This window comes from Streptomyces sp. NPDC005202, assembly GCF_040608235.1.
Classification (GTDB): domain Bacteria; phylum Actinomycetota; class Actinomycetes; order Streptomycetales; family Streptomycetaceae; genus Streptomyces.
On sequence record NZ_JBEXHW010000007.1, the window covers coordinates 1 to 113801 of the forward strand.

Annotated in this window: 98 protein-coding genes and 10 pseudogenes (1 of these 108 running past the window's edge); 62 read left to right on the top strand and 46 right to left on the bottom strand. The window is 70.7% G+C overall.

Annotated features, from left to right (window positions below; translation table 11 throughout):
- Positions 1-96: 96 nt before the first annotated feature.
- Complete coding sequence (locus ABZV31_RS13800) at positions 97-540, bottom strand: hypothetical protein (RefSeq protein ID WP_355892474.1); 444 nt, start codon at positions 538-540, stop codon at positions 97-99.
- Entirely contained in the window at positions 531-1151 is a 621-nt protein-coding gene (locus tag ABZV31_RS13805) for an ATP-binding protein (RefSeq protein WP_355892477.1), read from the bottom strand. Before ABZV31_RS13805 ends, ABZV31_RS13800 begins: the two co-directional genes overlap by 10 nt.
- A gap of 201 nt (positions 1152-1352) precedes the next feature.
- On the opposite strand from ABZV31_RS13805, the gene ABZV31_RS13810 reads away from it, so the two are divergent.
- The 3 genes from ABZV31_RS13810 (at position 1353) to ABZV31_RS13820 (ending at position 3395) form a co-directional block, all read left to right on the top strand.
- The gene (locus tag ABZV31_RS13810; protein ID WP_355892480.1) at positions 1353-2213 is read left to right on the top strand and encodes a helix-turn-helix transcriptional regulator; all 861 of its coding nucleotides are present in this window, start codon (positions 1353-1355) and stop codon (positions 2211-2213) included.
- On the top strand, positions 2214-2489 hold the full coding sequence (locus ABZV31_RS13815; protein WP_355892483.1) for a DUF397 domain-containing protein: 276 nt from the start codon (positions 2214-2216) through the stop codon (positions 2487-2489).
- Positions 2490-2579: 90 nt separating this feature from the next.
- The gene (locus ABZV31_RS13820; RefSeq protein WP_355892485.1) at positions 2580-3395 is read left to right on the top strand and encodes an SAM-dependent methyltransferase; all 816 of its coding nucleotides are present in this window, start codon (positions 2580-2582) and stop codon (positions 3393-3395) included.
- A gap of 190 nt (positions 3396-3585) precedes the next feature.
- On the opposite strand, the pseudogene ABZV31_RS13825 reads toward ABZV31_RS13820, so the two are convergent.
- Positions 3586-4789, bottom strand: a pseudogene (locus ABZV31_RS13825) (PLP-dependent aminotransferase family protein); the annotation flags it as partial.
- A gap of 69 nt (positions 4790-4858) precedes the next feature.
- Here ABZV31_RS13825 and ABZV31_RS13830 point away from each other — a divergent pair.
- Positions 4859-5416 (top strand): annotated as a pseudogene (locus ABZV31_RS13830) (carboxymuconolactone decarboxylase family protein).
- Positions 5417-5628: 212 nt separating this feature from the next.
- On the opposite strand, the gene ABZV31_RS13835 reads toward ABZV31_RS13830, so the two are convergent.
- From ABZV31_RS13835 to ABZV31_RS13845, 3 genes are all read right to left on the bottom strand, one after another.
- The gene (locus ABZV31_RS13835) at positions 5629-7116 is read right to left on the bottom strand and encodes a glutamate synthase subunit beta (RefSeq protein ID WP_355892488.1); all 1488 of its coding nucleotides are present in this window, start codon (positions 7114-7116) and stop codon (positions 5629-5631) included.
- A 112-nt stretch (positions 7117-7228) separates the two neighbouring features.
- Positions 7229-7708 carry an anthrone oxygenase family protein gene (locus ABZV31_RS13840; protein ID WP_355892491.1) on the bottom strand — a complete coding sequence of 160 codons (480 nt, stop codon included), beginning with the start codon at positions 7706-7708 and terminating at the stop codon, positions 7229-7231.
- 394 nt (positions 7709-8102) lie between these two features.
- Positions 8103-8816 carry a DUF2293 domain-containing protein gene (locus tag ABZV31_RS13845; protein ID WP_355892494.1) on the bottom strand — a complete coding sequence of 238 codons (714 nt, stop codon included), beginning with the start codon at positions 8814-8816 and terminating at the stop codon, positions 8103-8105.
- Positions 8817-9011: 195 nt separating this feature from the next.
- On the opposite strand from ABZV31_RS13845, the gene ABZV31_RS13850 reads away from it, so the two are divergent.
- Together ABZV31_RS13850 and ABZV31_RS13855 are read left to right on the top strand one after the other, a co-directional pair.
- On the top strand, positions 9012-9653 hold the full coding sequence (locus ABZV31_RS13850) for a uridine kinase (protein WP_355892497.1): 642 nt from the start codon (positions 9012-9014) through the stop codon (positions 9651-9653).
- Between the two features lie 67 nt (positions 9654-9720).
- Entirely contained in the window at positions 9721-9954 is a 234-nt protein-coding gene (locus ABZV31_RS13855; RefSeq protein ID WP_355892500.1) for a hypothetical protein, read from the top strand.
- A gap of 57 nt (positions 9955-10011) precedes the next feature.
- Here ABZV31_RS13855 and ABZV31_RS13860 read toward each other — a convergent pair whose 3' ends face one another.
- Positions 10012-11139, bottom strand: a complete 1128-nt coding sequence (locus tag ABZV31_RS13860) for a magnesium and cobalt transport protein CorA (protein WP_355892503.1) — start codon at positions 11137-11139, stop codon at positions 10012-10014.
- A gap of 184 nt (positions 11140-11323) precedes the next feature.
- On the opposite strand from ABZV31_RS13860, the gene ABZV31_RS13865 reads away from it, so the two are divergent.
- Positions 11324-12118 carry a methyltransferase domain-containing protein gene (locus ABZV31_RS13865; protein WP_355892506.1) on the top strand — a complete coding sequence of 265 codons (795 nt, stop codon included), beginning with the start codon at positions 11324-11326 and terminating at the stop codon, positions 12116-12118.
- Between the two features lie 527 nt (positions 12119-12645).
- Here the strand turns inward: ABZV31_RS13865 and ABZV31_RS13870 are convergent.
- Both ABZV31_RS13870 and ABZV31_RS13875 read right to left on the bottom strand, forming a co-directional pair.
- Positions 12646-13533, bottom strand: coding sequence for a sugar kinase (locus ABZV31_RS13870; protein ID WP_355893039.1), 888 nt, complete (start codon positions 13531-13533; stop codon positions 12646-12648).
- A gap of 227 nt (positions 13534-13760) precedes the next feature.
- Positions 13761-14666 (bottom strand): pseudouridine-5'-phosphate glycosidase, encoded by a 906-nt coding sequence (locus ABZV31_RS13875; protein ID WP_355892509.1) that lies wholly within the window; start codon positions 14664-14666, stop codon positions 13761-13763.
- A 98-nt stretch (positions 14667-14764) separates the two neighbouring features.
- On the opposite strand from ABZV31_RS13875, the gene ABZV31_RS13880 reads away from it, so the two are divergent.
- Complete coding sequence (locus ABZV31_RS13880) at positions 14765-15193, top strand: VOC family protein (protein WP_355892512.1); 429 nt, start codon at positions 14765-14767, stop codon at positions 15191-15193.
- A gap of 33 nt (positions 15194-15226) precedes the next feature.
- Here ABZV31_RS13880 and ABZV31_RS13885 read toward each other — a convergent pair whose 3' ends face one another.
- Entirely contained in the window at positions 15227-15781 is a 555-nt protein-coding gene (locus ABZV31_RS13885) for a methylated-DNA--[protein]-cysteine S-methyltransferase (RefSeq protein ID WP_355892515.1), read from the bottom strand.
- Between the two features lie 91 nt (positions 15782-15872).
- Positions 15873-16745, bottom strand: a complete 873-nt coding sequence (locus ABZV31_RS13890; RefSeq protein ID WP_355892518.1) for a glycerophosphodiester phosphodiesterase family protein — start codon at positions 16743-16745, stop codon at positions 15873-15875.
- Positions 16746-17022: 277 nt separating this feature from the next.
- On the opposite strand from ABZV31_RS13890, the gene ABZV31_RS13895 reads away from it, so the two are divergent.
- From ABZV31_RS13895 to ABZV31_RS13920, 6 genes and pseudogenes are all read left to right on the top strand, one after another.
- Positions 17023-17892, top strand: a complete 870-nt coding sequence (locus ABZV31_RS13895; protein ID WP_355892521.1) for an MHYT domain-containing protein — start codon at positions 17023-17025, stop codon at positions 17890-17892.
- A gap of 40 nt (positions 17893-17932) precedes the next feature.
- Positions 17933-20089, top strand: coding sequence for an excinuclease ABC subunit UvrB (gene uvrB / locus ABZV31_RS13900; protein WP_355892523.1), 2157 nt, complete (start codon positions 17933-17935; stop codon positions 20087-20089).
- A gap of 171 nt (positions 20090-20260) precedes the next feature.
- Positions 20261-20839 (top strand): TerD family protein, encoded by a 579-nt coding sequence (locus ABZV31_RS13905; protein ID WP_355892526.1) that lies wholly within the window; start codon positions 20261-20263, stop codon positions 20837-20839.
- Positions 20840-20888: 49 nt separating this feature from the next.
- Positions 20889-22884: pseudogene (locus ABZV31_RS13910) on the top strand (TerD family protein).
- A 306-nt stretch (positions 22885-23190) separates the two neighbouring features.
- Positions 23191-24168 carry a TerC/Alx family metal homeostasis membrane protein gene (locus ABZV31_RS13915; RefSeq protein ID WP_355892529.1) on the top strand — a complete coding sequence of 326 codons (978 nt, stop codon included), beginning with the start codon at positions 23191-23193 and terminating at the stop codon, positions 24166-24168.
- Positions 24169-24361: 193 nt separating this feature from the next.
- A complete protein-coding gene (locus tag ABZV31_RS13920; protein ID WP_355892532.1) occupies positions 24362-25462 on the top strand; it encodes an ionic transporter y4hA in 1101 nt (366 codons plus the stop codon).
- Here ABZV31_RS13920 and ABZV31_RS13925 read toward each other — a convergent pair.
- Entirely contained in the window at positions 25459-26736 is a 1278-nt protein-coding gene (locus ABZV31_RS13925; protein ID WP_355892534.1) for an MFS transporter, read from the bottom strand. The two genes, ABZV31_RS13920 and ABZV31_RS13925, sit on opposite strands and share 4 nt — an antisense overlap.
- Positions 26737-26925: 189 nt before the next feature.
- On the opposite strand from ABZV31_RS13925, the gene aroQ reads away from it, so the two are divergent.
- Positions 26926-27399, top strand: coding sequence for a type II 3-dehydroquinate dehydratase (gene aroQ / locus ABZV31_RS13930; RefSeq protein ID WP_355892537.1), 474 nt, complete (start codon positions 26926-26928; stop codon positions 27397-27399).
- Between the two features lie 119 nt (positions 27400-27518).
- Here the strand turns inward: aroQ and ABZV31_RS13935 are convergent.
- From ABZV31_RS13935 to ABZV31_RS13955, 5 genes and pseudogenes are all read right to left on the bottom strand, one after another.
- Positions 27519-28242: pseudogene (locus ABZV31_RS13935) on the bottom strand (amino acid ABC transporter ATP-binding protein).
- Positions 28243-28283: 41 nt separating this feature from the next.
- Complete coding sequence (locus ABZV31_RS13940; RefSeq protein ID WP_355892540.1) at positions 28284-29201, bottom strand: amino acid ABC transporter permease; 918 nt, start codon at positions 29199-29201, stop codon at positions 28284-28286.
- Positions 29198-29536, bottom strand: a pseudogene (locus tag ABZV31_RS13945) (transporter substrate-binding domain-containing protein); the annotation flags it as partial. The pseudogene ABZV31_RS13945 and the gene ABZV31_RS13940, both read right to left, overlap by 4 nt.
- Positions 29537-29721: 185 nt before the next feature.
- On the bottom strand, positions 29722-30378 hold the full coding sequence (locus ABZV31_RS13950) for an MBL fold metallo-hydrolase (RefSeq protein WP_355892543.1): 657 nt from the start codon (positions 30376-30378) through the stop codon (positions 29722-29724).
- Positions 30379-30434: 56 nt separating this feature from the next.
- Positions 30435-31121, bottom strand: coding sequence for a maleylpyruvate isomerase family mycothiol-dependent enzyme (locus ABZV31_RS13955; protein WP_355892546.1), 687 nt, complete (start codon positions 31119-31121; stop codon positions 30435-30437).
- A 223-nt stretch (positions 31122-31344) separates the two neighbouring features.
- Here ABZV31_RS13955 and uvrA point away from each other — a divergent pair, with 223 nt between their 5' ends.
- Complete coding sequence (uvrA, locus tag ABZV31_RS13960) at positions 31345-34365, top strand: excinuclease ABC subunit UvrA (protein WP_355892549.1); 3021 nt, start codon at positions 31345-31347, stop codon at positions 34363-34365.
- Positions 34366-34452: 87 nt separating this feature from the next.
- Here uvrA and ABZV31_RS13965 read toward each other — a convergent pair whose 3' ends face one another.
- A complete protein-coding gene (locus tag ABZV31_RS13965) occupies positions 34453-35025 on the bottom strand; it encodes a YceI family protein (RefSeq protein ID WP_355892551.1) in 573 nt (190 codons plus the stop codon).
- Positions 35026-35125: 100 nt separating this feature from the next.
- On the opposite strand from ABZV31_RS13965, the gene ABZV31_RS13970 reads away from it, so the two are divergent.
- Positions 35126-35980 carry a helix-turn-helix transcriptional regulator gene (locus tag ABZV31_RS13970; protein ID WP_355892554.1) on the top strand — a complete coding sequence of 285 codons (855 nt, stop codon included), beginning with the start codon at positions 35126-35128 and terminating at the stop codon, positions 35978-35980.
- 35 nt (positions 35981-36015) lie between these two features.
- On the opposite strand, the gene ABZV31_RS13975 is transcribed toward ABZV31_RS13970, so the two are convergent.
- Positions 36016-36927, bottom strand: coding sequence for a carbohydrate kinase (locus tag ABZV31_RS13975; protein WP_355892557.1), 912 nt, complete (start codon positions 36925-36927; stop codon positions 36016-36018).
- Positions 36924-38198: a substrate-binding domain-containing protein gene (locus ABZV31_RS13980; protein ID WP_355892559.1), complete on the bottom strand. Its 1275-nt coding sequence runs from the start codon at positions 38196-38198 to the stop codon at positions 36924-36926. Before ABZV31_RS13980 ends, ABZV31_RS13975 begins: the two co-directional genes overlap by 4 nt.
- A gap of 173 nt (positions 38199-38371) precedes the next feature.
- Between ABZV31_RS13980 and ABZV31_RS13985 the strand changes: the two genes are divergently transcribed.
- The gene (locus tag ABZV31_RS13985; RefSeq protein WP_355892562.1) at positions 38372-38800 is read left to right on the top strand and encodes a Rieske (2Fe-2S) protein; all 429 of its coding nucleotides are present in this window, start codon (positions 38372-38374) and stop codon (positions 38798-38800) included.
- 148 nt (positions 38801-38948) lie between these two features.
- Here ABZV31_RS13985 and ABZV31_RS13990 read toward each other — a convergent pair whose 3' ends face one another.
- On the bottom strand, positions 38949-39896 hold the full coding sequence (locus tag ABZV31_RS13990) for a hypothetical protein (protein ID WP_355892565.1): 948 nt from the start codon (positions 39894-39896) through the stop codon (positions 38949-38951).
- Between the two features lie 359 nt (positions 39897-40255).
- Between ABZV31_RS13990 and uvrC the strand changes: the two genes are divergently transcribed.
- The 12 genes from uvrC to pgi all read left to right on the top strand — a co-directional run bounded on the left by uvrC (position 40256) and on the right by pgi (position 56029).
- The gene (gene uvrC / locus ABZV31_RS13995) at positions 40256-42337 is read left to right on the top strand and encodes an excinuclease ABC subunit UvrC (protein ID WP_355892568.1); all 2082 of its coding nucleotides are present in this window, start codon (positions 40256-40258) and stop codon (positions 42335-42337) included.
- Positions 42334-43335 carry an RNase adapter RapZ gene (gene rapZ, locus ABZV31_RS14000; protein WP_355892571.1) on the top strand — a complete coding sequence of 334 codons (1002 nt, stop codon included), beginning with the start codon at positions 42334-42336 and terminating at the stop codon, positions 43333-43335. Before uvrC ends, rapZ begins: the two co-directional genes overlap by 4 nt.
- The gene (gene yvcK, locus ABZV31_RS14005; protein ID WP_355892574.1) at positions 43332-44426 is read left to right on the top strand and encodes a uridine diphosphate-N-acetylglucosamine-binding protein YvcK; all 1095 of its coding nucleotides are present in this window, start codon (positions 43332-43334) and stop codon (positions 44424-44426) included. The genes rapZ and yvcK overlap by 4 nt, the downstream gene beginning before the upstream one ends.
- A complete protein-coding gene (gene whiA / locus ABZV31_RS14010) occupies positions 44417-45406 on the top strand; it encodes a DNA-binding protein WhiA (RefSeq protein WP_218513052.1) in 990 nt (329 codons plus the stop codon). The genes yvcK and whiA overlap by 10 nt, the downstream gene beginning before the upstream one ends.
- 179 nt (positions 45407-45585) lie before the next feature.
- Positions 45586-48540 carry a M14 family zinc carboxypeptidase gene (locus tag ABZV31_RS14015; protein WP_355892577.1) on the top strand — a complete coding sequence of 985 codons (2955 nt, stop codon included), beginning with the start codon at positions 45586-45588 and terminating at the stop codon, positions 48538-48540.
- A gap of 248 nt (positions 48541-48788) precedes the next feature.
- Positions 48789-49796, top strand: a complete 1008-nt coding sequence (gap, locus tag ABZV31_RS14020; protein ID WP_355892580.1) for a type I glyceraldehyde-3-phosphate dehydrogenase — start codon at positions 48789-48791, stop codon at positions 49794-49796.
- Positions 49797-49957: 161 nt separating this feature from the next.
- On the top strand, positions 49958-51169 hold the full coding sequence (locus ABZV31_RS14025) for a phosphoglycerate kinase (protein ID WP_355892583.1): 1212 nt from the start codon (positions 49958-49960) through the stop codon (positions 51167-51169).
- 6 nt (positions 51170-51175) lie between these two features.
- Positions 51176-51952, top strand: coding sequence for a triose-phosphate isomerase (tpiA, locus tag ABZV31_RS14030; RefSeq protein ID WP_355892585.1), 777 nt, complete (start codon positions 51176-51178; stop codon positions 51950-51952).
- A gap of 123 nt (positions 51953-52075) precedes the next feature.
- The gene (gene secG, locus ABZV31_RS14035) at positions 52076-52306 is read left to right on the top strand and encodes a preprotein translocase subunit SecG (protein ID WP_355893041.1); all 231 of its coding nucleotides are present in this window, start codon (positions 52076-52078) and stop codon (positions 52304-52306) included.
- 200 nt (positions 52307-52506) lie between these two features.
- Complete coding sequence (locus ABZV31_RS14040) at positions 52507-52842, top strand: RNA polymerase-binding protein RbpA (RefSeq protein ID WP_119105043.1); 336 nt, start codon at positions 52507-52509, stop codon at positions 52840-52842.
- A gap of 204 nt (positions 52843-53046) precedes the next feature.
- Positions 53047-54300 (top strand): MFS transporter, encoded by a 1254-nt coding sequence (locus tag ABZV31_RS14045; RefSeq protein ID WP_355892589.1) that lies wholly within the window; start codon positions 53047-53049, stop codon positions 54298-54300.
- Positions 54301-54373: 73 nt separating this feature from the next.
- The gene (gene pgi / locus ABZV31_RS14050; RefSeq protein ID WP_355892592.1) at positions 54374-56029 is read left to right on the top strand and encodes a glucose-6-phosphate isomerase; all 1656 of its coding nucleotides are present in this window, start codon (positions 54374-54376) and stop codon (positions 56027-56029) included.
- Between the two features lie 78 nt (positions 56030-56107).
- On the opposite strand, the gene ABZV31_RS14055 is transcribed toward pgi, so the two are convergent.
- The 3 genes from ABZV31_RS14055 to ABZV31_RS14065 form a co-directional block, all read right to left on the bottom strand.
- Positions 56108-58390 carry an FtsX-like permease family protein gene (locus ABZV31_RS14055; RefSeq protein ID WP_355892595.1) on the bottom strand — a complete coding sequence of 761 codons (2283 nt, stop codon included), beginning with the start codon at positions 58388-58390 and terminating at the stop codon, positions 56108-56110.
- A 277-nt stretch (positions 58391-58667) separates the two neighbouring features.
- Positions 58668-59417 carry an ABC transporter ATP-binding protein gene (locus ABZV31_RS14060; RefSeq protein ID WP_355892598.1) on the bottom strand — a complete coding sequence of 250 codons (750 nt, stop codon included), beginning with the start codon at positions 59415-59417 and terminating at the stop codon, positions 58668-58670.
- A complete protein-coding gene (locus ABZV31_RS14065) occupies positions 59414-59929 on the bottom strand; it encodes a PadR family transcriptional regulator (protein WP_355892601.1) in 516 nt (171 codons plus the stop codon). Before ABZV31_RS14065 ends, ABZV31_RS14060 begins: the two co-directional genes overlap by 4 nt.
- Positions 59930-60053: 124 nt before the next feature.
- Between ABZV31_RS14065 and ABZV31_RS14070 the strand changes: the two genes are divergently transcribed.
- From ABZV31_RS14070 to ABZV31_RS14090, 5 genes are all read left to right on the top strand, one after another.
- Positions 60054-61328, top strand: coding sequence for an ABC transporter substrate-binding protein (locus ABZV31_RS14070; protein ID WP_355892604.1), 1275 nt, complete (start codon positions 60054-60056; stop codon positions 61326-61328).
- Positions 61329-61529: 201 nt separating this feature from the next.
- Complete coding sequence (locus ABZV31_RS14075; protein WP_355893044.1) at positions 61530-63164, top strand: glycoside hydrolase family 13 protein; 1635 nt, start codon at positions 61530-61532, stop codon at positions 63162-63164.
- Between the two features lie 39 nt (positions 63165-63203).
- A complete protein-coding gene (locus ABZV31_RS14080) occupies positions 63204-64529 on the top strand; it encodes an ABC transporter substrate-binding protein (protein WP_355892607.1) in 1326 nt (441 codons plus the stop codon).
- A 6-nt stretch (positions 64530-64535) separates the two neighbouring features.
- Positions 64536-65906, top strand: a complete 1371-nt coding sequence (locus ABZV31_RS14085) for an ABC transporter permease subunit (RefSeq protein ID WP_355892609.1) — start codon at positions 64536-64538, stop codon at positions 65904-65906.
- On the top strand, positions 65903-66742 hold the full coding sequence (locus ABZV31_RS14090; RefSeq protein ID WP_355892612.1) for a carbohydrate ABC transporter permease: 840 nt from the start codon (positions 65903-65905) through the stop codon (positions 66740-66742). The genes ABZV31_RS14085 and ABZV31_RS14090 overlap by 4 nt, the downstream gene beginning before the upstream one ends.
- A gap of 43 nt (positions 66743-66785) precedes the next feature.
- Here the strand turns inward: ABZV31_RS14090 and pgl are convergent, their stop codons facing one another.
- The 5 genes from pgl to tkt are packed head-to-tail and all read right to left on the bottom strand — an operon-like array spanning position 66786 to position 73433.
- Complete coding sequence (pgl, locus tag ABZV31_RS14095; protein WP_355892615.1) at positions 66786-67568, bottom strand: 6-phosphogluconolactonase; 783 nt, start codon at positions 67566-67568, stop codon at positions 66786-66788.
- The gene (gene opcA, locus ABZV31_RS14100) at positions 67565-68638 is read right to left on the bottom strand and encodes a glucose-6-phosphate dehydrogenase assembly protein OpcA (protein WP_355892618.1); all 1074 of its coding nucleotides are present in this window, start codon (positions 68636-68638) and stop codon (positions 67565-67567) included. The genes pgl and opcA overlap by 4 nt, the downstream gene beginning before the upstream one ends.
- On the bottom strand, positions 68635-70173 hold the full coding sequence (gene zwf / locus ABZV31_RS14105; protein ID WP_355892621.1) for a glucose-6-phosphate dehydrogenase: 1539 nt from the start codon (positions 70171-70173) through the stop codon (positions 68635-68637). The genes opcA and zwf overlap by 4 nt, the downstream gene beginning before the upstream one ends.
- A 4-nt stretch (positions 70174-70177) precedes the next feature.
- On the bottom strand, positions 70178-71296 hold the full coding sequence (gene tal, locus ABZV31_RS14110) for a transaldolase (protein WP_355892624.1): 1119 nt from the start codon (positions 71294-71296) through the stop codon (positions 70178-70180).
- A gap of 34 nt (positions 71297-71330) precedes the next feature.
- Positions 71331-73433: a transketolase gene (gene tkt / locus ABZV31_RS14115; RefSeq protein ID WP_355892627.1), complete on the bottom strand. Its 2103-nt coding sequence runs from the start codon at positions 73431-73433 to the stop codon at positions 71331-71333.
- 379 nt (positions 73434-73812) lie between these two features.
- On the opposite strand from tkt, the gene ABZV31_RS14120 reads away from it, so the two are divergent.
- From ABZV31_RS14120 to ABZV31_RS14130, 3 genes are all read left to right on the top strand, one after another.
- On the top strand, positions 73813-74814 hold the full coding sequence (locus ABZV31_RS14120) for a heme o synthase (RefSeq protein WP_355892631.1): 1002 nt from the start codon (positions 73813-73815) through the stop codon (positions 74812-74814).
- Between the two features lie 132 nt (positions 74815-74946).
- Entirely contained in the window at positions 74947-75279 is a 333-nt protein-coding gene (locus tag ABZV31_RS14125; RefSeq protein WP_355892634.1) for a hypothetical protein, read from the top strand.
- 678 nt (positions 75280-75957) lie between these two features.
- Entirely contained in the window at positions 75958-77064 is a 1107-nt protein-coding gene (locus tag ABZV31_RS14130; RefSeq protein ID WP_355892637.1) for an amidohydrolase family protein, read from the top strand.
- A gap of 96 nt (positions 77065-77160) precedes the next feature.
- On the opposite strand, the gene ABZV31_RS14135 is transcribed toward ABZV31_RS14130, so the two are convergent.
- The 4 genes and pseudogenes from ABZV31_RS14135 to ABZV31_RS14150 form a co-directional block, all read right to left on the bottom strand.
- The gene (locus tag ABZV31_RS14135) at positions 77161-78168 is read right to left on the bottom strand and encodes a COX15/CtaA family protein (RefSeq protein WP_355892640.1); all 1008 of its coding nucleotides are present in this window, start codon (positions 78166-78168) and stop codon (positions 77161-77163) included.
- A 47-nt stretch (positions 78169-78215) separates the two neighbouring features.
- Positions 78216-78932 (bottom strand): ABC transporter permease, encoded by a 717-nt coding sequence (locus tag ABZV31_RS14140; RefSeq protein ID WP_355893046.1) that lies wholly within the window; start codon positions 78930-78932, stop codon positions 78216-78218.
- A gap of 53 nt (positions 78933-78985) precedes the next feature.
- Positions 78986-79909: an ABC transporter ATP-binding protein gene (locus ABZV31_RS14145; RefSeq protein WP_355892642.1), complete on the bottom strand. Its 924-nt coding sequence runs from the start codon at positions 79907-79909 to the stop codon at positions 78986-78988.
- A 30-nt stretch (positions 79910-79939) separates the two neighbouring features.
- Positions 79940-80689 (bottom strand): annotated as a pseudogene (locus ABZV31_RS14150) (AAC(3) family N-acetyltransferase).
- 161 nt (positions 80690-80850) lie between these two features.
- Between ABZV31_RS14150 and ABZV31_RS14155 the strand changes: the two are divergent.
- From ABZV31_RS14155 to dapD, 11 genes are all read left to right on the top strand, one after another.
- Positions 80851-81612 carry a metalloregulator ArsR/SmtB family transcription factor gene (locus ABZV31_RS14155; RefSeq protein WP_355892645.1) on the top strand — a complete coding sequence of 254 codons (762 nt, stop codon included), beginning with the start codon at positions 80851-80853 and terminating at the stop codon, positions 81610-81612.
- Positions 81609-83030, top strand: coding sequence for a Fe-S cluster assembly protein SufB (sufB, locus tag ABZV31_RS14160; protein WP_355892648.1), 1422 nt, complete (start codon positions 81609-81611; stop codon positions 83028-83030). The genes ABZV31_RS14155 and sufB overlap by 4 nt, the downstream gene beginning before the upstream one ends.
- Before the next feature lie 88 nt (positions 83031-83118).
- Positions 83119-84339, top strand: a complete 1221-nt coding sequence (sufD, locus tag ABZV31_RS14165) for a Fe-S cluster assembly protein SufD (protein WP_355892651.1) — start codon at positions 83119-83121, stop codon at positions 84337-84339.
- A complete protein-coding gene (locus tag ABZV31_RS14170; RefSeq protein WP_355892654.1) occupies positions 84336-84656 on the top strand; it encodes a bifunctional 3-phenylpropionate/cinnamic acid dioxygenase ferredoxin subunit in 321 nt (106 codons plus the stop codon). The genes sufD and ABZV31_RS14170 overlap by 4 nt, the downstream gene beginning before the upstream one ends.
- A gap of 7 nt (positions 84657-84663) precedes the next feature.
- The gene (gene sufC, locus ABZV31_RS14175; RefSeq protein ID WP_355892657.1) at positions 84664-85428 is read left to right on the top strand and encodes a Fe-S cluster assembly ATPase SufC; all 765 of its coding nucleotides are present in this window, start codon (positions 84664-84666) and stop codon (positions 85426-85428) included.
- Positions 85425-86681: a cysteine desulfurase gene (locus tag ABZV31_RS14180; protein WP_355892660.1), complete on the top strand. Its 1257-nt coding sequence runs from the start codon at positions 85425-85427 to the stop codon at positions 86679-86681. Before sufC ends, ABZV31_RS14180 begins: the two co-directional genes overlap by 4 nt.
- Before the next feature lie 16 nt (positions 86682-86697).
- Positions 86698-87165, top strand: a complete 468-nt coding sequence (gene sufU, locus ABZV31_RS14185; RefSeq protein WP_355892663.1) for a Fe-S cluster assembly sulfur transfer protein SufU — start codon at positions 86698-86700, stop codon at positions 87163-87165.
- Positions 87162-87497: a metal-sulfur cluster assembly factor gene (locus tag ABZV31_RS14190; RefSeq protein ID WP_355892666.1), complete on the top strand. Its 336-nt coding sequence runs from the start codon at positions 87162-87164 to the stop codon at positions 87495-87497. Before sufU ends, ABZV31_RS14190 begins: the two co-directional genes overlap by 4 nt.
- A gap of 208 nt (positions 87498-87705) precedes the next feature.
- Positions 87706-88026 carry a multidrug efflux SMR transporter gene (locus ABZV31_RS14195; RefSeq protein WP_355892669.1) on the top strand — a complete coding sequence of 107 codons (321 nt, stop codon included), beginning with the start codon at positions 87706-87708 and terminating at the stop codon, positions 88024-88026.
- Positions 88026-88607, top strand: coding sequence for a TetR family transcriptional regulator (locus tag ABZV31_RS14200; RefSeq protein WP_355892672.1), 582 nt, complete (start codon positions 88026-88028; stop codon positions 88605-88607). The genes ABZV31_RS14195 and ABZV31_RS14200 overlap by 1 nt, the downstream gene beginning before the upstream one ends.
- Before the next feature lie 168 nt (positions 88608-88775).
- The gene (gene dapD / locus ABZV31_RS14205; RefSeq protein ID WP_355892675.1) at positions 88776-89765 is read left to right on the top strand and encodes a 2,3,4,5-tetrahydropyridine-2,6-dicarboxylate N-succinyltransferase; all 990 of its coding nucleotides are present in this window, start codon (positions 88776-88778) and stop codon (positions 89763-89765) included.
- A gap of 51 nt (positions 89766-89816) precedes the next feature.
- Here the strand turns inward: dapD and ABZV31_RS14210 are convergent, their stop codons facing one another.
- A complete protein-coding gene (locus ABZV31_RS14210; RefSeq protein ID WP_355892678.1) occupies positions 89817-90320 on the bottom strand; it encodes a hypothetical protein in 504 nt (167 codons plus the stop codon).
- Positions 90321-90473: 153 nt separating this feature from the next.
- Here ABZV31_RS14210 and ABZV31_RS14215 point away from each other — a divergent pair.
- The 3 genes and pseudogenes from ABZV31_RS14215 to ABZV31_RS14225 form a co-directional block, all read left to right on the top strand.
- Positions 90474-90767, top strand: a pseudogene (locus ABZV31_RS14215) (hypothetical protein); the annotation flags it as partial.
- A gap of 53 nt (positions 90768-90820) precedes the next feature.
- Positions 90821-91258, top strand: coding sequence for a phage holin family protein (locus tag ABZV31_RS14220; protein ID WP_355892681.1), 438 nt, complete (start codon positions 90821-90823; stop codon positions 91256-91258).
- Positions 91255-91803 (top strand): DUF3618 domain-containing protein, encoded by a 549-nt coding sequence (locus ABZV31_RS14225; protein ID WP_355892684.1) that lies wholly within the window; start codon positions 91255-91257, stop codon positions 91801-91803. The genes ABZV31_RS14220 and ABZV31_RS14225 overlap by 4 nt, the downstream gene beginning before the upstream one ends.
- A gap of 197 nt (positions 91804-92000) precedes the next feature.
- Here the strand turns inward: ABZV31_RS14225 and ABZV31_RS14230 are convergent.
- A pseudogene (locus ABZV31_RS14230) lies at positions 92001-92135 on the bottom strand (ribonuclease BN); the annotation flags it as partial.
- Positions 92136-92239: 104 nt separating this feature from the next.
- On the opposite strand from ABZV31_RS14230, the pseudogene ABZV31_RS14235 reads away from it, so the two are divergent.
- The 3 genes and pseudogenes from ABZV31_RS14235 to ABZV31_RS14245 all read left to right on the top strand — a co-directional run bounded on the left by ABZV31_RS14235 (position 92240) and on the right by ABZV31_RS14245 (position 94446).
- Positions 92240-92946: pseudogene (locus tag ABZV31_RS14235) on the top strand (antibiotic biosynthesis monooxygenase).
- Positions 92947-93045: 99 nt separating this feature from the next.
- A complete protein-coding gene (locus ABZV31_RS14240) occupies positions 93046-93657 on the top strand; it encodes a helix-turn-helix domain-containing protein (protein ID WP_355892687.1) in 612 nt (203 codons plus the stop codon).
- A 58-nt stretch (positions 93658-93715) separates the two neighbouring features.
- A pseudogene (locus ABZV31_RS14245) lies at positions 93716-94446 on the top strand (SRPBCC domain-containing protein).
- A 33-nt stretch (positions 94447-94479) separates the two neighbouring features.
- Here ABZV31_RS14245 and ABZV31_RS14250 read toward each other — a convergent pair.
- Entirely contained in the window at positions 94480-96315 is a 1836-nt protein-coding gene (locus ABZV31_RS14250; RefSeq protein ID WP_355892690.1) for an endonuclease/exonuclease/phosphatase family protein, read from the bottom strand.
- Positions 96316-96596: 281 nt separating this feature from the next.
- On the opposite strand from ABZV31_RS14250, the gene ABZV31_RS14255 reads away from it, so the two are divergent.
- Entirely contained in the window at positions 96597-98024 is a 1428-nt protein-coding gene (locus ABZV31_RS14255) for a hypothetical protein (protein ID WP_355892693.1), read from the top strand.
- Between the two features lie 117 nt (positions 98025-98141).
- Here ABZV31_RS14255 and ABZV31_RS14260 read toward each other — a convergent pair whose 3' ends face one another.
- The gene (locus ABZV31_RS14260; RefSeq protein ID WP_355892696.1) at positions 98142-98588 is read right to left on the bottom strand and encodes a hypothetical protein; all 447 of its coding nucleotides are present in this window, start codon (positions 98586-98588) and stop codon (positions 98142-98144) included.
- Positions 98589-98626: 38 nt separating this feature from the next.
- Positions 98627-98767, bottom strand: a complete 141-nt coding sequence (locus ABZV31_RS14265) for a hypothetical protein (protein WP_355892698.1) — start codon at positions 98765-98767, stop codon at positions 98627-98629.
- Between the two features lie 317 nt (positions 98768-99084).
- Here ABZV31_RS14265 and ABZV31_RS14270 point away from each other — a divergent pair, with 317 nt between their 5' ends.
- The 4 genes from ABZV31_RS14270 to ABZV31_RS14285 all read left to right on the top strand — a co-directional run bounded on the left by ABZV31_RS14270 (position 99085) and on the right by ABZV31_RS14285 (position 104337).
- Positions 99085-100530, top strand: a complete 1446-nt coding sequence (locus ABZV31_RS14270; protein ID WP_355892701.1) for an alkaline phosphatase PhoX — start codon at positions 99085-99087, stop codon at positions 100528-100530.
- Positions 100531-100979: 449 nt separating this feature from the next.
- Positions 100980-102563 (top strand): TROVE domain-containing protein, encoded by a 1584-nt coding sequence (locus ABZV31_RS14275; RefSeq protein WP_355892704.1) that lies wholly within the window; start codon positions 100980-100982, stop codon positions 102561-102563.
- 83 nt (positions 102564-102646) lie between these two features.
- Positions 102647-103294, top strand: coding sequence for a GntR family transcriptional regulator (locus ABZV31_RS14280; RefSeq protein WP_355892707.1), 648 nt, complete (start codon positions 102647-102649; stop codon positions 103292-103294).
- A gap of 14 nt (positions 103295-103308) precedes the next feature.
- Positions 103309-104337, top strand: a complete 1029-nt coding sequence (locus ABZV31_RS14285) for a 1-aminocyclopropane-1-carboxylate deaminase (RefSeq protein ID WP_355892710.1) — start codon at positions 103309-103311, stop codon at positions 104335-104337.
- 4 nt (positions 104338-104341) lie between these two features.
- Here the strand turns inward: ABZV31_RS14285 and ABZV31_RS14290 are convergent, their stop codons facing one another.
- On the bottom strand, positions 104342-104836 hold the full coding sequence (locus ABZV31_RS14290; protein ID WP_355892713.1) for a nuclear transport factor 2 family protein: 495 nt from the start codon (positions 104834-104836) through the stop codon (positions 104342-104344).
- Positions 104837-104985: 149 nt separating this feature from the next.
- Between ABZV31_RS14290 and ABZV31_RS14295 the strand changes: the two genes are divergently transcribed.
- The gene (locus ABZV31_RS14295; RefSeq protein ID WP_355892716.1) at positions 104986-105588 is read left to right on the top strand and encodes a helix-turn-helix domain-containing protein; all 603 of its coding nucleotides are present in this window, start codon (positions 104986-104988) and stop codon (positions 105586-105588) included.
- Between the two features lie 29 nt (positions 105589-105617).
- Here ABZV31_RS14295 and ABZV31_RS14300 read toward each other — a convergent pair whose 3' ends face one another.
- The 7 genes from ABZV31_RS14300 to ABZV31_RS14330 form a co-directional block, all read right to left on the bottom strand.
- Positions 105618-106856 (bottom strand): TerD family protein, encoded by a 1239-nt coding sequence (locus ABZV31_RS14300; protein WP_355893049.1) that lies wholly within the window; start codon positions 106854-106856, stop codon positions 105618-105620.
- 102 nt (positions 106857-106958) lie between these two features.
- On the bottom strand, positions 106959-107948 hold the full coding sequence (locus ABZV31_RS14305) for a zinc-dependent alcohol dehydrogenase family protein (RefSeq protein ID WP_355892719.1): 990 nt from the start codon (positions 107946-107948) through the stop codon (positions 106959-106961).
- The gene (locus ABZV31_RS14310; RefSeq protein ID WP_355892722.1) at positions 107945-108826 is read right to left on the bottom strand and encodes a carbohydrate ABC transporter permease; all 882 of its coding nucleotides are present in this window, start codon (positions 108824-108826) and stop codon (positions 107945-107947) included. The genes ABZV31_RS14305 and ABZV31_RS14310 overlap by 4 nt, the downstream gene beginning before the upstream one ends.
- Positions 108823-109770 carry a sugar ABC transporter permease gene (locus tag ABZV31_RS14315; protein WP_355892725.1) on the bottom strand — a complete coding sequence of 316 codons (948 nt, stop codon included), beginning with the start codon at positions 109768-109770 and terminating at the stop codon, positions 108823-108825. The genes ABZV31_RS14310 and ABZV31_RS14315 overlap by 4 nt, the downstream gene beginning before the upstream one ends.
- Positions 109767-111143 carry a sugar ABC transporter substrate-binding protein gene (locus ABZV31_RS14320; RefSeq protein ID WP_355892728.1) on the bottom strand — a complete coding sequence of 459 codons (1377 nt, stop codon included), beginning with the start codon at positions 111141-111143 and terminating at the stop codon, positions 109767-109769. The genes ABZV31_RS14315 and ABZV31_RS14320 overlap by 4 nt, the downstream gene beginning before the upstream one ends.
- A gap of 168 nt (positions 111144-111311) precedes the next feature.
- Entirely contained in the window at positions 111312-112082 is a 771-nt protein-coding gene (locus ABZV31_RS14325; RefSeq protein ID WP_355892731.1) for a DeoR/GlpR family DNA-binding transcription regulator, read from the bottom strand.
- A gap of 377 nt (positions 112083-112459) precedes the next feature.
- The gene (locus tag ABZV31_RS14330; RefSeq protein WP_355892733.1) at positions 112460-113269 is read right to left on the bottom strand and encodes an NAD(P)-dependent oxidoreductase; all 810 of its coding nucleotides are present in this window, start codon (positions 113267-113269) and stop codon (positions 112460-112462) included.
- A gap of 265 nt (positions 113270-113534) precedes the next feature.
- On the opposite strand from ABZV31_RS14330, the gene ABZV31_RS14335 reads away from it, so the two are divergent.
- A protein-coding gene (locus ABZV31_RS14335; RefSeq protein WP_355892736.1) for a 5-dehydro-4-deoxyglucarate dehydratase crosses the window boundary here: on the top strand, positions 113535-113801 show its beginning. 675 nt of this gene lie beyond the right edge of the window; the window shows 267 of its 942 coding nt (coding positions 1-267); it begins with the start codon at positions 113535-113537; the stop codon falls past the right edge of the window.

Below are 113801 nucleotides of genomic sequence, written 5' to 3' on the forward strand. Positions count from 1 at the left end.
CGGACGGCCACCCGGCGATCACCGCTGCCCGCACTCCAAAAACCACCGGAACCCCGCCCGAGATCGAAGATCAAAATTCACGCGGTGGATCGAGGCTCAGGCGCTCACCGGCCGCGACCACGCCGGAGTCGTCCCCATCACGAGGCACAGCGCGAGATACAGGGGGATCGGCGGGGTGTACGGAACCGTACCGTCCGGCCGGTGGATGAGCCCGGGGACCTGCGGGGCGTCGGGCAGGACCGCGCCGGTGGCGTATTGCGCGGGCGCGGGCCACTGAAGGGCGTAGTCGGAGTCGGCCGGGACGATCCACCACCAGTGCGCCTCGCCGGCGTAGACGCACCCCACGCGTGGCAGCCGCGGCATCACCAGCGGCCCGAAGCGGGCGGGCACCACGACCGCGTCGCAGCCCAGCGGGGCCGTCATGCCGTCGGGAACGGCCAGCCGCCGGTGCGTACCCGGCGTGCGCAGGCCGCGCCCCAGACGTACGAGCGTGTCCAGGCTGAGCACCTGGCCGGAGCCGGAGGCGGCGCTCACAGCCATGCGGCCCCCGTTCCGTGGTGTGCGTGCGTGTCGTCCTCGTCGTCCGGGTCGCGCGCCGGGCCCGGCTTCGGGCGGGCGCCCCAGCCCAGGTCGTTGCGCGGCTCGTGCGCGTCGCGCGGGGTGTCGGCCTTGCGCGGCAGCTCCGCCCACACCAGCAGCCCCGGACCGTGCTCCTGCGCGCCCCAGGCCCGGCACAGGGCGTTGACGAGGAGCAATCCCCTCCCGTGCTCCTCCTCGGGCCGCTGCGGGGAGGGGTGGGGCTCACCCGGCGCGCAGCCCTCGTCACGCACGGCTATGCGCACCAGGTCCTCGCCGTCGTGCAGCTCGCAGACGATCTGGCTGCTCGCGGTGTGCACGATGGCGTTGGTGACCAGCTCGGAGATGACCAGAGCCGCCGTGTCGCAGGTGTCCTCGCACACCGACCAGCCGGTCAGCCGGGCCCGGGTCAGGCGTCTGGCCTGAGCGGGGGAACCCGGGTGTGCGGCCAGTTCGAAGCGGAACCGGCGCTCGGCAGCGGCCTCGTCGGGGCCCGCTCCCGTGGCGGCACCGAGGCCGAGTCGGCCCGCGGCGGCGTCTGCTGCTAAGGGCGGGGACGGAGTCACGCTTGCCACTATCGCCCCGGCGTGAACACTTGGCAAGCGTCACTATGAAAATTGCAGAGTGCCGTGTGACGCGGTGAGGGGGGCGTGGCACACTGCTCGCAACAGCACGTCGAGCGGCGCCACTTGGGATCGTCGAGGATCCGCCGGATCTTCGAATAGATCTTCGAATGGCGCCGCAGGGCTGTCAGGATTCGTTGCTGGAGGTGGAGCGTGAGCGAACCGCGGTCCGCGCCGACCGTCGGCCAGGTCGTGCTCGGTCGGCGCCTGTTGGACCTGCGGGAACGCGCGGGGCTCAAGCGCGAGGAGGCCGCCCGCATCCTGCGTGTCGCCCCCGCCACGGTCCGCCGTATGGAGATGGCCGAGGTCTCCCTCAAAATCCCGTATCTCCAGCTGCTGCTGAAGGCGTACGGCGTCTCCGACGAAGAGGCCGAGGCCTTCGTGCAACTGGCCGAGGAGGCCAACAGGCCCGGCTGGTGGCAGCGGTTCCACGACATCCTGCCGGGCTGGTTCTCGATGTACGTCAGCCTGGAGGGCGCGGCCGCCCTGATCCGCTCCTACGAGCCCCACTTCGTGCCCGGACTGCTGCAGACCGAGGACTACGCGCGCGGGGTGCTGCAGTCGGGAGCCGTCGGCCAGACCCGGCCCGAGGACATCGAGCGTCATGTCGCGCTGCGCATGCAACGCCAGGAACTGCTCACCCGTCCCGACGCGCCCAGGTTCTGGGTCGTGATGGACGAAACCGCGCTGCGCCGCCCGGTGGGCGGCCCGGAGGTGATGCGTGCTCAGATCGACAAGTTGCTCGAGGCCACGAAGCTGCCCAACGTGACGCTGCAGGTCGCCCCGTTCTCCTCGGGGCCGCACCCCGGCACGTACGGGCCCTTCGTGCTGTTCCGATTCGCCATGCCCGAACTGCCGGACATGGTCTACAGCGAGTACCTGACCGGCGCCGTCTACCTGGACGCGCGCCAGGAGGTGGCGACCCACCTCGAGGTCATGGACCGCATGGCGGCACAGGCCGCTACGGCACATCGCACGAAGGAGATCCTCCGGGATCTCCGCAAGGAGCTGTGAATGGATCGCATCACGTCCCAGCCCAAGCCGCGGATCCGCAGCGAGCGGATCTACAACGGCATGCCCGCCCGGGAACTGGGCAGCGAGGGCTGGCACAAGCCGTGGAGCGGCGGCAACGGGGGCAACTGCCTGGAGGCGATGAAGCTGGCCGACGGCCGGATCGCGGTGCGCCAGTCGACCGACCCCGACGGGCCGGCCCTCATCTACACCACCGACGAGATGACCGCCTTCATAGAGGGCGCGAAGGCGGGGGAGGCGGACTTCCTGCTCTCCTGACCGACCGAATCTGGTTCTTTTTCTTTCTCAACTTCCTAATCTTGGTTCTGACTTGATCACTTTCCACAGCAGACACTTACGGGGTGCCGCATGACCGGGCAGGACACCGACCTCAACGCCGTCGAGATCGACACCAGCAAGCCGCATCCCGCGCGGATGTACGACTGGTACCTCGGCGGCAAGGACAACTACCCGGTCGACGAGGAGATGGGCCGGCAGATGCTCGCCCTCGACCCGAGGGTGCCGGTGATGGCCAAGGTCAACCGCGCGTTCATGCACAGGGCCACGCGCTGGCTGGCCCGCAGCGGCGTACGGCAGTTCCTGGACATCGGCACCGGCATCCCGACCGAGCCGAACCTGCACCAGATCGCCCAGCAGGTCGCGCCCGAGGCGCGCGTCGTCTACTGCGACAACGACCCCATCGTGCTGGCCCACGCGGCGGCCCTGCTGCGCAGCACGCCCGAGGGCGTCACCGAGTACCTGCAGGCCGACATACGGCAGCCGGCCGCCATCGTCGAGGGGGCCCGGAAGGTCCTGGACTTCACCCGGCCCGTGGCCCTCTCCCTGGTCGCCGTGCTGCACTTCGTCTCCGACGAGGACGGCGCGCACGACCTGGTGAGCCGGCTGCTCGCCGAACTGCCGTCCGGCAGCTACCTGATGATGACCCACGCCACCGCCGACTTCACCCCGGAGGAGTCGGCGGCGGCAACCGAGAAGCTCAAGGCGGCCGGCGTCACCCTGGCCCTGCGCTCCCGGGAGGAGTTCGCCCGCTTCTTCGACGGGCTGGAGCTGGTCGAGCCAGGCGTCGAGGTGGTCCACCGGTGGCACCCGGAGCTCGGCGAGCCGGTGCCCGGCCAGGACGACGGGGTCATTCCCGGGTACGGGGCGGTGGGGCGCAAGCCGTGAGGCCGGATGCCGGGCGGTAGGGCCTGGTGCGGACGGCTGCTCCCGGGCTCACCGCCGGGGCCGCGTGCGGCGCGGCGGGGGCGCCTCAAGCAGGTGGCGGCGGGGGCGCCTCAGGCAGGTGGCGGCGGGGGTAGGCTCACGCGGGTGGCGGCGGTGTTCGCCTCCCTCGGGTGGCAGCGGTGGGTTCGCCTCACGCAGGTGGCAGCACCCCGCACAGCGCGTCCAGAGCCGCTCCGTAGGCGTGTTCCGAGGGGGTCGCGTACCCCACGACGAGGCCGTCGCGGGCCGGCATCCCGGTCTCCGGGTGCCGGAACGCGGCGAGGCCGTCCAGGGCGATGCCCTGCCAGGCGGCGGCCCGGACCGTGGACCGCTCCGTGCCGGGCGGGAGCCGCAGCACGGCGTGCAGCCCGGCCGCGATCCCGGTGACCTCGACGTGCGGGGCGTGCGCGGCGAGCGCCGCGACGAGCCGGTCACGGCGGCGCCGGTAGCGCTGCCGCATGCGCCGCACATGACGGTCGTAGGCCCCGCAGGAGATGAAGTCCGCGAGGCTCAGCTGGTCGAGGACGCTCGCCCACGCTTCGCGCTCGCCCTTGGCCGCGAGCACCGCGTCGACGTACCGCTCCGGCAGGACCATCCACCCCAGCCGCAGCGCGGGCGACAGGCTCTTGCTGACCGAACCTAGGTGAACGACCCGCTCCGGGTCGACCCTGGAGGGCTCCGACGGGTTTGCGGTCGTAGCGGAACTCGCCGTCGTAGTTGTCCTCCAGCACCACCCCTCCACGCGCGCGTGCCCAGTCGATCACCTCGGCGCGGCGCTCGGGGTGCAGCGGGCCGCCGGTCGGGAACTGGTGGGCGGGCGTGAGCAGCACGGCCCGCTCCCGCCCCAACCGGTCCACCCGCGCGCCGTGTTGGTCCAGCGGCAGCGGCACCGTCCGTACACCGGCCGCGGCCAGCACCTCCCGGTGGAAGCCCAGCCCGTACGCCTCCACGGCCAGCGGACCACGCAGCACCCCGCCGCGGCCCTGGCCGAACAGCAGCCGCAGGGCGTGGGCAAAACCGGAGCAGATGACGATCCGGTCCGGTTCGGTGCGTACGCCACGCGCGCGTGCCAGGTATTCGGTGAGCGCCTCCCGCAGTTCGCGGCGGCCGGCCGGATCACCCGGGCCGAAGGCCTCGTTGGGCGCCTGCTGGAGCGCCCGCCGGTAGGAGGAGAGCCAGGCTGCGCGCGGGAACGACGACGCGTCCGGAGTGCCCTGCCGCAGGTCGTGACGCGGTCCACGCGCGCGTGGAGGTGCCTTCGCGGGGACCCGCTCGGGGCGCAGGGGCGCGGCGCGCTCGGCCACCCGGGTGCCCGAACCCTGGCGGGCGGTCAGCCAGCCCTCCGCTACGCGTTCCGTTGACCCACGATTCCGCCATGAAAATGCACCCTACAGAGGGTCTTTTCGGTCCGCAGGTTGAAGGGCATGACGACGAACGCGATCCCCGCGACCACCGGTATCTCCCGCTCCGAGGGGGCCGGGACGGCCCGCCTCGACTTCGGCAAGGCGGCCCCCAAGGCCTTCCGCGCCCTCATCGGCTTCGATGCCGCCGCCCGGGAGGGCCTGGACCCGGCCCTCGTCTAACTGATCCAGATCCGCGCCTCGCACCTCAACCACTGCGCGTACTGCTTGCACATTCATACGAACGATGCGCGCAAGGCCGGCGAGAGCGAGGACCGGCTGCACATGGTCGCGGTGTGGCGCGAGGCCCGCCACTTCTTCACCGAGAAGGAACAGGCCGCCCTCGCCCTGACGGAGGCGGTCACCCTGGTCGCCGACGCCGACGCCGACGCCGACGCCGACGCCGACGCCGACGCCGACGCCGACGCCGGAGTCCCGGACGACGTCTACGCCGAGGCGGCGGCCCACTTCGACGAGGCCGAACTGGCCCACGTACTCGCCCTGATCTTCACGATCAACACGTGGAACCGGGTGGCCCTGTCGACGGGGAAGGTGGCGGGCACGGACGAACGGCGGCGCTAGACCGGTCGGTTCGGCACAGGCTGGTCGCTCGTTGCCCCGCGACGGTGGGCAAGCGCGGTGGTGAGCAACCGCGGCGGTGAGTGACCATGACGGCGGGCAGCCACGGTGGTGAGCGACCATGACGGCGGGCAGCCACGGTGGTGAGCAACCACGACGGTGAGCAACCACGACGGCGTCACCCGGCGGGTGTCGAACTCACCGCCACCGCCGGGCTACACCCTCATCGGTCGGTCGTACGGCCCGATCGGCGCCGGAAGCCTCGAACTCCCGGTCAGATGACAGTCGACCGCCGCCGCAACCGCCCGCCCCTCCGCGATCGCCCACACGATCAGCGACTGCCCGCGTGCCGCGTCACCTGCCGCGAACACCCCGGGCACGTTGGTCGCGAAGCCGGCGTCCCGTGCGATCGTGCCGCGAGGCTCCATGGTCAGCCCCAGCTGGTCAACGAGTCCGTCCTCCCGGTCCGGCCCGGTGAAGCCGAGGGCGAGCAGCACGAGGTCGGCCGGGAGTGACCGGTCGGTGCCCGGCAGAGGGCGCCGCTGCGCGTCCACCTCGACCAGGTGGAGCGAGCGCACATGCCCGTCCGCGTCGCCGGTGAAGCGCAGCGTCGACGCCGCGAACAGCCGCGCGTCGGCGTCCGCGGCGGGCGCCTTCCGCAGGTCGCGCGCCTCCTCGTGCGCGCCCGAGAGCCGGTAGATCTTCGGGTACGTCGGCCAGGGCTCGGTGTCCTCGTCGCGCTCCGTGCCCGGCTGGGCGTAGATGTCCAGCTGGGTCACGGACGCGGCGCCCTCCCGCACCGTGGTGCCCAGGCAGTCGGCTCCCGTGTCACCGCCGCCGACGATGACGACGTGCTTGCCGGCGGCGGACAGCGGGGAGGTCTCCAGGTCACCCTCGCAGACCCGGTTGGCCAGCGGTAGGTACTCCATGGCCTGGTGTATCCCGGCCAGCTCCCGCCCCGGCACGGGCAGTTCACGCCACGCCGTGGCGCCCGTGGCGATCACCACCGCGTCATAGCGCGCACGCAGCTCCGCGGCCCCGACGTCCCGGCCGACCGTCGTGGACGTACGGAACTTCGTCCCCTCGACCCGCATCTGCTCCAGCCGCCGGTCCAGATGGTGCTTCTCCATCTTGAACTCGGGGATGCCGTACCGCATCAGCCCCCCGAGCCGGTCGTTCTTCTCGTACAAGGCGACCGTGTGCCCCGCGCGGGTCAACTGCTGTGCCGCGGCGAGCCCGGTGGGCCCGGACCCGATCACCGCGACCGTCTTCCCGGACAGCCGGTCCGGCGGGCGCGGCGAGGTGAAGCCCTCCTCCCAGGCGCGGTCGGCGATGGCGCACTCGACGTTCTTGATGGTGACCGCGGGCTGGTTGATCGCGAGCACACAGCCCGCCTCGCACGGCGCCGGACACAACCGGCCCGTGAACTCGGGGAAGTTGTTGGTGGCGTGCAGCCGGTCGCTCGCCGCCCGCCAGTCCTCGCGGGAGACCAGGTCGTTCCACTCCGGGATGAGATTGCCCAGCGGGCAGGCGTCGTGGCAGAAGGGGATGCCGCAGTCCATGCAGCGGTCGGCCTGCTTGCTGATGATCGGCAGCAGCGCGCCCGGGACATAGATCTCTTTCCAGTCCCCAACCCGCTCCTCGACGGGCCGGCGGGGCCACTCCTGGCGGGGCGTGGTCATGAAACCCTTGGGATCGGCCATGGCCGTCTTCCTTGCGTACGCGTACGACGGGCCGTGCGACATCGGGCGGCACTCTTTCGGCCACGATACGTCCCATCGGCCACAGACGCAGAGTGTGCGACAGCGGTTTCTCTCAGGTGAGGGCCAGCACGTACGCCACAGCCGCGGCGGCCGAGGCGATCCCGCGGACGTGGTTCCACATCGTCCACTCGCGCACGTACGACGGCCAGTACGCGGCGGCCTCCGGGGTACCCGGGTCCAGCCCGAGCAGCGCGTCGTTGCGGGGCACGTTCGCGACCATGGTCAGCCCGAAGGAGCCGAACAGGTACAGCGCGCTGCCCAGCAGCATCTCCACGGTCCCCTCGTCGGGCCACAGCACGAACGTCACCACGGCGATCACCGCGCACACAACAGCCGACCCGGTGAACACGATCATGAAAGCCGGCCGTACGGCGGCCACGTTGATCGCGTTCATCGCGGCGACGCCCTGCGCGGGCGGCAGCGCGGCCAGTCCCCTCATCACGAATGTCGAGAAGCCGCAGAAGACCCCGGCCACCAGCCCGGTTCCGAGCACGCCCAGCACCGTCAAGACGAAGTACGGTCCATCGATCATGTCAACGTCAACTCCCGTCTCGGGCCAAGATCCTGTCCGGCACCGCCGTCACCTCAAGTGAAATCGCTTGCGGGCAGTGTGACCATGGCCTTGGGGCGCGGGGGCATACCCGAGCGTCCAGGTCAGCCACCGAGTTGTTGGAGCGGCTCTGACGGCCCCGTTCCGTGACGGCAGTGTTCCGTGACGGCCCCGTTCCGTGACGGCCGTGTTCGCGTACCCCCGTTCATCCGGCAGCCGTGGTCATGAACCGCCTGTTCATCCGGCAGCCGTGCTCATGACCGCCCGTTCCATGGCGACTCGCCCAACGGCCCGGCGAGTGGTGCTGATGCACAACCACGACGGCACAGCCGGGCGGTGCCGACGGACCGCGACCGCAACCCACCGCTCCCCGACCTCAGCCCACCCCCGCCTCCGGCTCCCGCCACGCCCGCAGCACCCGCAGCACCCGCAGCACCGACTCCACGCCCGCCGCAATCCGCCGCCGCGCCTCGTGCCGCGGCACGCCGCCCATCAGCAGCTGGTCGTACGGCGTGTACAGATGCCGTACGGACGCCACGACCGCCGACGTCACGGCCCCCTCGGACAGCGCCCGCCCCGCCGCGCTGCGCCCGACCCGTCCGCTGCCGCGCACCGAGGTGTGCGTGGCGATGGCCCGGGCCCGGTCGGCCGGGCACCCGGGAAACAGCCGCAGGATCTCCGCCGCGAACGCGTCCGCGAACCGCACGTCCTCCGCCGCCCGTCGGTGCGCGTCCCGGGCCCGGCGCCGGCGCCGCGCCTCCGCATCCGCCAGACACCGCTCCTCGGCCCGGACGAGCGCCGCCTCCTCGACGAGGACACCCTGCCGCTCGTACCGGCTCCTGCGCCGGTTGAACCGCACCACCACCGCCGACAGCGTGCTCTCCTCCCGCGACCTGCGCGTCAGCGCGGTGTCGCCGCGTGGCAGGAACACCAGGTGCCCGAGGTCCGCGCAGTCCAGACAGCGCGGCGCGCCCTCCTCCAGGACGAGCATGGGCAGCGGCCCGCGGCGGCACTCGGCGCAGTGCTTCCGTCTGAGGGGCTGGATGACCAGAAGTCCGACGCGGGGCGGGGGAGTTGCGGGAGGTGCCATACGGGGTTCATTGCCCCGCAGGCGCCGAGAACCAAGCCATCTGACGGGTCTGACGGGCGGCCCGCCGCGTGGATCAACGCCACCACCCCTGATCTCCTCCTTGACGCGGCCCGCGCCTTGCGCGATGCCCGTCTGCAGATGCTCCTTGCCGCTCGCCGAGCCCACGGACGCACTCGGTCCCGTGCCTGACGCATCATGGGCCGTGTGCGGCTCGAAGCGATCACCTGGGAACGGCTCGGCGACCTCCTCGCCGAGCGCCTTGTCGACCTGAAGCCGGGCGACGGCAGCCCCTCGCCGCGCATCGCCTTCGACGGCGCCCCCGCCGCCCGCCCCGGCGGCCTGGCCGAGCGTGTCTCGGAGGCGCTGCGCCTGCGCGGCCGCCCCTCGCTGGTGGTGGGCACCGAGGGCTTCCTGCGCCCTGCTTCCCTGCGCCTGGAACACGGTCATCGGGACGTGGAGTCGTACTACAACGGCTGGTTCGACACCGGCGCCCTGTGGCGCGAGGTCTTCGGCCCTCTCGAACCCGGCGGCGACGGCCGCGTCCTGCCCGACCTGTGGGACCCGGTCACCGACCGCGCCACCCGCAGCTCCTATGTCCACCTCCCGCCCGGCGGGCTGCTGTTGCTGCACGGTCCCCTCCTCCTACGCCACTGGTTCCCCTTCGACCTGACCGTCCACGTCCTCCTCTCCCCGGGCGCCCTGCGCCGTCGTACCCCGGAGGCGGAGCACTGGACGCTGCCCGCCTTCGAGCGCTACGAGGCCGAGGCCGACCCCGCCGGCACCGCCGACGTCCTGGTGCGCGCCGACGATCCGCGTCATCCGGCCTGGAGCGGCTGAAACCGTTTTGTATGCGCATGCATGTAACTGCCTTGGTGGGCATGACGACCTCCTGTGATGTCAGAAGGTGTGCAACCCGCGCCGTGACCCTCGGATCAGCCTGTCGGTCTTCGACCTGGCCAACCCCTGCACCTCGGTCGAGATCCGCGGTACCGCCGAGATCCTCCCGGACGAGGGCAAGCGGCTCCCGTACGAGCTCTCGCACAAGTACCTCGGCATCGACCCGCCCGCCGAGGTGGACGACGAGGTCCGCGCGATCATCCGTGTCGTGCCGTGGAAGATCATCGGCTTCTCGGCCTGACTCCGCCGCGCCCCGCGCCCCGCGCCGGGCGCGGACCCGCGGTCCCGGTGTGGTCCGTCAGAGCCAGCCGTTGCGCCGGAAACCGCGGTACAGCGCCAGGCAGGCGACGGATATCACGCCGATGACCAGGGCGTAGCCGAACCGCCAGTGCAGCTCCGGCATGTGGTCGAAGTTCATGCCGTACACCCCGCACACCATGGTCGGCACGGCGATCACCGCGGCCCACGCCGTGATCTTCCGCATGTCCTCGTTCTGCGCGACCGTGACCTGCGCGAGGTGGGCCTGCAGGATCGAGTTCAGCAGTTCGTCGAAGGAGGCGATCTGCTCCTTTGCCCGCATCAGGTGGTCGAGGACATCCCGGAAATAGGCCTGTATCTCCGGGTCGACCACCCGTATCGGCCGGGTGGCGAGGTCCTCGACCGGGCGGCCGAGCGGTACCACGGCACGCTTCAGCTCCAGCAGCTCGCGCTTGAGCTGGTAGATCCGCCCGGGGTCGGCCCGCGCGCCGTTCTCCGCGAACACGTCGGTCTCGACCTGGTCGATGTCCGCCTGAACCGAGTCGGTGACGGTCAGATAGTCGTCGACCACGTGGTCCGCGATCGCGTGCAGCACCGCGGCCGGCCCCTTGGCGAGTTGCTGCGGCTCGGACTCCAGCTCCTCACGCAGGGGACCGAGCGAGCCGTGCCGTCCGTGCCGCACCGTGATCACGAAGTCGTGGCCGACGAACACCATGATCTCGCCGGTGTTGACCACCTCGCTCGTCGCCGTCAGCTCCTCGTGCTCGACGTAGCAGACCGTCTTGAACACCGCGAACAGCGTCTCGCCGTACCGTTCCAGCTTCGGGCGCTGATGGGCCTCGACCGCGTCCTCGACCGCCAGCGGGTGCAGGTCGAAGAGATCGGCGATGCCCGCGAACTCCCGGTCCGTCGGCTCGTGCAGGCCGAGCCAGACGAAACCGTCGCCGGTCTTGCGGACCCGCGCCACGGCCTCCACCAGATCGCCGCCCCCGGGGACCCGGGCGCCGTCGCGGTATGTCACGCAGTTCACCACCGAGGAGCCCAGTGGTGACCGGGCGGGATGGCTCAGGTCGACCCGGGGGCGCCGCCGGGCGAGCCGTGCCACCTTGCGGAAGCCGCCGACCTTGTCGAGGCCTGTGACCTTCCGCAGATTCCCTGCCATGGACATCTGGATCTCCTTGCGTGGATCTCCCCGCGCCGCATTGTTGCGCCTTCGTGCGTCAGTCTGCCAGGCCGACGTGAGCGGCGGGTGAGCCTGTGGAAACGGGGCATTCCGCTTCGTTCCCGGCTGTGGACGGACGGGGCTTGGCGGTCGTCGCCGCACCGTGTGGGGCGACTGGGATGATCCCGGTATGACGCAAAGCGACGGATATCTGCTCGACAACCGGCAGGCCGAGGCGGGAGAGCGCTTCGACGCCTTCGCCACCCTTTTCGACCCCACCACGTTCCGGCACCTCGACGCGCTGGGCGTCGGGGCCGGCCGGCGGTGCTGGGAAGTCGGTGCCGGCGGCACCTCGGTCGTGTCCTGGCTGGCCGAGCGGGTCGGCCCCACCGGCAAGGTCGTCGCGACCGACATCGACATCTCACGGGTCGCCGCGGCGGGCCGCCCGCCGGTCGAGGTGCGGGTCCACGACGTGGGCGCGGAGGAGCCGCCGGGGGAGGACTTCGACCTGGTGCACGCCCGGCTCGTCCTGGTCCATGTGCCGGACCGGGAACGGGCGTTGCGGTCGATGATCAAGGCACTGCGGCCCGGCGGACGGCTGTTGGTCGAGGATGCCGACCCCGCCCTGCAGCCCCTGCTCTGCCCTGACGAACACGGCCCGAAGGAGGAGCTGGCCAACCGGCTCCAGCGCGGCTTCCGCCGGCTGCTCGCGGACCGCGGTGCCGACCTGTCGTACGGGCGCAAACTCCCGCGCCTGCTGCGCGAGGCCGGGCTGCGTCAGGTGGAGGCCTACGCCTACTTCCCGGTCACCTCGCCGGCCTGCGCCGCCCTGGCATCCGCCACGGTCCGCCAGATCCGCGGCCGGCTCGTCACGGCCGGCCTGGCCACGGACGAGGAGATCGACCGTCACCTGGCCAACGTGGCCTCCGGCGACATGGACCTGGCCACGGCTCCGATGATTTCGGCGTGGGGGTACAAGGCGTAGGGGAGAGGCGCGGTTGAGGTGATGGAGGGCAGGGGCGGACCGGCTCCCGAGTGGCTTGTGCACGGAGCTGCCGTGCCGTTGTCGGTTGCGCCGGGACGGTGGGTGCGGATTCACCCGCCTGGAGCGATCGCTGGTGACCCGTCAGCCGGCTCGCCTCGGCTCCGGCTCGGCGCCCTCTCCCGTCACCGGCATGGCCTCCTTCACCCGTCCCCGGTCATCGCCGGTGGCGGCCTTCTCCTCCTCCACCTCTCTTCCACCTCCCCCTCCTCGTCGGCGTCGGCTCCGCCCAGCCGTCACCGTCCGCTTCCGTTGGCCGCAGCCGTCACTGCTCCCCAGCCGCCCCCGGGTTCGCTTTCCTCGGCCGGAGCCGCCCCCGGGTTCGCTTTCCTCGGCCGGAGCCGCCCCCGGGTTCGCTTTCCTCGGCCGGAGCCACCCCCCGGGTTCGCTTTCCTCGGCCGGAGCCGCCCCCGGGTTCGCTTTCCTCGGCCGGAGCCACCCCCCCGGTCCGCCTCCCTCAGCCGACGCCGTCACCTACCCGCCGGAGGCCTCCCGCCCACCCGCTCCACCGCCAGCGCACCCGCCCGGCAGCCGGCCGCTGCCGAGGCCTCGGGCCCGGCGCCCGTGAGCAGGGAGGCGAGGAACGCTCCGGTGAAGGCGTCACCGGCGCCGGTGGTGTCCCGAGGCGTCGCCGGTACGGCCGGAACGCGGGCGCACACGGCGCCGGAACGGGCCACCAGGGCTCCGTCGACGCCCTGCTTGGCGACCACCAGCGGGACGCGTCGGCTCAGCTCGGCCGCAGCGTCCGCCGGATCGGGCAACCCCGTCAGCAGGCAGGACTCGTCACGGTTGGGCAGCAGCACGTCCACCCCTTCGGCGAGTGCCAGGAACCGGTCCACGCCCAGCTCGAGAAGAAAACCGGCCGACGCCGGATCCAGGCTCACCGGCACGCCACGCGCGCGTGCCGACGCGACGGCAACCCCCACCAGCGCCCGGCTCGGCTCGGAGAACAGCAGGTATCCCGACAGGTGCAGCCGGGCGACCCCGTCGAGCAACGCCTCCGACCAGTCGCCGGGCTCCAGCCGCAGGGACGCCCCGCTGTCCGTGAGGAACGTGCGCTCGGCCGCGGCTCCCGTGTCGACGAGGCAGATCACCGTCCCGGTCGGCGCCTCCGGGTCGACGACAAGCCGGGGACTCACCCCCGAAGCAATCAGCTCCCGCTCGTGCCAGGCGGCCGCGTCCGAGCCCACCCGCCCGAGCAGCCGCACATCCCGGCACCCCGAGCGGGCCGCCCAGCAGGCCACGTTGGCCCCCGCGCCCCCCGGCAGCGTCCGGATCACCGCGGCCGTGTCGGTACCGGACGCGAGCGGCCCCCGGTGCCGCGCGACGACGTCCGTCACGACGTCCCCGATCACCAGGAGCGCCCCACCCGCGTCACCGCCGGCTCCTGGCCTCGCACCGTCGGCTTCGGTCCCGTCCTCCCCGCCGTGGGCCGCCGACCCCGTCCCTGCTCCACCCGGGCCTGCCCCCGGTTGTTCCACCCCGCCGTGCACCGCGCCCGTTCCCGAGCCGCCCGTTCCCGAGCTGCCCGACAGCGCGCCGCTCCGACCGCCATCCGCTCTCGCCGTTCCTTGCCGTCCCGCCGTCACATCCGGGTCCACGCCGCCGCGATCCGCCCCGCGAGCCGTACGTTGCCCCGCACCGCCGCCAGATTGGCGCGCAGCGAGGCGCCGTCCGTGTGCCGCACCAGGTAGTCGAGCAGGAACGGCGTGACCGCCTGACCGGTGATGCCCTCCTCCTCGCATGCGTGCAGCGCGTCGGCGAGCACACGCGCGTGCACCTCGGGGTCCAGCTGCTCCTCCTCGGGGACAGGATGGGCGACGATCAGCGCCGACTCCGGCGCTCCGAGCGCGTCCTGCGCCCGCATGACCTCGGCCACCTCCTCGGGCGTCCGCAGCGTCCAGTCCACCGGATGACCCGAGTCGGAGAGGTAGAAGCCGGGGAAGCGGTCCGTGCCGTACCCGGCCACCGCGACGCCCAGCGTCTCCAGGCGCTGCAGGGTCGCCGGCACGTCCAGGATCGACTTCACGCCGGCGCACACGACCGTGATCCGGGTGCGGGCCAGCAGCCCCAGGTCGGCGGACTCGTCCTGCGTCACCGTCCACTCCCGGTGCACCCCGCCGAGCCCGCCTGTCGCGAACACCCGGATGCCCGCCAGAGCCGCCAGCAGGGCGGTCGCCGACACGGTGGTCGCCCCGCTCGCACCCGCCGCCACGGCGAGCGCCAGGTCGCGGTGGCCGAGCTTGCGGACCCCCTCCTCGTTCGCGACCCGCTCCAGCTGCTCCTTGTCCAGGCCGACGTGGGGGTGCCCGTCCAGCACGGCGATCGTCGCGGGCACGGCGCCCTCCTGCCGTACCGCCTCCTCCAGCTCCAGCGCCACCTGGAGATTGCGCGGGCGCGGCAGCCCGTGGGCGATGATCGTGGACTCCAGGGCCACCACCGGACGGCGCGCGGCCAGCGCCTTCCGCACCTCTTCGGACACCACCAGCACGCGCCTGCCTCCCGTCTGTCGCTCTTCCCTCATCTCTGGCGGGCGTTCCGCCCGGTCAAACTCTTGCGTCCGGTGGAGCGCGACACCAGCCTGGGTGCATGACGGACAACACGACACGTCTTGACCATGTCGTCCTCTGGGTGCGCGACCCGGTCGCCGCAGCCGACTTCTACGAGAAGGCGGTCGGCCTGGAGCCTCTGAGGGTCGCCGAGTTCGCCGCGGGCAAGGTGTCCTTCCCCTCCGTACGCCTCAACGACGAGACCATCTTCGATCTCGCCCCGCTCGCCCTGGCCGAGCACATGAACATGCTCCCCGGTGCGGCCGACAGCGCGGGCCACCCGGTCAACCACGTCTGCCTGTCCCTGCCGGCCGGCGGCTTCGACGCGCTGCGCACCCGCCTCGAGGAGCGCGCCGTCCCCGTGTCCGAGTTCTCCTACGACTCCTTCGGCGCCCGCGGAAAGGCCAGGCGCAGCTTCTACTTCCGCGATCCGGACGGGAACATCGTCGAAGCCCGGCACTACGAGTAGCCGCGCGAGGCGGTGACCTCACGGGGCACCGCCTCAGAACAGCGGCTCGGGCAGCACCCCCTCCAGTGCGAGCAGCTTCCGCTTGGTCTCCAGGCCGCCGCCGAACCCGCCGATGCCCCCGTCGCTCTCGACGACCCGATGGCAGGGCACGACGACCGGCAGCGGGTTGGACCCCATCGCCACGCCCACCGCCTGGGCTGCGCCGGGCTGGCCGACCCGGCCGGCGAGATCGCCGTACCCGACGACCGTGCCGTACGGCACGCCGGACACCAGCTCGCGTAGCACCTGCCGGTTGAAGCCCGAGATCAGGGACCAGTCCAGCGGCAACTCGAAGTCCTGCCGCTCACCAGCGAAGTACGCCTCCACCTGGCGTATCGCCTCCCCAAGGAGCGGGGAGCCGGGCGCCTCGACGGGCTCGGTGCCCAGCCGGGACGCCAGCCGGCTGAGCGCCCGGTCCCGCACCGCGTCGGTGGCGTGGAACACGACGTTGACCAGGCCGTCGCGCGTCGCCGCCAGCAGCAGGGGACCGATGTCGGTGCCGACGACCGTCCACACGACCTGCTGCTCGTACTGCCCGTGGCTGTCCATGCGACCACGGTACGGCGGGCCACTGACAACGCCCGGGGCCGGACGCGACCGTGTGCCGCCCTACCGGGCGGGGCAGGCCCTGGCAGGAGGTTCAGGACGCGTCCAGCGCCTCCCGCACCACGTCCGGCTTGTTGGTGATGATGCCGTCGACGCCGTAGCCGGCGACGGTCCGGGCGCGGGCCGCGTCGTCCACGACCCACGTGAAGACCCGCAGCGGGCTGCCGTGCGGTCCCGTGAACGCGTGGACGGTCGAGACGTAGCCGGCGGAGAGCGTGCCGTGCGAGGGGTTGATGAGGTCCGCGAAGCCGGCGTACTGGTGCAGGTCCGCCGTCGACGGCTGGCCGAGGAAGCCGGTCCTGATGCCCGGCTTCAGGTCGTGCACGATCCGCACACTGTCGGCGCTGAAGCTCTGCACGATCAGCCGGCTCGCCAGGTGCCGGTGGTCGAGCCAGCCCTCGTTGCCGAGGAGTTTGAGGGTCTGCCGCTCGATGCCCGGATACAGCTGGGGGTTCTTGATCTCCAGAAGCAGCTTCTGGTGGTTGTGTTCGACGCGGCGCATGTACTGCTCCAGCGTCGGCACGCGCGTGCCCGCGAACGCGGGACCGAACCAGCTCCCCGCATCCAGGCGCGCGACCTCGGCGGCGGTGAAGTCCTTCACCTTCCACGGCGCCCGGCCCGGGAAGACCTCCTCGACGTTGGTGGTCCGCTGAAGGCTGTCGTCATGGATGACGACGAGCTCGCCGTCCTTGGTGCGCTGCACGTCGTTCTCGACCCAGGGAATGCCGAGCGCGGCCGCCTTGTCGATGGCGGGCAGGGTGTTCTCGGGGGTGTAGGCGGAGGCGCCCCGGTGGGCTACGACCAGGGGCCGGTCGTAGGCGCCGACGGCCCGGACCTCGGAGGTGGGCAACAGCAGGGTGGTCCCCAGGAGCGCGGTGGTCGTGGCGGCAACTGCGCGCGCGTGCATGCGTACTCCTCGCGTCGTGCGATCACGGACAGCACAAGATTGACAGCAGAGAGTCAACGCCGGGTGGGCGCAGGATGTCCACAGATTGAATGGAGTTGCCCAAGTCCGCTCACTGGTGCCGCACAACTGCGGCAAGGGCGTGTTTCTTTGCCGGAAAATCGTTCGACCATTCCGGTGGGGGTCATACTCTCTGCGTCAACCCCGACTGCTCGGGCGGTCCTGGGACGGGGCGCATCACGACATTCCGGGACGCAAGAGGGTGGAAGGGCAACCGCGCATGCAAGGCACGGTCGACGGATTCAGCTACGGGCTCGTCACCCCGCTGGTGGCCTATCTCATGGCCTCCCTCGGCGGGGCCCTCGGCCTGCGCTGCACCACCCGGGCCCTGCTTGTCGCCCACTCCTGGCGCCCCGGCTGGCTCGCCCTCGGCGCGGCGGCGATCGGCTCCGGCATATGGACCATGCACTTCATCGCGATGATGGGGTTCACGGTCAAGGAGGCGCCGATCCACTACGACAAGCCGACGACGTACGCGAGCCTGGCCGTCGCCATCGTCATGGTGGGCATCGGGATCTTCATCGTCGGCTACAAGGGCGCGACCGGCTCCGCGCTGTTCACCGGGGGCACGATCATCGGTCTGGGCGTCGCCTCGATGCACTACCTGGGTATGGCCGGGATGCGCCTCAACGGCAGGCTCGAGTACAACACGCTCACCGTCGGCGCCTCCGTCGTCATAGCCGTCGTGGCCGCGACTGCCGCCCTCTGGGCGGCCGGACAGGTCAGGGGGTTCCCGTGGAGCGTGGGCGCGAGCCTCGTCATGGGGCTCGCCGTCAGCGGCATGCACTACACCGGCATGGCCGCCCTCAGCGTCCACGTGCACGGTACGGGGGTTACCACCACCGCCGGTGAGTCGCCGGCGGCCCTGCTCGCGCCCATGCTGGTCGGCCCCCTCGCCTTCCTGCTGCTCGCCGGCGTCGTCGTGATGTTCGACCCGATGATGGTCATGGGCAGGCCCGACTGGACCCCTGTCGAGCAGGAGCCGGGCATACCGGCGCGCGAGCTCGTCCCGTACGCCGCCCGGCGGCCCGTGGTCCGCGCCCGTCGGAACCTGGGACACCGCCCTTCCCGCACACCGCAGAACCGGTGATCGGGTCCCGTTGTCAGTGGCGGGTCGTACGGTGGATGACATGCGGCCCGTTTCCCACATCGAACGCACGGTGGCGCCCTTCGAGGTCGTCAGCCCCTACCAGCCCAGCGGCGACCAGCCGCAGGCCATCGCCGAGCTCGCCCGGCGTATCGAGGCGGGCGAGAAGGACGTCGTCCTGCTCGGCGCGACCGGCACCGGCAAGTCCGCCACCACCGCGTGGATGATCGAAAAGCTCCAGCGCCCGACGCTCGTGATGGCGCCGAACAAGACGCTGGCCGCCCAGCTGGCGAACGAGTTCCGCGAACTGCTGCCGAACAACGCCGTCGAGTACTTCGTCTCGTACTACGACTACTACCAGCCCGAGGCCTACGTCCCGCAGTCGGACACCTATATCGAGAAGGACTCCTCGATCAACGAGGAGGTGGAGCGCCTGCGCCACTCCGCGACCAACTCGCTGCTCACCCGTCGTGACGTCATCGTGGTCGCCTCGGTCTCCTGCATCTACGGCCTCGGTACTCCGCAGGAGTACGTGGACCGCATGGTCCCCCTCAGGGTCGGCGACGAGATCGACCGGGACGAGCTGCTGCGCCGCTTCGTGGACATCCAGTACACACGCAACGACATGGCCTTCACGCGCGGCACCTTCCGGGTGCGCGGCGACACCATCGAGATCTTCCCGGTCTACGAGGAGCTGGCCGTCCGCATCGAGATGTTCGGTGACGAGATCGAGGCGCTGTCCACCCTGCACCCGCTCACCGGCGAGATCATCAGCGACGACCAGCAACTGTACGTGTTCCCGGCCTCGCACTACATCGCGGGTCCGGAGCGCATGGAGCGCGCCATCAAGGGCATCGAGGAGGAGCTGCAGGAGCGCCTGGCCGAGCTGGAGAAGCAGGGCAAGCTCCTGGAGGCCCAGCGCCTGCGGATGCGCACCACGTACGACATCGAGATGCTCCGCCAGATCGGCACCTGCTCGGGCGTGGAGAACTACTCGATGCACTTCGACGGCCGCTCGCCCGGCACCCCGCCCAACACCCTGCTCGACTACTTCCCGGACGACTTCCTGCTCGTCATCGACGAGTCGCACAACACCGTCCCGCAGATCGGCGCCATGTACGAGGGCGACGCCTCCCGCAAGCGCACCCTCGTCGAGCACGGCTTCCGGCTGCCCTCCGCGCTCGACAACCGCCCGCTGAAGTGGGAGGAGTTCCAGGAGCGCATCGGCCAGACCGTCTACCTGTCGGCGACTCCGGGCAAGTACGAGCTCTCGCGCGCGAACGGTTACGTCGAGCAGATCATCCGCCCCACCGGCCTCGTCGACCCCGAGGTCGTCGTCAAGCCGACCGAGGGCCAGATCGACGACCTGGTGCACGAGATCCGCAAGCGCGTGGAGAAGGACGAGCGCGTCCTGGTCACGACGCTCACCAAGAAGATGGCCGAGGACCTCACGGACTACTTCCTGGAGCTCGGCATCCAGGTGCGCTACCTGCACAGCGACGTCGACACCCTGCGCCGCGTCGAGCTGCTGCGCGAGCTGCGCAGCGGCGAGTTCGATGTGCTGGTCGGCATCAACCTCCTCCGCGAGGGCCTCGACCTGCCGGAGGTCTCCCTGGTGGCGATCCTCGACGCCGACAAGCAGGGCTTCCTGCGCTCCGGCACCTCGCTCATCCAGACCATCGGCCGCGCGGCACGCAACGTCTCCGGCCAGGTCCACATGTACGCCGACAAGATCACCCCGGCGATGGAGAAGGCCATCGAGGAGACCAACCGCCGCCGGGAGAAGCAGATCGCGTACAACAAGGCGAACGGCATCGATCCGCAGCCGCTGCGCAAGAAGATCAACGACATCGTCGCGCAGATCGCCCGCGAGGAGGTCGACACCGAGCAGCTGCTCGGCTCCGGCTACCGCAAGCTGAAGGACGGCAAGGGTGCCAAGACCCCGGTGCCGTCGCTCGGCGACAAGGCGGCCAAGGGCGCGAAGTCCACCAAGTCCGCCAAGTCCGCCAAGGGCAAGGCGAAGGAGACGGTGCCGACCGACCGTCCCGCGGCCCAGCTCGCCGAGCAGATCGAGGAGATGACGGAGCGGATGCGCGCCGCGGCGGCCGACCTGCAGTTCGAGGTCGCGGCCCGGCTGCGTGACGAGGTCGCCGAGATGAAGAAGGAACTGCGCCAGATGAAGGAAGCAGGCCTGGCCTGACCTTCACCGTGGAGCCCGGCCCAGCGGGGCCGGGCCCTTCCGTACGCGCTGTGTTGCAAGACCGGCACAAAGTGTGGACCGGTGTGCGGCGTTGTCAGTGCCCCTGCGTAGGGTTCTGATCAACCGCGGACTCCGCGGCAACAGGGGAGTAGTCCGAGAGGGGAAACAGCCGTGACCGTCAACTTGACCAAGGGTCAGGCCATCAGTCTGCAGAAGAACGACGGGGGCAACCTGACCGCGGTCCGCATGGGTCTCGGCTGGCAGGCGGCCCCCCGCCGTGGCCTGTTCGGCTCGCGTACGCGTGAGATCGACCTCGACGCCTCCGCCGTGCTGTTCGCAGACAAGCAGCCGGTCGACGTCGTGTTCTTCCGCCACCTGGTGAGCGATGACGGCTCCGTGCGCCACACCGGTGACAACCTCGTCGGCGGTGCCGGCCAGGGCGGCGACGACAAGGCCATCCTCGTCGACCTGGAGCGTGTCCCGGTCCACATCGACCAGATCGTCTTCACCGTGAACTCTTTCACGGGCCAGACCTTCCAGGAAGTGCAGAACGCCTTCTGCCGCCTGGTCGACGAGACCAATGGTCAGGAGCTCGCCCGCTACACCCTCGCGGGCGGCGGCAACTACACGGCCCAGATCATGGCGAAAGTGCACCGTGCGGGCGCCGGCTGGACGATGACGGCCCTCGGCGTCCCGGCCAACGGTCGCACCTTCCAGGACCTGATGCCGACGATCCTGCCGCATCTGTAGGACGGCCCGGCGAGCGGCACACGACACAGCGACACAGGGGGAGAAGGCGATGACGGCCGAGCTGGTGCGGGGGCAGAATCACCCGCTCGACGAGGTCCGCCTCGAGATCCGCATCTCGGCCGGCAAGCCGATCGTGGCCGCAGCCACGCTCAACGACGGCAACGGCAAGGTGCGGGGCCCCGAGTGGGTGGCCCATCCGGGCGCGCCCGTCCTGCCCGGGCTCGAGGTCTCCCGGCAGGCGGCCGCCGACCACCGGCTCGCAGTCGACCTCGTTGCCGTGCCGGAGGCCGTGCACCGCGTCAACGTGCTGCTCGCCCTGCCCACCGCAGGCGCGGGCCCGATGCGGTTCGGCGCGGTCGCTGCCCCCTTCGTCGCGGTCACCGGCCTGGACGGCACGGAAATCGCCAGCTACACCATCACCGGCCTGGATGCCGAGTCGGCCGTGATCGCCCGGAGTTCTACCGCAGGCAGGGCGCCTGGAAGGTGCGCGCCGTCGGCCATGGGTACGCCGGCGGTCTCGCCGAGCTCTTCGCCGACCAGGAACTGCCCCAGGCCCACCACCTCGCAAGCACCGTCGACGAGGCGGTCGCCCGAGGGCTGGCCCGCTCGGTTGCGGCCCGTCCGCCGCGTACGGCGGACGCCGACCGCTCCCGGCAGGCGTCCGCACCGGCCCTCGGCCCGGAGGGCGGCTCGGCGGCATCGCAGGCCGTGTACGGGCCCGTACCGGCGCAGCCCGTGTCCCCCTACGGCGGTCAGGCCTCCGGTGCCCCCGGGCAGCCGACGCCGCAGCCGCCGTCTTCGGACGGAGGCGCACCGCAGTCGGCATACCCCGGATACGGCCCGCCGGCCTCCTCACCCAGCCGTCGACGCCCAACGGCGGCCCGGTCAACTACAGCCAGCCGCACCGGCAGAACCCAGCCCCTCCGCCGCCCCCGCCGGCCGCTCCCCGGCCCCGCCCGGGCAGGCCGCGCAGCCTGTCGCGGGCGACGCGACCGGCTGGTCCATGGACGAGCGGCTCTACAACCAGGTCTGGGGCATGCTCGAGGACCTGGCCCGCACCACGGCCGCCTACCGCAGCGCCGTCGACTTCGCCGAGTCGCGCATGGAGAAGGAGCTCGACCAGGTCCTGTCCGACCCGCGCAGCCGGATCGGCGGACAGGGCGAGGCCGCGCGGGAGGCGGCCCGCGTCAAGCACGCGCAGCTCGTCGACCAGGCCAGAGCGGCCCTCGACCGCGACCTCGCGCAGCTCACCGCCGAGTCCGAGGTCGTCGAACCCGCGCTGCCGCCGGCGTACGTGCGCTGGGACAACCCGGTCTGGCACGGCTACCGCGTGCCGATGGAGCTCCCGATGGCCGTACGCCTCGGCGACCTCCACCTGCCCGAGAGCGCGTCCCTGCGCATCCCCATGCTGGTCCGGCTGCCGCTGGAGCGCGGTCTGTGGATCGACAGCGGCCGCTCCGGATCGTCCGACGGCTCGTTCGCCGACGAGGGTGAACTGCGGCGCCTCGCGATGGACACGGCCGTGCGCACGCGGCCCGGCTGCTGGCCGTCCACCCGCCGGGCGAGTTCGGCGTGCACGTCATCGACCCGGCCGGATCAGGAGCGCAGGCGCTCGTCCCGCTGGTGCAGACGGGCGTGCTCGCGGCTCCGCCCGCGATCGGCGCCGCGGGTGTCGCGGACGTGCTGAGCCGGCTCACCCAGCGGGTCGACCTGGTGCAGATGGCCGTGCGCGGCGGCGCGGCCGACGCGCTGCCACCCGGCTTCGACACCTCCGAGCAGCTGCTGATCGTCAACGACTTTCCGCACGGCTTCGACGACCGCGCTGTCACCCAACTGCGCTCCCGGACGCCGCCGCCTACGGCCCGTTGCTCGACCCGCTGTGGCGTTCGCTGCTGCGACTCACCCCCCTCCCCGACGACCACCTCGCCGACCCCTGGATCGGGCACGCCTGGACGTACGAGCCGCCGCTGGTGCCCCCCGGGAGCCAGGTGCTCCAGCAGGTCCTCACCCAGGTTGCGACGGCCCGTCGCGACTGGAACCGGTGACCGCGGAGGCGGAGGACTGGGGCGCACCAAGCAGTCGTAAGGCTTTCTGACCAGCGAATTTGAATTTTCCTTTGCTAATCTCTTTACCTTTTCTTGGTGATCCGAGTAGTCTTTTCCGTACGGAGGGGAGTACCCCTTGTCTGTTGCGGCGTACCCGTCAAGACGGATCCGGCTGGATCCCGGGGCGTCGGCCCGCGGGTTCGGGGCGTGTCATGCGCGCCGGACACCGCAGGTGGAAGAGACCTCCGGCAGCGAGACGCTGACCATGTGCCATTACGTACTGCTGGAGGCGCAGTGGAAGTTTCCATGACCCTGTGGGTCCTGACCATCGTGGGCCTCGCCGCCCTGATCGCTGTCGACTTCTTCATCGGCCGCAAGCCCCATGACGTGTCGATCAAGGAAGCTGGGATCTGGACCATCGTCTGGATCGCTCTGGCCGGCCTGTTCGGGCTCGGCCTGCTCGTCTTCGGCGGCGGTCAGCCCGCTGGCGAGTTCTTCGCGGGCTTCATCACCGAGAAGTCGCTGAGCGTCGACAACCTTTTCGTCTTCGTCCTGATCATGGCGAAGTTCGCGGTGCCGTCGCAGTACCAGCAGCGCGTGCTGCTCGTCGGAGTCCTCATAGCCCTGGTGCTGCGGGCCGTCTTCATCGCCGCGGGAGCGGCGATCATCGCGAATTTCGCGTGGGTGTTCTACCTCTTCGGCGCCTTCCTGATCTGGACCGCCTGGAAGCTCATCCAGGAGGCCCGTTCCGACGAGGAGGACGAGGAGTACGAGGAGAACAAGCTGCTCAAGGCCGCCGAGCGCCGCTTCGGCGTGGCCAACCGCTATCACGGCACCAAGCTGTGGATCCGGCAGAACGGCAAACGCGTGATGACGCCGATGCTGGTCGTGATACTCGCCATCGGCACCACCGACGTGCTGTTCGCCCTCGACTCGATCCCCGCGATCTTCGGCCTGACCCAGGATCCGTACATCGTCTTCACGGCCAACGCCTTTGCGCTGATGGGCCTCAGGCAGCTGTACTTCCTGATAGGCGGCCTGCTGGAGAAGCTGGTCCACCTGTCGTACGGCCTGTCGGTCATCCTCGGCTTCATCGGCGTCAAGCTGGTACTGCACGCGCTGCACGAGTCCGGCGTTCACGTCCCGGAGATCAGCATTCCGGTCTCCCTGGCCGTGATCTGCGCGGTCCTGGCCGTCACCACCCTCACCAGCCTGATGGCTTTCAGGAAGCGGGCGGCGCGGGAGCGGCGCGACAGCGCCCCGAAGGACAGCATCGACGTCTGACCGGTCGGACGGGGAAACCCCCAGCTCCGGGAGCGGCGCGCGGTTCATTGCCGACCGCCGCTGCCGGGTGCTTCGTTGGGTGCTGAGCGTTCCGCCCGGGGACGCCACGGCTGGGTGGGCCAGGTGGGCGTGGGACTGCCGACGGGCCGCGGACCGGAATGCGAACTGTCGGTGCCTCTGCGACGCTCGCTTCATGATCACTCGGCTCCGGGCGCTCACGGCAGCGTGGACGACCGTCGTGCCGGTGCTCGCGGTGGTCCTGCTGGTCTTCACCTGGGGGCGCGACCTCCCCGTTGCGGTCGTCGCGTTGGTGACCGTGGTCCTCGCCGGCTCCGTCCTGGCCGCGGTGCATCACGCCGAGGTGATCGCCCACCGGGTCGGTGAACCCTTCGGGTCCTTGGTCCTCGCCATCGCCGTCACCGTCATCGAGGTCGCCCTGATCGTCACCTTGATGGCGGACGGCGGCGCCAAGAGCTCGACGCTGGCCAGGGACACGGTGTTCGCCGCCCTGATGATCACGTGCAACGGCGTCGTCGGCCTGTGCCTCCTCGTCGCCTCCCTGCGCCACGGCACGGCCGTCTTCAACCCCGAAGGCACCGGAGCCGCCCTCGCCATCGTGGCGACCCTGGCCACGCTCAGCCTGGTGCTGCCGACGTTCACCACCAGCAAGCCGGGCCCGGAGTTCTCCGGCGTGCAGCTCACCTTCGCCGCGTTGTCCTCGCTGATCCTGTACGGCCTGTTCGTTGCCACCCAGACCGTGCGGCACCGCGACTACTTCCTGCCGATCACCCGGCAGGGAGAGGTGATCACCACGGATGACCACGCGGAGGCGCCCTCCGCCCGTACCGCCTGGACCAGCCTGGGGCTGCTGGGCCTCGCCCTGGTCGGCGTGGTCGGACTGGCCAAGGGCGTGTCGCCCACCATCGAGTCCGGGGTGGAGGCCGCCGGGCTGCACCACGCCGTCGTCGGCGTGATCATCGCGCTGCTCGTGCTGCTGCCCGAGACCATCGCGGCGCTGCGCTCCGCCCGGCGCGACCGGGTGCAGACCAGCCTCAACCTAGCGCTCGGCTCCGCGATCGCCAGCATCGGCCTGACCATCCCCGCCGTTGCCCTGGCGTCCGTGTGGCTCTCCGGACCGCTCGTCCTCGGCCTCGGCTCCACCCACATGCTGCTGCTCGCCCTCACCGTAGTGGTCAGCTCGCTGACCGTGGTGCCGGGACGGGCCACGCCGCTCCAAGGGGGCGTTCATCTGGTCGTGTTCGCCGCGTATCTGGAACTCGCCATCAACCCCTAGCGCGATGCGGTGGCCGGCTCCACCTCCCCCATCGCCACCTGACGCGTCTCCGGCAGCAACGCGAAGCACCCCAGGCTGAACAGCGCAACCCCGGTCAAATAGGCGCCGACACCCCAGGGAACGCGACCCCCGCGCTCCGCGAGCGCCGTCGCCACGATCGGCGTGAGGCCGCCCCCGAGGACCCCGCCGAGGTTGTAGCCCACCGCGGCGCCCGTGCAGCGCACCCGCGGCTCGTACAGCTCCGGCAGATACGCGGCGATCACGGCGAACATCGTGATAAACGCCAGCAGCGCGCCCAGGAAGCCGAGGAACATCAGCAGCGGCGCACCGGTCGCGAGCAGCGCGACCATCGGGAACATCCACAGAGCAGCCGCCGCGCATCCCGCCAGGCACAAGGGCTTGCGCCCGTAGCGGTCGCCGAGCAGCGCCGCCAGCGGGGTGAACGAGCCCTTCACCACCACGGCGGCCATGATGCAGCCCAGCATGACCGTACGGCTCACCCCGAGCCGCTCCGTCGCATAGGCCAGGGACCAGGTCGTCACGGCGTAGAACACCGCGTATCCGACCGCGAGGGCGCCCGCCGTCAGCAGTACCAGTCGCCTGTGGTCCCGCACGACGTCGACGAACGGCACGCGCGCGTGGACGTCGATCTCGAGGAACCGGGGACTCTCGGCGAGCGACGAACGCAGCCACAACCCGGCCACGGCCAGCACCCCCGCCGCCCAGAACGGCACCCGCCACCCCCACTGCGCGAACTGCGCGTCGGAGAGGGTTGCCGACAGCACCAGCATCACGCCGTTCGCGAGGACGAAGCCGAGCGACGGGCCCACCTGCGGAAAACTGGACCACAGCCCACGACGTGCCGCGGGCGCGTGCTCCACGGTCAGCAGCACCGCCCCGCCCCACTCCCCACCCAGCCCGAGCCCCTGCAGAAAGCGCAGGACGAGCAGCAGCACGGGAGCGGCCGCCCCGATCGTGTCGTACGCCGGTGCGAACCCGACCGCGACCGTCGACGCGCCGGTCAGCAGCAGCGAGGCGACGAGCACCGGCCGCCGCCCGTGCCGGTCACCGATGTGGCCGAACAGCACCGAGCCGAGCGGCCGGGCCACGAACCCCACGCCGAACGTGCCGAAGGCGGCCAGCGTCCCCGCCACCGGCGAGAACGTGGGGAAGAACAGCGGCCCCAGGACCAGGGCCGCCGCGGTGCCGTAGACGAAGAAGTCGTAGAACTCGATCGCGGTCCCGGCGAGCGAGGCGGCGGCGAGCCGCAGCATGGACGGTGCCTTTACGGTGCGTACAACGTGCATGTCGCGTCAACTACCCACAGTGACCGCGGGTTACGGGGGCGTGCGGAGGTGAGGCCCGCGCGTCAGCAGGTGGCGGTGGTGCGCCTCCACCGTGATAAACCAAGTTCGAGCAGCGGTCGTCAGCGGACCGCCGCACCACGACGGACCGGAGGAACCGTGCCCCGCACCTTGGCCAACGCCCCGATCATGATCCTCAACGGCCCCAACCTGAACCTGCTGGGCCAGCGCCAGCCGGAGATCTACGGCTCCGACACGCTCGCCGACGTCGAGGCCCTGTGTGCCAAGGCGGCGGCCGCGCACGGCGGCACGGTGGACTTCCGCCAGTCCAACCACGAGGGCGAGTTGGTCGACTGGATCCACGAGGCACGGCTGAACCACTGCGGGATTGTGATCAACCCGGGCGCCTACTCGCACACCTCCGTGGCGATCCTGGACGCGCTCAACACCTGTGACGGCATGCCGGTGTTGGAGGTCCACATCTCCAACATCCACCAGCGCGAGTCGTTCCGGCACCATTCGTACGTCTCACTGCGCGCCGACGGTGTCATCGCGGGGTGCGGTGTGCAGGGGTACGTGTTCGGCGTGGAGCGGGTCGCGGCGCTAGTGGGGGCGGGGCAGGCGGACACATAGGCCCCGCCCTTCGAGGCGAGCGGACACATAGGCCCCGCCCTTCGAGGCGAGCGGACACATAGGCCCCGCCCTCCGAGGCGAGCCGACACGTAAGCCCCGCTCTTCAGGGCGCATGCACCTTACAGGCGCCCCGCCTCCACGATCCGCCGCAGGAAGCGTCGCGTGCGCTCCCGCTGCGGGTCGCCGAAGACCTGCTCCGAGGTCCCGCGCTCCAGCACGACGCCTGCTTCCAGAAAGCAAACCTGGTCGGCAACTTCACGGGCGAACCCCATCTCGTGCGTCGCCAGGACCATCGTCATACCCTCGTCCTTCAGGTCGCGGACGACCGTGAGGACCTCGCCCACGAGCTCCGGGTCGAGGGCGGCGGTGATCTCGTCGAGCAGCAGCCGGGGACGTACGGCCAGGGCGCGGACGATGGCCACCCGCTGCTGCTGGCCGCCGCTGAGCCGGTCCGGGTACTCGCCCGCCTTCCCGGCGAGCCCGAGCCGCTCCAGCAGCTCCCGGGCGCGCTCCTCGGCTTCCGCGCGGGGAACGCCGTGCACCCGGCGCGGGGCGAGGGTGATGTTCTCCAGGACCGTCATGTGCGGGAAGAGGTTGTACGCCTGGAAGACCACGCCGATCCGGCGGCGTACGGCGTCCTGGTCGACGCGCGGGTCGGTGATCCCTCGCCGCCCAGCCAGATCGCGCCGTCGTCGATCTCCTCGAGGAGGTTCGCGCACCTGAGCAGCGTCGACTTGCCGGAGCCGGAGGCGCCGATCAGTGCGGTCACCGTGTGCGGGGCGACCTCCAGGTCGACGTTCCTCAGCACGACCGAGCGCCGAAGGTCTTGCGGACGGACTCCATTCGCAGCACGAGGGAGTCGCCGGAGGCGCTGTCGTTGGTGCTCACAGGTTCCCTCCCTGCGCCCGCTGCCGGTCCATCCGGGCCGTCACCCAGTCCGTTAGGCGGGTCATCGGGATGGTCAGCGCGACGAAGACCAGTCCCGCGACGATGTACGGCGTGTAGTTGAGGCTGCGGCCCACGATGATGTCGGCGGCCCGTACGGCGTCCACGGCCCCGCCGATCGACACGAGGCCGGTGTCCTTCTGCAGCGACACCAGGTCGTTGAGCAGGGGCGGCACCTGACGGCGTACGGCCTGTGGCAGCACCACGTACCGCAGCGCCTGCCGGTTGGTCAGTCCGAGCGAGCGGGCCGCGGCGCGCTGCGAGGGGTGGACGGACTCGATGCCGGCGCGGAACACCTCGGCGACGTACGCCGCATACGTCAGCGTCAGCGCCATTCCGCCGAGCAGCACCGGGTCGACCGTCACGCCCTGCAGTCGCAGTGCCGGGACGCCCAGGACCACGATCATCAGGTTGATGATCAGCGGCAGTCCGCGGAAGAAGTCGGTGTACGCGGCCGCCAGGACGCGCAATGGAAAGAACACCGGGCCACGCAAGGTCCTGGCGATCGCGATGAGCATCCCGAGGACCAGCACGGCGGCGCCGCAGATCAGCAGCAGCCGTACGTTCAGCCACAGCCCTTCGAGGACTTTCGGGAACGCCTCCCGCGCGTAACCCCAGTCGAAGAACGTCTCCTTGGTCCGCGGCCAGCCGGGCGCGTTGACGACGACCAGGTAGAGGACGGCACCGGTGACCAGGGTCGACAGCGCCGCGATCCCCGTGGCGCGGCGGGCGCGGGCCCGCTTGTAGCGCTCGCGCTCGATCCGCCGCTGCGACGGGACGTAGCCGTCGTCCCCGCCGGACATGTCACCCTTGTCGTCCGCGCCCTCCCGGCCGGACTCCTCCTTTGTGACCGTCACTTGAGCACCGGGGCGTCGACGGCGTCGGACAGCCACCGCTTCTCGATCGTCGCCAGCGTGCCGGCCTTGCGCAGGGCGTCCACGGCGCCTGTCACGCATGAGGTCAGCGCGCTGCCCTTGTCCAGCACGAGGCCGAACTGCTCGGGGGTACCCCCCTGGTTCTCGAACTGACCCACGACCTTCGCGTCGGTCACCTCGGCCGACGTGATGTAGAAGGCGGTCGGCAGGTCGGTGACGACGGCGTCGACCTGACCGTTCTTCAGCGCGGACTTGGCCTGGTCGTTCTTGCCGTACACGGCGGCAGCCTGCTTCGGCTTCACAACGTCGTTAATGTGAGCCGTCATCCTGTGCGGGGCTGCTGTCCAGTTGACTGCGCAACAACGAGCGTCGGGAGCGCGCGGGTGCCACCGACGCGTGCGAAGACTTCACACGGGGCGCGCGCCGTTCCTTGCGCCGGGGCGCGTGTCGTTTTGGTTCGTGCTGCCTGAGCGGAGTCCGCCGGAAAAACCGACTCCCTCGCTCACCACCCGCGCGCGTGCCACTCCGGCAGGTGCGGGCGTTCCGCGCCCAGCGTCGTGTCGTTGCCGTGTCCCGGGTACACCCAGGCCTCGTCCGGGAGCACGTCGAAGATCTTCGTCTCGACGTCGTGGATCAGGCTGGCGAAGGCCTTCGGATCCTTGCGGGTGTTTCCGACGCCCCCTGGGAAGAGACAGTCGCCCGTGAACACGTGCGGGTGGCCATGCGGGTCGTCGTAGATCAGCGCGATCGAGCCCGGCGTGTGCCCGACCAGATGGCGCGCGGTGAGCTCCACGCGCCCCACCCGGATGGTGTCGCCGTCGTCGACGGGGACGTCGGTCGGGACGGGGATGCCCTCGGCGTCGTCCCGGCCGGCGTACGTACGCGCGCCGGTGGCGGCCACGACCTCGGCGAGCGCCTGCCAGTGGTCGGCGTGCCGGTGGGTGGTGACGACGGAGGCGATGCCGTCGTCACCGATCATGCCGAGCAACGTCTTCGCGTCGTTGGCCGCGTCGATCAGCAGCTGCTCGTCGGTCGCCCGGCAGCGCAGTAGATAGGCGTTGTTGTCCATCGGGCCGACCGCGATCTTGGTGATCATCAGGTCTTTCAGCTCGTGCACGTCCGCCGGGCCGCCGACCGTCACCTCTCCGCTGTACGTCATGGCCGTCAGCCTATAGCGCGGGAGTGCGGCGCAGGTCCCCCGCTGAGGCGGTAGGACTACAGTGGGGGAAGCGACGGCAGCGCGCCGCCCTCCACCCGCAGCGCTGATCCGTCGCGGCGCCCGGCCAGCCAGCCGAGCAGGTCCGCCCGGCCTCCCGTGACGGTGATTCCGGGCTCGGTCGCCTCCCGACCCGTGCCCCACGCGCGCGTGCCGTCCGTCAGACGGGTCGGCGGTACGTCGGGGTGCCCCGCGAACCGCCGGGCGAGGAAGTCGATCTCCCGCTCCACGAACGCGGCCGGCAGGTCCTCCAGCTCGTACCCGATCCCGAGGTCCACATGGTGCAGCTCGACCTCCACCCAGCGCCGGAACGGCACCCGGGACGCGGAGTCGGTGACCCCGTTGCGCAGCTCCACCGTGCGCGACCAGTCCGCCGGGGCGGCCGCCGCCTCCTGGAAGCGGGCCGCGCTCTCGCGCACGTCGGCGAGCTGGACGTCGAGGGGGCGCGGGGCGTCCCGCTCGATGTCGGCGTCCCGGGCCTTCGCGGAGACGTACATGGGACGGCCCTCCAGGACGTTCACGAGCGCGTCCGCATTGCGCGCGAGGTGGGCGAGGACGTGGCCGCGGGTCCAGCCCGGTAGCCGTGACGACTCGGTCACAGACACGTTGTCCAGTTTGGCCGCTGCGGTGAGCAGTCCTTCGGTCGCGTCACGTACAGACGCCAGGTCGCGCGCGTGATCAATCATGGGGCCGACCCTAGCTCCGCCACACCTTCGGGTGAAGGTGGCGGACCACACCCGCAAATCGAATGCACGTGCTATATGGTCGGGTGTGGAGTCGGGCATGCTGGATGGCCGGGGATTGTTATGCATCCGGGAATCCGACCGGCGTTGTCAGTGGCTCCCCCTAGTCTGAAGAAGCACGGGGGCCCCGCCCCTGTCACTTCTCTCAAGAAAGGTGCGGACCGGCGTGGCCGACCGTCTCATCGTCCGTGGCGCGCGCGAGCACAACCTGAAGAACGTCTCGCTCGACCTGCCGCGGGACTCGCTCATCGTCTTCACGGGCCTGTCCGGGTCGGGCAAGTCCTCCCTGGCCTTCGACACGATCTTCGCGGAGGGCCAGCGGCGCTACGTGGAGTCGCTGTCCTCGTACGCCCGGCAGTTCCTCGGTCAGATGGACAAGCCGGACGTCGATTTCATCGAGGGCCTCTCCCCGGCGGTCTCCATCGACCAGAAGTCGACCTCGCGCAACCCGCGCTCGACGGTCGGCACGATCACCGAGGTCTACGACTACCTGCGTCTGCTCTTCGCGCGCATCGGCAAGCCGCACTGCCCCGAGTGCGGCCGCCCGATCTCGCGCCAGTCGCCCCAGGCCATCGTCGACAAGGTCCTGGAGCTGCCGGAGGGGAGCCGCTTCCAGGTGCTGTCGCCGCTGGTGCGCGAGCGCAAGGGAGAGTTCGTCGACCTCTTCGCCGACCTCCAGACCAAGGGCTACAGCCGCGCGCGTGTGGACGGCGAGACGATCCAGCTGTCCCACCCGCCCACGCTGAAGAAGCAGGAGAAGCACACCATCGAGGTGGTCGTCGACCGCCTCACGGTGAAGGACTCCGCCAAGCGCCGCCTGACCGACTCCGTCGAGACCGCCCTCGGCCTGTCCGGCGGCATGGTCGTGCTCGACTTCGTCGACCTCCCCGAGGACGACCCCGAGCGCAAGCGCATGTACTCGGAGCACCTGTACTGCCCGTACGACGACCTGTCCTTCGAGGAGCTGGAGCCCCGCTCCTTCTCCTTCAACTCGCCCTTCGGCGCCTGCCCCGAGTGCACCGGCATCGGCACGCGCATGGAGGTCGACCCGGAGCTGATCGTCCCGGACGAGGAGAAGACCCTCGACGAGGGCGCCATCCACCCCTGGTCGCACGGACACACCAAGGACTACTTCGGCCGCCTGATCGGCGCCCTCGCGGACGCCCTGGGCTTCAGGACCGACATCCCCTTCGCGGGGCTGCCGCAGCGCGCCAAGAAGGCCCTGCTGTACGGCCACAAGACGCAGATCGAGGTCCGCTACCGCAACCGGTACGGCCGCGAGCGCGTGTACACCACGCCCTTCGAGGGCGCCGTCCCCTTCGTGAAGCGCCGGCACAGCGAGGCGGAGAGCGACGCCAGCCGTGAGCGCTTCGAGGGCTACATGCGCGAGGTGCCCTGCCCCAGCTGTGGGGGCACCCGCCTCAAGCCCGTCGTCCTCGCGGTCACGATCATGGGCAAGTCGATCGCAGACGTCTCCGCGATGTCGATCAGCGACTGCGCGGACTTCCTGCGCGAGCTGAAGCTCGACGCCCGCGACAAGAAGATCGCCGAGCGTGTGCTCAAGGAGGTCAACGAGCGGCTGCGGTTCCTGGTCGACGTCGGCCTGGACTACCTCTCGCTGAACCGCGCGGCCGGCACGCTCTCCGGCGGCGAGGCCCAGCGCATCCGCCTGGCCACGCAAATCGGCTCCGGCCTCGTCGGCGTCCTGTACGTCCTCGACGAGCCGTCCATCGGCCTCCACCAGCGCGACAACCACCGGCTGATCGAGACCTTGGTGCGGCTGCGCGACATGGGCAACACGCTCATCGTCGTCGAGCACGACGAGGACACCATCAAGACCGCCGACTGGATCGTCGACATCGGCCCCGGCGCCGGCGAGCACGGCGGCAAGGTCGTGCACAGCGGCTCCCTGAAGGAGCTGCTCGCCAACGCCGAGTCGCAGACCGGCCAGTACCTGTCCGGCAAGAAGGCCATCCCGGTGCCCGACGTCCGGCGTCCGCGCGACCCGTCCCGGCAGCTCACGGTGCACGGCGCCCGTGAGAACAACCTGAAGGACATCGACGTGTCCTTCCCGCTGGGTGTGTTCACGGCCGTCACCGGCGTGTCCGGCTCCGGCAAGTCCACGCTGGTCAACGACATCCTGTACACGCACCTGGCCCGCGAGCTGAACGGCGCGCGGAACGTCCCCGGGCGGCACACGCGCGTGGACGGCGACGACCTCGTCGACAAGGTCGTGCACGTCGACCAGTCGCCCATCGGCCGCACCCCGCGGTCGAACCCGGCGACGTACACCGGTGTCTTCGACCACATTCGCAAGCTGTTCGCCGAGACCACCGAGGCGAAGGTCCGCGGCTACCAGCCCGGCCGCTTCTCCTTCAACGTCAAGGGCGGCCGCTGCGAGAACTGCGCGGGCGACGGCACGATCAAGATCGAGATGAACTTCCTCCCGGACGTGTACGTCCCGTGCGAGGTCTGCCACGGGGCCCGGTACAATCGGGAGACCCTGGAGGTCCACTACAAGGGCAAGTCCATCGCCGACGTACTGAACATGCCGATCGAAGAGGCCATGGACTTCTTCGAGGCCGTCCCGGCGATCTCCCGCCACCTCAGGACGCTGAACGACGTCGGCCTCGGCTACGTCCGGCTCGGCCAGTCCGCGACTACCCTGTCCGGCGGTGAGGCACAGCGTGTGAAGCTCGCCAGCGAGCTCCAGCGCCGGTCCACCGGGCGCACGGTCTACGTCCTGGACGAGCCGACGACCGGTCTGCACTTCGAGGACATCAGCAAGCTGCTGAAGGTTCTTTCCGGTCTGGTCGACAAGGGCAACACGGTCATCGTCATCGAGCACAACCTCGACGTGATCAAGACCGCCGACTGGGTGGTCGACATGGGCCCGGAGGGCGGCGCCGGCGGCGGTCTGGTGATCGCCGAGGGCACGCCCGAGCAGGTCGCCGGGGTGCCGGCCAGCCACACTGGCAAGTTCCTGCGCGAGATCCTCGGCGCGGACCGGATCAGCGACGCGGAGCCGGTGAAGGCCCCGCCCAAGACCGCAGCCAACAGGGCGGTCGCGGCCACGGCGACGGCGAAGAAGACGGCGACGGTCAGGACGGCCAAGGCTGCCAACAACACGGCCAGCAAGAAGGCCGCCGGGGCCACGAAGAAGACGACGCGGGCCCGCAAAGTCTGAGGAAGCGCAGGCCGCAAGGCCTGAGAAAACGTGCAGAAAGTGCGGCGCCCCGTGGGAACTCCCCGCGGGGCGCCGCTCGTTGCAGAATCAGCCGCCCTGTCGCTGCGGCTCGACGAACTGCATGTCCAGCTGAACCTTGACAACATCACCGAGGAACCCGGCCCCGAAGGTCAGACCGAAGTCGCTGCGCCGGATCTCACCCGTCGCCTCGAACCCGGAGTGCCTCCTCCCGTCCACGGGGGAGTCCACCACCCCGCCGAACTCGACGGCGAGCGTCACCGGACGGGTCACGTCCCCGATGGTCAGGTCCCCCTCCATCGTCCAGTCCTCACCCTCGCCGAACACGCGCGTCGAGCGGAACGTCATCGTCGGACGCTTCTCCACGTCGAGCAGCTCGGCCGAGCGGGTGTGCGCGTCCCGGTCAGGGTTCCCGGTGTCTATAGAGGCAAGCGTGATCTCGGCGCTCACCCTCACGTCGTCGGCCGTCTCACCGACGTACAGCCCGGCCTTCACCTCCCTGAAGCGTCCCCGCACCTTGGCGATGCCGAGGTGCCGGATGGTGAAGTTCACGGCGGAGTGGAGCGGGTCCAGCTCCCAGTCGCCGGGCGAGAGGGGGAGAGTCGAACCGGTCAGTGTGTTCGGGGAGTTGTCCTGAGTCATGGCTCCACCCTCCGCAGCCCGGCGTGCGGGAGGGAGGCCGGGCTGATGGTGGTAGTGACAGGGCCACCCTCCGCGGAGGGGACCGTTGTACGTTCGGCAGGTGAGCGACAACGAGTTGGGCACCTTCCTGCGCACCCGCCGCGAAGCCGTCACGCCCGCCGAGGTGGGCCTGCCGACGGGGCCCCGGCGGCGCACGCCCGGGCTGCGCCGCGCCGAACTGGCCACGCTCGCCGGCATCAGCGTCGAGTACCTCACCCGGCTCGAACAGGGCCGCGACCGCAACCCCTCGCCCCAGGTCCTCGGCGCCCTCGGGGACGCCCTGCGGCTGCCGGTGCCGGACCGGATCCTGCTGCGCCGCCTGGCCAAGGAGAGCGGCGCCGACAAGGTGTACTGCTCGTCGGCAATGCCGCCGGTCCGCACGGTCCGTCCCACGGTGTGGGCTCTCCTGGAGCGACTGGAACCCGCACCGGCCGTGCTGATCAACTGGATCGGCGACATCGTCGCCCACACCGACGGCTACGAGCGGTTCGCCCGCCCGCTCGGGCTGCTCGACGGAACGCCGCCGAACATGGTGCGGTACGTGTTCACCGACGACCGGGCCCGAGCGGTGTTCCCCGGCTGGGACCGACTTGCCGACGAGCAGGTCGCCCACCTGCGACACGAGGCCTCCCTGCACGATCCCCATGTCGCGGCGCTGGCCGACGAGCTGACGGTCACCGCGGGAGCGCCGTTCACCGAGCGGCTCACCGCCGTGCCGGCCCTGCCCAGCCGGTTTGGCACCGACCTGGTCGAGCATCCCGAGGCCGGGCGACTGTGCCTGTCGTACGAGACGCTCGCCCTCCCGGACGACGGTCAGCGCCTCGTGGTCCACATCCCGGCAGACGAGGCCACGGCCACAGCCCTGGACCACCTCAACGGCCGCAAACCGGGAGCACTGCGCGCGGTGGGCGGCTGACCGGCGACAGGTTGGCCGAGAGCCTGTGCGGCTCCCTACGGTTCGCCCACCTCCGACGCATACGGCGGTTCCGCTCCGGCGCGGGAGCAGGTGATCGCCGCCGCGCGTGCCGCGAAGCGCAGCAGCCGCGTCCAGCCAGAGGCGCCGAGGCCCGCGATGCCCTCCGGGGAGAGGGCGTCGCGTCGGTAGAGGGCGTGCAGCAGGGCCGCGTTCACGGTGTCGCCCGCACCGATCGTGTCGACGACATCGACCTTCTCGCCCGGCACGGAGTGCTCCGCGCCGTCCCGGGTGAAGGCGGTGAGCCCCTCGCCGCCGTGGGTGATCACGACGGCCGAGGGACCGGCTGCCAGCCACTCGCGCGGGGTGCCGCCCAGCCACCGCGCGTCCTCCTCAGAAAGCTTGAGGAGCGACACCGACGGCAGCCAGCTCTTGAAGCGCGCCCGGTAGGCATCCGCGTCGGGGATCAGCCCGGCCCGGATGTTCGGGTCGAGCGCGGTGAACACGCCCTGCGCGGCCGCGGTCCGCATCAGGTCCTCGTAGGCGCTGGCGCCCGGCTCCAGCACGAGCGAGCACGTGCCGAAGGACACCGCGCGGGTCGCGGACGGAAGCTCTGCCGGCGCGGTGAACAGCCGGTCTGCGGTGCCGTCGACGTAGAAGGAGTACGCGGCGGAGCCGTCGGAGCCGATCGTGGCGACCGCGAGCGTGGTCGGCTCGGCACCGCGCTGGACGCCGGACACGTCCACACCGGCCCGCCGCAGCCCGTCGAGCAGGGCCTCCCCGAAGGCGTCGTAGGAGGTGCGGGAGCAGAAGGCCGTGGGGGAGCCGAGGCGGCCGAGCGCGACGGCCGTGTTGTAGGGGCCTCCGCCGAGCACCGGCTTGAGGTCCGCGAGGGCGCCTGTGCCCTGCGGTACCAGGTCGATCAGGGCCTCTCCGGCGACGACGATCACGAGTCGGTTCCTTTCTCGGGCTGCTCGGACATAGCGGTCTCGTCGGGCTGCCTGCGCCCGCCGGACCGCGTTGGCTGCTCGGGGTGCATGGGTCCCTTCGCGTGGCTTGGTTGCTCGTGTTGCACGGGTCCCTTCGAGCGGCTCGGCTGCTCGGATTGCAGAATGCCCTCGGACCGCGTCGGCTGCCGGGGTGGCGCGAAGCCCTGCGACTGGCTCGGCTGTGCGGGCCGGGCGGACCCCGCCGACCGGCTCGGTTGCTCCGTGCACCCGCACGAGGTGCGGTGGACGAAGGTGCAGGGGAGCCGTACGGTCCGCGCGGGCCGGTCCGGTGTCGCGAGGCGGTCCAGCAGGATCCGGACGGCCTGCGCGCCGAGGTCCTTGCTGGGCTGGGCGATGGCGGTGAGCCGGGGAGAGAACAGATCGGCCCAGGCGAAGTCGTCGAAGCAGCACAGCGCGATGTCATCGGGCACGGACACACCGCGCTCGCGCAGGGCGCGCAGGGCGCCGATGGTCATTGCGTTGTTGGCGGTGACGAGGGCCGTGGGCGGTGCGGCGAGGGACAGCAGGGCCGCGGTGGCCCGCTCGGCGCCGTCCGAGGAGGAATCGCCGTGCACCACGAGCCGTTCGTCGTGGGGGAGCCCGGCGGCGGCCAGGCCGTGCCGGTACCCGGTGATCCGTTCGCCGGTGGTGCTGAGGCCGGGCAGGCCCGCGACCAGGCCGATCCGGCGGTGGCCGAGTGCGGCGAGGTGGGTGACGAGGTGGGCCGTCGGTTCGGCGCTGTCGGCGCAGACCTGGTCGAAGCGGGGCGCGCCGTCCGCCTCGGCGTCGATCAGCCGGTCGAGGAACACGGTGGGCACGGCGTGGCGCGCGAGGTAGGCGACGAGCTCGTGCGGGTGGGCGGAGGGAGCGACGATCATGCCATCCACGCGGCGTTCGTGGAGGAACTGGACGACCTTGCGTTCATGCTCGGGGTCGTCGTGCGGGTCGGCGATCAGGAGGCTGTAGCCGTGCTCCAGGGCGCCGGCCTCGACACCTTGGAGGATCTCCGTGAAGTACGGGTTGCTGATGGCCGACACCGCGAGCCCGATGGACCGGGTGCGGGAGGTGACCAGGGAGCGGGCGAGGGTGTTGGGCGTGTAGCCGAGTTCCTCGATGGCGTCGAGCACCGCCTGGCGGGTGTGGGGCAGCACCGGACGGGTGCCGTTCAGCACGTGCGAGACGGTCGCCACGGAGACCCCGGCGCTCCGTGCGACGTCGGCCATGGTGGGCATCGCGTTCCCCTCCCCGGACCGCCGTGCGGGCCCGGTGGCCGGGACCGTATCCCATTCGGCGCCGGACGTAAACGCTTGCGCAATCGCTTACGTCCCCCCGACCCCGCCCCCTGCGGAGGGATCTTCTGTCGGTACCGTCGGCATGCACAGCCCTCTGAACAGTGGAGACCCACATGCCCGGCCGTCCCTCCGCGAGCCGTCGTACCGTCCTTCGAGGAGTGGCCCTCACGCCCGTCGCCGGGCTGGGGCTCGCCGCCTGTGGCCCGGGCGGCGACGGCGCCTCGGCCTCGGCGACCCCGACGGGACCGGTGGAACTCGGCGCCGAGAGCGAGATCCCCAAGGGGGGCGCCAAGTTGTACCGGGACCACAACGTGGTGGTCGGCCGGGACGGGAACGGCACGCTGAAGGCATTCAGCACGATCTGTACGCACGCGGGGTGCCCCATCAACAAGCTGCAGGGAACGACCCTCGCATGCCCCTGCCACGGCAGCGAGTTCGACGCCACGACCGGCAAGGTGGTGCGGTCCCCGGCCACGGAGCCGTTGCACGAGCTTCCGGTCCGCGCCGACAACGGCACGATCGTCGCCGGACCGGGCGCCTGACCCGCCCGGCCGGTGCCTGCCTGACCCGCCCGGCCGGTGCCTGCCTGACCCGACCGGCCGGTGCCTACCTGACCCGCCCGGCCGGTCCCTGCCTGATGCCCCGGCCCGTCCTGCCGACCCGCCCGGCCCGTCCCTCAGCCGGGGCGGCTCACTCCCAGTCCCAGCCGATCCCCACGATCCCCGACCGCACGCGCGGCTCGACGAGGTGGACGGAGCGGTGCCGTTCGCTCACCGGCAGCTCGTGGCGGCCGCTGCGCGGCGCCGCCGCCGAGTGCTGGGTGAACCGGTGACAGCGCACGGGCAGCGCTGCGGCGTCGAAGCGCACCTGAAGGGCGTACTGCCCGCCCGCGGAGCCGAACCCGCGGACGTACTCGCGTGACACGCCGGCCGTGCCGTCCAGCACGCCGTAGCGGAAGAGGAAGGTGTCGCCGGCCCGCAGCCGGGTGTCGAAGAGCAGCTCGGCCACGAGCACTCCGGTGTCGTGGTGCCAACGCACGCGCCCGGTCCGGCAGTTCTCCAGGGCGTGCACGGTCATCCGCTCCGGTGCGCACCCCGGGTCGCCGTGGTGGACGGCCACGAAGCGGTCCACGCCGTCCCGGCGGGCGCGCACGATGTGCTGCGACTCCTGCCCCGCGAGTTCGCGGCGCGCCCCGATCCGCACGTGCTCGTGGTGTCCGAGGGTGTGCAGCCCGCCGTCGAGCGGGGAGTCCAGCTCGGCCAGCAGCCGCTCCAGGACGCCCGACGCCTCGACCAGTGAGCGGTAGGAGCGGGCCGCGGGCCCCCGGATGGCCGACCGCTCCTCGGTCTCGGCGAGCAGGCGGATCAGCGACTCGTCCGGCAGCTGCAGGATCTCCTCCAGGGCCCGTACGGCGCGCAGTGACTCGGGGCGCTGCGGACGCCGGGCACCCTGCTGCCAGTAGCTCAGGCTGGTGACGCCCACCTTGACCCCGTAGCGCGACAGATGGTGCTGCACGCGCTGCAACGGCAGTCCGCGGGCGGCGATCGCGGCACGCAGTGCGACGTGGAAGGGGCCGCCGCGCAGGGCCGTGTCCAGTTCCGCGGTGGCGACGTCCGCCTGCTGTGGGGCGTGCGGCATGCAGGGGCCTTTCTGTGAATGTTCACAACGGCTGGTCAGACCGTTCACGCGGGTCGTCGGGGCCACCCCGTCGGCGCGCGAAGAGGGGCTTCTTCACATCCGTACGCCGTCGTTCACGGCCCCGAGTTCCCCCGCATTGAAGCGTGTTGACCAAGTCCCGACAACACCTGATGCCGGACAGCGGGGCACTCCTGGCCGAGTCCGCACCCAGGCTCCGGCAGGCCGGGCGGCCTCCGCGGGACGCTGTGCCGGGCGAAGAGGTGCTGGTCACAGTGCGTAGTCGCGAGCCGGTGTGGCCGGGGCGCGGCGTTGTCCACAGGCCCGCCGCTGTGCCACTCCCCGCCAGTAGGGTGTGAGACATGGCCGACCCCTCCAGCTACCGCCCCAAGCCGGGAGACATCCCGGACTCTCCCGGGGTCTACAGGTTCCGTGACGAGCACCGCCGGGTGATCTACGTCGGAAAGGCGAAGAGCCTGCGCCAGCGCCTGGCGAACTACTTCCAGGACCTGGCGAACCTCCACCCCCGCACGCGCACCATGGTCACCACGGCCGCGTCCGTGGAGTGGACCGTGGTGTCCACGGAGGTCGAGGCGCTGCAGCTGGAGTACTCCTGGATCAAGGAGTTCGACCCCCGGTTCAACGTCAAGTACCGCGACGACAAGAGCTACCCGTACCTCGCGGTGACGATGAACGAGGAGTTCCCGCGCGTGCAGGTGATGCGCGGCCACAAGAAGAAGGGCGTGCGCTATTTCGGGCCGTACGCGCACGCGTGGGCCATCCGCGACACCGTCGACCTGCTGCTGCGCGTCTTCCCGGTGCGCACCTGCTCGGCCGGTGTCTTCAAGAACGCCGCCCGCACCGGCCGCCCCTGTCTGCTCGGCTACATCGGCAAGTGCTCCGCGCCCTGTGTCGGCCGCATCTCCGCCGAGGACCACCGCGAACTGGCCGAGGAGTTCTGCGACTTCATGGCCGGCCGCACGGGCACGTACCTGCGCCGCCTGGAGAAGCAGATGAGGGAGGCGGCCGAGGAGATGGAGTACGAGCGGGCCGCCCGCCTGCGCGACGACATCGAGGCCCTGAAGAAGGCCATGGAGAAGAACGCGGTCGTGCTCGCGGACGCGACCGACGCCGACCTCATCGCCGTCGCCGAGGACGAGCTGGAGGCGGCCGTGCAGATCTTCCACGTCCGCGGCGGGCGCGTGCGCGGTCAGCGCGGCTGGGTGACCGACAAGGTCGAAGAGGTCACCACCGGCGCCCTCGTCGAGCACGCCCTGCAGCAGCTGTACGGCGAGGAGACCGGGGACGCCGTCCCCAAGGAGGTCCTGGTCCCGGCGCTGCCCGACCCGGTGGTGCCGGTCCAGCAGTGGCTCACCGACCGTCGCGGCTCCAACGTCTCGCTGCGCATTCCGCAGCGCGGCGACAAGAAGGCCCTCATGGAGACCGTGCAGCGCAACGCCCAGCAGGCGCTCGCGCTGCACAAGACCAAGCGCGCCTCCGACCTGACCACCCGCTCGCGCGCCCTGGAGGAGATCGCCGAGGCCCTCGGCCTGGACAGCGCCCCCCTCCGGATCGAGTGCTACGACATCTCGCACCTCCAGGGCGACGACGTCGTGGCGTCCATGGTCGTCTTCGAGGACGGCCTGCAGCGCAAGAGCGAGTACCGTCGCTTCCAGATCAAGGGCTTCAAGGGTCAGGACGACGTCCGCTCCATGCACGAGGTGATCACCCGCCGCTTCAGGCGCTACCTCGCCGAGAAGGAGAAGACCGGAGAGTGGACCGACGGCGAGGACGCCTCCACCAACGGTGCGGCCAACGGCTCCTGGAACGGCTTCGCCGAGGACGACGGGCGGGCCAAGCGGTTCGCGTACCCGCCGCAGCTCGTCGTCGTCGACGGCGGGCAGCCGCAGGTCGCGGCTGCCCAGAGGGCCCTGGACGAGCTCGGCATCGACGACATCGCCGTGTGCGGCCTGGCCAAGCGCCTGGAGGAGGTCTGGGTGCCGGGCGAGGACGATCCGGTGGTCCTGCCCCGCACCAGCGAGGGCCTGTACCTGCTCCAGCGCGTCCGCGACGAGGCCCACCGCTTCGCGATCAGCTACCAGCGCACCAAGCGGGCCAAGCGTTTCCGGGCCGGCCCCCTGGACGATGTGCCGGGCCTCGGCGAGACACGCAAGCAGGCCCTGATCAAGCATTTCGGTTCGGTGAAAAAGCTGCGATCCGCGACAATCGACCAGATCTGTGAGGTTCCCGGCATAGGCCGCAAGACGGCCGAGGCGATCGCCGTGGCCCTCGCCCAGGCGGCCCCGGCCGCACCCGCCGTGAACACGGCGACTGGAGAGATCATGGAGGACATGGAAGACGCGGCACCCGATACGACGAGGGGTTCCGCAGGGGAGCCCGTGCCCACGGGCGCCCCGGACGACCGACGGGGGCAGGAGACATGACCGAGCACGAGACGCAGCCCACAGCGGAGCGGGATCAGGCTCACAAGGAAACGCGCGAGGATCAGCCGCAGCACGCGGTCCAGGAAGACGGGGCACAGGTGGGTACGGGCATCGAAACGGCCGGCGTCCCCGACGCGGCCATCCCCGAGCTGGTGATCATCTCCGGCATGTCCGGGGCCGGCCGGTCCACGGCCGCCAAGTGTCTGGAGGACCTCGGCTGGTTCGTCGTCGACAACCTCCCGCCCGCGCTGATCCCCACCATGGTGGAGCTCGGCGCCCGCTCGCAGGGCAACGTGGCGCGCATCGCGGTCGTCGTCGACGTCCGCGGCCGCCGCTTCTTCGACAACCTGCGCGAGTCCCTGGCGGACCTGGAGGCGAAGCACGTCACCCGGCGGATCGTCTTCCTGGAGTCCTCCGACGAGGCCTTGGTGCGCCGCTTCGAGTCGGTGCGCCGGCCGCACCCCCTCCAGGGTGACGGCCGCATCGTCGACGGCATCGCCGCCGAGCGGGAGCTGTTGCGTGAGCTGCGCGGCGACGCCGACCTGGTGATCGACACCTCCAGCCTCAACGTGCACGAGCTGCGCGCCAAGATGGACGCCCAGTTCGCCGGCGAGGAGGAGCCGGAGCTGCGGGCCACCGTGATGTCCTTCGGCTTCAAGTACGGCCTGCCGGTCGACGCCGACCTGGTCGCGGACATGCGCTTCCTGCCCAACCCGCACTGGGTCCCGGAGCTGCGCCCGTACACCGGCCTCAACGAGGAGGTGGCGGCGTACGTCTTCAACCAGCCCGGCGCCAAGGAGTTCCTCGACCGCTACGCCGAGCTGCTGCGGCTCGTCGCGGCCGGGTACCGCCGCGAGGGCAAGCGGTACGTGACCATCGCCATCGGCTGCACGGGCGGCAAGCACCGCTCGGTGGCCATGTCGGAGAAGCTCGCCGCGCGGCTCGCCGCCGAGGGCGTGGAGACCGTGGTCGTACACAGGGACATGGGGCGCGAGTGACCGGACGTACTCCGCGGCTGAGCAGGCTGCGCCGGGTGGTGCCCGAGGGGCGGTCGGGGCGCACGACGGTCGAGTCCCGCGCGGGCCGCCCCGCCGAGGCCCGCGGCGCCCGGCCGCGCCGCCGCGGCGCCCAGCCCAAGGTGGTCGCCCTCGGCGGCGGCATGGGCCTGTCCGCCTCGCTCGCCGCGCTGCGCCGGATCACCGGCGACCTCACCGCCGTCGTCACCGTGGCCGACGACGGCGGCTCCAGCGGGCGCCTGCGCGACGAGCTGGGCGTGCTGCCGCCCGGTGACCTGCGCAAGGCGCTGGCGGCGCTGTGCGGAGACGACGACTGGGGCCAGACCTGGGCACGCGTCATCCAGCACCGCTTCCAGTCCCAGGGCGACCTGCACGACCACGCGGTCGGCAACCTGCTGATCGTCGCCCTGTGGGAGCAGCTCGGCGACCACGTCCAGGCCCTGGACCTGGTCGGCAAGCTGCTGGGCGCGCACGGCCGGGTGCTGCCCATGTCCGCCGTGCCCCTGGAGCTCCAGGCCCTGGTCAAGGGGCACGACCCGGACCGGCCCGACGACATCGACACCGTCCGCGGCCAGGCGACCGTCGCCCTCACCCCGGGCGAGGTGCAGTCCGTCCACCTCGTGCCGCACGACCCGCCCGCCGTCCCCGAGGCCGTCGCGGCGGTGCTGGACGCGGACTGGGTGGTGCTCGGCCCCGGCTCCTGGTTCTCCTCGGTCATCCCGCACCTGCTGGTGCCCGACCTACTGGACGCGCTCACCGAGACCAAGGCACGCCGGGTGCTCTCCCTGAACCTCGCTCCGCAGCCGGGAGAAACCGACGGCTTCTCACCGCAGCGTCATTTGGAGGTTTTGGGACGACACGCCCCTAAACTCGCCCTGGACGTGGTGCTGGCCGACGAGGCCGCCGTGCCCGACCGCGAAATCCTCACCGAGGCCGCCAAGCGGTTCGGCGCCGCGGTCGAGCTGGCGCCGGTGGCGCGGAGGGACGGAACTCCCCGGCACGACCCGGAGCTGTTGGCCGCCGCGTACGACCGTATTTTTCGGATGCATGGAAGGATCGGCCCATGGCGATGACGGCAGCGGTGAAGGACGAGATCTCCCGGCTCCCCGTCACCCGGACCTGCTGCAGGAAGGCGGAGGTCTCCGCCATTCTGCGGTTCGCCGGCGGCCTCCACCTGGTCAGCGGGCGCATCGTGATCGAGGCGGAGCTGGACACCGCGATGGCGGCCCGGCGCCTCAAGCGGGACATCCTGGAGATCTTCGGCCACAGCTCCGAGCTGATCGTGATGGCGCCCGGCGGGCTGCGCCGCGGCTCGCGCTACGTCGTGCGCGTGGTCGCGGGCGGCGACCAGCTGGCCCGCCAGACCGGCCTCGTCGACGGCCGGGGCCGCCCGATCCGCGGCCTGCCCCCGCAGGTGGTCTCGGGGGCCACCTGCGACGCCGAGGCGGCCTGGCGCGGGGCCTTCCTGGCGCACGGTTCGCTCACCGAGCCCGGCCGCTCCTCGTCGCTGGAGGTGACCTGCCCGGGCCCGGAGGCCGCGCTCGCGCTGGTCGGCGCCGCTCGGCGGCTGTCGATCGCCGCGAAGGCCCGTGAGGTGCGCGGCGTGGACCGGGTCGTCGTCCGCGACGGCGACGCCATCGGCGCCCTGCTCACCCGTCTCGGTGCCCACGAGTCGGTGCTGGCCTGGGAGGAGCGGCGAATGCGCCGCGAGGTCCGCGCCACGGCGAACCGTCTCGCCAACTTCGACGACGCCAACCTGCGCCGCTCGGCCCGCGCGGCCGTCGCTGCCGGTGCCCGCGTGGCCCGCGCCCTGGAGATCCTCGGCGACGACGTTCCCGAACACCTCGCGGCCGCGGGGCGCCTGCGCATGGAGCACAAGCAGGCCTCCCTGGAAGAGCTGGGCGCGCTCGCCGACCCGCCGCTGACCAAGGACGCCGTCGCCGGCCGCATCCGCCGTCTGCTGGCGATGGCCGACAAGCGTGCCGCCGACCTGGGCATCCCGGGTACGGAAGCCAACCTCACCGAGGAGCTGGCCGACAACCTCGCGGGCTGACCCCCGCGCGCTGACGGTCGTACGAAAGCCCCTGTCGGTCTCAACACGCCGGTGCCGACGCCCTTTTGGGCCTCGGGCACCGGCGTTTTCCTGTCCTTGAGGTGACCTTGACTCGATCAAGAACTGACATGAGCCTGGCAACTGTGCGCCGTTGTGGCGGACCACCGCTAGGGGGGTTCATGAGACACAGAGCGAGATCGATCCTCGCTGTCGGCGCGCTCCTGCTCGGCGGAGCAAGCCTCGCGCCCATCGCCCGGGCGCAGAGCGGACGTTCACCTCAACCGGATCCGGACGAGGTCAAGGTCTTCCGCGCCGACGTCACCCAGCAACAGGTACCCCTGCTGCTGAAGGCCGGACAGGACGGCCACGAACTCGGCGACCAGGTGGCCGGCAAGGGCCGGACCACCGTCGAGCTCTACCTCACGGGCAAACAGGCCAAGAAGCTTGAGAAGCAGGGCGTCCACCTCACCGAGCACACCCTCTCGGTCAAGGCGGAGAACCGGGTGGAGGGCGCGGCCCAGGGCGTGTTCCGCCCGTACAGCGGCAAGGGTGGCCTCGAAGAGGAGATCGTCAGGACCGGCCAGGCCCATCCCGGCCTCACCAAGGTGGTCTCCATCGGCAAGACCGTCAACGGCAAGGACATCCTCGCGCTCAAACTGACCAAGGACGCGAAGAAGGCGAAGGACGGCTCCAAGCCATCCGTGCTGTACATGTCGAACCAGCACGCGCGCGAGTGGATCACGCCGGAGATGACCCGCCGGCTGATGCACTACTACCTCGACAACTACCGGACGAACAAGCGCATCAAGAAGATCGTCGATACGACCGAGCTGTGGTTCGTGATCTCGGCCAACCCGGACGGCTACGACTACACCTTCAAGGACTCCACCACCCGCCTGTGGCGCAAGAACCTGCGGGACGTCAACGGCGACGGCATCATCTCCGCCGGTGACGGCGTCGACCTCAACCGCAACTTCGCCTACAAGTGGGGCTACGACGACGAGGGTTCGTCGCCCAACCCCACCAGCGAGACCTACCGCGGCGCGGCCCCGGCCTCCGAGCCCGAGACCCGGGCGCTCGACCGGTTCGAGAAGCGCATCCACTTCACCTACGCCATCAACTACCACTCCGCCGCGGAACTCCTCCTCTACGGCGTCGGCTGGCAGGTGGCCACCCCGACCCCGGACGATGTCCTCTACAAGGCGCTGGCCGGCACCCCGGACAACCCGGCGATCCCCGGCTACCGTTCGCAGGTCTCCTCGGAGCTGTACACCACCAACGGCGAGGCGGACGGCCACGCGGGCAACGTCAACGGCATGGCGATGTTCACCCCCGAGATGTCGACCTGCCAGACCGCCTCCGACCTCGACCCGAACGACGCCTGGAACGCGGCCGACTGCCGGTCGGTCTTCAACTTCCCCGACGACGAGAAGCTCATCGAGAAGGAGTTCGAGAAGAACATCCCGTTCGCGCTCTCCGTCGCCGAGACGGCCCACCACCCCGACCGGCCGACCTCCTCGGTCGGTCTGAGCGCCGCCGACTTCACCCCGGCCACCTTCCCGACGTCGTACGCCCGCGGTGCGGACCAGGAGGTCTCGGCCGTCGTACGCAAGTCCGTGCGCGACAATCAGCTCAGGTACCGCGTCAACGGCGGCCGCACCCAGGACCGGGCGCTCAGGCCCTGGAGGGGCGGCGAGACCTACGGCGGCGGCGACAACCTCTACTTCGACGAGTACCGGGCCAAGGTCCGGGGCGCCGACCCGGGCGACAGGGTCGAGGTGTGGTTCACGGGCCGGGGCAGGAGCGGCAAGAAGGTCTCCAGCGCTCACTTCACCTACACCGTGGCCCGGCGGCCCCAGGCCGACACCCTCGTGGTCGCCGAGGAGAACGCGGCCGCCACACAGGCGCAGAAGTACGTGGACGCGCTGAAGGCGAACGGCCGCAAGGCGATCGTCTGGGACGTCGCCACGCAGGGCGTGCCCGAAGCGCTCGGCGTGCTGAAGCACTTCAGGACCGTCGTCCACTACTCGGGCGCGAACGGCCCGGGCAATCCCGCCCAGATCCAGCTGCGCGCCTTCCTCAACGAGGGCGGCAAGCTGATCGAGGCGGGCGAGCAGGCCGGCGGCAGCGTCGACCTCGGCGACGGCGCCCTCTCGGACGACTTCAGCCAGTACTACCTGGGCGCCTACTCGCGCACGTCGGCCTCCGGGGCCACCGGCTTCACCGGCTCCGGCAAGCTCGCCGGGTTCAGCGGCGCGCTCGGCGACGCGCCCGGCAACCCGCTGGACAAGGCGGGCAGGTACGGGGTGACCTCCGAGGAGCTGCCCGTCGCCACCTACCCGCAGTTCGCGAGCGCGGGCGCCGGCCAGTTCGCCGGGACCGTCAACCCGTACGGTCCGTACGCGGGCTCGTACATGGCCGCCGCCGTCCACACCGACGACGCCTACAAGCGCTTTACCCGCACCATCGACCTCACCGGAGTCGGCGCCGCCGACAAGCCCACGCTGCGCACGCGGCTGCAGTGGGACACCGAGCCGGGCTACGACCACGCGATCCTGGAGCTCCACACCACCGGGGCCGAGGACTGGACGACACTCCCGGAGGCGAGCGGGAAGACCAGCACGGCCGTACCCGCCGAGTGCGAGGCCGGATTCCTGGTCAACGAGCACCCGTGGCTCAAGCACTACCTGACCCTGGCCTCCGGCGGCTGCACCGCGACCGGCACCAGCGGCTCGTGGAACAGCTTCACCGGTTCCTCCAGTGGCTGGCAGCAAGTGAGCTTCGACCTGAGCGCGTATGCCGGCAAGTCGGTCGAGGTGTCCCTCAGCTACGTCACTGACCCGGGCACCGGCGGCCACGGCGTCCTCGCCGACGACGCCTCGCTCGTCGTCGGCGGCACGGCGAAGGAGACCGAGGGCTTCGAGACGGCCCTGGGCCCCTGGAGCGTGCCCGGACCGCCCACGGGCAGCCCGGCCGTCCTCAAGGACTGGGCGCGCACCGGCACCCTGTTCGAGACGTACGGAGCGGTCAGCACGGACCGGACCGTGCTTCTGGGTTTCGGCCTGGAGCACGTCCCTGCGGCGACCGACCGGGCGGCCCTGGTGAAGAAGGCGCTGGCGGCACTCGGCAGATGAGCCGACGCGCTCACGAACGAGTGACCGGAGCGGTCAACAGGCAGTGGCATTCCGTAGCGAAATGGAGTGATTCAGTCATGAGGCCGGGGCGGTCCGTACCCCTACTGGCGGGTAAGGACCGCCGTGCGGAGTATGGGTCATCTGGATGTCACCACAGGACCCGCAGGGAGGTAGGGTCGGGGGTGGTCGGGGACATCCCATACAGCTCGCCGGCGTCGAAACCGGCGTACCAACGAGGAGATCGGTTCGTGACGATCCGCGTAGGCATCAACGGCTTTGGCCGCATCGGTCGTAACTACTTCCGCGCGCTGCTGGAGCAGGGTGCAGACATCGAGATCGTGGCTGTCAACGAACTGGGTGACACCGCGACCACCGCTCACCTGCTGAAGTACGACACCATCCTCGGCCGCCTCAAGCAGGAGGTCTCGCACACCGAGGACACCATCACCGTCGACGGCAAGACCATCAAGGTCCTCTCCGAGCGCAACCCCGCCGACATCCCGTGGGGCGAGCTGGGCGTCGACATCGTCATCGAGTCGACCGGCATCTTCACCAAGAAGGAAGACGCCGAGAAGCACATCGCCGGCGGCGCCAAGAAGGTCATCATCTCGGCCCCGGCCAAGAATGAAGACGTCACGATCGTGATGGGCGTCAACCAGGACAAGTACGACCCGGCGAACCACCACGTCATCTCCAACGCTTCCTGCACCACCAACTGCGTGGCGCCGATGGCGAAGGTCCTCGACGAGAACTTCGGCATCGTCAAGGGTCTGATGACCACGGTGCACGCGTACACGAACGACCAGCGCATCCTGGACTTCCCGCACAAGGACCTGCGCCGCGCCCGTGCCGCCGCCGAGAACATCATCCCGACCACCACCGGTGCCGCCAAGGCCACCGCTCTGGTCCTGCCGCAGCTCAAGGGCAAGCTGGACGGCATCGCCATGCGCGTGCCGGTCCCGACCGGCTCGGTCACCGACCTCGTCGTCGAGCTCAGCCGCGAGGTCACCAAGGAAGAGGTCAACGCCGCCTTCCAGAAGGCCGCCGAGGGCGAGCTCAAGGGTCTGCTCGAGTACACCGAGGACCCGATCGTCTCCTCCGACATCGTCAACGCCCCGGCGTCCTGCACCTTCGACTCGTCCCTGACCATGGTCCAGGACGGCAAGAGCGTGAAGGTCATCGGCTGGTACGACAATGAGTGGGGCTACTCCAACCGCCTCGTCGACCTGACGGTGTTTGTCGGCAACCAGCTCTGATCGCCGAAGCAGGCACCTCGATGTGAGAGCAGGGCTCGGGCAGCGCACGGTCGCGCGGTCCGAGCCCTGACTCACGTACAGCGAGCCGGCCCACGGCGTCGGCTCGCGTTCAGATCGATCAGCCCTCGTACGATCAAGAGCCCTCCTCAGGAGTTCCACCCATGAAGACGATCGACCAACTTCTCTCCGAAGGCGTGGACAACAAGCGGGTCTTCGTCCGCGCCGACCTCAACGTCCCGCTGGCCGACGGCGTCATCACCGACGACGGCCGCATCCGTGCCGTCCTGCCCACCGTCAAGGCCCTCGCCGAGGCGGGCGCCAAGGTGGTCGTCGCCTCCCACCTGGGCCGCCCCAAGGGCGCCCCGGACCCGGCCTTCTCGCTGCTGCCCGCCGCCGAGCGCCTCGGCGAACTCCTCGGCGCGCCCGTGGCGTTCGCCCAGGACACGGTCGGCCCCGCCGCCCACGACGCCGTGGACGGTCTCCAGCCCGGCCAGGTCGCGGTCATCGAGAACCTGCGCTTCAACCCCGGCGAGACCTCCAAGGACGACACCGAGCGCGGCGAGTTCGCCGACCGGCTGGCCGCCCTCGCGGACGTCTACGTCGGCGACGGCTTCGGCGCGGTGCACCGCAAGCACGCCTCGGTGTACGACCTGCCGGCCCGCCTGCCGCACTACGCCGGCTACCTCATCGCCACCGAGGTCGGCGTCCTGAAGAAGCTCACCGAGGACGTCCAGCGGCCGTACGTCGTCGCACTCGGCGGCGCCAAGGTCTCCGACAAGCTGGCCGTCATCGACCAGCTGCTCGGCAAGGCGGACCGCCTGCTCATCGGGGGCGGCATGGCGTACACCTTCCTCAAGGCCAAGGGCTACGAGGTCGGCATCTCCCTGCTGCAGGAGGACCAGGTCCCGGCCGTCAAGGAGTACATGGAGCGCGCCGAGAAGAACGGCGTCGAGCTGGTGCTCCCGGTGGACGTCGTGGTCTCCACCGAGTTCCCGGACCTGAAGGCCAAGGCCCCCACCAAGCACTCCGTCGTCGACGCGGACAAGATCCCCGCCGACCAGGAGGGCCTGGACATCGGCCCGAAGACCCGCGAGCTGTACGCTTCGAAGCTCGCCGACGCCGCCACCGTCTTCTGGAACGGCCCGATGGGCGTCTTCGAGCACCCCGACTACGCCGAGGGCACCAAGGCGGTCGCCCAGGCCCTCGTCGACTCAGGCGGCTTCACGGTCGTCGGCGGCGGCGACTCCGCCGCGGCCGTCCGTACGCTGGGCTTCGACGAGTCGGCATTCGGCCACATCTCGACCGGCGGCGGCGCCTCCCTCGAGTACCTCGAGGGCAAGACGCTCCCCGGCCTCGCCGCACTGGAGGACTGAACCTTAATGAGCACGCGCACGCCGCTGATGGCGGGCAACTGGAAGATGAACCTCAACCACCTCGAGGCCATCGCCCACGTCCAGAAGCTCGCCTTCGCCCTGGCCGACAAGGACTACGAGGCCGTCGAGGTCGCCGTCCTGCCGCCCTTCACCGACCTGCGCTCCGTGCAGACCCTGGTCGACGGCGACAAGCTGAGGATCAAGTACGGCGCCCAGGACGTCTCGGCGCACGACTCCGGCGCCTACACCGGCGAGATCTCCGGTCCGATGCTGGCCAAGCTGAAGTGCACCTACGTGGTGATCGGCCACTCCGAGCGCCGGCAGTACCACAACGAGACCGACGAGCTGGTGAACGCCAAGGCCAAGGCCGCCTTCAAGCACGGCCTGACCCCGATCCTGTGCGTCGGCGAGGAGCTCGACGTCCGCGAGGCAGGCAACCACGTCGCGCACACGCTCGCCCAGGTCGAGGGCGGTCTGAAAGACCTCCCGGCCGAGCAGGTCGAGTCGATCGTGATCGCCTACGAGCCGGTCTGGGCTATCGGCACCGGCAAGGTCTGCGGCGCCGAGGACGCCCAGGAGGTCTGCGCGGCGATCCGCGGCAAGATCGCCGAGCTGTATTCGCAGGACGTGGCCGACAAGGTCCGCATCCAGTACGGCGGCTCCGTGAAGTCGGGCAACGTCGCCGAGATCATGGCGCAGGCCGACATCGACGGCGCCCTGGTCGGCGGCGCCTCGCTGGACGCCGACGAGTTCGTCAAGATCGTCCGCTTCCGCGATCAGTGAGCCCGGCAGTGAGGGCGGTGAGTAGGCGGTAGCGGCGATCCGTCGTACCCTTGCGGGGGCTGGTAGGCGTCTGCCGGCCCCCGTCGTCCATCCGAATCCGAGGAAGTTGGTCCAGCCGTGGTTTTGGGGTTCTCGATCGCCCTGATCGTCTTCAGCCTGCTGCTGATGCTGCTGGTGCTGATGCACAAGGGGAAGGGCGGCGGCCTCTCCGACATGTTCGGTGGCGGTGTGCAGTCGTCCGTCGGAGGCTCCTCGGTCGCCGAGCGCAACCTCGACCGGATCACCGTGGTGATCGGTCTGCTCTGGTTCGCCTGCATCGTGGTGCTCGGCATCCTGATGAAGACGAACAGCTGAGCGGCACGCACATTCCGTACGTAAGGCCCCATGTTCGGTACGCGCTCCTGAGTGCGGCCTATCATGGGGCTTGCGTCTAGGTGTGGGGGCTTGTAACTCCAATCACTGGACGCGCGTTGGGCCTTACGTAGACTGAGGCGCTCGCAGCGAAGCGGAAAGCCGACTCGCTTCGCGGCACCATCACGCAGGGAGTTACGACCGTGGCAAGTGGCAACGCGATCCGAGGAAGCCGGGTCGGGGCGGGGCCGATGGGCGAGGCCGAGCGCGGCGAGTCCGCGCCGCGTCTGCGCGTCTCCTTCTGGTGCTCCAACGGGCACGAGACGCAGCCGAGCTTCGCCAGCGACGCGCAGGTGCCCGAGACCTGGGACTGCCCGCGCTGCGGCTTCCCGGCCGGTCAGGACCGGGACAACCCGCCGGACCCGCCGCGCACCGAGCCCTACAAGACGCACCTCGCGTACGTGCGGGAGCGGCGCAGCGACGCGGACGGCGAGGCGATTCTCGCCGAGGCGCTCGCCAAACTGCGAGGCGAAATCTAGGACTTGAGGCCGGGCCGGACGCCTGCGAGGCGCTTGGCCGGACCTGTTTCGTGGCCGAGGCCTGTTTCGTGGCCGACGGCGGCTCTCCGGCCGCGCCTCGGCCGCTCCCCGGTCGCTCCCGGGACCCGTTCCGACCCGGCTCCACGGCCGATTGTCAGTGGCGCCCTCTACGGTTTGTGCATCGGCGCATCGTGAGGGGGAGTCGTGACAGGGGTAGAGACGGAGGGCGCGGGTGCGCCCGCGTGGCGCGGGGGTTTCGGGCGCGTGCTGTCCAGCTTCGGTGACGCGCTGCGTACGGCCGCGCTGCCGCTGCTTGCCGTCTCGCTGACCGACGACGCCCTGCTCATCGCCTCCGTCACGGCCTGCGGCTATCTGCCCTGGCTCGTCTTCGGGCTGCTCGGTGGCGCCGTCGCCGACCGTGTGGACCAGCGGCGCGCGATGTGGACGGTGGACGCGGTACGGGGCCTGCTGGTCGGCGGCTTCGCAGCGGCCGTCGCCCTCGGGCACGCCTCGATCGGCCTGCTGATCGCGCTGGCCTTCGCCCTGACCACCCTCCAGACGCTCTTCGACAACGCCTCCACGGCCCTGCTGCCCGCCCTGGTGGACCGCGAGACACTCGGCAGTGCCAACGTCCGCCTGATGACGGGACAGCGCATCGCGGGCGGGCTGCTGGGCGGCCCGGCCGTGCCGCTGCTGATCGCCGCGGGGGCCGCCGCCCCCTTCGCGGCCGACGCCGGGACCTTCCTGGTGGCGGCCGTGCTCGTGGCCTCCCTGCGGATCCCCGCACCCGAGAGGAAGCCGAGACCGGCCGGCAGCACCCTGCGCCGGGAGATCGCCGACGGCCTGCGCACCCTCGGGCAGGACAAGGCCCTGCGAGGACTGTGCGCCGCCACGGCCCTGTGCAACGTCGGCATGGGCGCCCTCATCGCCACCCTGGTGGTCCTGGTGACCGGTTGGCTGGACGCGGGCACCCAGGGGTACGCCGCGGCGATGACCGGGTACACCGTCGGCAGCCTGGCCGGGGCAGCGGTCAACCGCCCGCTCGTGGACCGGCTGGGCCGCATACGGGCCGTGCTGCTGGCCGGCACGGTGCAGATCGCCGCCCTGCTCGTCATGGGCACGGCGCGCAGCCTGATCGCGCTGGTGGCCGCCCTGGCCGTCTTCGGGCTGATGGGCATGGTGTGGAACGTCAACACCACGACGCTGATGCAGCAGCGCAGCCCCGCCGCGATGCTGGGCCGCGTCAGCGCGGCCTTCCGTACCCTCGCCGTCGCCGGAGCGCCCCTCGGCGCGCTGCTCGGCGGCGCCGTCGCCACCGCCTGGGGCCCGAACACCCCGGCGCTGCTCACGGCCGTGTTCTTCGTCCTGTCCGTCACCGCGCTGATACCCGTGCGTCGGCCGGACGTAGTTGTTGTTGCCCCGGACGACGGCGTGACGACAGCTCAGGTCACCCGCTGATCAATTAGGTTGGGACCGGCAGCGGGGCAAGGTACGTAGCAGGGACAGGTAGGAAAGAAGGCTGAAGTCCGAAATGAACGTAGACGGCCGTACCAGGCTCAACCAGACGCCCGAGTGGACCGCTCTGGCCAAGCACCGCGAGGAGCTCGCCGGCACCCACCTGCGGGATCTGTTCGCGGCCGACCCGGGGCGCGGTGACGGATACACGCTCCAGGTCGGCGATCTGTACGTCGACTACTCCAAGCACCTCGTGACCGACGAGACCCTGCGGCTGCTGCGCGAGCTCGCCGCCGCGACGGACGTCTTCGGCCTCCGGGACGCCATGTTCCGCGGCGAGAAGATCAACGTCACCGAGAACCGGGCCGTGCTGCACACCGCCCTGCGCGCACCGCGGGATGCGGTGATCGAGGTCGACGGGGAGAACGTCGTTCCCAAGGTGCACGCGGTGCTGGACAAGATGAGCGACTTCGCCGAGCGCGTCCGCTCGGGCGAGTGGACGGGCCACACCGGCAGGCCTATCAGGAACGTGGTCAACGTCGGCATCGGAGGCTCCGACCTCGGCCCGGCGATGGCGTACGAGGTGCTGCGCGCCTACACCGACCGCGCTCTCACGGTCCGCTTCGTCTCCAACGTCGACGGCGCCGACCTGCACGAGGCCACCCGCGACCTGGACCCGGCGGAGACGCTGTTCATCATCGCCTCCAAGACGTTCACCACCATTGAGACGATCACGAATGCCACCTCGGCCCGCAACTGGCTGCTGAGCGAGCTGAAGGCGGGCCCGGAGGCCGTCGCCAAGCACTTCGTGGCGTTGTCGACCAACGCGGAGAAGGTCTCCGCGTTCGGTATCGACACGGCCAACATGTTCGAGTTCTGGGACTGGGTCGGCGGACGGTACTCCTACGACTCCGCCATCGGACTGTCGCTGATGATCGCCATCGGCGCGGACCGCTTCCGCGAGATGCTCGACGGCTTCCGCATCGTCGACGAGCACTTCAAGACCGCGCCCGCCGAGTCCAACGTGCCGCTGCTGCTGGGCCTGCTGGGCATCTGGTACGGCAACTTCCACGACGCCCAGTCGCACGCCGTGCTGCCCTACAGCCACTACCTGTCCAAGTTCACCGCCTACCTCCAGCAGCTCGACATGGAGTCCAACGGCAAGTCCGTCACCCGGGACGGGCGCGAGGTGGAGTGGCAGACCGGGCCGGTCGTGTGGGGCACCCCGGGCACCAACGGGCAGCACGCCTACTACCAGCTCATCCACCAGGGCACCAAGCTCATCCCGGCGGACTTCATCGGCTTCGCCGAGCCGGTCGCCGAGCTGAGCGACGAACTCAAGGCGCAGCACGACCTGTTGATGGCCAACTTCTTCGCCCAGACGCAGGCGCTGGCCTTCGGTAAGACGCCGGAGGAGGTGCGGGCCGAGGGCGTGCCCGAGGAGCTGGTGCCGCACAAGACCTTCAAGGGCAACCACCCCACGACCACGATCCTCGCGCGCGAACTGACGCCGTCCGTGCTCGGCCAGCTCATCGCCCTGTACGAGCACAAGGTGTTCGTCCAGGGCGCGGTGTGGAACATCGACTCCTTCGACCAGTGGGGCGTCGAGCTGGGCAAGGTCCTCGCCAAGCGCGTCGAGCCCGCACTGACCGAGGGCGCCGAGGTCCAGGGCCTGGACGCGTCGACCAAGGCCCTGGTCGCCAAGTACCGGGAGCTGCGCGGCCGACAGTGAGCGAAGGTGCGGGAAGCGGGCGGTCCCCGCGACCGTCCGCTCAGCGTCGCCCGGCGCCGACCCGCAGGGCGACGCCGGTCAGGCCACCGCGCTGAGGGTGTCCGCGAGGCGACGCCGGGCCGCGCGGGCCGCGGGCAGGGCGGCGAGGGCCGCGGCGCCCAGCACGGCGGCCGCCCCGAACAGCAGCAGGAGCACCGGGGACGGGCCCTGGGCGATTCCGGCGCCGATGCCGCTGGAGCGGCCCTGGGCGTCGATCAGCCAGTGGGCCAGCGGCAGCCCCAGCGCCGTACCGACGACGACCGCGGCCAGGGCGGTGCAACTGGTGGCCGTGACGGTGATCGCGGTGATCTGGCGCGGGGACAGCCCGATCGCCTTCAGCGCCAGCAGGTCCCGCTCGCCCTCGCGGACGGTGCCGCCGATCGCGGTCAGCAGCTCGATGAGCCCGATGAGCGCCAGCACGCAGATCAGCCCGGCAACGACCGCGCGCAACGGGGACAGCCCGTCGGCCGGGTTGGTCACGGTGTGCACGTCCAGGTGTCCGCGGCCGGCCGTGGCCAGGGCGCTGGCGACGCGGTGCGGGTCGACGCCGGGGCGCAGCCGCAGCTGGTAGAGGGTGGGCGTCAGGTGCGGGTCGTTCTCGCGGAGGGTGTCCAGCGAGGTGGAGATGACCCGGCCGGCGTTCTCCGGCTCGATGCTGCGGCCCACGATGTGCAGGATCTGCGGCTGGTCGCCCACGGTCATCCGCACCCAGTCGCCGACGTGCACGTCCAGCAGGTCGAGCAGCCCCTGCCCGGCGACCGCCTCGTCGGGGCCGCGCGCGGGGCGGCCCTCGGCGAGGGTGTACGGGTAGGGATCCTGCCGGGTGCCCAGGCCGCGCAGGGCGATCGTCGCCGTCTGGCCCGGGACCAGGGCGGCGACCTCGACGCCCGGGTAGACGGCGGCGACCCGGGGTTCGCGGTCCAGCAGGGTCCGGGTCTCCCGGTCGCTCATCCCGCTGTCCGCGCGGACCGTGAGCGCCGCCGGCAGACCCATCTGCGCGGGCCTGCTGTGGAAGCGGTCGATGGTGGTCCAGGCGCTCATCGCCACCACGATCAGCAGCAGGGGCAGTGCGAGCCGCCCGACCGTGGCGAGCGTCCGCGGCCGACGGGTGAACGCCTTGTGCCAGCCCAGGACCAGCGCGGGCGGCAGCCGCAGGCCGAGGGCCCTGCGCGCCACGCCCGTCAGCCGCCCGCCGGCCGGGGCGGCCGGACGGGGCACCGGCACCGGAGGCACCCGCCCCGCCCGCCAGGCCGCGAGCCCGGTCACCGCACCGATGAACAGTACGGCGGCCACCGGCACCGCGAACAGCGCGACGGTGTGCCCCGGCAGCCCCTGCCACACGCCGACCGCGTCGCCGAGCCGCCCAGGGATGCCGGTGCCCAGCCCCTGGGTGAGGACCGCCGCGGCCACGGCGCCGAGCAGGGCGTACGCCACGTGCTGGACCAGGAAGATCCGGACCACCTGGCCGGGCGTGAAGCCGATCGCCTTCAGCACCGAGATGTCCCGCAGATGACCGCGGATCCGGGTGCCGATCGCGCCGTGCACCGCGAACCCGGCGGCCACCAGCGCGCCCAGGCCGAACAGACCCAGCACCTGGCCGAGCAACCGGTTGTCGCCCTGCGCCTCGGCCCGCGCCTGCTGCCAGGTGGACACCTCGCCGACCACGCCGGCGCCCAGCACGGTGACGGCGCGCTGCACGGCGTAGTCCGTGTCGCCCGGGTGGGTCAGGCGCAGCCCGATCACCCGGCCGTCCGGGGCGCGGACGGCGGACGGCAGGGCCCACACCAGCCCCGGCTGTTCGCCCGGGCGGTAGCGGGGCTCGGCGCTGTCGGCGACGCCCACGACGGTCAGCGTGCGCGCGGTGCCCGGCAGGGTGAGCGTGTCCCCGGGTTCGGCCAGCAGCGATCGGGCGAGGCGGCTCTCCAGGACTACGCCGTTCGGGTCCCCGGGGTCGAGCCAGTGGCCGGAGGTGAGCAGCGGGCGGCCCACGGAGGGCCGCCGGGGCGTGCCGCGCAGTTCGACGGAGGCGCGTGTGCCTCGGGAGGAGATGGTGGTGGACTCGGTGGGGTAGGGGCCGGTGACGGACTCGACGCCGTCCAGCGCGGCGAGTCGGCCGGTGTCGGCGGACCTGACGGTGTGGATCCACACGTGGGCGCCGCGGGACTGGGTGAAGACCCGCTGCCAGGGGTTGGTCGCATACCCGAACAGGGCTGTGGCCAGCAACAGCGAGGCGACGATGCCGGCGGTGGCCAGCACGATGAACAGCGCCTCGCCGCGGTGCGTGCGCAGATCCGAGTGCGCCCAGCGCAAGGTGGCTCGCACGGGCCTCAGCCCCTCGGCCCGTGCATGGCCCGGTGGTGTTCCGGCTTGGGCATGGGCTGGCCGTGCTTCGGCCCGGGCATGGCCTGGTGGTGTTCCGGCTTGGGCATGGGCTGGCCGTGCTTCGGCCCGGGCATGGCCCGGCCGTGCTCCCGCCTGTGCACAGACCGGCCGTGCTTCGGCCCGGGCATGGACCGGCCGTGCTCCCGCCTACGCACGGACCGGCCGTGCTTCGGCCCGGGCAGCGCGCGGGGACGCGTCAGGTGGTCGTACACCGCACTCAGTCCTTCAGCTCCAGCACACCCGAGATCCCCGCGCCCCGCGACGGCGTCCCGTCCAGCTCCGCGTCGTCGACGATCCGCCCGTCGAAGAAGCTGATCACCCGGTCCGCGGCGCTCGCCAGCCGCGCGTCGTGGGTGACCAGGACGATCGTCTGGCCGCGCTGGTGGAAGCGGGACAGCAGCCGCATCACCTCGCGGGTGCCCTTGCTGTCCAGGCTGCCGGCGGGTTCGTCGGCCAGCAGCAGCGGCGGATGGTTGACCAGGGCGCGGGCGAGCGCGACCCGCTGCTGCTCGCCGCCGGACAGCTCGCCCGGCATGCTGCGTTCCTTGCCCTGAAGGCCCAGCTCCGCCAGGAGCTCCTCCCGCTCGGCGCGGGCCTGCTTCGGCGAGCGGCCGGCGAGCAGCGCGGGCAGCTCGACGTTGTCGGCGACCGACAGGTTGGACACCAGGTTGAAGAACTGGAAGACGATCCCGATCCGCTTTCTGCGCTCCTCGGCCCAGCGCGCCTCGGTGTAGGAGTCCGTGCACCGGCCGTCCAGCCAGATGCTGCCCTCGTCCGGCCGCTGCAGCCCGCCCAGCAGGTGCAGCAGCGTCGACTTGCCGGCCCCGGACGGGCCGGTGACCGCCACGAACTCGCCCCGTGTCACCCGCAGATCGACCCCGCGCACGGCACGCGCGGGCGCGCCCTCGCCGTAGTGGGTCTTGGCGAGGCCCTCGGCCCGCAGCAGAGGAGGGTGGCTGTCACTCACTCCAGCTCCTCCAGTTCCTCCTGGCACCGCTCCAGCCAGTCGAGGTCGGCCTGCAGGTGCAGCATCGCGCCCTCGATCAGCAGGTGGGCGATTCGGTTGTCGCGGTTTTCGGCGGCGGCCAGCTTCGACAGGTTGCGCATGGTGTTGAGGTACTGGCGCCGCTGTTTGTTGATCAGGGCGATCTGGTCGGCGAGACCGGTCTGCGGGGCGAGGGCGAGTTTCATGAAGAACTCGTCCCGTACCCGCGGCTCGTCCTCGGTCTCCTCGTACCAGGCGCGCAGCGCCTCGCGCCCGGCGTCGGTGAGGTGGTAGATCTTCTTGTTGGGCCGACTGGACTGCTCGACCTCCTCGCCCTCGATCAGTCCCGACTTCTCGAGGCGTCCGAGGGTCACGTAGATCTGGCCGACGTTCGGCTGAGGGTACGCGGAGCCCAGCAGTTGCTCAAGGTCCTGCTTCAGCTCGTAGCCGTGGGCCGGGCCGCGCGCGAGGAGTGCCAGGAGGGGCAGGCGCACTCGTGCTGTCCTCCTGTCCTCGTAATGTGCTCCAGGCCCTAGTATCGCCCATACCTAACAGGTATACATGGCCTCTGAATCCCGGGCGAGGGTGCCCGCGGTGCCGGTGTACAGGGAGGAACCTATGCGGTGGGTACGCGCCGCCGGTAGGGGCCTTCTCGTCCTCGTCGTGGTCATGAGCGGCTACGTCGCCTCCGGCGCCCAGGCCGACGAGGGGACCGCGGGCGGTCGCGGCCCGCTCACCCTGGCCACGGCCGGAGACCTCACCGGCTACCTCGGCGCGCTGCTGCAGGGCTGGAACCGCACCCACCCCGGGGAGAAGGTCACCCTCGTCGAGCTTCCGGACTCCGCCGACGAGACCCATGCGCAGATGACCACCGACCTGCGTGGCGGCGACCGCAGCCGCTTCGACGTCCTCAACATCGACGTCAACTGGACCTCGGAGTTCGCCGCGGCCGGCTGGATCCGACCCCTGCCGCGCGACCGCTTCCCGCTGAAGACCTTCCTGCCGCCGGTCGTCGACACCGCCACGTACGACGGACAGCTGTACGCCGTCCCCTACGTCACGAACGCGGGGCTCCTCCTGTACCGCAAGGACATCCTCGCCAAGGAAGGGGTGCCGCCGCCGCGCACCTGGGCCGAGCTGGAGCGTGACGCCAAGACCATCGCGCCGAAGTACGGGCTCGGTGGCTACGCGGGCCAGTTCCTGCCGTACGAGGGCCTCACCGTCAACGCGGCCGAGGCCGTGTACTCCGCGGGCGGCACGATCCTCGGCGACGAGGGCGCACGCGTCACCGTGAACTCGTCCGCGGCCCGCGAGGGCATCGGGTTCCTGGCGCGCGGCTTCCGCGAGGGCTGGATCCCGCAACAGGCGCTGACGTACAAGGAGGAGGAGTCCAAGCAGGCCTTCCAGGACGGCCGGCTGCTCTTCCTGCGCAACTGGCCGTACGCGTACGTCGTCGCCTCCGCCAAGGGCTCCAAGGTCGCCGGGAAGATCGGCGCCGTACCGCTGCCGGGGCCGGACGGGCCGGGGACGAGCGTCCTCGGCGGCTCCAACCTGGCGGTCAACACGCACGCACGGCACCCGGATTCGGCCGCGCGGCTCATCGCCTACCTCACCAGCGAGCGCGTCCAGCGCCAGGTCCTCACCCGCGGCGCGCTGCCGCCCGTACGCGCCGCGCTCTACGAAGACCCCGAGCTCATCCGGCAGTTCCCCTACCTGCCGACCCTGCGCGCCGCCGTGCTCGCGGCCGCCCCGCGCCCCAAGAGCCCGCACTACGACCAGGTCAGCCTGGCGGTTCAGGCAGTCGTGCACGACGCGCTCACCGGGCAAGAGACGCCCGAGAGCGCGGTGCGACGGCTGGCGCGCGAGCTGGCGGCCATCTCCCGTCGGGGCTGAGACTCCACCCTCGTATAGTTACTTGTTAGGTAACGCCGCCATCTCATCTCGGCGCCGAGTGACCCGATAAGTCCGGATATCAGCGCTCAACCCTCCAGTAGCTACTTGCCTGTTCGTTGACACCTGCGCGACACGCCTACTTAACATGCATGCACAACCGTCAGCACGCACAGACAGGTCAACGGGGTGAGTCCCAAGCACATCGACACCCACCGCTGGTGGCGCGACGCAGTGATCTACCAGGTGTACGTCCGCAGCTTCCTGGACAGCACCGGCGACGGCATCGGCGATCTGGCCGGGGTCAGGGCAGGGCTGCCGTACCTGAAGAAGCTCGGCGTCGACGGGATCTGGCTGAGCCCCTTCTACCCCTCGCCGCAGCACGACCACGGCTACGACGTGGCCGACTACTGCGACGTCGACCCGCTCTTCGGCGACCTCGCCGAGTTCGACCTGCTGATGGCGGCCGCCCGCCGGCTCGGCATCAAGGTTCTCCTGGACATCGTCCCCAACCACTGCTCCAGCGAGCACCCGTGGTTCCGCGAGGCGCTCGCCTCCCCGCCCGGCAGCCCGGCCCGCGCCCGCTTCCACTTCGCCGAGGGCCGCGGCCCGGACGGCTCCGAGCCGCCCAACAACTGGCACGCCATGTTCGGCGGCCCGGCCTGGACCCGCATCACCGAGGCGGACGGCCGCCCGGGCCAGTGGTACCTGCACATGTTCACGCCCGAGCAGCCCGACTGGAACTGGCGCGCCCCCGAGGTCGCCGCCGAGTTCGACCGGGTGCTGCGCTTCTGGCTGGACCGGGGCGTCGACGGCTTCCGCATCGATGTCGCCGCCGGCCTGTTCAAGCACCCGGAGCTGCCCGACTCCCCGGACCCGGAGGCCGATGCCCGCACCCGCGACTCGGTCAATCCGCTCGCCTGGAACCAGCCCGAGGTGCACGACGTGTGGCGGCACTGGCGCGCGGTGTGCGAGGAGTACACGGCACGCGACGGCCGCGACCGCCTGCTGGTCGGCGAGGTCTCCGTCCCGACCGCCCGCGAACACGCGAAGTACGTCCGCCCGGACGAGCTCCACCAGGCCTTCTTCTTCGACCTGCTCAGCGCCCCTTGGGACGCCGACGCCTTCCGCAAGGTCATCTCCGAGGCCATGCAGGACATAGCCGGCACGGGCTCGACGGTCACCTGGGTCCTCAACAACCACGACCAGGTCCGCACCGTCACCCGCTACGGCGAACCCACCCCGCAGGGCAGCGGCCTCGGCGCCGCCCGCGCCCGCGCCGCGGCGCTGCTGATGCTGGCGCTGCCCGGAGCCGCGTACATCTACCAGGGCGAGGAGCTCGGCCTGCCCGAGGTCGTCGACCTGCCCGACGACGTGCTCACCGACCCCATCTTCCGCCGCACCGGCAGCCGCGCCCGCATCCGCGACGGCTGCCGGGTGCCGCTGCCGTGGTCCGGGCAGGCCTCCCCCTTCGGCTTCACCTCCGGTGCCGAGGGCGCCAAGCCGTGGCTGCCGCAGCCGGAGTGGTTCGCCGAGCACGCCACCGAGCGGGCCCTCGCCGACACCCGCTCCTTCTGGCACCTCTACCGCGACGGCCTCCAGCTGCGCGCCGCCCTGCCCCAGTTGGGCGAGGGCACGCTGCGCTGGCTGGACACCCCGCCGGGCGTCCTCGGCTTCGTCCGCGGCGACGACCTGGTCTGCGCCGTCAACTTCGGCACGGCACCCACCCCGGCGCCCGTCTCCGGCACCCCGATCCTCGCCAGCGGCCCCTGCCCGCCCGGGGTGCTCGCCGGCTCCACGGCCGCGTGGTGGATCAGCGACGACACTAACGACCTCTGAGTTTCCGTCAGTTTCCCACCCCCTGAAGGGACATCAACGATGATGCGACGACGTACCACCCTGCTCACCGGCTGCACCGCCCTCGTCCTGGCGCTCGGCGCGACCGCCTGCGGCGGCGACCCGGTCTCCGCGGGCGGCGGTGACAAGGCGCTCAGCGGCCAGACCGTCACCGTGGCCGGTGTCTGGACCGGCAGCGAGCAGAAGAACTTCCAGAAGGTGCTGGACGCGTTCACCGAGAAGACCGGCGCCAAGACGCAGTTCATCTCCACCGGCGACAACGTCTCCACCGTCGTCGGCAGCAAGATCGAGGGCGGCAACGCCCCCGACGTCGTGATGGTCCCGCAGGTCGGCGTGCTCCAGCAGTTCGCCAAGAAGGGCTGGCTCAAGCCGCTGTCGAGCACCACGCAGCAGTCGGTGGACGCCAACTACGCGCCCGTGTGGAAGAAGTACGGCAGCGTGGACGGCACCCTCTACGGCCTGTACTTCAAGGCCGCCCACAAGTCGACCGTCTGGTACAGCCCCGACGCGCTCACCCAGGCGGGCGTCAAGCCGCCGAAGACGTACGACGAGATGCTCAAGGCCGGGCACACCGTCTCCGACTCCGGGCTCGCCGCCTTCGCGGTCGCCGGGCAGGACGGCTGGACCCTCACCGACTGGTTCGAGAACATCTACCTGTCCCAGGCCGGGCCCGAGAAGTACGATGCCCTCGCCGCGCACAAGCTGAAGTGGACCGACGCGAGCGTGGTCAAGGCGCTCACCACGCTCGGCAAGCTCTTCAAGGACAAGCAGCTGATCGCGGGCGGCCAGAAGGAGGCCCTCAACACCGACTTCCCGGGCTCGGTGGAGAAGGTGTTCGGGCCCAAGCCCGAGGCCGGCATGGTCTACGAGGGCGACTTCGTCGCCGGCGTCGCCAAGGACCAGTTCGGCAAGGCCATCGGCAAGGACGCGAACTTCTTCCCGTTCCCGGCGGTCGACGGCGGTACGGCGCCCGTGGTCAGCGGCGGCGACGCGGCGGTCGTCCTCAAGGACGGCAAGAACGCCAAGGCCGGCATGAAGCTCCTGGAGTACCTGGCGACCCCGGAGGCCGCGGCCGTGTGGGCGAAGGCGGGCGGCTTCCTGTCCCCGAATAAGAAGCTCGACCTCGCCTCGTACAGCGACGACGTCACCCGCTCCACCGCCAAGTCCCTGATTGCCGCCGGCGATTCGGTCCGTTTCGACATGTCCGACCAGGCGCCCGCGGCCTTCGGCGGCACCAAGGGCACGGGTGAGTGGAAGCTGCTGCAGGACTTCCTGCGCGACCCGTCGAACCCGAAGGCGACCGCGGCGAGGCTGGAAGCCGCGGCGGCCAAGGCGTACCGGGGCTGACCTGCCATGACTGCCTCGACGCTCGTGAAGCGGAAAGGGGCGAGCCCCCCGCCGCCCGTCGCGCTCGCCGACCGCGCGCGGCGCATGCGGCGGCGGGGGCGGATCATCGCCCTGCTGTTCGTCTTCCCCGCGCTGCTGCTGCTCGGCGCGCTCGTCGTCTACCCGGTGCTGTTCTCGGTCGGCCGGAGCTTCTTCGACGCCTCCGGCACCCGCTTCGTGGGCGGCGACAACTACGCCGAGATGTTCCGCGACCCGGCCACGCTCAAGGCCATCCGGAACACCACGATCTGGGTGGTCGTGGCCCCGGCGCTGCTGACAGGGCTCGGCCTGATCCTGGCCGTCCTGGTGGAGAAGGTCCGCTGGGCCACGGCCTTCAAGCTGCTGCTGTTCATGCCGATGGCCGTGTCCTTCCTGGCCGCGGGCATCATCTTCCGGCTCGCCTACGACGAGGACCCCAACAAGGGCGTGCTGAACGCCGCCGTGGTCTCGGTGCACGACGCCTTCAAGGGGACGTCGTCGTACCCGACGGCGCGGGCCCGTGAGGGGCAGGGGCTCACCCGGGGACGTGACGGCTCGTACACGACGAACGCGGGCGTCTCGCCGGGGGACTCGGTGACGCTGCCGATGGTCGGCGTCCTGCCCAAGGACCTGCCCAAGGGGGTCTCGCCCGCGTACGCGGCGGCCGGAAAGAAGGCCGCTGCGGACGAACTGCGCGGAGTCGTCTACCTGGACTTCACCCCGGGTGGGGGAGGCAGGCAGGGCAAGGTCGACCGGCGGGAGAGCGGGCTGCCCGGAATGAAGGTCGAGGCGGTGCGCGACGGGCGGACGGTCGCGACGGCCACGACCGCGTCCGACGGCTCCTTCCGCTTCGCGCACCTGGCCTCCGGCTCGTACACGGTGAAGCTGCCGGCGTCGAACTTCGCGCCGCCGTACCAGGGCATCTCCTGGCTCGGGCCGACACTGGTCACGCCGGCGATCATCGGGGCGTACCTGTGGATCTGGACCGGGTTCGCGATGGTGCTCATCGGCGCCGGTCTGTCGACGCTGCCACGGGACGCGCTGGAGGCGGCGCGGATGGACGGGGCGAACGAGTGGCAGATCTTCCGGCGGATCACGGTCCCGCTGCTCGCACCGGTGCTGACCGTCGTCTTCGTGACCCTCGTCATCAATGTGATGAAGGTCTTCGACCTCGTCTACATCATCGCGCCCGGGCCGGTGCAGGAGGACGCGACCGTGCTCGCCACGCAGATGTGGCTGGTGTCGTTCGGCGGCGGCAACAACCAGGGGCTCGGCAGCGCGCTCGGTGTGCTGCTCCTGCTGCTGGTGATCCCCGCGATGGTCTTCAACGTCCGCCGTTTCCGAAGGAGTCAGCGATGAACGCGGTCAGGCGGGGCCTGGGCAACGGGCTGGTGCAGGCCTTCCTGGTGGTGATCGGCCTGATCTGGCTGACCCCGCTGGCGGGGCTGTTCCTGTCGTCGCTGCGGTCGGCCGAGGACACGGCGAAGGGGGGCTGGTGGACGGCGCTCGCCAGCCCCGGGCAGCTGTCCTTCGACAACTACTCGGCGCTGCTGAAGAACGCCGGGATCACACAGGCCTTCTGGAACACGGTGCTGATCTCGGTGCCGGCCACGGTGCTGGTCGTCGTGATCGCGGCGCTGGCGGGGTACGCGTTCGCGTGGCTGGACTTCCCGGGGCGTGAGCCGCTGTTCCTGCTGGTGGTGGCCCTGTTGGTGGTGCCCGTGCAGATCGGGCTGCTGCCGGTCGCCAAACTCTTCGGGCAGCTGGGCCTGTTCGGCACGATTCCGGGCGTCGTGCTCTTCCACGTGGCGTACGGGTTGCCGTTCGCGGTGTTCCTGCTGCGGAACTACTTCGCCGAGATGCCGAAGGAGATGCTGGAGGCGGCGCGGATGGACGGGGGCAGCGAGTGGCGGATCTTCACGCGGCTGGTGCTCCCCGTGGGCCGGCCCGCGATCGCCAGCCTCGCCATCTTCCAGTTCCTGTGGGTGTGGAACGACATGCTGGTGGCCCTGTTGTTCGCGGACAGCTCGTCGCAGCCGCTGACCGTGGAACTCCAGTCCCAGATACGCCAGTTCGGCAGCAACATCGACGTGCTGGCGCCGGGCGCGTTCCTGTCGCTCATCGTGCCGGTGGTGGTGTTCTTCGCCTTCCAGCGGCACTTCGTGCAGGGCGTGATGGCGGGATCTGTGAAGTAGGAGCCGGGGCGGCGCGGCGGTAAGGCCTGCGCCGCCCCGTCGTTCACGGAGACGCCGGCGGATACAGCGACCTCGGGAGTTGGGAGGCCGCTGCCGTGTCCAGGAGCCACAGGGTGCGGGCGCGGCCGTACGCGCCGGCCGCCGGGGCCTGGATCTCGCCCGCGCCCGACAGGGCGATGGCCACCGCGTTCGCCTTGTCCTCGCCCGCCGCCAGGAGCCACACCTCTCGGGCGGAGCGGATCGCGGGGAGGGTGAGGGAGATGCGGGTCGGCGGCGGTTTCGGAGAGCCGTGGACGCCCACCACCGTGCGTTCCGTCTCCCGCACCGCCGGGTGTTCCGGGAACAGCGACGCCACGTGCGTGTCCGGGCCCACGCCCAGCATCAGGACGTCGAAGGTCGGGACCGAGCCGTGGTTCTCGGGGCCTGCCGCCCGCGCCAGCTCCTCGGCGTAGCCCTCCGCCGCCTCCTCGACGTCCGCCCCGTAGGGGCCGTCCGACGCGGGCATGGCGTGCACGCGCTTCGGGTCCAGCGGTACGGAGTCCAGCAGGGCCTCGCGGGCCTGCGTGACGTTGCGCTCGCAGTCGCCCTCCGGAAGGAACCGCTCGTCGCCCCACCAGACGTCGAGCCGGCTCCAGTCGATGGCGTCCCGGGCCGGCTCGGCCGCCAGCGCGGCCAGCACGCCGTTGCCGTTGCGGCCGCCGGTGAGAACCACGGACGCCGAGCCCCGGGAGGCCTGCGCGTCCACGATCTTCGTGACCAGGCGGGCCGCGGCGGCCTGCGCCATCAGTTCCTTGTCGCGGTGGACGACCAGCTGCGGAGTGGTCACTTCGCCGTCGCCTTCCTCGCCGGGGACTTCTTTGCCGCCGCCTTCTGCGCGGGCGGCTGCCCTTCCGCCCCGGGCCCCGTCGCGGCCTTCTCCTGGGACGCCGGGACCGCGACCGGCTCCTCGGCCGGAGCGGCCGACGTCGACGACCCGTTCAGCCGGTCCACGCCGAACCGCAGCGCCGACGCGTACGTGTCGTCCGGGTCCAGCCGCCGCAGCTCCTCCGCGATCAGCTCGGCCGTGTCCCGCCGCTTGAGCGCCACCGCACGCTCCGGCTGCCCCTGGATGGAGAGGGTCGCCAGCCTGCCGTCGGCCCGGTCCAGCGTGATCGGGCCGCAGGTGGTGTCCATGCGGACCGCGGTGAGCCCGGGGCCACCGGACAGCGAGCGCTTCACCGGCACGTCCAGGCGGTCCGCGAGCCACATCGCCAGCAGCTCGCAGCTCGGGTTGAACTCCTCGCCCTCCACCTCGACGGCCTTGACCTCACAGACGACCTGGTCGAGGGCCGCCGCCAGCATCGAGCGCCAGGGCGTGATGCGGGTCCAGGCCAGGTCCGTGTCGCCGGGCGTGTAGGCCTCGGCCCGCGAGGCCAACTCCCGCACCGGCTGCTCGGCCGCGTAGGTGTCGGTGACCCGGCGCTGGGCCAGGGCGCCCAGCGGGTCCTTCGCCGGGTCGAGCGGGGCGTTCACCGGCCACCACACCACCACCGGCGCGTCCGGCAGCAGCAGCGGCAGGACCACCGACTGGGCGTGGTCGACCACCTCGCCGTACAGCCGCAGCACCACCGTCTCGCCGGTGCCCGCGTCCGCGCCCACCCGCACTTCGGCGTCCAGGCGCGAGGACGTGCGGTCCCGGGGGGTGCGCGAGACGCGCCTGATGACCACCAGTGTGCGTGAGGGGTGCTCGTGCGAGGCGTCACCGGCGGCCTTCAGGGCGTCGTAGGCGTTCTCCTCGTCGGTGACGATGACCAGCGTGAGCACCATGCCGACGGCAGGGGTGCCGATGGCCCGGCGGCCCTGCACCAGCGCCTTGTTGATCTTGCTGGCCGTGGTGTCGGTCAAGTCTATCTTCATGGCCGGCGCCAGCTCCGTCCGTCTCGTGCGAGCATCTCGTCCGCCTCGGCGGGCCCCCACGTCCCGGACCGGTAGTGCGCGGGCTTGCCGTGCTTGTCCCAGTACGCCTCGATCGGGTCGAGGATCTTCCAGGACAGCTCGACCTCCTCGGTGCGCGGGAAGAGGTTCGAATCGCCCAGCAGGACGTCCAGGATGAGGCGCTCGTAGGCCTCCGGGCTCGATTCCGTGAAGGACTCGCCGTAGGCGAAGTCCATGGACACGTCCCGGATCTCCATCGAGGTGCCCGGCACCTTGGAGCCGAAGCGGACGGTGACGCCCTCGTCCGGCTGGACGCGGATGACGATCGCGTTCTGGCCGAGTTCCTCGGTGGCCGTCGTGTCGAAGGGGGAGTGCGGGGCGCGCTGGAAGATGACCGCGATCTCGGTCACCCGGCGGCCGAGGCGCTTGCCGGTGCGCAGGTAGAACGGCACGCCCGCCCAGCGGCGGTTGTCGATCTCCAGCTTGACCGCGGCGTACGTGTCGGTTTTCGACCCGGGGTCGATGCCCTCTTCCTCGAGGTAGCCGATGACCTTCTCGCCGCCCTGCCAGCCGGCCGCGTACTGCCCGCGCACGGTCGCCTTGCCCAGGTCCTTCGGCAGCTTCACCGCGCCGAGCACCTTGGTCTTCTCCGCGGCCAGCGCGTCCGCGTCGAAGGAGGCGGGCTCCTCCATCGCGGTCAGTGCGAGCAGCTGGAGCAGGTGGTTCTGGATGACGTCACGGGCGGCGCCGATGCCGTCGTAGTAGCCGGCGCGGCCGCCGATGCCGATGTCCTCGGCCATGGTGATCTGCACGTGGTCCACGAAGGACCGGTTCCAGATCGGCTCGAACATCGTGTTGGCGAAGCGCAGCGCCAGGATGTTCTGGACGGTCTCCTTGCCCAGGTAGTGGTCGATCCGGAAGACCTGCTCCGGGGCGAAGACCTCGTGCACGATCGCGTTGAGCTCCTCGGCCGACTTCAGGTCGTGGCCGAACGGCTTCTCGATGACCGCGCGCCGCCAGGAGCCAGCCGTCTGGTCGGCCAGCTTGTGCTTCTTCAGCTGCTGGATGACCACGGGGAAGGACTTCGGCGGCACCGACAGGTAGAAGGCGAAGTTGCCGCCCGTGCCCTGCGCCTTGTCCAGCTCCTCGATCGTCCCGCGCAGCCGCTCGAACGCGTCGTCGTCGTCGAAGGTGCCCTGCACGAAGCGCATGCCCTGGATGAGCTGCTGCCAGACCTCCTCGCGGAAGGGCGTACGGGCGTGCTCCTTGACGGCGTCGTGCACGACCGCGGCGAAGTCCTCGTGCTCCCAGTCGCGGCGGGCGAAGCCGACGAGTGAGAAACCCGGCGGCAGCAGACCCCGGTTCGCGAGGTCGTACACGGCGGGCATGAGCTTTTTACGTGACAAATCGCCCGTGACGCCGAAGATGACCAGGCCCGACGGCCCCGCGATACGCGGAAGCCGTCGGTCTGCGTCGTCACGAAGCGGATTCGCTCCGCTGACGGAAAAGGGGGCCAAGGTGTCAGCCCTCCGCGGGGGCGAGGCGTTCCAGCTCCGCCTCGATCGACTTCAGAAGGTCGTTCCAGGACGCCTCGAACTTCTCGACGCCCTCGTCCTCCAGGACCTGGACCACGTCGTCGTACGAGATCCCGAGCTTCTCGAGCGCGTCGAGGTCGGCGCGGGACTGCTCGTAGGTGCCGGCGATGGCGTTGCCGCGGATCTCGCCGTGGTCCTCGGTGGCCTCCAGCGTGGCCTCCGGCATGGTGTTGACCGTATTCGGCGCCACCAGTTCCTCAACGTACATGGTGTCCTTGTACGCCTTGTCCTTCACGCCGGTGGAGGCCCACAGCGGACGCTGCTTGTTCGCGCCCGCGTTCTCCAGCGCGCTCCAGCGGTCGGAGGAGAAGACCTCCTCGTACGCCTGGTAGGCGAGCCGCGCGTTGGCCACGCCCGCCTTGCCGCGCAGCGCCTTGGCCTCGGGGGTGCCGAGCTCGTCGATCCGCCGGTCGATCTCGGTGTCCACGCGGGACACGAAGAAGGACGCCACGGAGTGGATCTCCGACAGGTCCAGGCCGCGTTCCTTCGCCTTCTCCAGGCCACTCAGGTACGCGTCCATGACCGCACGGTAGCGCTCCAGCGAGAAGATCAGCGTGACGTTGACGCTGATGCCGTTGCCGATCGTCTCGGCGATCGCCGGCAGGCCCGCCTTGGTCGCCGGGATCTTGATGAGGGTGTTCGGGCGGTCGACCAGCCAGGCCAGCTGCCGGGCCTCGGCGACGGTCGCCTTGGTGTTGTGGGCCAGGCGCGGGTCGACCTCGATGGAGACCCGGCCGTCCTTGCCTCCGGTGGCGTCGAAGACGGGGCGCAGGATGTCGGCGGCGTCGCGGACGTCCGCCGTGGTGATCATGCGGATGGCCTCTTCGACGGTCACCTTGCGGGAGGCGAGGTCCGACACCTGCTGGTCGTAGCCGTCGCCCTGGGAGATCGCCTTCTGGAAGATCGTCGGGTTGGTGGTGACGCCCACGACGTGCTGCTGGTCGATCAGTTCGGCGAGGTTGCCGGACGTGATCCGCTTGCGCGACAGGTCGTCCAGCCAGATCGCGACGCCCTCCTCGGAGAGGCGCTTCAGTGCGTCTGTCATGGAAATTGCATCTCCTACTTGTCGTATATGAGCGTCAGCGCTGAGCGGCGGCGAGGGATTCCCGGGCCTTGGCGGCCACGTTCTCGGCGGTGAAGCCGAACTCGCGGAAGAGGACCTTGCCGTCTGCGGAAGCACCGAAGTGCTCCAGGGAAACGATGCGACCGGCGTCTCCCACGTACTTGTGCCAGGTCAGACCGACACCCGCCTCGACCGCGACGCGCGCCCTGACGGCCGGCGGCAGGACGCTGTCCCGGTACCCCCGGTCCTGCTCTTCGAACCACTCCACGGACGGCATGGACACGACGCGCGTGGGAATGCCGTCGGCCTGGAGCTGCTCGCGCGCCTCGACGGCGATGTGCACCTCGGAGCCGGTGGCGATCAGGATGACCTGCGGTTCAGTGTTCTGCCCTGCGGGCCCTTCGGCCTCGAACAGGACGTAGCCGCCACGCGCGGCGCCCTCGTTCGGCTCGTACGTCGGCACGCCCTGGCGGGTCAGCGCGAGGCCGTGCGGGGCGCCCTTGCCGAACTCCTTGGTCCAGCGCCTGAGGATCTCGCGCCAGGCGATCGCGGTCTCGTTGGCGTCGGCCGGGCGGACGACGTTCAGGCCCGGGATGGCGCGCAGGCTGGCCAGGTGCTCGACCGGCTGGTGGGTGGGGCCGTCCTCGCCCAGGCCGATGGAGTCGTGCGTCCACACGTACGTCACCGGCAGATGCATCAGGGACGACAGGCGCACCGCGTTGCGCATGTAGTCGGAGAAGACGAGGAAGGTGCCGCCGTAGACGCGGGTGTTGCCGTGGAGCGTGATGCCGTTCATCGCCGCGGCCATCGCGTGCTCGCGGATGCCGAAGTGGATCGTGCGCCCGAAGGGGTTGGCCTCCGGCAGCGGGTTGTCCGCCGGCAGGAAGGACGACGTCTTGTCGATCGTCGTGTTGTTCGAGCCGGCCAGGTCGGCGGAGCCGCCCCACAGCTCGGGGATCACCTCACCCAGCGCCTGGAGGACCTTGCCCGACGCGGCGCGCGTGGCGACGCCCTTGCCCGCCTCGAAGACCGGGATCTTGTCGTCCCAGCCGGTGGGCAGTTCGCCCTTGGCCATGCGGTCGAACTCTGCGGCGCGCTCGGGGTTGTTGTCCCGCCACACCTGGAAGGACTTCTCCCACGCGGCCCTGGCCTGGCGGCCCCGCTCAAGGGCCTGGCGGGTGTGGTTGAGCACCTCGTCGGAGACCTCGAAGTGCTTCTCCGGGTCGAAGCCGAGGACGCGCTTGGTGGCCGCGACCTCCTCCTCGCCCAGCGCCGAGCCGTGCGCGGCCTCGGTGTTCTGCGCGTGCGGGGCGGGCCAGGCGATGATGGAGCGCATCGCGATGAACGACGGCCGGTCGGTGACCGCCTTGGCCTCCTGGATCGCCGCGTAGATCGCCTGCGGGTCGAGGTCGCCGTTCTCCTTGGCCTCCACGCGCTGCACGTGCCAGCCGTAGGCCTCGTAGCGCTTGACGGTGTCCTCGGAGACGGCCGTCGCGGTGTCGCCCTCGATCGAGATGTGGTTGTCGTCCCACAGCAGGATCAGGTTGCCGAGCTTCTGGTGGCCGGCCAGCGAGGACGCCTCCGCGGAGATGCCCTCCTGGAGGCAGCCGTCACCGGCGATGCAGTAGATGAAGTGGTCGAAGGGGGACTCGCCCTGCGGGGCGTCCGGGTCGAACAGGCCGCGCTCGTAGCGGGAGGCCATTGCCATGCCCACCGCGTTGGCGACACCCTGGCCGAGCGGGCCGGTCGTGGTCTCCACGCCCGCCGTGTGCCCGTACTCGGGGTGGCCCGGGGTCTTGGAGCCCCAGGTGCGGAAGGACTTCAGGTCGTCCAGCTCCAGGCCGAAGCCCGCCAGGTACAGCTGGGTGTAGAGGGTCAGGGACGAGTGACCGGCGGACAGCACGAAGCGGTCGCGCCCCACCCACTGCGGATCGGCAGGGTCGTGCCGCATCACCTTCTGGAAGAGGGTGTAGGCGGCCGGAGCCAGGCTCATCGCCGTACCGGGATGGCCGTTGCCGACCTTCTGTACGGCATCGGCGGCCAGGACACGGGCGGTGTCGACCGCGCGCTGGTCCAACTCGGTCCACTCGAGGTCTGTGGTGGTCGGCTTGGTGCTCACCCTGGGTCAGGGCTCCTCTCCACATGTCGGATGCCGGTGTACTGCGCGCACCGGCTGCCGGCGTTCTCGGCGTCGGCCGGCCGCTGTCGAGCCTACCCCCGTAAGGACGTGCGTTTTTTCAGTCATTCCAGACTGCCGGGACTGTTGGACATCCGCCTCCCAGCCGGCCTGGATGGCATTCGGCATCTGAATACGCAGGCGCTCACCCGACTGCTCAATCGAGCTTCCGTGCGCACGTCGGACGACCGCTCGATCGGGTCCCGGCAGGCAGGTCGGAGCACGTCGGCAACCCCCGCGAATGTCGGGGTCTGGGCAACGTCTACAGTGGCGTGGTACGCGCGAGCCTTTACCGCCGGTTCACACGGAGAGGCTCGCTGGGATGTCTCTGTCAGGGGTGTGCGTGACGGCCGTCGAATCCCGTCCAGTGGGTGGGGGCACCGCCCATGCCGTCAAGGCTGCGGGGGAGCTCGGGGCGAGCCAGAACTCGAGCCACCGGCCGTTCGGGGCCCGTGTCAAGGCGTTCGTGGCACTGACCAAGCCGCGGATCATCGAGCTGCTGCTGATCAGCACCGTTCCGGTGATGTTCCTTGCGCAGCAGGGCGTGCCGGATCTGAAGCTGGTGCTGCTCACCTGCGTCGGCGGCTACCTCTCCGCGGGCGGCGCGAACGCGCTGAACATGTACATCGACCGTGACATCGACGCGCTGATGGACCGCACCTCGCAGCGTCCGCTGGTCACCGGCATGGTCAGCCCGCGCGAGTGCCTCGCCTTCGGCATCACGCTGGCGGTCGTCTCGACGCTGCTGTTCGGGTTCACCGTCAACTGGCTGTCGGCATGGCTGTCCCTCGGAGCGCTCCTCTTCTACGTTGTCGTCTACACGATGATCCTCAAGCGGCGTACGTCGCAGAACATCGTGTGGGGCGGCATCGCCGGCTGCATGCCGGTGCTGATCGGCTGGTCCTCGGTCACGAACTCCATGTCCTGGGCGCCGGCCATCCTCTTCCTCGTCATGTTCTTCTGGACGCCGCCGCACTACTGGCCGCTGTCCATGAAGGTCAAGGAGGACTACGCGCGCGTGGGCGTGCCGATGCTGCCGGTCGTCGCCTCCAACAAGGTGGTCGCCCGGCAGATCGTGATCTACAGCTGGGTGATGGTGGCGATCTCGCTGCTGCTGACGCCGCTCGGCTACACGGGCTGGTTCTACACGGCGGTCGCCCTGGCGGCGGGCGGCTGGTGGCTGTGGGAGGCGCACGCGCTGCAGAACCGGGCCAAGGCCGAGGTGACGGGCGCGAAGCTGAAGGAGATGCGCCTGTTCCACTGGTCCATCACCTACGTGTCGCTGCTGTTCGTGGCGGTGGCGGTGGACCCTTTCCTCCGATAGCTGCTTCTACGGCTTCCGACGGGCGATGGGGGCGCCCCCTGCTCGAGCGAAGCCGAGAGCTTGGGGGTGCGTGGTCAAGGCCACGCAACCCTCCCGTCGCCCTTTGATCTACTCATCGGTAGCATCCTGACCATGGCAGACACGCAGCAGGTTGACCCCAAGGCCGAGCGCAAGGCGACCCGGCTCGCCCACCAGATCAGCTCCTTCTCCAAAGCGCACGGAGGGGCCGAGGGGCAGGTCGCGTACATCGGGCAGCGCGGCGCCCGGATCGTGTTGGTCGGCGAGGACGGCACCTGGGGCGACCTCGTGGCGCCCACGTACGCCATCGCCGAGAAGGCGGTGGAGAAGTCCGGGATCACCGTCCACGAGGCGTTCGACGGCGAGCTGGCGGCCAAGGTGAAGACGGGCCCCTACGAGTGGACCCGCATGGCGGGCATCCAGGTGGGCGGCCCGAGCAACGGCTGAGCGCCGGGCCGATCGCCGGGGCCGACCGCCGCAGGTCCCGCCGACGGCCGACCCGGAACCGGGCCTCCGGGCGCAGAACCCTCTCGCGAGGCTGCCGCCGCGGTGGCGCTGACGTCACTGCGTGCGCCAGTGGGCCCGCAGCGTGCGCTGCCGGGGGAGAGCGTGCGCTGCCGGGGGAGAGCGTGCGCTGCCGGGGGAGGGGGACGGCCACGGGCCCACGCGGCGACCGGCCGTCCCTTGACGAACCGCTGGCCGGCACGGCGCCTGCGGCGCGGCGGTCGCGCGCCGACGGCCCAGCCGCCGTCGTCGGCGGCTTGTCGTCAGGGCCCCAGGCCGGCACTCGTCCGCATGGCGGCGATCGTGGTCGAACGCTTGAGGGGCATGACCGGGGGATGATCTCTCGCTCACTTGGGGGTACGTCCCTCGGAGCCTCGGAGCGTCGCCTGCTGCCCGGCCGCCTGTCACGGACACGTTCCCGCGGCGGCGGCCAACCGCCGGACCGCCTCTCGCACGGCCGTCGGCCGTGAGCCCCGCCGGTGGCGGCTGACAAACGTCGGCTCTTCGCACGGAACGCGGCGAAGCAACACCTGACGCCCGGTTCACCCGTTAGGACCGTAGAAGCGCGGGGTCCGGCGACGGACCCCCGGGGAGCGCACGGTCCAGTCGCGGGGAGTCCGGATGATCGAAACGCCGTCCCTCGTGGACCAGTACTGCCACGGCGTACTGAGAACGGAGCTGGGCCTCGGCACCTTCGAGGCCCAGCTGGCCCGGACCGAGGGACCGCCCGCCCCGGGCACCACCCTCTTCGACACACAGACCGGTTTCGCCGTACGCCGCTGGTGCCCGCCGCTGCTCGGCCTGGAACCGCACTGCCGGCCCGCCCGCTATCTCGCCCGGCGTCGGGAGCTCGGTGTGCTGGAGGCCGGCCGCAGGCTGCTGCGCGGCAGCGGCATCACAACGTACCTCGTCGACACCGGGCTGCCCGGCGACCTGACCGGGCCCGCCGAGATGGCCTCCGCGGGCGGGGCCACCGCCCATGAGATCGTGCGCCTCGAACTCCTCGCCGAGCAGGTCGCCGACACCTCCGGCACCGTCGAGTCCTTCCTCGCCAACCTCGCCGAGTCGGTGCACGGCGCAGCCGCGCACGCCGTCGCCTTCACCTCCGTCGCGGGCGTCCGGCACGGCCTGGCCCTCGCGCCCGAGCCACCCGGCCCGGGCGAGGTGCGGGGCGCCGCGGGGCGCTGGCTGGCCGGACGCCGGGTCGGCGGCGAGCTGAGCGACCCGGTGCTGCTGCGGCACCTGCTGTGGATCGCCATCGCCTCGGGGCGCCCGCTCCAGCTCCACGCGGGCCTGGGCGAGCCGGGCCTGCGCATCGACCGCACCGACCCGGTCCTGCTGACCGACTTCGTCCGCGCCACCGCCGGACTCGGCACCGACCTCGTCCTGCTGCACGGATACCCGTACCAACGTCATGCGGCCCACCTCGCCGGCGTCTTCCCGCACGTGTACGCCGACTCGGGCGCCGCGCTGGTGCGCACCGGGGCCCGGGCCGCGACGATCCTCGCCGAGATCCTCGAGCTGGCCCCGTTCGGCAAGATCCTCTTCTCCAGCGGGGCCCACGGGCTGCCCGAGCTGCACGTGGTGGGGGCCCGCCTGTTCCGCGAGGCCCTCGGACGGGTGCTCGGCACCTGGGTCGCCGAGGGCGCCTGGTCCCTGGCCGACGCCCAACGCGTGGCAGGGCTGATCGCGGCGGGGAACGCCACACGGGTGTACGAGCTGGAGTGAGCCGACGGCCGACGGCGGGTGTGTGCGTGCCGAATGACCCGGCGGCCCACGGCGGGTGTGGCCGGGCCGAGCGAGCCCGGCGGCCGACAGCGGGCCTCAGGCCTTCGTCAGCGCCGCCTCCGCCGACGGGCCCGGCAGGTCGGCCACCACCTCCGGCCGCTCGCGCAGCGACAGCAGCACGCGCAGCACCCCGATCCACACCAGGGACGAGCCCAGCATGTGCAGGCCGACCAGGAGCTCGGGGAGGTGCGTGAAGTACTGGACGTAGCCGATGACGCCCTGGCCGAGCAGGATCAGGAACAGGTCGCGGGTGCGGTGCAGCGGATCCTTGGGGGCGTCGACCGCCTTGAGGACGAACCACAGGGCGAATGTCAGCGTCACCACGATCCAGGCCAGCACGGCGTGCAGCTTGGCGACCGTCTCCCAGTCGATGGGGATTCGGGCGACCTCCTTGGAGTCACCCGCGTGCGGACCCGCCCCGGTCACCACCGTGCCCACCGCGATCAGCAGGAGGGTCGCGGCGACCAGGAACCACACCAGCTGCTGCACCGCCGTGCCGACCAGCGGACGCGGCGCCGCGTCACTCTCGCGGGTGCGCTGCCACATCACCGTGGCGACCGCGATGAGCGCCGAGGACAGCAGGAAGTGCGCGGCGACGGTGTACGGGTTCAGGCCGACGAGCACCACGATGCCGCCGAGCACCGCGTTGCCCATGACGACCCAGAACTGCGCCCAGCCCAGCCGGGTCAGGCTGCGCCGCCACGGCTTCTGCGAGCGCGCCGCGATGATCGCCCAGCCGACGGCGGCGCACAGAACGTACGTCAGCATGCGGTTGCCGAACTCGATGACGCCGTGCACACCCATCGCCCGGGTGGTGGTCAGCGAGTCGTCGGTGCAGGTGGGCCAGGTCGGGCAGCCGAGTCCCGAACCGGTCAGGCGCACGGCACCGCCGGTGACGACGATGACCACCGACATCACGAGCGCGGCGAGGGCCGCCCGCTGGACCGTCCTCGGGTGCGGGGTCCAGCGTGCGGCGATGAAGGCGAGCGGGTTGCGCGCGGCGGACACTGCGTCGGCGCGGGTCAGGTTTGGCACGCGTTCCATCGTAGGCCGCTGCTTGTGCACGCTTTCACGAGGGTCCGTCCTGCCGCCTACTCCCAGCGGAAGAACGCCCCGGCGGCCGCCAGCCCCACGACCGCCCAGACGGCGAGGATCCCCAGATCGCCCCACGGCATGCCGGCGCCGTGCTGCAACACGTCCCGCAGCCCGTCCGACAGCGCCGAGATCGGCAGCAGTCCCAGCACGTCCTGGGCGCCGGAGGGGAACTTGTCCAGCGGGACGATCACGCCGCCGCCGACGAGCAGCAGCAGGAAGACCAGGTTGGCGGCGGCCAGGGTGGCTTCGGCCTTGAGGGTCCCGGCCATCAGCAGGCCGAGGCCCGAGAAGGCGGCCGTCCCCAGGAGCAGGAGCAGGAGCACGGCGAGGGGGTTGCCGTGCGGCGACCAGCCCAGGGCGAAGGCGATCACCGTCAGCAGGACGACCTGGAGGGTCTCGGTGACCAGCACCGACGCCGTCTTGGCCGCCATCAGCCCCCAGCGGGGCAGCGGTGAGGAGGCCAGCCGCTTCAGCACGCCGTAGCGGCGTTCGAAGCCGGTCGCGATGGCCTGCCCCGTGAACGCCGTCGACATCACGGCGAGCGCAAGGATGCCAGGGGCGAGGAAGTCGACGGCCTTGCCCGCACCGGTGTCCACGATGTCCACCGAGCTGAACAGCACCAGCAGCAGTGTCGGGATCACGACGGTCAGCAGCAGCTGCTCGCCGTTGCGCAGCAGCATCTTCGTCTCCAGCGCCGCCTGCGCTGCGATCATGCGGGGCAGCGGGGCCGCCCCGGGCCGGGGGGCGTACGTACCGGTGGCGGTCGTCACGAGCGCAGCTCCTTGCCGGTCAGCTCCAGAAAGACGTCTTCGAGCGTGTGCCGTTCGACGGAGATCTTCTCCGGCATCACCCCGTGCTGCGCGCACCACGACGTGACCGTCGCGAGCAGCTGCGGGTCGACCTTGCCGACGACCCGGTAGGAGCCCGGCGTGAGCTCGGCCGCCGAGCAGTCGGCGGGCAGCGCCTTCAGCAGGGACCCCACGTCCAGCCCGGGGCGGCCGGAGAAGCGCAGGGTGTTCTCGGCGCCGCCGCGGCACAGCTCCTCCGGGGAGCCCTGCGCGATGACCCGTCCCGCGTCGATGATCGCGACGTCGTCGGCGAGCTGCTCGGCCTCCTCCATGTAGTGCGTCGTGAGGATCACGGACACTCCGTCGGCGCGCAGGTCGCGCACGAGGTCCCAGGTGGCCCGGCGGGCCTGCGGGTCGAGGCCGGCGGTCGGCTCGTCGAGGAACACCAGCTCGGGGCGGCCCACCACGGCCATCGCCAGCGCGAGCCGCTGCTGCTGGCCGCCGGACAGGCGGCGGTACGTCGTCCGGCCGCAGCTGCCCAGTCCGAGGCGCTCGATCAGCGAGTCCACGTCCAGCGGGTGGGCGTGCAGCTTGGCGACGTGGCGCAGCATCTCGTCCGCCCGGGCGCCGGAGTAGACGCCGCCGGACTGCAGCATCACACCGATGCGGGGGCGCAGCTCGGCGGACTGTCCGACCGGGTCGAGGCCCAGGACGCGCACCGTGCCGGAGTCCGGCTTCCGGTACCCCTCGCAGGTCTCGACCGTCGTCGTCTTGCCCGCACCGTTGGGACCGAGCACGGCGGTCACACCCGCCTGGGCCACCAGGTCGAGGCCGTCCACGGCAGTCTTCGTGCCGTACCGCTTCACCAGGGCCCGAACCTGGACCACGGGCTCACTTCGCATGGGCCCGAGTCTAGGTACGCGCTCCGGGTCTCAGACGGGCGGGTGCAGGAACTCATCCTCGCGGGGCCGGTGCACCGCCAGCCACCGCTCGGCGTACGCCACGGCGTCCGCCACGGGGAACAGCCGTACGTCGGCCGCGCCCACCCTTCCCCGTACGACGGGACGGTCCCGTTCGAAGTCGTGCCCGAGCTCGTCGAACCGCTCGGAGGTGGGCCACGACCTCTCACCCGTCCGGACCGGAGCGGCGACGGTGTCCGGTAGGCCGCCAGATGGAAGCAGGTGCAGGAGTCGTACCCGGCGCCCAGCAGGAGCACCCGGGCGCCGAGGGCCTCCAGCCGGGCCAGCGGACTGCTGGCGTGCCCGTCGACGATGTCCGCCGCGCGCGGACCGACGGCCGCGAACGACGTCTGCGGGTGCGCGCTCCGCTGGGCGCCCGGCCAGGTGCGCACGGTCTCCGGGATCACGCCGACCCCGCGCGAGGGCGTGATCAGCGGGTCGTACGCGGGCATCGTGGCCCGGATCGTCTCCCACCACTCCTCGGGTACCGGTGGACTGCTCCACGCCGCCGGGTCCGAGAGGTCGCCGGACTGCGTGGGGACCACGAGCGTGCCGTCCGGGCCGAGCGCGTCGAGCAGCCCATGGACGACCGCGACGGCTCCCCCGCAGACCCAGCCGAGTGAACTCAGGGAGGATCTCGCCGGGGCGGACGCCCAGCTCGCGCAACTGCGCGGTGACTGTGTCCCGGGTGACAAGAGGGCCGGTCGGAGGGGGTGTGGGCATGGTTCGGGAGTCTCCTCCGGCGGGCCCGGACCGCGCCACCCATTTGATCGACCAAAGATCGTTTCCGCAGGTCGATTAGGTATGCCTAAGTGACGCAGGGCACCGCTCGCCCGTCCGGGGGCCGCTTGTCAGGCCCTGAGGAATTACGCAACAATGGCGTTGTGAAAAACGTCGGCGCGGCTCGGGTGACCCCCATGGGGGCCCCTCACGAGGAGCTCGCGACCGGGGAGCGCTCGACGCGCAACCGGGTCGCGCGGTCCATCCTGGACCACGGGCCGTCGACCGTCGCCGAGCTCGCCGGGCGTCTCGGCCTCACCCAGGCCGCCGTCCGACGGCACCTCGACGCACTGGTCGCCGACGACGTCGTGGAGGCGCGCGAGCAGCGGGTCTACGGAGCGCGCACGCGGGGCCGCCCCGCCAAGGTCTTCGCGCTCACCGACTGCGGGCGCGACGCGTTCGACCAGTCGTACGACAAGCTCGCCGTGGACGCCCTGCGCTGGATTGCCGAGCAGGAGGGCGGGGAGCAGGCGGTCACCGCCTTCGCCCGCGCCCGGATCGCCGCCCAGGCCGCGGCCTACCGCAAGGCGATCGAGGCCGCCGCCCCCGAAGAGCGGACGGAAGCGCTGGCCAAGGCCCTGAGTGCCGACGGGTACGCTGCTACGGCGCGCAGCGCGCCCCTCCCGCAAAAGGGTCAGCAGCTCTGCCAGCACCACTGCCCGGTCGCCCACGTCGCCGAACAGTTCCCGCAGCTGTGCGAGGCCGAGACGGAATTCTTCGCCGAACTGCTCGGTACGCATGTGCAGCGGCTGGCGACCATCGCCCACGGCGACGGCGTCTGCACGACGTTCATCCCCAAGATTTCCAAGACCGATCACTACAGCCAGAACGCATCTGCAAGCACGGCCGGGAGGAACCCCGCATGACTCTCCCCATGGAGACTGCCCACCCCGAACTCGAGGGCCTGGGCAAGTACGAATACGGCTGGGCCGACCGCGACGTGGCCGGTGCGTCGGCACGGCGTGGCCTGAGCGAGGAGGTCGTCCGCGACATCTCGGCGAAGAAGTCCGAGCCGGAGTGGATGACCAAGCTGCGCCTGAAGGGCCTGAAGCTCTTCGAGAAGAAGCCCATGCCGAACTGGGGCTCGGATCTGTCGGGGATCGACTTCGACAACATCAAGTACTTCGTGCGCTCCACGGAGAAGCAGGCGGAGTCCTGGGAGGACCTGCCCGAGGACATCAGGAACACGTACGACAAGCTCGGCATCCCCGAGGCGGAGAAGCAGCGCCTCGTCGCCGGTGTCGCGGCCCAGTACGAGTCCGAGGTCGTCTACCACCAGATCCGCGAGGACCTGGAGGAGCAGGGCGTCATCTTCCTCGACACCGACACCGCGCTGAAGGAGCACCCGGAGCTCTTCAAGGAGTACTTCGGCACCGTCATCCCGGCCGGTGACAACAAGTTCGCCTCGCTGAACACGGCCGTGTGGTCCGGTGGCTCCTTCATCTACGTGCCGAAGGGCGTGCACGTGGAGATCCCGCTCCAGGCCTACTTCCGTATCAACACGGAGAACATGGGTCAGTTCGAGCGGACCCTGATCATCGTCGACGAGGGTGCCTACGTGCACTACGTCGAGGGCTGCACCGCCCCGATCTACAAGTCGGACTCGCTGCACTCCGCGGTCGTCGAGATCATCGTCAAGAAGAACGCCCGCTGCCGCTACACGACCATCCAGAACTGGTCGAACAACGTCTACAACCTGGTCACCAAGCGCGCCGTGGCCTACGAGGGCGCGACCATGGAGTGGGTCGACGGCAACATCGGCTCCAAGGTGACGATGAAGTACCCGGCCGTCTACCTGATGGGCGAGCACGCCAAGGGCGAGACCCTCTCCATCGCCTTCGCGGGCGAGGGCCAGCACCAGGACGCGGGCGCCAAGATGGTCCACATGGCGCCGAACACGTCGTCCAACATCGTGTCGAAGTCGGTGGCGCGCGGTGGCGGTCGTACTTCCTACCGTGGTCTGATCGAGATCGGCGAGGGCGCCGCCGGTTCGAAGTCGAACGTGCTGTGCGACGCGCTGCTCGTCGACACCATCTCCCGTTCGGACACGTACCCGTACGTGGACGTCCGCGAGGACGACGTGTCCATGGGCCACGAGGCCACCGTCTCCAAGGTCTCCGAGGACCAGCTCTTCTACCTGATGAGCCGTGGCCTCTCCGAGGACGAGGCGATGGCGATGATCGTGCGCGGCTTCGTCGAGCCGATCGCCAAGGAGCTGCCCATGGAGTACGCGCTGGAGCTCAACCGGCTGATCGAGCTGCAGATGGAGGGCGCGGTCGGCTGACGTCCGTCCCCCTCAGCAGCCGGCGGCCCGCCTTGAAGGGGCGGGCCGAGGGTCACCACTGACTTAGGAAGAGAGCACAACGACAGCCATGGCTGAGGCCCAGAACTCCCCCACTCTCGGCTCCGCTCGAGCGGGGGGACCCCCACCGGTGGGTTCCACCACCGTCGGCTCGATCGCGGTCGCCGCCGAGTCGACCGTCGCCACGCGCATGAGCGCGCCGCCCTCCTTCGACGTGGCGGACTTCCCGGTCCCGCACGGCCGTGAGGAGGAGTGGCGGTTCACTCCGCTGGAGCGGCTGCGCGGGCTGCACGACGGCACCGCGGTCGCCACCGGCGAGGGCGTGAGGGTCGACGTACAGGCCCCCGAGGGCGTCACCGTCGAGACGGTCGGCCGCGACGACGCGCGGCTCGGCAAGGCGGGCACCCCGGCGGACCGCGTCGCCGCCCAGGCGTACTCCGCGTTCGAGAAGGCCTCGGTCGTGACCGTCCCGAAGGAGACCGTCCTCACCGAGCCGATCCGCATCGCGGTGCACGGCGAGGGCGGGACCGCCTACGGCCACCAGGTGATCGAGCTCGGCGCCTTCGCCGAGGCCGTGGTCGTCATCGACCACACCGGTGACGCCGTGCTGGCCGCCAACGTCGACTACGTCCTGGGTGACGGCGCCAAGCTCACCGTCGTCTCCGTCCAGGACTGGGACGACAAGGCCGTGCACGTCGCCCAGCACAACGCGTTGGTCGGCCGGGACGCCGGCTTCAAGTCGGTCGTCGTCACCTTCGGCGGCGACGTCGTCCGCCTGCACCCGCGCGTGACCTACGCCGGGCCCGGCGGCGAGGTCGAGATGTTCGGCCTGTACTTCACCGACAAGGGCCAGCACCAGGAGCACCGGCTCTTCGTCGACCACAACACCCCGCACTGCAAGTCGCGCGTCGTCTACAAGGGCGCGCTCCAGGGCGACGACGCGCACGCGGTGTGGATCGGTGACGTGCTCATCGAGGCCAAGGCCGAGGGCACGGACACGTACGAGATGAACCGCAACCTCGTCCTGACGGACGGCGCGCGGGTCGACTCGGTGCCGAACCTGGAGATCGAGACCGGCGAGATCGTCGGCGCCGGCCACGCGAGCGCCACCGGCCGCTTCGACGACGAGCAGCTCTTCTACCTGATGGCCCGCGGCATCCCGGAGCACGACGCCCGTCGCCTGGTGGTCCGCGGCTTCTTCGCCGAGCTGGTCCAGCAGATCGGCGTCGAGGACATCGAGGAGCGCCTCATCGCCAAGATCGAGGAGGAGCTGGAGGCGTCGGTCGCATGACGTCGTTCGTACGCGCCTGTGGGCTGAGCGAGCTGGAGGAGGGCACCCCGAAGCGGGTGGAACTCGACGGTACGCCGGTCTCGGTCGTGAAGACCGAGGGGGAGGTGTTCGCGATCTACGACATCTGCTCCCACGCGAACGTCTCGCTCTCCGAGGGCGAGGTGGAGGACTGCCAGATCGAGTGCTGGCTGCACGGCTCCAGCTTCGACCTCCGCACCGGCAAGCCGTCCGGCCTTCCCGCGACGCGCCCCATCCCCGTATACCCCGTAAAGATCGAAGGGGACGACGTGCTCGTCTCCCTCACCCAGGAGTCCTGAGGCACCCATGGCAACGCTTGAAATCCGAGACCTGCACGTCACCGTCGAGGCCGACAACGCCACGAAGGAGATCCTCAAGGGCGTCGACCTCACCGTGAAGCAGGGCGAGACGCACGCCATCATGGGCCCCAACGGCTCGGGCAAGTCGACCCTCGCCTACTCGCTCGCAGGTCACCCGAAGTACACGATCACCAGCGGCACCGTGCTGCTCGACGGCGAGGACGTCCTTCAGATGTCCGTCGACGAGCGCGCCCGCGCGGGCCTGTTCCTGGCGATGCAGTACCCGGTCGAGGTCCCCGGCGTCTCGGTCTCCAACTTCCTCCGTACGTCCGCCACGGCGATCCGCGGCGAGGCGCCGAAGCTGCGCACCTGGGTGAAGGAGGTCAAGGAGGCCATGGAGCGCCTCCATATCGACCCGTCCTTCGCCGAGCGCAACGTCAACGAGGGCTTCTCCGGCGGTGAGAAGAAGCGCCACGAGATCCTCCAGCTGGAGCTGCTCAAGCCGAAGATCGCGATCCTCGACGAGACGGACTCCGGCCTGGACGTCGACGCGCTGCGCATCGTCTCCGAGGGCGTCAACCGCGTCCATGAGACGGGCGAGGTCGGCACCCTGCTGATCACGCACTACACGCGCATCCTGCGCTACATCAAGCCCGACTACGTCCACGTCTTCTCCGCCGGGCGGATCGTGGAGTCCGGCGGCGCCGAGCTCGCCGACAAGCTGGAGGACGAGGGCTACGAGGCATACACGAAGGGTGGCGTATCCGCGTGACACAGCTGCCGGGCCTCCTCGACACCGAGGCGATCCGCAAGGACTTCCCCGTCCTGGACCGGCTGGTCCACGACGGCAAGAAGCTCGTGTACCTGGACAACGCGGCGACCTCGCAGAAGCCGCGTCAGGTGCTGGACGCCCTGAGCGAGTACTACGAGCGCTACAACGCCAACGTCCACCGCGGTGTGCATGTGCTCGCCGAGGAGGCCACGGCGCTGTACGAGGGCGCGCGCGACAAGGTCGCCGCGTTCATCAACGCGCCGAGCCGCGACGAGGTGATCTTCACCAAGAACGCCTCGGAGTCGCTCAACCTCGTGGCGAACATGCTCGGCTGGGCCGACGAGCCCTACCGGGTGGACCACGAGACCGAGATCGTCATCACCGAGATGGAGCACCACTCCAACATCGTGCCGTGGCAGCTGCTGGCGCAGCGCACGGGCGCGAAGCTGAAGTGGTTCGGCCTGACCGACGACGGCCGGCTCGACCTGTCCAACGTCGATGAGATCATCACGGAGAAGACGAAGATCGTCTCCTTCGTGCTGGTGTCCAACATCCTGGGCACCGTGAACCCGGTCGAGGCGATAGTGCGCCGCGCGCAGGAGGTCGGTGCGCTCGTCTGCATCGACGCCTCCCAGGCCGCGCCGCACATGCCGCTGGACGTCCAGGCGCTCCAGGCCGACTTCGTGGCCTTCACCGGCCACAAGATGTGCGGCCCGACCGGCATCGGCGTGCTCTGGGGCCGCCAGGAGCTGCTGGAGGACCTGCCTCCGTTCCTGGGCGGCGGCGAGATGATCGAGACGGTGTCGATGCACTCGTCGACGTACGCCCCCGCGCCGCACAAGTTCGAGGCGGGCACCCCGCCGATCGCGCAGGCGGTCGGCCTGGGCGCGGCGATCGACTACCTCAACTCGATCGGCATGGACAAGATCCTCGCCCACGAGCACGCGCTCACCGAGTACGCGGTGAAGCGGCTGAGCGAGGTGCCGGACCTTCGGATCATCGGCCCGACCACGGCCGAGGACCGGGGCGCGGCGATCTCCTTCACGCTCGGCGACATCCACCCGCACGACGTGGGCCAGGTCCTCGACGAGCAGGGCATCGCGGTCCGGGTCGGCCACCACTGCGCCCGTCCCGTCTGCCTCCGGTACGGAATTCCTGCGACCACGCGAGCGTCGTTCTATCTGTACTCCACGCCGGCCGAGATCGACGCTCTGGTCGACGGACTGGAGCACGTACGGAACTTCTTCGGCTGAGGGGCGTGCGGAGACCGTGAAGCTGGATTCGATGTACCAGGAAGTCATCCTGGACCACTACAAGAACCCGCACGGGCGGGGCTTGCGGGATGGCGACGCCGAGGTGCACCACGTCAATCCGACGTGCGGCGACGAGATCACGCTGCGCGTGAAGTACGACGGCACGACCATCGAGGACGTCTCGTACGAGGGCCAGGGCTGCTCCATCAGCCAGGCCTCGGCCTCCGTACTGAACGAACTCCTCGTCGGCAAGGAGCTGGCCGAGGCGCAGAAGATCCAGGAGACCTTCCTGGAGCTGATGCAGTCCAAGGGCCGCATCGAGCCCGACGACGCGATGGAGGACATCCTGGAGGACGCGGTCGCGTTCGCCGGGGTGTCCAAGTACCCGGCCCGGGTCAAGTGCGCCCTGTTGAGCTGGATGGCCTGGAAGGACGCGACGGCCCAGGCGCTGGGCGGAGCCGACGCCGAAAGGAAGACGGCATGAGCGACACCGTGGAGATGAAGCCGGTCTCGGAGGAGGAGCTCCGCGAGGCCCTGATGGACGTCGTCGACCCCGAACTGGGCATCGACGTCGTCAACCTCGGCCTGATCTACGGCATCCACATCGACGAGTCGGCGAACATCGCCACTGTCGACATGACCCTGACCTCCGCGGCCTGCCCGCTGACGGACGTCATCGAGGACCAGGCCAAGTCCGCCACGGACGGCCTCGTCAATGAGCTGCGCATCAACTGGGTCTGGATGCCGCCGTGGGGCCCCGACAAGATCACGGACGAGGGCCGCGAGCAGCTGCGGGCGCTCGGGTTCAACGTCTGAGATCCACGAGCCGAAACGAACGGCGAGGTCCGAGTGGGCCTCGCCGTTTCTCGTTACTTCTCTGCCGGTGCAGGAAGCGGCCGGGGAAGTTGACCGACGCCAGCATGATCACGCCCGGGTAGGACGGCGCACGGGGGCAGGTGTGGTGTCCTGGCAGAACAACGACTGATGTGTACGGCCGTACACATGGCTCGGTACGCTCCACCGCATGGGATACCTGACGCTCGCCGGTGCCATCGCTGCCGAAGTCGCCGCCACGACCGCCATGAAGTACAGCGACGGCTTCAGCCGGCTGGGGCCCTCGCTGGTGACCCTTCTGGGGTACGTCGTGTCCTTCGTGCTGCTCGCCCAGACCCTGAAGACCGTGTCCATCGGCACGGCGTACGCGATCTGGTCCGGGGTCGGCACCGCGGCCGTGGCGGCTATCGGGCTGGTGCTGTTCGGGGAGGGGCTGGGCGTGGCCAAGGTCGCCGGGATCATGCTGATCGTCGGCGGGGTCGTGGTCCTGAACCTGGGCGGAGCCCACTGATGCCCCGGCGTTACGACCCGGAGCGGCGGCAGCGGATCATCGACGCGGCGATCCGGGTGGTGGGCGAGAAGGGCATCGCCGGCCTGAGCCACCGCTCCGCCGCCGCGGAGGCCGATGTGCCGCTCGGCTCCACGACGTACCACTTCTCGACCCTCGACGAGCTGCTGATCGCCGCGTTGCGGCAGGCGAACGAGGGTTTCGCCAAGGTGATCGCCGCGCGGGGCGGCCTGGAGGACCCGCGGACCGACCTGGCGGAGGAACTGGCGGGCTGGATGGGGGACTGGCTCGCGGGGGACCGTACCGGGGTGGAGCTGGAGTACGAGCTCTATCTCGCCGCCCTGCGCCGCCCGGCGCTGCGTCCCGTGGCCGCCGAGTGGGCCCAGGACCTCGCCGAGATGCTGTCCCGCCGCACGGACCCGGTGACGGCGCGGGCGCTGGTGGCGTTGATGGACGGGATCTGTCTGCAGGTGCTGCTGACCGGGGCGTCGTACGACGAGCGGTACGCGCGTGAGGTGCTCGCGCGGGTCATTCCGCCGGGTCCGGGTCCGGATCCGGATCTGGGTCCTCGGTCGGACGCCTGACCGTTTGAATGACGCCGTTGAATGCCGCCGTCACGCCTCTCGCCCGCCACCTGGGACGGCGCCGCGCCGGTGCGGTGGGTCAGCCCGGAACCCGGCCCACTCGCCCGCCACCTGAGACGGCGCCGCGCTGGTTCGCCTCCACGGCCTCCCGCCGGTTAGGTTTCCCTCATGACCGACACGACTGCTCCCCGCACCACCGGCGCCGTTGCCGCCGGCCTTGCCACGATCGCCTCCGACGGCACCGTTCTCGACACCTGGTTCCCCGCGCCCGAGCTGGCCGCCGAGCCCGGCCCGTCCGGTACCGAGCGGCTGACCGCCGAGCGGGCCGTGGAGCTGCTCGGCGAGGGCGCGGCGAAGGCGATCGGCCCGGACGCCCGACGTAGCGTCGAGGTGGTCGCGGTCCGTACGGTCATCGCCTCGCTGGACGACAAGCCGATCGACGCGCACGACGTCTACCTGCGCCTCCACCTGCTGTCGCACCGGCTGGTCAAGCCGCACGGCCAGAACCTGGACGGCATGTTCGGCTTCCTCGCCAACGTCGCCTGGACCTCGCTCGGCCCGGTCGCCGTCGACGACATCGAGAAGGTGCGCCTCAATGCCCGCGCCGAGGGCCTGCACCTGCAGGTGACCTCGGTCGACAAGTTCCCGCGCATGACGGACTACGTCGTCCCGAAGGGCGTCCGCATCGCCGACGCCGACCGGGTCCGCCTCGGCGCGCACCTCGCCGAGGGCACCACCGTCATGCACGAGGGCTTCGTGAACTTCAACGCGGGCACCCTCGGCACCTCCATGGTCGAGGGCCGCATCTCGGCCGGCGTCGTGGTCGGCGACGGCTCCGACATCGGCGGCGGCGCGTCCACCATGGGCACCCTGTCCGGCGGCGGCAACGTGATCATCTCCATCGGCGAGCGCTGCCTGATCGGCGCCGAGGCGGGCGTCGGCATCGCGCTCGGCGACGAGTGCGTCGTCGAGGCCGGCCTGTACGTCACCGCGGGCACCCGCGTGACCATGCCCGACGGCCAGATCGTCAAGGCCCGCGAACTCTCCGGCGCCTCCAACATCCTCTTCCGCCGCAACTCGGTCACCGGCGCGGTCGAGGCCCGCCCGAACAACGCGGTCTGGGGCGGTCTGAACGAGATCCTGCACAGCCACAACTGACGCACCCGGCACCAAGGCGCCCTCCTGCCGCCCGGGAGGGCGCCTCGTCGTTCACGGCGCCACGGAGTCCGCGAACTCCGCCAGCGCCGCGAAGTCCGCCTCGCGCATGCCGAGCCTCGGGTCGACGTGGTGCAGCAGGGTGGGCGCGGAGTGCTCGGCAGCCACGTAGGCCGTGTCCGCCGGACTTTGCTCGTCGTCCACCCAGGCGAAGGGCCGCCCCTCGGCGTAGGCCACGATCGCCTCGGTCTTCCAGTGCACACCGTCGGGGCGGATGGCGAACAGGCCCTTGCCGAATTCGACGTACGGCAGCTCGGGCAGGCCGACGACGGGGGCGATCCAGCGGTTCGCCGCGTCCATCCACGTGGTGGCCCAGCACAGGTCGTACCCGAGGTCCAGCAGCGCGGGGCCGTGCGAGGGGTTCAGCCAGACCCGCAGCGCCCGGCCCGGGTGCAGGGCCACCCGGATCGTCGTATAGCCCGCGGGGCGCCGCTCGGGCTGCGCGGCGTACGGGTTGAGGGGGCCGTCGACGTCGAGGAACAGCAGGGGGCGGCTCACGGAGCCACCGTACGGCACCTGCGGCGCGGGACCGACGGAAATTTCCGCGGGCGGACAGGCATAGTGACGAGCGGCCGCACGCGCACGGGCAGCAGCTGCTCGCCTGGGCCGGCAACGACTCGCTCGTCGCCTGCGACATCGGTGCCGACGGACGGTTGGCGGGTCCTGGCCGCCACGTGCGCGGGTTGCGTACGCGGCCGTACGTCCGTGACGCTCGCCGGCTTCGCCCGGCTGGCCGGGGACGGGCTGCGGGTCGTGGCGGGCGGCGACGCCCAGCAGCCCGCCGCTGCCGGTCCCGGCGTGCCCGAGGGGCTCGGCGTCGCCGCGGGGCTTGGCGTGCCCGAACTCGTCGCGGAGGCCGCCCTGTTGCAGGCCCGGCTCGACTGGTTCCAGACCCAACTGGCCCGTCTCGGCGAGCGCGGGGGCGGCGGCACCGGGAAGGGGTAGCGGGGGCGTCCCGGGGTACCCGGATGGTCCGAACCGAGAGGAGGCGGAGCATCGTGACCGGGACCACGGACGCCAGGCCCGTGCGCAGCGAGTACCACCCGGTGGGCGACCGCTCGGTGGGCGAGCTCGTCCATGAGGCCACCGAACAGCTTTCCCGGCTCGTACGGCAGGAAGTCACCCTCGCCAAGGAGGAGCTGGCGGAGAAGGGACGGCGTGCGGGGCGCGGCGGCGAGCTGCTCGGCGCCGCAGGCGCCATCGCCCACGTCGGACTGATCGCGCTCGCCGGTACGGCCACCGCCGCGCTCTCGCTGACGCTGCCCGTGTGGGCCGCGGCGCTCATCGTGACGGCCGTGCTGTTCGCGGTCGCGGGCCTGCTGGCCGCGACCGGCCGCGCTCAGCTGCGCCGCGCCGCGCCGCCCGCGCCCGAGGAGACGCTCGGCAGCGTCAGGGCGGACGTCGAGGAGATCAGGGAAAGGGTGCACCACCGATGACGGACAGGACACAGGGGACGGGCGGCGGGTCCACACCGGCCGCCGGAGCCAAGGGCCCCGACGAGCTGCGAGAGCAGATCGAACAGACCAGGAGCCAACTCGGCGACACCGTCGAGGAGTTGGCCGCGAAGATCGACGTGATGGGCCGCGCGAAGGCCCGGGCGGCCGACCTGAGGGACAAGGCCGACGCGATGACGGTCCAACTGTGCAGCACGGCCGCGCAGGCCGGACACAGGGTCCAGCAAAAGGCCTCTCAGGCCGGCCACACGGTTCAGGAGAGGGCAGCCCACGCCGGTCACAGGGTCCAGGAGAGGGCCGCCCACGCCGGTCACAGGGTCCAGGACAGGGCGGTGCGGGCCGGTCACACGGTCCAGGACAGGGCGACACACGCGAGCCACGCGGTCGAGCACTCGGCCCCGCAGCCCGTCCGCACCGCCGTCCAGGCCGGCCGCCGCCACCCCCGCGCGCTGATGATCGCGGGCGCGGCGGGCGCGGCGGTCGTCGCGGCCGGGGTGATGGCACGGCGGCACCACAGGCGCCACTGATGCGACCGACGGCCGACAGGGAAGGACAGAGGCCGCCCCCGCCCACGTGGCGGGGGCGGCCTCTTGGGTGCCGGTCGGCACAAATCAGCCCGCCTGGGAGTACTCCCTGCTCGTAGTGGAGCCGACGGTCAGCTCCCGACGCCGGTCACCTACCTCGCGCCGCCCTCGGCTTCGGCGGCCACGCCCGCGTGTCCCGGCACGCCGTAGTACGTCAACGCGGCCGCACGGTCGGAGAGTTCGTCGTCCAGCAACTCCCGCGCCGTGCGCCGCACCACCGCCCGCCACGACCGTGCGGGCAACCGACTGGGACCGTCCTTGCCGTCCATGGCCAGGCGGGTCTCCCGAACGGGTGGGCCCGAATCGCGGAGTGACCTCAATCTTGGTTGAGGTTGGAGGGTGGGTGCACTTCATCCGCTGACGATCACCGGAGGGTCCCATGACCCGTCGTACCGACGCCCACCCCGATCTCGCCGACCCCCGCATCGGCGTGCCCTTCTTCAGCACCTGGCGCGTGGGCACACCCCTGCGGCAGCGGCAGACCGTCGAGGCCATCGCCACCACGTGGGAACGCCGCCCCTGGCCCGCCGACGACCTGCTCGCCTACCACGTGTACACCGGCCACGACACTTCCACCCTGCTGCACTACTCGCAGTGGACGAGCGAGCAGGCGTACGAGGCGTTCGTGAAGACCCGGCGCCAGGAGCGCGTCGACGAGATCGACACCGCCGTGCCGGGGATCGAGCGGTTGGGCCTTGGTTTCGGTACCGGCACTACCGCAGCGGCGGTCTCGCCGACCGCGGCGGCCGCGTCCCCGGCTGCATCGTGATCGTCGACGTCGAGTTCGAGGGCCCCGACCCCGAGCGGCAGCGCGCCTGGGTCGACGCCGTCTTCGAGGCGCTCGAGGGCGAGCCGCACCCGCATCCCGGCGGGATCGCCGCCCACTTACACCTGAGCACCGACGGCACCAGCGTCCTCAACTACGCCGAGTGGGAGAGCGCCCAGGCGCACATCGAGGCCCTGGCGGCTCCCGGTGACGGCGTCGGCTCGGCGACGGCCCAGTGGGAGCGCGTCCAGACCTGGCCCGGACTGAAGAGCACCACGGTCAGCCGCTACGACCACGCACTCGGCCTCGTGCCCGAGTGACCTCCCCTGACTGACCTCCGCGGCCCACGCTCCTCCTCCTCGTTTACCGGAAACTTCAACCGTCTGGACAAAAAAAGTTTTCGGTGAGACGCTGGACCCGTGCTGGACGTGACCGTGATCGAGGACCCCGAGGCTGCAGTCGTCTCCCTGGACCCCACAAGGGCCCGGCTGCTCGCCGAGCTGGCGGCCGGCCCCGCGTCGGCCGCCATGCTGGCGGGCAAGGTCGGACTGCCCCGGCAGAAGGTGAACTACCACCTCAAGGCGCTGGAGCGGCACGGCCTGGTCGAGCTGTCCGGGGAGCGCCGCAAGGGCAACGTCACCGAGCGGCTGATGCGCGCGACCGCCGCGTCGTACGTCATCTCGCCGCTCGCCCTCGCCGCCGTGCAGCCGGACCCGGACCGCTTCCGCGACCAGCGCTCCGCACGCTGGCTGCTCGCCCTCGGCGCCCGGCTCGTCCGGGACGTCGGCTCGCTGATCACCGGCGCGGCGAAGGCCCGCAAGCGGCTCGCGACGTACGCGCTGGACGGCGAGGTCCGCTTCGCCTCGGCCGCCGACCGGGCCGCGTTCGTCCAGGAGCTGACGGCGGGCGTGAGCGCCCTGATCCGCAAGTACGACGCGCCCGGCGCCGAGGGCGGCCGCGACCACCGGATCGTCGTCGCCCTCCATCCCACGGTCAAGGACCACAGCGCCCCGGAACTCGAATCTCAGTAACTCGAATCTCAGTAACTCGAATCTCAGTAACTCGAATCTCAGTAAGCAGGAGCCCGCCATGTCCAAGGAATTCGAGATCGTTAGTTCGAGGTCGACGCCACGCCCGAGGAGGTGTGGGAGGCGATCACCACCGGCACCGGAGGGTATCTGTGGCCGATGGAGCCCCCCGAGCCCCGCGTGGGCGGCAGGGGACCCTTCGGGTCCACGGTCACTGCCTGGGACCCGCCGCACCGCTACACCAACCGGGTCGAGGATGTCGAGGGCATGTCCCAGCAGACCCTCAACCAGCTCGATCACACCATCGAACCGCGCGACGGCGGCCGCCGCGCCTGGGTGCGGTACGTGCACAGCGGCATCTTCGTCGACGACTGGGACAACCAGTACGACGGCGCGAACAAGCACACCGACTTCTACCTGCACACGCTGCGCGAGTACCTGACCCACTTCGCGCCCCGCCCGGTCGCCTTCGCGACCCTGAACGGCCCCGAGGCGTCGAAGGCGGCCGGCGCCTTCACCGCTCTCGCCCGGGCCCTCGGCCTGCCGCAGGACACGGCCGAGGGCGCCGCGGTGAGCGCCCAGGGGCCCGGCGGGCGGGTCCTGGACGCCGTACTCGACTACCGCAACCCGTACTTCATCGGGCTGCGCACCGACGACGCCCTCATCCGTTTCTTCGGCCGCAACCACTGGGGCGCGCCGGTCGGTATCAGCGTCCACGACTTCGCGCCTGACGCCGACGCCAAGGCGAACGAACTCGCCTGGCAGGAATGGCTGAACGGGGTCTATGCCTGACCGCGCGACCCCGTCCGGCACGCTCCGCGGGTGCTACGGGTGCAACCGCAGCACCTGCGGGTCGTGGTCGCTGATCTGGTCGTGGAACTTTGAGTTGATGTGCACGCTGTCGTAGTCGAAGTCGCAGCCGCGCCGGATCGACGGGCTGACCAGGATCTGGTCCAGGACCTGGCTGTTGCCCTGGTAGTCGTAGGTGTAACGCTCGCTCTTCGGCAGCGACTTGATCGCCGACCACAGCTCGCCGTCGCCCTCGAGGATCCGGGCGGTGTCGGAGAACTCGAAGTCGTTCATGTCGCCGAGCGCGACGACGTCCGCGTTCTTCTGGACCTTCAGGATGTCCTTGACGAAGGAGTTCACCTCGGCCGCCTGGAGGTGGCGCTGGGTCTCCGAGCTGCGCGTCGGCGGCTGGTACTGCGCGGTCAGCCCCTGGTCGCCGCCCTTGGAGGGGAAGTGGTTGGCGATCACGAAGACCGTGCGGCCACGGAAGACGAACTCGCCGGCCAACGGCTTGCGGCTGGATTTCCAGGCGTCGCTGGTCGGGTCGATCCGGCCGGGGGAGACCGTCAGGGCCGCCCTGCCGTGCTCCTTGGTGACGCCGACGGCGGTGGTCGAGTCGCCGCCCGGGCGGTCGGTGAAGGAGACCCGCTCGGGGTTGAACAGGAACACCTGGCGGATGTTGCCGCCCGGCTCGCCACCGTCCTGGTCGTTGACCGGGTCGACCGAGCGCCAGTCGTACTTCGGGCCGCCCGCCGCGACGATCGCGTCGATCAGCTTGGTCACCGTCCGGCTCGCGTCGACCGTGCCGTCGTCGGTGGCGCCGTTGTTGTCCTGGATCTCCTCCAGGGACACGATGTCGGGCGACTGCAGGTTGTTCACGATCGCGGAGGCGTGCGCCGCGAAGGTGGCGTCGGAGGGGTCGAGGTTCTCGACGTTGTAGGTCGCCACCGCCAGCTCGCCCCGGGACTGCTTGCGGGTCGTCTCACGCTGCAGGCCGCCGCTCTTGAGGGTGCCGAGCCGGCTCGCGACGAGGGTGTAGCCGCCGTACTGGTTGTAGTCCAGCGGGCCGGTGGTGGTGCCGGTGAGGGTGTCGCCGACGTTCGCGACCGGGAAGTCCGCGGTCGAGCCCAGCGACTGGATCTGCAGCCGGCCGGTGTTCTGGGAGTCGTAGGAGCCGTACACCGTGCCGCCGCGGCGGTCGCGGTGCTCGTACGGCTTCACCGTGACCCACAGCTCGCTGTACGGGTCGGTGGCGGTGACCACGCGCGTGTCGGCGACCTGGACGTTCATGCCCTCCAGGGACTCGTAGTAGTCGAGGGCGTACTTCGACGGCTGCAGGGTCAGGCCGTTGACCGAGCCGTTCGCGGCGGCGTCGCCGGCCGGGGTGTATGCGCCCGGCACCGACTTCGCGTCGACGACGACCGGGGCCGGCACCGCGTTGCCGCTGGAGACCACGGTGACCGTCGGCTTGGTGATCTCGGTCACCGACTGGTTGCCGGACGAGGTGCCGCCCGGGACGTACTCCGAGACCGTGCCGGTGACCGTGACGGAGTCACCGACGGCGACCTTCGGGGTGGAACTGGTGAAGACGAAGACGCCCTCGCTGGTCGCCGGGTTGTCGTCCGGGGCCGGGTCCTGGATCCAGAAACCTCTCGACGAGCCGTAGGTGCGCACACCGGTGACGATTCCGGCCACGTCCGTGACCTTCTGGCCGGCGTGCGGCGATATTCGGGTCGTGCCCTGGATGTCGTGGATGCGCACGGAGTCCGCGTGCGCGGGCGTGGGGAGGACAATCATCTGGGCGGCAGCCGCCGCGGAACAGACGGCGGCGACGGTCAGCGCGGCGAGACGCGCGGAAGACTTGCTCGGCAACGGGATCCCTCCGGGGACGTACGTGAGCGTCGGGACGAGGGTGGAGCGTGGAACCGTGGGGCCGCGACCGGTGGGGCGGTGGCGACGCGCGCAGAGATCAGTGAACAGCTGTCCCCCTAATTTCTACGCGCGTCAATCTCCTGCGTGGTCAGGCCAGTTGTCAAGGTTTCGGCCATGTACGGCTGCTGACGGAGAGATGAACCGGGCGGCATCGGTGGAAATCCGTCTAGGCTGAGCGGCTGAGTCGTACGGCTTTCAAGGCCCTCTAGGAGAACCAGCCGATGTCAGACAGGTCCCCGTTGCCGCCGGTGCGGCTGACTTCCGAACCGGAACTGGCCCGGGACGCCCTCGCCACCCCGCTGCTGTCGCGCGCCGCGCGGCTCGCCCGCTGGGCCGGGCCCGAGACACGCGTCGACGCCGACGGCGGGCTGGTGGAGGAGCAGCTGCCCGCCGCAGCCGAGGTGCTCGGGCTGAGCGGTGACGACGCGGCGGCCTGCGCCGGCGAGGCCTGGCGCGTCGCCGTCGACACCGGGCTCGTCGAGGTCGTCGACGCGGAGGCCGGCACCGTCGCGGCGGGCGAGGACCTCGGCCTGCTCACCGGCGGTTCGCCGCACGACGTGCTCTCGGTGTGGCGGGGCGCGCTGGAGTCGGTGCTGGCCGACGCGAGCGTGCCGGACCTGGAGGGCCTGATCGACGCGATGGACGAGGGCGGCACGGTCGACCTCTCGTCGCTGGACTGGGACCGGGAGGCCGAGGCGGAGTTCCTCGACGGGGTACTGGCCAACCTCTACCTGCTGACCGTCAGTGAGGACGGGCCCGCCGACGGTCCGGTGCCGCTTCCGGTGCTGGCCGCCTCGCTGATCGTCCCCAGCGACATGGCGGAGCCCACCAACGACATACTGGAACAGGTCTCCGACGCGATGATGCGGCTGGACGACCAGTTCCGGCTGCTGGAGCCGGCGGGGCTCGTCGAGTACCGGCCGGTGGACGAGACGCTCATGACGGAGGCCGAGGAGGAGCCGTCGGCGCCGGTCGACGAGGTGGACGTCGCCCGCTACGGCATGGTGCGGCTGACGCCGCTCGGGCTGTACGGGCTGCGGGCCCGGCTGCTGGAGGCCGGCTACGAGGCCCCCGCGGTCGGGGACCTCGCGGACAAGGGGGCCGACGCGCTGCTCGACGGGACGGCCGCGTTTCCGCCGGCGGCGGCGCAGGCCGAGACCGAGCAGTGGGTGGCGCGCCGCGAACCGCTGCTCGCCGCACGGGAGTTGCTCGCCGCGGCGCGCGGCACGGACGCCGGGGCGCCGCTGCGGCGGCTGCGCTGTCAGCAGGCGCTGTCCCTGGTCGGGACGGAGGCCGAGCCGGCGCTGCGGGAGGTGCTCGACGACGCGGAGCTGGGCGGGCTCGCGCGGGTCTGGCTGACCGAACGGGGCGTCCTGGACGTGCCGGCGCCGTCGCAGGAGATGGTGTTCTGGCTGACCATCGACACGATTGCTGCGCAGCTTGCGGCCGAAGGGGACTCGGACGAGCTGCACGCCCTGGTGACGGGGCTGGCCCAGCAGCACAGTGGGTTCTTCGCGGCGGCGTGGCGGGTGGATCACCCGGCGACGGCGGATGTGCTCGAGGCGATGGGGCGGCTGCATCCGGACAAGAAGATTGCGAAGGAGGCGCGCAAGGCCGCCTTCAAGGCGCGTTCGCAGCATGGGGGTTGAGGGCGGTTCGGCACCTTGCCGACTGCCTTGACGGCGTGGACCCCCGGACCACGCCGTCGTGGCTGAGCGCCGTTGCGGCGGGGAAGTACCGCTCCCCGCCGCAACTCACCCACCGCCTCAGCAGTGATAGACCGTCGTGTGCTTGAACGACGACGTCGCCCCGTTGAAGCCGTACGTGCCCCGGTAGGCCGGCGGGTTCTGGAACTCGCCGACGATGGTGATCGTGTCGGCGCAGGAGCCGGACTCGGTGCGCCTGGCGTCGAGGCGGATCGTGTCGCCGACGAAGCCGCCCGTGATGTCCCAGGGTGCGCCGCAGATGCCGGAGGTGATCCGGCCGCCGAGCACGACGTACGGGTGGGTGTTGGGGTTGTACTTCACCTCGATGCCGAAGGTGACCGCGCCGTTGTGCAGCTCCAGCTTCGCCGTGCTGGACACCGCCTCGGCGGACACGTCCTGCTGTGCGGCGAACGCCTCGTCCCGCGTCTTGACCTCCGCGCCCTGTGCGTTGTGGAAGCGGCGCTCGACCGCGGCCGCGCCCTTCTGCCTGCGTGCCTGTGTGGTCATGGGAATGAGCCTTTCCCTCGTAGGGAATGCGGCGGCCGTCAGGCCAGCCGCTCGGCGATCTCGACGCGCAGCAGCGCGCGGACGTTCGTGCGTTCGTCCTTCCCGGTCCCGACCCCCGTCACATTGGGCAGGCTCATCAGCCGGCCCTCATGGAGGCTGCGCGCACGACGTGCGTCCACTTCGGCTCGCCTCCCCCGGGGTTCTTCAGGTAGTGGCGTGTCTATTGCCCTGCACACCCCGCGGTCAAGGCGTTTCGCCGTAAATCATCGGATGGGTGGTGATCCATGCCGGTTGATCTTCTTTACCAAGAACCCTCCGGCCAACTCCTCAGGCCGGGCGGGACTTTTGGGTCCCGTGGGGCTGCGCAGACGGATTCATGGAACGGAGCCCGGTGAAGTCTCCCGGTGTTCAACTCCCGTTCAGGCATGGGCGGGACGGTTTCGCCGAACCGAGGTCCGCCACCCTCCACGGCACTCCCACCGTCACAGGAGACACCATGTCGCTCACCCGCAGGGACTTCGCCAGACAATCCGCGCTCACCGGTGCCGGGGTCGCGCTGGCCGGCAGCGTCGGCGCCCTCGCCACCGCGCCGAACGCCCTGGCGTCCACGGACACCGAGAGCGCGGGGGAGGAGTCGGCGGAGGCGCACGGCGGGGTCGGCTACGGACCGCTGATCCCCGACCCGAACGGCATCCTCGCCCTGCCCGCCGGCTTCTCGTACCGGATCATCACCTACAGCGGCAGGACCAAGCTGGAGTCGGGCGAGTTCACCCCGTCCAACCACGACGGCACCTCCACCTTCGACGGCCCGCGCGGAGCCACCCTCCTCGTCAACAACCACGAGCTCAAGGGCCCGCGCGCCAACTGGAAGTACCCCGTGCCGCTCACCGAGGGCCTCGTCTACGACCCGGCCGCCTCAGGCGGCTGCACGGTCGTCGAGGTGCGCCGCGACCACGTCGCCGAGTGGGTCGGCATCGCCGGCACCTCCACCAACTGCGCGGGCGGCAAAACCCCGTGGGGCACCTGGCTCACCTGCGAGGAGACCGAGGACAAGGCCGGCCAGAACGGCATGACCAAGGACCACGGCTACGTCTTCGAGGTCGACCCCGAGGACCGCCGGGCCAACCGCGACCCCAAGCCCATCAAGGCGCTCGGCCGCTACGCCCACGAGGCCGTCGTCGTCGACGCCAGGCGCGGCCACCTCTACCTCACCGAGGACGCGTCCGGCCCCAACGGCCTGCTGTACCGCTGGACCCCGCCGGAGGGTTTCCGCCACGGCCGCGGCAAGCTGCGCACCCTCGCCGACGACGCGGGCCGCCTGCAGGCCTTCAAGTGCTTCGACTCCGGCGGCAGGTTCGTCGACGACCTCTCCCGCGCCACGAAGATCGGCACGGTGTACGGGGTGGACTGGGTCGACGTCCCCGACCGTGACGCGAAGACCGTCCCCACGCGCAAGCAGTTCACCGACGGCCACATCACCCGCGCCCGCAAGCTCGAGGGCATGTGGTGGGGCGACGGCGGCGCCTACATCGTCTCCTCCTACGCCCGCGAGGAGAGCCCCGTCCAGCACGACGGCCAGGTCTGGTTCTACGACCCCAAGCGCCGCACCCTGACCCTGAAGGTCCTGCTCGGCGTGAACCCGGACCCGTCCCGGGACGGCAACTTCGACGGCCCGGACAACATCACCGTCTCCCCCTACGGCGGTCTCGTCATCGCCGAGGACGGCGAGGGCGTCCAGCACCTGTTCGGCGCCACCGACAGCGGCCGCACCTACCCCATCGCCCGCAACGAACTGAACATCGGCACCGAGGAGGAGCCGGAGTACAGCGAGTTCACCGGCGTCACCTTCTCGCCCGACGGGAAGACCCTGTTCGCCAACATCCAGGAGCCGGGCATCATGCTCGCCATCACCGGACCCTGGAAGCGGCAGAAGCGCCACTGAACTCCGGGCGGGAAATAAATGGTTCGCTCGACCCGCGGCCGTCCACCTAAAGTGATGCACGTCCAGGTGCGAAGGCAGGACCTACTTCCACTCTTCATGGGGAGGCCGCGGGTTCGAGTCCCGCCACCGGTACAACAGGCCGGTGTAGCTCAGGGGGCAGAGCACCTTGTCGGTTCCGCCGACCTCGATCTCTGGACACCACAACTTCATGCACCTCCCGGTGCGCAGGCTGCGGCTACTTCGTTCTGGTCGAATTCAACGCCGCCGCCGACTTGATCTCGGGAGGCGCAGCACATGGTGGATGCCCGGTGTGCGGGCCACGGTTACTTCCCGCTCCCCCATGGGGGGCCTGCATTCCGTCGCCGACTCCTGACCTCGGGCACCTTCCTTTTACTGCGCCTCCCTCCGAAACCGTTGCAGAAACAGACATGAATTCGGGGGAATTCAGCATGGCGCGATTCAACACCAAGGCCGCCAAGGCGCAGCCCACTTCGCGGGTGACGTCGACGGGCCGCGTGCTCCGTACCTACGAGGGCGGCCGGGGCCGTGAGCGGGACGCGCGCTCCGAGCTCTTCCTGCTCTCCGTCTCCCACCTCGTTACGCAGCAGACCTTCTACGAGGCCGGCGCCGACCGCGACGACCGGTTCGTGAAGCTCGTGCGCGAGCTCGCCGTCGCCGACCCGTCCTGGACGGCCGGCCTGCTCGGCTGGCTGCGCGGCGAGGGCAACCTCCGTACGGCCTCGATCGTGGGCGCCGCCGAATACGTGCAGGCCCGCCTGGAGGCGGGCGCCACCGACGGTCCGTCGAACCGGCAGGTCGTGGCCTCCGTGCTGCGGCGGCCCGACGAGCCCGGCGAGCTGCTCGCGTACTGGACCGCGACCTACGGCCGCAACGTGCCCAAGCCGGTCAAGCGCGGCATCGCCGACGCCGTACGACGGCTGTACCACGGCAAGGCGCTGCTGAAGTACGACACCGCCTCCAAGGGCTACCGCTTCGGCGACATCCTCAACCTCGTGCACGCGGCGCCGGACCCGGACAAGCCGTGGCAGGGCGAGCTGTTCCGGTACGCCCTCGACCGCCGGCACAACCCGGACACCGCCGTGCCGCCCGCGTCCATCCGCGTCCTGACCGCGCACCGCGAGCTGATGGCGCTGCCGGTCGCAGAGCGCCGGGCGGTCGTCACGGCGCCCGACGGAGCCGAGCGGCTCGCCGCCGCGGGCATCACCTGGGAGGCACTGGCCGGGTGGCTCCAGGGGCCGATGGACAAGGCTGCCTGGGAGGCCGTGATCCCGTCCATGGGCACCATGGCGCTCGTCCGCAACCTGCGGAACTTCGACGAGGCCGGGGTCTCCGACGAGGTGGCGGCCCTGGTCGCCGCGCGGATCAGCGACCCGGCGGAGGTCGCGCGGTCGCGGCAGTTCCCGTTCCGGTACCTCGCCGCGTACCAGCACGCGCCGTCGCTGCGCTGGTCGTACCCGCTGGAGCAGGCGCTCGGCCACTCGCTGGCCAACGTGCCCGCGCTGCCCGGCCGCACCCTGGTGCTCGTCGACCGCTCGGGCTCGATGTTCTACTCGCGGCTGTCCGACCGCTCGGAGCTCAACCGGGCCGACGCGGCGGCGATCTTCGGCACGGCGCTCGCGCTGCGGGCGGCGGACGCGGACCTCGTCGAGTTCGGGACGTCGAGCAACCGCGTGCCGTTCCGCAAGGGGGAATCGGTGCTGAAGATCCTGGAGCGCTTCGGCGACCTGGGCGGCACCGACACCACCGGGGCGGTCCGGCGCCACTACAAGAAGCACGACCGGGTGCTGATCGTCACGGACGAGCAGTACGCGTACAGCCACCATGGCGACCCGACCGAGCAGGTCCCGCCGCACGTGCCGGTCTACACCTGGAACCTCGCCGGCTACCGCGCGGGCCACGGCCCGTCCGGGAAGGCGAACAGGCACACCTTCGGGGGGCTGTCGGACGCGGCTTTCCGGATGGTCCCGCTCCTCGAGGCCGCTCGGGACGCCGACTGGCCGTGGGCTGCCTGACGGTTGACGCAAGGGCGGTGTCCGCATGTCGGTGCGGGCACCGCCCTTGTTCGTGCAGGTGCTGACATCTAACATTTCAGCTCGTGGAGGCCCTCCGACCCGTGCGCCGCACCCTGCTCAGGGACCGCGCCTACGAATCCATCCGGGACGCCATCGTGGCCGGGGAGATCGAGCCCGGCGCAGTGGTACGGGACGCCGAGCTCGCGGAGCGGCTCGGGCTGTCGCGGGCGCCGGTGCGCGAGGCGTTCTCGCGGCTGGTGGACGAAGGGCTGCTGGAGAGCAAACCGCAGAGCTACACGCGGGTGACCCCGCTCGTGGCGGCCGACGTCCGGGACGCAGCCGCTGTGGTGGGCGCCATGCACGAGCTGGTCACCCGGGTCGCCGTGCCCCGGCTGAGCGGTGCGGACGTCGACCTGATGCGCGCGGCCAACGAACGGTTCGCGGCCGCCGTCGGTGCCGGTGACGTGGACGCGGCCCTGCGTGCCGACGACGACCTGCACGACGTTCTGGTCCGGGTGAGCGGCAACCGCGCGGCCGCCGCCACCGTCGCCCGCTACACCCCGCTCATCCGCCGGCTGGAGCGACGGCGCTTCGGGGAGGGCGGCACCTGCCGCTCGGCGGGACTGCACGAGCGGCTCATCGAGGCCTGCGCGGGCGGTGACGCGGACGAGGCGGTCCGTGTCACCGCGGAGATCTGGCGCACCCTCGCCGACCTTGCCGACTCCGACTGACCCCTGGAGGCCCCGTGTCCCTCTCCGCGTCCTTGGCAGCATACGAGCGTTACCCGCTGCTCTTCGGGCCCTCGCCGGTCCACCGGCTGGAGCGGCTGACCAAGCACCTCGGCGGCGCGTCCCTGTGGGCCAAGCGCGAGGACTGCAACTCCGGGATCGCCTACGGCGGTAACAAGACCCGCAAGCTGGAGTACCTGGTCGCGGACGCGCTCGCGCAGGGCTGCGACACGCTCGTGTCGATCGGTGGCGTGCAGTCCAACCACACCCGCCAGGTCGCCGCCGTCGCCGCCCGCGCCGGGCTGAAGTGCGTGCTGGTTCAGGAGAGCTGGGTGGACTGGCCCGACTCCGTTTATGACAAGGTCGGCAACATCCTGATCAGCCGCCTCGCCGGAGCCGACGTGCGGCTGGTGAGGGCCGGGTTCGGTATCGGGTTCAAGGAAAGCTGGGAGCAGGCGCTGCGGGAGGTCGAGGAGGCGGGCGGCAAGCCGTACGCCATCCCCGCCGGCGCCTCCGACCACCCGCTCGGCGGCCTCGGCTTCGCCAACTGGGCCTATGAAGTCGCCGAGCAGGAGCGGGAGTTGGGGGTCTTCTTCGACACCGTGATCGTGTGCTCGGTGACCGGCTCGACCCAGGCGGGCATGGTCGCCGGGTTCCGTGCGCTCGAGGAGGCGGGCGGGCGGCCGCGCCGTGTGATCGGGATCGACGCGTCGGCGGAGCCCGCCCGCACCCGCGAGCAGATCGCCCGGATCGCCCGCCGCACCGGACAACTCATCGGCGTACGGAAGGAGTTGACACAGGAGGACGTCGAGCTGGACGAGCGGTACCACGCGGGCACGTACGGCATCCCCGACGAGACCACGCTGGAGGCGATGCGGTTGGCGGCCCGGACGGAGGGCATGGTCACCGACCCCGTGTACGAGGGGAAGTCGATGGCCGGGCTCATCGACCTGGTCTCGCGCGCAGAGATCGCCCGCGACTCCGCAGTCCTTTACGCCCACCTGGGCGGCCAGCCCGCGCTGAACGCGTACAGCGCACTGTTCTAGCCACCTATCCAGGCTGATGGCCGCCGAGCATGGCGGCCACGGCAGGCAGCCGGCCCATCGCCTGGGCCACTTTGAGGCCGTCCATGTAGTCGCGGTAGTCGCGGTAGTCGCGGTAGTCGCGCACGTGCACGATCGCACCGCTGCGAACCCGCATCACCACAAGGCCCGGGAACTCGAACGGCTTACCGGTGCCGGCCACGGTCCCGGTGACGAGCTGCTCGACGGTGATCACCTCAGGGTCGGTGGACTCGTGGACGGCCACCTCACGGATCTGCTGCGGCTGCGCCGGGCTTGCGCCCCAGGCGGCCTTGTAGCCCGCGCGTACCTCTTCCCGCCCGTGATAGCGCGTGGGCATACCCGGGAAGAGGAACGGAAACTCATGGACGGCGTCGACCGCGTACAGGTCGGCCAGTTCGTCCGCGGACTTGTTCAGCATCGCGCGGCGGTAGCGGGCCAGTATCCGGCGGGGCCCGGGGTCGGCCGTGGGAGCGGTGAGCATGCGGTCGGACTCCGTTCAGTCGGTGTGCGGTCGGACCGGCTTGCCTGGGTGACGAGCCCGCGAGCCGCCCACGGAGATAACCGGGGACTGTCTCCGTTTAATGCTCGATAAGATACGGAGAAGGGCCCCGGTTCGCAAGGAGTGTCTGGATGGCGCAGATCAGGTCCATGCGAGCGGACGCTCGGCGCAATTACGAGCGGCTGCTGAAAGCGGCGGCAGTCGCCTTCGCCGAGCACGGGGAGAACGCGTCGCTCGATGACATCGCCAAGCGGGCGGGGGTCGGCTCCGGCACGCTGTACCGGCACTTCCCGAACCGTCGGGCGCTGCTGGAGGCGGCGTACGTCGACCGGATCGAGGAGATCGCCGCGCGGGCCGACGAGCTCGCGAAGGAGCTGCCGCCGGGCGAGGCGCTGGTGGAGTGGCTGAACGAGCTCTGCGTCGGGATGATCCAGGTGCGCGGCCTGAAGGCGCTGCTGCAGTCGGCCGTCACGGACGGCGGTTCGGCCGCGGTCACGGCCTGCGGTACTTCGGTGAAGGGCGCGGCGACCCGGCTGGTGGAGGCGGCGCAGCGGGAGGGGGCACTGCGGTCCGACGTCGAGCCGATCGAGGTCCTGCGGCTGGCGCACGGGGTGGCGACGGCGTCGGAGCTGGCGAACGGCGAGGGGAAGCACATTCGCCGCTACCTGTCGCTGCTGACGGAGGGACTGGGACTGCGGCCGGGCGACGGGGACCGAGGGGCGGGCGCCCCCTGACCGGGGGCGCCCCTGCTGTCGTACCCCTCCTACAGGGCCTGGGCCGCCGGCTTCACCATGTTGCGTACGGTGCGGGCCTTGACGAAGTCGCCGATGGCGGTCATCTCCCACTCGCCGGAGAACTGCCGGATGAGCTTGGCCATCATGACGCCGGTCTGCGGCTCGGCGTTGGTGAGGTCGAAGCGGACCAGTTCCTGGTCGGTCGCGGCGTCGACGAGGCGGCAGTAGGCCTTGGCGACCTCGGTGAACTTCTGGCCCGAGAAGGAGTTCACGGTGAACACCAGGCCGGTCACCTCCTGGGGCAGGCGCCCGAGGTCGACCACGATCACCTCGTCGTCGCCTCCGCCCTCGCCCGTGAGGTTGTCGCCGGAGTGCTTGACCGCGCCGTTGAGGATGGTCAGCTTGCCGAAGTAGCAGCTGTCTACGTGGTTGCGCTGCGGACCGTAGGCGATGACCGAGGCGTCCAGGTCGATGTCCGCGCCGCGGAACGCCGGCTCCCAGCCGAGGCCCATCTTGACCTGGGAGAGCAGCGGGCGGCCGCCCTTGACGAGGGACACGGTCTGGTTCTTCTGGAGGCTGACCCGGCCCTTGTCGAGGTTGATCTTCCCGGCGCCGGGAGCGGGGGCCGGCGGGGCCGGGGGCGCGGCGGGCGCAGAGGGGGCAGGGGGAGTAGCGAGCGTCGGCGCCGGGGGAGTGGTGAGCGGCGGGGCGGGCGGGGTCACCGGCGGCTGCACGGTGGGGGCGGGCGGAGCCACGGGCTGGGCGGGGGCGGCCGGTTCGTCCACCGTGACGCCGAAGTCGGTGGCGATGCCGGCGAGGCCGTTGGCGTACCCCTGGCCGACGGCGCGGGCCTTCCACTGACCGTTGCGCAGATAGATCTCCACGACCACCAGAGCCGTCTCGGTGCCGAGCTGCGGCGGCGTGAACGTCGCCAGGACCGAGCCGTCGTCCGCGTTGCGGAGGGTGGCGGTGGGTTCGATGCCCTGGAAGGTCTGGCCGGCCGCGTCGGGGCTCGCGGTGACGACGATCTTCTCGATGCCCGGGGGGAGGGCGGTGGTGTCGACGATGATCGCATCGGGCGCCGCACCGCCCCCCGAGCGATAGGTCACGCCCGCTCCAGCCGGCTGGTTGTAGAAGATGAAGTCGTCGTCGGAGCGCACCTTGCCGTCGGCGGTGAGCAGCAGGCCCGATACGTCGAGCCGCACCGGTGCGGCGACGTCCACCGCCACGCGAGCGGCGGAGAGAGGGATGTTCGAGCCGGGGGTCATAGCTGTCATGCCGGGTGAACGAACGAGACCGCTTTACCGTTCCCTTACTCAGCGCCCATCCGGCGGAGCCGGCCGACCCCCGGCCCGCGCTCCCACGGGCTCCTACGGGACGACGACGATCTTCCGTCCCACGCCCGCCGCGAACTGCTCCAGCGCCTCCGGGTAGCGCTCCAGCGGGATCCGGTCGCTGATGAACACCTCGGGGTCCAGCACCCCGTTCGCGAACAGCTCGGCCGCCCGCTCGAAGCTGTGCAGCACCGCCATCGACCCGGTGATGGTGATCTCCTGGTTGTAGATGCGGTACGGGTCGATCGTCACCCGGGTCGCGTAGTCGGCCACCCCGAACTGCAGGAACGTACCCGCCTTCGCCACCCGGCCCAGGCCGTCCTGGATCGCCGCCGCGTTGCCGGTCGCGTCGACGACCACGTCCCAGCCCTGAGGCCGGTCCAGCTCGTCCGCGTTCGCCGCCGACGCCGACAGGCCCAGCTTCCGCGCCGTCTCCAGCCGCGCCGGGTTCACGTCGACCACGTCCACGCTCGCCGCACCCGTCCGCTTGGCCAGCTCCAGCATCATCAGGCCCATCGTTCCGGAGCCGTAGATCAGGACGTGCGCGCCCAGCCGGGACTGCAGGACGTCGTAGCCGCGCACCGCGCAGGACAGCGGTTCTATCAGGGCCGCGTCCTGGGTGCGGACGTGCTCGGGGAGCTTCACGCAGTTGGCCACCGGTGCCACCGCGTACTGCGCCGCTCCGCCGGCCGTCGTCACGCCGATCGCGGCCCACCGCTCACAGAGGTTGTTGTGGCCGGTACGGCAGTACCGGCACTCGTAGCAGTACAGGGACGGGTCTACGGCCACCCGGTCGCCGACCGACACCTCGGTGACCTGGGTGCCCACGCCGACCACCTCGCCCGCGAACTCGTGCCCCGGCACGATCGGCAGCTTGGGCGCGAACTCCCCCTGAAGGATGTGCAGATCCGTGCCGCACAGACCGCAGGCCGCGACCTCGACGACGACCTCGCGGGGCCCTGGCGTCGGGTCCGCAACCTCGGAGACGACGGCGCGGCCCACGGACTCGATGACGGCGGCCTTCATTTAACGGCTCCCAACGACAGGCCCTGGACCAACTTGTCCTGGGCGGCGAACCCCGCGGCGAGCACCGGCAGGGAGATGACGAGCGACGCGGCGCACACCTTGGCCAGGAACAGGCCCTGGCTGGTGATGAAGCCGGTCAGGAAGACGGGGGCGGTCTCGGCGACCACACCCGTGAGCACCCGGGCGAACAGAAGCTCGTTCCAGCTGAAGATGAAGCAGATCAGCGCCGTGGCGGCGATGCCGGGCAGGGCGATGGGCGCCACCACGCGGCCGAGCACCGTCGGCAGCCTGGCGCCGTCGATCTGCGCCGCCTCGATGACCGCGACCGGCACCTCGGCGAGGAAGGACTGCATCATCCACACCGCGATCGGCAGGTTCATGGACGTGTAGAGGACGACCAGCGTCCAGACGTTGTCGAGCAGCCCGGCGTTCTTGGCGAAGAGGTAGATCGGCAGCAGGCCCGCAACCGCCGGCAGCATCTTGGTGGACAGGAAGAAGAACAGGACGTCGGTCCACTTCTTCACGGGCCGGATGGACAGTGCGTACGCGGCGGGCAGGGCGAGGAGCAGCGTCAGCAGGGTGGAGACCACCGATGCCGTCGTCGAGTTGATCAGCGCGGGCCAGGGGCTGGCGCCGCCGTCCAGGCCGAAGAACTCGCGGTAGCTGTCCAGGGTGAACGGGGCGGTGAGGGAGGGCGGGTTGGTCGCCGCGTCCGTCTCGGAGTGGAAGGACGTCAGCGCCATCCAGAGGATGGGCAGCACGAACAGGATGCCGAGCAGCCAGGCGGCCACCCCCAGGGCGGCGCCCTTGAGGCTGCGGCCGGAGCGGGTCCGCCGCGGTGCGCGTTGCTGCGAGGGAGCGGTGACGATGGTCGTCATGCGCGGGACGCCTCCTCACGGAACAGGGACGACACGACGCGCAGGGCGAAGGTCGCGAGGGCGATCGAGCCGATGACGACGAGGACGCCGGCCGCGGAGGCGAGACCGTTCTCGTGCGCCTGGTAGAAGGTCTGGTAGACGGTGTACGGCAGGTTCGCGGTCCCCAGGCCGCCGGAGGTGATGGTGAACACCGCGTCGAAGTTCTGCACGATGTAGATCGAGCCGAGCAGCACGCCCAGTTCGAGGTAGCGGCGCAGATGCGGCAGCGTGATGTGGACGAACACCTGCCAGTCGCTCGCGCCGTCCATCCGGGCCGCCTCGATCAGTTGCGGGTCGCGGCTTTGCAGCCCGGCCAGCAGGATCAGCATCATGAACGGCGTCCACTGCCAGACCAGGGAGGCCTCGACCGCCGTCAGCGGCATGGTGGAGATCCAGTCCGGCTGGGGCGCGCCGTCTCCTGCGATCCAGTGCAGTACGCCGTTGAACAGGCCGTACTCCGGGTTGAACAGCACGTGCTTCCACAGCAGGGCGGCCGCCACCGGGACCAGGAGGAAGGGCGCGATGAGCATGGTGCGTACGGCGGCCCGGCCACGGAAGCGGCGGTCCAGCAGCAGCGCCAGCACCAGCCCGAGCAGCAGGCTGACGAGCACCACGGTGGCCGTCAGCAGGACGGTCGTCCACACCGACTTGCGCAGCTCGGGTGTGCTCAGGACGTCGGCGTAGTTGGCGAAGCCGGCGAAGTGGCGGTCCTTCGGGTACAGCGCGTTCCAGTCGAAGAACGAGATCACCAGGGTCGCCACGAACGGCAGCTGCGTCACGATGATCATGAAGATCAGCGCGGGCAGCAGCGGGGCCCGGGTGGCCCATGCACGTATACGGTTCGACGGCCGGGCCGCCGGCCGCGCGGTGGCGGCGGCGACCCGGGCAGAGGTCGTCACGGTCATGATCCCTCGTACTTCTTGGCGACGGCCTCGGCGAGCTGCTGCGACTTCTTCAGCGCGCTGTCGACGGACTCCCGGCCGGCGATGGCGGAGCTGATCTCCTGGGAGACCTTGGTGCCCAGGTCGGTGAACTCGGGGATACCGACGAACTGGATGCCTGGCGCGGGGCGGGGCTGCACGCCCGGGTTGTTGGGCTTGGCGTTGGAGATGGCGTCCCGGGTGACGTCCGCGAACGCGGCCGCCTCCTTGCGGTACTCCGGGATGTCATAGGTCGAGGCACGCTTGCCGGCCGGCACATTCGACCAGCCCGTGGACTTGCCGACGAGCTTCTCGTAGTCCTTGCCGGAGGCCCAGGAGATGAACTTCCAGGCGTCGTCCGCGTGCTTGGACGCCTTCTGGATGCCCCAGGCCCAGGTGTAGAGCCAGCCGGAGCTCTCGGTCTTCTCGACCGGGGCCGGGACATAGCCGATCTTGCCCTTGACGGGGGAGTCGGCGGCCTCCAGTGAACCCGCGCCGGCCGTGGCGTCGTACCACATCGCCGTCTTGCCCTGGGTCATGTTGTTGAGGCACTCGGCGTAGCCGGACTGCGCGGCGCCGGACTCGCCGTGCTTGCGGACCAGGTCGACGTAGAACTGCGTGGCCTGCTTGAACTCCTTGGAGTCCAGCCGTGCCTTCCAGTCCTTGTCGAACCAGGTGCCGCCGAAGGTGTTGACGACCGTGGTCAGCGGCGCCATCACCTCACCCCAGCCCGGCAGCCCGCGCAGGCAGATGCCCTTCATACCGGACTCGGCGCCGTCCACCTTGGCGGCCAGGTCGGCGACCTGCTGCCAGGTGGGATGGGCGGGCATGGTCAGGCCCTTCTTCTGGAAGACGTCCTTGCGGTACATCAGGAAGGAGGACTCGCCGTAGAAGGGCTCACCGTAGAGCTTGCCGTCCTGGGCGGTGAGGGCCTGCCGCATCGGGGCGAGGATGTCCTGCTGGTCGAAGGCGGTGTCGCTCTTGACGTACGAGTCGATCGGGTGGAGCCACCCGTTCTTGGCGTAGATCGGGATCTCGTAGTTGCTGAGCGTGGCGACGTCGTACTGGCCGGCCTGGTTGGCGAAGTCCTGGCTGATCTTGTCTCTGACGTCGTTCTCCGGGAGGACGGTGAAGTTCACCTTGATCCCGGTGTCCTTGGTGAAGTTGGCGGCGGCGAGCTTCTGCAACTCGACCATCTGTGGGTTGTTCACCATCAGGACGTTGATGGAGTGGCCGGAGGATCCGGATCCTCCGGCACCGCCGGCGCCGGAGCAGCCGGCGAGCAGCGGGGTGACCAGCGTCCCTACGGCGGCCACGGCAAACAAGGTGCGAGGCGCCCGTCGGCTCTGGGTTCGCATGGTGTGCTCCTGATCGGTCGGTGACGCATGGGCAGCGGGGATGCGTCGACTGAAATCCGCCTAAGCGTTCTTTAGGGCAGAAATTGACAGAAACGGACAGGGTGGGGGTGTGCGGGTCCGCCGTGCGGGATGGTTGTGCGGCTGTCCCGAGGCCGACCGTGAATCGCCTCAGACCCGGATGACCTGCGGGCCCTGCAGCGAGTAGCGGTGGGCTTCGGAGGCCGGGAGCTGCGTGCTGGTGACGATGGCCTCCAGGTCGCTGATCTTTGCGAACCGGCAGAAGCTCACCGCCCCGAACTTGGTGTGCACGCCCGCGAAGACCGTGCGGCGGGCGGCCCGGATCGCCTGGGACTTGACCTCGCTGACCGCCGGGTCGGGCGTGGTCAGCCCGTGTTCGCGGGAGACGCCGTTGGCTCCGATGTACGCCAGGTCGATCACGAACCCGGCCAGCATCTTCGTCGTCCAGTGGTCGACGGTGGCGAGCGTGCCGGACCGTACCCGGCCGCCCAGCAGCAGGACCGTCATGTTCTCGGCCTCGGCAAGCGCGCCCGCGGTGGCCAGGGACGCGGTGACCACGGTCAGCGGCCGGTCCCGGGGCAGCGCCTCGGCGATGAGCTGCGGGGTGAACCCCTCGTCCACGAAGACGGTCTCGGCGTCTTGGAGCAGCTCGGCCGCGGCGGCCGCGATCCGGCGCTTCTCGGGCACGTGGCTGGTGGCACGGAAGGCGAGGGTCGTCTCGAAGCCGGCGCTCTCCACGGGGTAGGCGCCGCCGTGCGTGCGGCGGATGAGCCCGTGGTCCTCCAGCGCGCGCAGATCGCGTCGTACGGTCTCCTTCGCGACGCCCAGTTCGGCGGCGAGCGTGGTGACGTCGACCGATCCCGTGCGGCGGGCGGTCTTGACGATCTCGCGCTGACGTTCCTCCGCGGTTCTCGCCGTCATCGCCCACACCTGCCTTTCGTGCTGCGTTCTGTGCTCGTTCGGGCTCGGGGCGCTCAGGCCGCTGTCGAGGGGGTGACTGGATTCAGCCGCTCGGGCCGGTGCCTGTTCACCCTTTCGACACCGGCGCGACCCTTCGGCTCACTCGCTGATGCCCGTTCGGGCCCTGTGCGGCCCATGGGGAAGTTCTACAGCGGGCATGGCGCGGTGACCAGGCCTGTTGCGTGCCCGAGTGTGCCCGATCCTGCCCGTTCGGATCGATGCCTGCCCGCGTCGGACCTGGGGCGGAGCTGTGTGGCGGGTGGGATCGGGCAGCTTTCGTGCCCGAACAGCGGGGCGGGCGGGCCCGTTCGGTGCCCGCCCGCCCCAAGAGGGTGCCGTCAGTACGGCCAGATCGGCGGGTCGGTCACGAAGTGGCCGCCCAGGTAGGCGTGCGCCTCGTTCTCCGGGTCCAGCTCGCCCTGCTCGGCGATCAGCTTCTCGGCGTACGGCTCGGAGTCGTCCTGCGGCTCGTAGCCGAGCGCCCGCGCGGTCGTCAGGTCCCACCACAGCCGGGTGTTGGCGGAGGAGCCGTAGACGACGGTGTGGCCGACGTGCTCGGCGGTCAGGGCGGCGTGGAAGAGGCGGGCGCCGTCGTCGGGGCTCATCCACACCGAGAGCATGCGCACGCTGGTCGGCTCCGGGAAGCAGGAGCCGATGCGCACCGAGACGGTCTCCAGGCCGTGCTTGTCCCAGTAGAACTGCGCGAGGTCCTCGCCGAAGGACTTCGACAGGCCGTAGAAGGTGTCCGGGCGGCGCGGGGTGTCGATCGGGATCAGCGGGTCGTCGCCCTGGGGGCGGGGCGTGTAGCCGACCGCGTGGTTGGAGGAGGCGAAGACGATCCGCCCGACCCCCTCCTCACGGGCCGCCTCGTACAGGTGGTACGTCCCCTCGATGTTGGCCTTGAGGATCTTCTCGAACGGGGCTTCCAGGGAGATGCCCGCGAGATGGATGATCGCGTCCACGCCCCGGACGGCCTCCCGCAGGGCCTCCTTGTCGGCGAGGTCCGCGGTGATGGCGTCCGGCTCGCCCTCGATGGGGCGGATGTCGAGGAGGCGCAGCTCGTAGCCGTAGTCGGGCAGCAGGCCCCGCATCAGGGTGCCGAGCCCGCCGGCGGCGCCGGTGAGCAGAACGGTGCGGGGAGCGGGCATCCTCGGTCTCCTTGGGTCGGCGGCCGCATGCATGGACAGTATTCACATGCATGGACACGCTAAGGATCGTGGCCACGCCCCGTCAAGTGTGGCGTGGAGTCGCGAAATCCGCTCGCCGTGTTGCTGGTTTCCCTGCTTGACCGGTCTTGATGATGCCCTTTAGCGTGGGCGTGTTCAGAGATATGGACATGGATCAGAAACGTGCACCGCTGCGGTCCGCGTACGAGCGCCGGTCTCGTGTGAGCGCCTGCCTTAGGGAGAGCCCGTGACGTCAGCCCCCCTCGCCGAACGCCTCAGCATCCCCAGCGGGCCGCTGTTCTTCCCCGTCACCGCCTTCGGCCCCGACGGCTCCCTCGACCTCGACGTCTACCGCACGCACGTGCGGCGCGGGGTCGAGGCCGGGGCGGCGGCCGTGTTCGCGTGCTGTGGCACCGGGGAGTTCCACGCGCTCACGCCCGAGGAGTTCGAGCGTTGTGTCCGCGCGGCCGTCGAGGCCGCCGAGGGGCGCGTTCCGGTCGTGGCGGGCGCCGGA

Bases quoted from the DNA above. Each gene is read 5' to 3' on its own strand.
- ABZV31_RS13800 (WP_355892474.1), bottom strand. From the start codon at position 540: ATGGCTGTGAGCGCCGCCTCCGGCTCCGGCCAGGTGCTCAGCCTGGAC.
- ABZV31_RS13815 (WP_355892483.1), top strand. From the start codon at position 2,214: ATGGATCGCATCACGTCCCAGCCCAAGCCGCGGATCCGCAGCGAGCGG.
- ABZV31_RS13820 (WP_355892485.1), top strand. From the start codon at position 2,580: ATGACCGGGCAGGACACCGACCTCAACGCCGTCGAGATCGACACCAGC.
- ABZV31_RS13835 (WP_355892488.1), bottom strand. From the start codon at position 7,116: ATGGCCGATCCCAAGGGTTTCATGACCACGCCCCGCCAGGAGTGGCCC.
- ABZV31_RS13840 (WP_355892491.1), bottom strand. From the start codon at position 7,708: ATGATCGATGGACCGTACTTCGTCTTGACGGTGCTGGGCGTGCTCGGA.
- ABZV31_RS13845 (WP_355892494.1), bottom strand. From the start codon at position 8,816: ATGGCACCTCCCGCAACTCCCCCGCCCCGCGTCGGACTTCTGGTCATC.
- ABZV31_RS13850 (WP_355892497.1), top strand. From the start codon at position 9,012: ATGGGCCGTGTGCGGCTCGAAGCGATCACCTGGGAACGGCTCGGCGAC.
- ABZV31_RS13860 (WP_355892503.1), bottom strand. From the start codon at position 11,139: ATGTCCATGGCAGGGAATCTGCGGAAGGTCACAGGCCTCGACAAGGTC.
- ABZV31_RS13865 (WP_355892506.1), top strand. From the start codon at position 11,324: ATGACGCAAAGCGACGGATATCTGCTCGACAACCGGCAGGCCGAGGCG.
- ABZV31_RS13880 (WP_355892512.1), top strand. From the start codon at position 14,765: ATGACGGACAACACGACACGTCTTGACCATGTCGTCCTCTGGGTGCGC.
- ABZV31_RS13885 (WP_355892515.1), bottom strand. From the start codon at position 15,781: ATGGACAGCCACGGGCAGTACGAGCAGCAGGTCGTGTGGACGGTCGTC.
- ABZV31_RS13890 (WP_355892518.1), bottom strand. From the start codon at position 16,745: ATGCACGCGCGCGCAGTTGCCGCCACGACCACCGCGCTCCTGGGGACC.
- ABZV31_RS13895 (WP_355892521.1), top strand. From the start codon at position 17,023: ATGCAAGGCACGGTCGACGGATTCAGCTACGGGCTCGTCACCCCGCTG.
- uvrB (WP_355892523.1), top strand. From the start codon at position 17,933: ATGCGGCCCGTTTCCCACATCGAACGCACGGTGGCGCCCTTCGAGGTC.
- ABZV31_RS13915 (WP_355892529.1), top strand. From the start codon at position 23,191: ATGACCCTGTGGGTCCTGACCATCGTGGGCCTCGCCGCCCTGATCGCT.
- ABZV31_RS13920 (WP_355892532.1), top strand. From the start codon at position 24,362: ATGATCACTCGGCTCCGGGCGCTCACGGCAGCGTGGACGACCGTCGTG.
- ABZV31_RS13925 (WP_355892534.1), bottom strand. From the start codon at position 26,736: ATGCTGCGGCTCGCCGCCGCCTCGCTCGCCGGGACCGCGATCGAGTTC.
- ABZV31_RS13950 (WP_355892543.1), bottom strand. From the start codon at position 30,378: ATGACGTACAGCGGAGAGGTGACGGTCGGCGGCCCGGCGGACGTGCAC.
- ABZV31_RS13955 (WP_355892546.1), bottom strand. From the start codon at position 31,121: ATGATTGATCACGCGCGCGACCTGGCGTCTGTACGTGACGCGACCGAA.
- ABZV31_RS13965 (WP_355892551.1), bottom strand. From the start codon at position 35,025: ATGACTCAGGACAACTCCCCGAACACACTGACCGGTTCGACTCTCCCC.
- ABZV31_RS13980 (WP_355892559.1), bottom strand. From the start codon at position 38,198: ATGCCCACCATGGCCGACGTCGCACGGAGCGCCGGGGTCTCCGTGGCG.
- ABZV31_RS13985 (WP_355892562.1), top strand. From the start codon at position 38,372: ATGCCCGGCCGTCCCTCCGCGAGCCGTCGTACCGTCCTTCGAGGAGTG.
- ABZV31_RS13990 (WP_355892565.1), bottom strand. From the start codon at position 39,896: ATGCCGCACGCCCCACAGCAGGCGGACGTCGCCACCGCGGAACTGGAC.
- uvrC (WP_355892568.1), top strand. From the start codon at position 40,256: ATGGCCGACCCCTCCAGCTACCGCCCCAAGCCGGGAGACATCCCGGAC.
- rapZ (WP_355892571.1), top strand. From the start codon at position 42,334: ATGACCGAGCACGAGACGCAGCCCACAGCGGAGCGGGATCAGGCTCAC.
- whiA (WP_218513052.1), top strand. From the start codon at position 44,417: ATGGCGATGACGGCAGCGGTGAAGGACGAGATCTCCCGGCTCCCCGTC.
- ABZV31_RS14015 (WP_355892577.1), top strand. From the start codon at position 45,586: ATGAGACACAGAGCGAGATCGATCCTCGCTGTCGGCGCGCTCCTGCTC.
- ABZV31_RS14025 (WP_355892583.1), top strand. From the start codon at position 49,958: ATGAAGACGATCGACCAACTTCTCTCCGAAGGCGTGGACAACAAGCGG.
- tpiA (WP_355892585.1), top strand. From the start codon at position 51,176: ATGAGCACGCGCACGCCGCTGATGGCGGGCAACTGGAAGATGAACCTC.
- pgi (WP_355892592.1), top strand. From the start codon at position 54,374: ATGAACGTAGACGGCCGTACCAGGCTCAACCAGACGCCCGAGTGGACC.
- ABZV31_RS14070 (WP_355892604.1), top strand. From the start codon at position 60,054: ATGCGGTGGGTACGCGCCGCCGGTAGGGGCCTTCTCGTCCTCGTCGTG.
- ABZV31_RS14080 (WP_355892607.1), top strand. From the start codon at position 63,204: ATGATGCGACGACGTACCACCCTGCTCACCGGCTGCACCGCCCTCGTC.
- ABZV31_RS14085 (WP_355892609.1), top strand. From the start codon at position 64,536: ATGACTGCCTCGACGCTCGTGAAGCGGAAAGGGGCGAGCCCCCCGCCG.
- ABZV31_RS14090 (WP_355892612.1), top strand. From the start codon at position 65,903: ATGAACGCGGTCAGGCGGGGCCTGGGCAACGGGCTGGTGCAGGCCTTC.
- opcA (WP_355892618.1), bottom strand. From the start codon at position 68,638: ATGAAGATAGACTTGACCGACACCACGGCCAGCAAGATCAACAAGGCG.
- tal (WP_355892624.1), bottom strand. From the start codon at position 71,296: ATGACAGACGCACTGAAGCGCCTCTCCGAGGAGGGCGTCGCGATCTGG.
- ABZV31_RS14120 (WP_355892631.1), top strand. From the start codon at position 73,813: ATGTCTCTGTCAGGGGTGTGCGTGACGGCCGTCGAATCCCGTCCAGTG.
- ABZV31_RS14125 (WP_355892634.1), top strand. From the start codon at position 74,947: ATGGCAGACACGCAGCAGGTTGACCCCAAGGCCGAGCGCAAGGCGACC.
- ABZV31_RS14130 (WP_355892637.1), top strand. From the start codon at position 75,958: ATGATCGAAACGCCGTCCCTCGTGGACCAGTACTGCCACGGCGTACTG.
- ABZV31_RS14135 (WP_355892640.1), bottom strand. From the start codon at position 78,168: ATGGAACGCGTGCCAAACCTGACCCGCGCCGACGCAGTGTCCGCCGCG.
- ABZV31_RS14140 (WP_355893046.1), bottom strand. From the start codon at position 78,932: ATGATCGCAGCGCAGGCGGCGCTGGAGACGAAGATGCTGCTGCGCAAC.
- ABZV31_RS14145 (WP_355892642.1), bottom strand. From the start codon at position 79,909: ATGCGAAGTGAGCCCGTGGTCCAGGTTCGGGCCCTGGTGAAGCGGTAC.
- sufB (WP_355892648.1), top strand. From the start codon at position 81,609: ATGACTCTCCCCATGGAGACTGCCCACCCCGAACTCGAGGGCCTGGGC.
- sufD (WP_355892651.1), top strand. From the start codon at position 83,119: ATGGCTGAGGCCCAGAACTCCCCCACTCTCGGCTCCGCTCGAGCGGGG.
- ABZV31_RS14170 (WP_355892654.1), top strand. From the start codon at position 84,336: ATGACGTCGTTCGTACGCGCCTGTGGGCTGAGCGAGCTGGAGGAGGGC.
- sufC (WP_355892657.1), top strand. From the start codon at position 84,664: ATGGCAACGCTTGAAATCCGAGACCTGCACGTCACCGTCGAGGCCGAC.
- ABZV31_RS14190 (WP_355892666.1), top strand. From the start codon at position 87,162: ATGAGCGACACCGTGGAGATGAAGCCGGTCTCGGAGGAGGAGCTCCGC.
- ABZV31_RS14195 (WP_355892669.1), top strand. From the start codon at position 87,706: ATGGGATACCTGACGCTCGCCGGTGCCATCGCTGCCGAAGTCGCCGCC.
- ABZV31_RS14200 (WP_355892672.1), top strand. From the start codon at position 88,026: ATGCCCCGGCGTTACGACCCGGAGCGGCGGCAGCGGATCATCGACGCG.
- dapD (WP_355892675.1), top strand. From the start codon at position 88,776: ATGACCGACACGACTGCTCCCCGCACCACCGGCGCCGTTGCCGCCGGC.
- ABZV31_RS14225 (WP_355892684.1), top strand. From the start codon at position 91,255: ATGACGGACAGGACACAGGGGACGGGCGGCGGGTCCACACCGGCCGCC.
- ABZV31_RS14255 (WP_355892693.1), top strand. From the start codon at position 96,597: ATGTCAGACAGGTCCCCGTTGCCGCCGGTGCGGCTGACTTCCGAACCG.
- ABZV31_RS14260 (WP_355892696.1), bottom strand. From the start codon at position 98,588: ATGACCACACAGGCACGCAGGCAGAAGGGCGCGGCCGCGGTCGAGCGC.
- ABZV31_RS14270 (WP_355892701.1), top strand. From the start codon at position 99,085: ATGTCGCTCACCCGCAGGGACTTCGCCAGACAATCCGCGCTCACCGGT.
- ABZV31_RS14275 (WP_355892704.1), top strand. From the start codon at position 100,980: ATGGCGCGATTCAACACCAAGGCCGCCAAGGCGCAGCCCACTTCGCGG.
- ABZV31_RS14290 (WP_355892713.1), bottom strand. From the start codon at position 104,836: ATGCTCACCGCTCCCACGGCCGACCCCGGGCCCCGCCGGATACTGGCC.
- ABZV31_RS14295 (WP_355892716.1), top strand. From the start codon at position 104,986: ATGGCGCAGATCAGGTCCATGCGAGCGGACGCTCGGCGCAATTACGAG.
- ABZV31_RS14300 (WP_355893049.1), bottom strand. From the start codon at position 106,856: ATGACCCCCGGCTCGAACATCCCTCTCTCCGCCGCTCGCGTGGCGGTG.
- ABZV31_RS14305 (WP_355892719.1), bottom strand. From the start codon at position 107,948: ATGAAGGCCGCCGTCATCGAGTCCGTGGGCCGCGCCGTCGTCTCCGAG.
- ABZV31_RS14310 (WP_355892722.1), bottom strand. From the start codon at position 108,826: ATGACGACCATCGTCACCGCTCCCTCGCAGCAACGCGCACCGCGGCGG.
- ABZV31_RS14315 (WP_355892725.1), bottom strand. From the start codon at position 109,770: ATGACCGTGACGACCTCTGCCCGGGTCGCCGCCGCCACCGCGCGGCCG.
- ABZV31_RS14320 (WP_355892728.1), bottom strand. From the start codon at position 111,143: ATGCGAACCCAGAGCCGACGGGCGCCTCGCACCTTGTTTGCCGTGGCC.
- ABZV31_RS14325 (WP_355892731.1), bottom strand. From the start codon at position 112,082: ATGACGGCGAGAACCGCGGAGGAACGTCAGCGCGAGATCGTCAAGACC.
- ABZV31_RS14330 (WP_355892733.1), bottom strand. From the start codon at position 113,269: ATGCCCGCTCCCCGCACCGTTCTGCTCACCGGCGCCGCCGGCGGGCTC.